Genomic DNA, 92,643 nt, shown 5'->3' with positions numbered 1-92,643 from the left:
ATAGTGGTAGCCATCGAGGGCACCGCCAGATATGGGGTGGTCGGGCCCATGTAAGGCGAGTGCTGTACATGTCGAGCTGGATCATCATCCGTCACAACACAGAATTTAAAGCACGCTACGAAGCACTTCGGGCACGTGGCAAGTGCGCCAAGGTGGCACTCGTAGCTTGCATGCGGGTGCTGATTGTCAGGCTGAATGCAATGCTGCGGGACAATACCCCTTGGCGAGAGCAAACAGCCTGATCAAGACAGTTGCTCCCACAGTTCTTGTGTATGCAGAGCCCCTTGTGGGAGCCGGCCTTGCCGGCGATGGCTGCGCAGCAGCCCGAATACAGTTGTGTCCCCACCACACCCGCAGCGTTTAAACTGCGCCTTTGCGACCCTATTTGTCGCATTGCCGTAAGCCTTGGTAAAACAGGGTTTGGCGCTATAAGAAGTTGTCGCTTGGCGGCAAGGTCAGGCGCCGATCTGTCCTTACAATCCCCCCATCGCTCGCCAGTTCCAGGCAGGCGTTCCTCTTCAGGAGACTCCGATGTCCGTTGAGCAAGCTCCGGTGCAACGCGCCGATTTCGACCAGGTGATGGTCCCCAATTATGCACCGGCGGCTTTCATTCCCGTCCGTGGAGCGGGCTCCCGCGTCTGGGATCAGGCGGGCCGCGAGCTGATCGATTTCGCCGGCGGCATCGCCGTTAACGTCCTTGGCCATGCCCATCCGGCGCTGGTTGGCGCCCTGACCGAGCAGGCCAACAAGCTGTGGCACGTGTCCAACGTGTTCACCAACGAGCCGGCCCTGCGCCTGGCGCACAAGCTGGTCGATGCGACCTTCGCCGACCGTGCGTTCTTCTGCAACTCCGGCGCCGAAGCCAACGAGGCGGCGTTCAAACTGGCCCGGCGTGTCGCCCACGACCGTTTCGGCCCCGAGAAGCACGAGATCATCGCCACCGTTAACAGCTTCCACGGTCGCACCCTGTTCACCGTCAGCGTCGGCGGCCAGCCGAAGTACTCTGACGGTTTCGGGCCGAAAATCACGGGTATCAGCCACGTGCCGTACAACGACCTGGAAGCGCTGAAAGCGCAGATTTCCGACAAGACCTGCGCCGTGGTCATCGAGCCGATCCAGGGCGAGAGCGGTGTGGTCCCGGCTGACGTTGCCTACCTGCAAGGCGCCCGCGAGCTGTGCGACAAGCACAACGCGCTGCTGATCTTCGACGAAGTGCAGACCGGCGTTGGCCGTACCGGCTCGTTGTTTGCCTACCAGCACTACGGCGTGACTCCGGACATCCTCTCCAGTGCCAAGAGCCTGGGCGGCGGTTTCCCGATCGGCGCCATGCTGACCACCGAAGACCTGGCCAAGCACCTGGCCGTCGGCACCCACGGCACCACCTACGGCGGCAACCCGCTGGCCTGTGCCGTCGCCAGCGCGGTGCTGGATGTGGTCAACACCCCTGAAGTGCTGGCCGGCGTCAAGGCCAAGCACCAGAAGTTCAAGGCACGCTTGGAGCAGATCGGCGAGAAATACGGCTTGTTCACCCAGGTACGTGGGGTTGGCCTGCTGATCGGTTGCGTGCTGTCCGAGGCCTGGAAAGGCAAGGCCAAGGATGTCTTCAACGCCGCCGAGAAAGAAGGCCTGATGGTGCTGCAAGCCGGCCCAGACGTCGTGCGTTTCGCCCCGAGCCTGGTGGTCGAGGATGCTGATATCGATGAAGGCCTGGACCGTTTCGAGCGCGCTGCAGCAAAACTGACTCAGGCCTGATTCAAGCCTGAAGTCCTTTCATCGGCCCTGCCGGGCCGGTGAAACCGAATTCCAGAGCAGGTGCCTGCGGGCGCCTGCTGTTTTTCTTTGAGCCGGCGGATGTCGGCCTGTTTTCCCGAAAGGAGTGACACCATGCTGGTGATGCGCCCCGCGCAAATGGCTGATCTGGGTGAAGTACAGCGTCTTGCCGCAGACAGCCCCATTGGTGTCACGTCCTTGCCGGATGATGCCGGTCGCCTGAGCGACAAGATTGCCGCTTCGGAAACGTCCTTCGCTGCCGAAGTCAGCTTCAACGGAGAAGAGAGCTATTTCTTCGTCCTTGAAGACAGCAGCACCGGCAAGCTGGTCGGCTGTTCGGCCATCGTCGCCTCAGCTGGCTATTCCGAGCCGTTCTACAGCTTTCGCAACGAGACCTTCGTGCATGCGTCCCGGGAGCTGAAGATCCACAACAAGATTCACGTCCTGTCGCAATGCCACGACCTGACCGGCAACAGCCTGCTGACCAGCTTCTACGTGCTGCCGGAGCTGGTCGGCAGCGGCTGGGCCGAGCTCAACTCCCGTGGCCGCCTGCTGTTCATGGCCGCCCACCCGGAACGCTTCGCCGAGTCGGTGGTCACCGAAATCGTCGGCTATAGCGACGAGCATGGCGATTCGCCGTTCTGGGATGCCATCGGGCGCAACTTCTTCGACCTCAACTACGCCGAGGCCGAGCGCCTGTGCGGTCTCAAGAGCCGGACCTTCCTGGCCGAGCTGATGCCGCATTACCCGATCTACGTGCCCTTGCTGCCGGATGCCGCGCAGGAGGCCATGGGCCAGGTGCACCCGCGGGCGCAGATCACCTTCGACATCCTGATGCGCGAAGGCTTCGAGACCGATCACTACATCGACATTTTCGACGGCGGTCCGACCCTGCATGCGCGGGTTTCCGCTATCCGTTCGATTGCCCAGAGCCGGGTGATGCCGGTCAAGCTGGACGATGCCGCCAGCAAGGGCGGGCGCCCGTACCTGGTCAGCAACGGCCAGTTGCAGGATTACCGCGCGGTGCTGCTGGAGCTCGACTGGGCACCCGGCAAGCCGGTCAGCCTGAGTCTTGAAGCTGCCGAAGCCCTGGGCGTCGGTGAAGGCGCCAGCGTCCGTCTGGTCGCGGTTTGATCCCTGCGGTTCGATAACCGAGCACCCAGGTCGAGTTTTGCGGCAGGCCCAAGGCCGCCGCCCGAGGAGATAGCATGATCGTTCGTCCCGTACGCAGCAGCGATTTACCTGCGCTGATCGAGCTGGCGCGCAGCACCGGCACCGGCCTGACCACCTTGCCGGCCAACGAAGAGCGCCTGGCACACCGGGTCGGCTGGGCCGAGAAGACTTTCCGTGGCGAAGCCGAACGCGGTGATGCCGATTACCTGTTCGTGCTGGAAAACGACGAAGGCGTAGTGGTGGGTATCTCCGCCATCGCCGGTGCGGTCGGCCTGCGTGAGCCCTGGTACAACTACCGGGTCGGCCTGACCGTCAGCGCTTCCCAGGAACTGAACATCTATCGGGAAATCCCCACCCTGTTCCTGGCCAACGACCTGACCGGCAACTCCGAGCTGTGCTCACTGTTCTTGCGTGGCGACCACCGCAGTGGCCTCAATGGCCGCTTGCTGGCCAAGGCGCGCCTGCTGTTCATCGCCGAGTTCCCGGAGCTGTTCGGCAACAAGATCATCGCTGAAATGCGCGGCATGTCCGACGAACAGGGCCGTTCGCCGTTCTGGGAAAGCCTGGGCCGGCACTTCTTCAAGATGGAATTCAGCCAGGCCGATTACCTGACCGGCGTCGGCAACAAGGCTTTTATTGCCGAGCTGATGCCCAAGTTCCCGCTGTACACCTGCTTCCTCTCGGAAGCGGCGCGCAACGTCATCGGCCGGGTGCACACCGACACTGAGCCGGCGCTGGCAATGCTCAAAAGCGAAGGTTTCAGCTACCAGGGCTATGTCGACATCTTCGACGCGGGCCCTGCGGTGGAGTGCGAAACCGCCAAGATCCGCGCAGTGCACGACAGCGAGGCGCTGGTACTGGCCGTCGGTACCCCGGGCGACGACGCGACCCCGTTCATCATTCACAACCGCAAGCGCGAAGACTGCCGCATCACCGCCGCACCTGCGCGCTTTGCCGCCGGCACCCTGGTGGTCGACCCACAGACCGCCAAACGCCTGCGCCTGAGCGCCGGTGACCAGGTGCGTGCCGTACCACTGTCCGCTGCCCGGGAGGCCAAATAATGACGACTCACTTTATCGCCGGCAGCTGGCAGGCAGGGCAGGGCGAAGCGCTGCAATCGCTCGATCCGGTTAGCCAGCAGGTTGTCTGGCAAGGCCAGGGCGCCAGCGCCGAGCAGGTTGACAGCGCCGTCAAGGCCGCGCGTCAGGCCTTTGCCGGCTGGGCGCTGCAGTCGCTGGAGGCGCGCATCAGTGTGCTCGAAGCCTTTGCCGCCGCGCTCAAGGCCAATGCCGATGAACTGGCGCGCTGCATCGGTGAAGAAACCGGCAAGCCGCTGTGGGAAGCCACGACCGAAGTGACCAGCATGGTCAACAAGGTGGCGATTTCGGTACAGAGCTACCGCGAGCGCACCGGTGAAAAGAGCGGCCCGCTGGCCGATGCCACCGCCGTACTGCGCCACAAGCCCCATGGCGTGGTCGCGGTGTTCGGCCCGTACAACTTCCCCGGTCACCTGCCCAACGGTCATATCGTCCCGGCGCTGCTGGCCGGTAACACCGTGGTGTTCAAGCCCAGCGAGCTGACCCCGAAAGTCGCCGAGCTGACGGTCAAGTGCTGGATCGAGGCCGGCCTGCCGGCAGGCGTGCTCAACCTGGTCCAGGGCGCCCGCGAAACTGGCGTGGCCCTGGCTGCCAACCCGGGCATCGACGGTTTGTTCTTCACCGGCTCCAGCCGCACCGGCAACCTGCTGCACCAGCAGTTCGCCGGCCGTCCGGAGAAGATCCTGGCCCTGGAGATGGGCGGCAACAACCCGCTGGTGGTCGACGAGGTCAAGGACCTGGACGCCGCGGTGTACACCATCATTCAGTCGGCGTTCATTTCCGCCGGCCAGCGCTGCACCTGTGCACGCCGCCTGCTGGTGCCGCAAGGCGCCTGGGGCGATGCGCTGCTCAAGCGCCTGGTCGAGGTGAGCAAGAACATCTCGGTCGGCGCTTTCGATCAGCAGCCGGCGCCGTTCATGGGTTCGGTGATTTCCCTGGGCGCCGCCAAGGCACTGCTCGATGCCCAGGCGCAACTGCTGGGCAACGGTGGTATCGCGCTGCTGCAAATGACCCAGCCGCAGGCCACGGCCGCCTTGCTGACCCCGGGCATCATCGATGTCAGCGCGGTAGCCGATCGCCCTGACGAAGAGTTCTTCGGCCCGCTGCTGCAGGTGATTCGCTACAGCGATTTCGATGCGGCCATCAGTGAGGCCAACAACACCCAGTACGGCCTGGCAGCCGGCCTGTTGTCCGATTCCCACGCGCGCTACCAGTACTTCTGGCTGCAAAGCCGCGCCGGCATCGTCAACTGGAATAAACAACTGACCGGCGCCGCCAGCAGCGCACCATTCGGTGGAGTGGGTGCCAGCGGCAACCACCGCGCCAGCGCCTACTACGCGGCGGATTACTGTGCTTACCCGGTAGCCTCGCTGGAGACCGCCAGCCTGACCCTGCCTGCCACACTGACGCCAGGCGTCTCCCTATAACAAAAGGTCCACGGAGCCTTGCCGATGAAATCGTTTGAAGTGAATTTTGATGGTCTGGTCGGACCGACGCACAACTACGGCGGGCTGTCGTACGGCAACGTTGCTTCGCAAAGCAACAGCCAGCAGGCGTCCAACCCGCGGGAAGCGGCGCGTCAGGGCCTGGCGAAGATGAAAGCGTTGATGGAGATGGGTTTCCAGCAGGGCGTACTGGCCCCGCAGGAGCGTCCGGACGTGGCCGCGCTGCGCCGCCTGGGTTTTGCCGGCACCGATGCGCAAGTGATCGAGCGTGCCGCCAAGGACGCCATGCCGTTGCTGGTCGCCAGTTGCTCGGCATCGAGCATGTGGGTGGCCAATGCCGCTACCGTCAGCCCGAGTGCCGACACGGCGGACGGTCGCGTGCACTTCACGGCTGCCAACCTCAACTGCAAATATCACCGCAGTATCGAGCACCCGACTACCAGCCGTGTGCTGGGCGCGATGTTCGCCAACCAGCAGCACTTTGCCCACCACGCCGCCTTGCCGGCCGTGGCGCAGTTCGGTGATGAAGGTGCAGCCAACCATACCCGTTTCTGCCGCAGCTACGGCGAGGCCGGTGTCGAATTCTTCGTCTACGGGCGCAGCGCCTTCGACACCCGCTATCCGGCGCCGCAGAAATACCCGGCGCGCCAGACCCTCGAAGCTTCGCAAGCCGTCGCCCGCCTGCACGGTCTGAGCGAGGAGGGCGTGGTCTACGCCCAGCAGAACCCGGCGGTGATCGACCAGGGCGTGTTCCACAACGATGTGATCGCGGTGGGTAACGGCGAAGTGCTGTTCTACCACGAAGATGCCTTCCTCGAGACCGAGGCGATACTTGGCCAACTGCAGGCTAAACTGGCTAAACGAGGCGGTAACTTCAAGGCGATCTGCGTGCCGCGCTCGGCTGTCACGGTAGAGGACGCCGTGCGTTCGTACCTGTTCAACAGCCAGTTGCTGTCTCGCGCCGATGGTTCGATGCTGCTGATCGTGCCGGAAGAGTGCCACAACAATGAGCGGGTCTGGGCGTATCTGTCGTCACTGACCGGCTCTGGCGGACCGGTCAGCGAGGTCAAGGTCTTCGACCTCAAGCAGAGCATGCAGAACGGTGGCGGGCCGGCGTGCCTGCGCTTGCGCGTGGCATTGAATGAAACGGAACTGGCGGCGGTCAATCCAGGCGTTATCATGACCGCACCGCTGTACGACACCCTGACCCAATGGGTTGACAAGCACTACCGTGATCGCCTGAGCGAAACCGACCTGGCCGATCCGCAGTTGTTGCTGGAATGTCGTACGGCCCTGGATGAACTGACTCAGATCCTCAAACTGGGTTCGGTCTATCCGTTCCAACTTCAACCTTGAGAGAGAATTCGACTATGTCCGACGCCCTGCAGCTGATCCTTGAAGATGACGATGGCACCCAGCTGGAAACTTCCTGCACCCGCTTTGCGGTGGTCTGGCAAGGCAAGGAGGTATGGATTCAGCAGGATGGCCGTGGTCAGCTGCTGATCGGCGTCGACGTCGAAGAAGACGATGCCGAGTATGCCAACTTGCTGCTGCGTCCGCTGGCCACCAACCTGGTCAGCCTGCAGCTGGAAATGGAACCGGCCGATGCCGGCGACGATGAAGAACACGTCCATGGTCCCGACTGCGGCCACCATCACTAAGGAATAGCCCATGCTCGCCCTCGGCAAACTGCTTGAACTGACCCTGGCCGGTCGCGAACCGGCAGAGAAGACCCAGCTGACTGTCGACGGCGTACGCATGCGCTGGCTCGGCGAGGGCGCCCTCGAAGTGCGCCCGCCCGAGGCTCGTGACAATGGCCAGGACCTGCTGCTGTCGGCGGGCATCCATGGCAACGAAACCGCACCGATCGAGTTGCTCGATCGGCTGCTGCACGACATTGCCCGCGGCGATCTCAAGCCGCGTGCGCGTATTCTGTTCCTGTTCGGCAACCCCGAGGCGATCCGCCGCGGCGAGCGTTACATCGAGCAGGACGTCAACCGCTTGTTCAATGGCCGCCACGATCAGTCCAGTGGTGCCGAGGCCCTGCGTGCCTGTGAGCTGGAGCGCCTGGCGGCGACTTTTTTCAGCGTCCCCGAGCGCACCCGCCTGCATTACGACCTGCACACCGCCATTCGTGGTTCGAAGATCGAGCAGTTCGCCCTCTATCCGTACAAGGAAGGTCGCCAGCATTCGCGTCGCGAACTGGCGCGCCTGAGTGCGGCCGGCATGGAGGCGGTGCTGCTGCAAAGCAAGGTGTCGATCACCTTCACCGCCTACACCTATGAGCAATTGGAGGCTGAAGCCTTCACCCTGGAGCTGGGCAAGGCGCGGCCGTTCGGGGAGAACGGCCAGGTCAATGTCGAGCGCCTGGAGACCCGTCTCAAGCAGATCATCGAAGGCACCGAGCCTGAAGAGCCTCAAGCCCTGGATGGCCTGCAGCTATTCAGCGTGGCTCGCGAGATCATCAAGCACAGCGAGCATTTTCGCCTGAACCTGCCTGCGGATATAGAGAACTTCTCGGAGCTCGAACCCGGCTACCTGCTGGCCGAGGATATCGCCGACACCCGCTGGATCGTCGAGGAGCAGGGCGCGCGCATCATCTTCCCCAACCCGAAGGTCAAGAATGGTTTGCGGGCGGGGATTCTGATCGTTCCCGCCAACCCCGAACAGCTAGGCTGATTGGGTGGGAGCGGGCTTGCCCCGCGATTGCGATCTACCTGCTGCATCGCATCGCGGGACAAGCCCGCTCCTACAGGGTTATTCAGCCGGCCATTTTTTGCGGCACTTCATTGCGACGCAGGGCGCGCAGCTTGTGCAGGGTATCGGCGCAGGTCTTCGCCGCCTCGGCCCCCTTGACCAGGAAATGTTCGAAGTAGAAGTTCTGATGCTCGTCACCGGCATGGAAGTGGTGCGGGGTCAGCACTGCCGAGAACACCGGCACCTCGGTTTCCAGTTGCACCTGCATCAGGCCGCTGATCACCGACTGGGCGACGAACTCATGGCGGTACAGGCCGCCATCGACCACCAGGCCGGCGGCGACGATGCCGGCGTAGCGACCACCACGGGCCAGCAGCTTGGCGTGCAGAGGGATCTCGAAAGCGCCGCCGACTTCAAAGAAATCGATATCGCTCGCCTGATAGCCTTGTTTACCCATCTCTTCGACGAATGCCTTGCGAGCCTGGTCGACAATATCCTTGTGCCAGCAGGCCTGGATGAAGGCGATGCGCTCGTGGGAGGGGTTCTTGCTATCGATTGCGGTAGGTTGCATTGAAACGGACTCCTGTTTGGATGAGAAACAGGGCGCTGGATCGAAGGGGATTTCGCCATGCAGCTGCACAACGACAGGCGCGGATGCACCTCTCCCGTTCTCTCTTTATCCGGACTATGACCGTCGGCCCCGGAATCACACCGGGTCTGCTGACCTTGCAGGCAGGCCTGCAAGCGCTCGCGGGCTATGCGCATTGCGCGCAATTACCGCCGGTGGGGAATCGCACCCCGCCCTGAGAACGTTACCGTCGGTTGTCAACGGCGAGGAATTATTAGCACAGATGTCAGGTAAACGTATAGGCTGCTAACGATTTTTTCCGGATCAACGACATTTCATCCGGGAAACCTTGCCAATTGCTTTGTGTGGCCCCAGTAATATCGTGTCACCAGATCAAATCAGGCCCAGAGAGGTCGGGCGGAGTGGTCGCGAGCGGTTTTTCGCTGACGTTGTCGTTGCAGGCCGTCCAATTGACGGTTTCTATAGCATAAACACACTGCACCCAAGCCTAAGGCCCGATATAATGCGGCCCTTTGCCGTCGTTTCGTCAATTTGACGCAAGCATTTGCCTTAAGGCCGCCGTTTCCGTGGAAGAACCTATGAAAAGCGCAGAAATCCGTGAAGCCTTCCTTCGCTTCTTCGAAGAGCAGGGACACACCCGAGTTGCCTCCAGCTCCTTGATCCCGGGCAACGACCCGACCCTGTTGTTCACCAACGCGGGGATGAACCAGTTCAAGGACTGCTTCCTTGGCCAGGAAAAGCGCGCCTACACCCGCGCGACCAGCAGCCAGAAGTGCGTGCGCGCCGGTGGCAAGAACAGCGACCTGGAAAACGTCGGCTACACCGCCCGTCACCACACCTTCTTCGAAATGCTGGGTAACTTCAGCTTCGGTGACTATTTCAAGAAAGACGCCATCACCTACGCCTGGACCTTCCTGACCAAGGTGCTGAACCTGCCGGAAGAGAAACTCTGGGTCACCGTCTATGCCAGCGACGATGAGGCATACGACATCTGGACCAAGGAAATCGGCGTACCGGCCGAGCGCATGGTGCGCATCGGCGACAACAAGGGCGCGCCATACGCCTCCGACAACTTCTGGACCATGGGCGATACCGGCCCGTGCGGCCCGTGCACCGAGATCTTCTACGATCACGGCGCAGACATCTGGGGCGGCCCACCCGGCTCGCCGGAAGAAGACGGCGATCGCTACATCGAGATCTGGAACAACGTCTTCATGCAGTTCAACCGCACCGCCGATGGCGTGCTGCACCCGTTGCCAGCACCGTCGGTGGATACCGGCATGGGCCTGGAGCGCATCAGTGCGGTCATGCAGCATGTGCACTCGAACTACGAGATCGACCTGTTCCGCAACCTGCTCAGCGCTTCGGCCGCCGCCATTGGCTGCGCCAACGAAGAGCAGTCGTCGCTCAAGGTGGTGTCCGACCACATCCGTTCCTGCAGCTTCCTGATTGCCGACGGCGTGCTGCCGTCCAACGAAGGCCGCGGCTACGTGCTGCGCCGCATCATCCGTCGCGCTTGCCGCCACGGTAACAAGCTGGGCGCCACTGGCAGCTTCTTCTACAAGATCGTCGCCGCCCTGGTGGCCGAGATGGGCGAAGCCTTCCCCGAGCTCCAGCAACAGCATTCCAACATCGAGCGCGTGCTCAAGGCTGAAGAAGAGCAGTTCGCCAAGACCCTGGAGCAGGGCCTGAAAATCCTCGAGCAGGACCTGGCCGATCTCAAGGGCACCGTAGTGCCGGGTGACGTGGTGTTCAAGCTGTACGACACCTACGGTTTCCCGATGGACCTGACCGCCGACATCGCCCGCGAACGCGAGCTGACCATCGACGAAGCAGGCTTCGAGCGCGAGATGGAAGCCCAGCGTGAGCGTGCCCGCTCCGCCAGCGCCTTCGGCCTGGACTACAACACCCTGGTCAAGGTCGACGTGGCGACCGAGTTCACCGGCTACAACGCCACCGAAGGCAGTGCCAGCATCGTTGCTCTTTATAAGGACGGCAAGGTCGTCGAGCAGCTGGGTGAAGGCGAGGAGGGTGTGGTCATCCTCGACCGTACGCCGTTCTACGCCGAGTCCGGCGGCCAGGTTGGTGACACCGGCTACCTGCAGGCGGGCAACGTGCGCTTCGATGTGCGCGACACCACCAAGACCGGCGGCGCCTTCCTGCACCACGGTGTGGTGGCCAGCGGCACCCTGACCGTCGGTGCTCAGGTGCAGACCCGGGTCGATGCCGATATTCAGCACGCCACCTCGCTGAACCACTCCGCCACACACCTGCTGCACGCGGCGCTGCGCCAGGTGCTGGGCGATCACGTACAACAGAAGGGCTCGCTGGTCGATAGCCAGCGCCTGCGCTTCGACTTCAGTCACTTCGAGGCGGTCAAGCCAGAGCAGCTCAAGGCTCTGGAAGACATCGTCAACCGCGAAGTGCGCAAGAACTCCGAGGTGCAAACCGAAGAGACCGATATCGAAACCGCCAAGCAGAAGGGCGCCATGGCGCTGTTCGGCGAGAAGTATGGCGACAGCGTGCGGGTGCTGAGCATGGGCGGCGATTTCTCCGTCGAACTGTGCGGCGGTATCCACGCCAAGCGTACCGGTGATATCGGCCTGCTCAAGATCATCAGCGAAGGTGGCGTGGCCTCCGGCGTACGCCGGATCGAAGCGGTCACCGGCGCTGCCGCACTGGCGTACCTGAACGCTGCCGAAGAGCAGCTCAAGGAAGCCGCGCAACTGGTCAAGGGCAGTCGCGACAACCTGATCGACAAGCTCTCGGCCGTGCTCGAGCGCAACCGCCAGCTGGAAAAACAGCTGGAGCAACTGCAGGCCAAGGCCGCCAGCGCTGCTGGCGACGACCTGTCCAACGCAGCCGTCGAGGTCAAGGGCGTCAAGGTCCTGGCCGCACGTCTCGATGGCCAGGATGGCAAGGCGCTGCTGGCGCTGGTCGATCAACTGAAGAACAAACTCGGCCGCGCAGTGATCCTGCTCGGCAGTGTCCATGAGGAAAAGGTCGTACTGGTTGCCGGTGTGACCAAAGACCTGACTGGCCAACTCAAAGCCGGTGATTTGATGAAGCAAGCCGCTGCCGCGGTGGGTGGCAAGGGCGGTGGTCGTCCGGACATGGCGCAAGGTGGTGGCGTAGACACCGCAGCGCTGGACAGCGCGCTGGCCCTGACCGTGCCATTCGTGGAGCAGGGCGTTTAAGGCGTACATCGGCCCGCCGTCTAGTGGTGGGCCATGGCGTCGTTTGAATGTTTATTGGGTGCCCTTCATGGGCTGAGGCGGCTTTGAAATGGCGTTGATCGTACAGAAATTTGGCGGTACCTCGGTCGGCACAGTCGAGCGAATCGAGCAGGTTGCCGACAAGGTCAAGAAGTTCCGTGAAGCCGGCGATGACCTGGTGGTTGTACTGTCGGCGATGAGTGGCGAAACCAATCGCCTGATCGACCTGGCCAAGAAGATCAGCGATCAGCCGGTTCCGCGTGAACTGGATGTGATCGTCTCCACTGGCGAGCAGGTGACCATCGCCTTGCTGGCCATGGCCCTGATCAAGCGTGGTATTCCGGCGGTGTCCTACACCGGTAACCAGGTGCGGATCCTCACCGACAGCGCGCACAACAAGGCGCGCATCCTGCAGATCGACGACCAGAAGATTCGCGGCGACCTCAAGGCTGGCCGCGTGGTCGTGGTCGCAGGTTTCCAGGGTGTCGACGAGCACGGCAACATCACCACCCTCGGTCGTGGTGGCTCCGACACCACCGGCGTGGCCCTGGCGGCAGCGCTGAAGGCTGACGAGTGCCAGATCTACACCGATGTCGATGGTGTCTACACCACCGACCCGCGCGTGGTGGCCCAGGCCCAGCGCCTGGACAAGATCACCTTCGAAGAGATGCTGGAAATGGCCAGCCTCGGTTCCAAGGTGCTGCAGATCCGCGCCGTCGAGTTTGCCGGCAAGTACAACGTCCCGCTGCGCGTGCTGCACAGCTTCCAGGAGGGTCCGGGTACCCTCATTACCATTGATGAAGAGGAATCCATGGAACAGCCGATCATTTCCGGCATCGCCTTCAACCGCGATGAAGCCAAGCTGACCATCCGCGGCGTACCGGATACCCCGGGCGTTGCTTTCAAGATCCTCGGCCCTATCAGTGCCGCGAACATCGAAGTCGACATGATCGTGCAGAACGTTTCGCACGATAACACCACCGACTTCACCTTCACCGTGCACCGCAACGACTACGACAAGGCCCACAAGGTCCTGGACAAGACCGCCGTCGAGCTCAACGCCCGCGAAGTGGTCGGTGACACCAACATCGCCAAGGTCTCGATCGTCGGCGTCGGCATGCGTTCCCACGCCGGTGTCGCCAGCCGCATGTTCGAAGCGCTGGCCAAGGAGAGCATCAACATCCAGATGATCTCCACCTCCGAGATCAAGGTCTCGGTGGTAATAGAAGAGAAGTACCTGGAACTGGCGGTGCGCGCCCTGCACACCGCTTTCGAGCTGGACGCCCCGGCCCGACAGGGCGAGTAAGGCGGCTGCCTCTGGGGGCGCGGCTTGGCCGCGCCCTTCGTTTTTCTGGCTGGTGTGAGAAATCTGTGCTTTTGCTCGCGCTAGTCAATACTTAGGCGTAGGTCAGCAGCCGTCACGGGTTGTAGGCTGAAGCCCTTTTTTTTGCAGACTGTTATCCCTGAACTGAATTGCGTGAGGAGAAAGCTATGTTGATTCTGACTCGTCGGTGCGCCGAGAGCCTGATCATTGGCGACGGCGAAATCACCGTGACCGTGCTCGGCGTCAAAGGAAACCAAGTGCGGATAGGGGTAAACGCCCCTAAAGAAGTGGCCGTCCACCGTGAGGAAATCTACCTGCGGATCAAGAAAGAGAAGGACGAAGAACCAACCCATTAATTTTTATCGAGTTTTTTTCAAAAAAGAGTTTGCAAACGGGGAAGGGTCTGGTTATTATACGCCCCGTGTTGCGGAGAGGTGGCCGAGTGGCCGAAGGCGCTCCCCTGCTAAGGGAGTATACCTCACAAGGGTATCGGGGGTTCGAATCCCCCCTTCTCCGCCATTATTCATGTAGGACGCTGTAATCTGCCTGAATCGCCTAAGTCGTTGAAATTAAACGAAAAAGTGGTTGGCAAAAAGATTTAGCGGCCTATAATGCGCGGTAACAAATGCACTCATAGCTCAGCTGGATAGAGTACTCGGCTACGAACCGAGCGGTCGGAGGTTCGAATCCTCCTGAGTGCACCATACGACGAAGCAGTTTTCAACTTGAATGCTGCTTCAGCTGCAACCAGAGGTGATCTGGTCCATCAAGCGCCAACCCTGCACTCATAGCTCAGCTGGATAGAGTACTCGGCTACGAACCGAGCGGTCGGAGGTTCGAATCCTCCTGAGTGCACCATACATCAAAGCAGTTTTCAGTTTGAAAGTTGCTTTAGCTGTAACCAGAGGTGATCTGGTCCATCAAGCGCCAACTTGCACTCATAGCTCAGCTGGATAGAGTACTCGGCTACGAACCGAGCGGTCGGAGGTTCGAATCCTCCTGAGTGCACCATACAACAGAAAGCCCGCCTACCAAGGCGGGCTTTTTGCTTTCCGGCATTCATCTTCCGGTAAGGCGTGATGACTCCACTGTCATCGTTGCCGTGCCTGCCCCGCGCTATTTTTTGCCGACCCCGATGTGTTTTTTTTCGCGCTGCCGCCGTCGCACTGTTGCCTGCATACGTTGTCACAAGTATGTCTCGCAAACGATTGTTATAGCCGCGATTTTTTCAGCACCCAGACAGCTCAAGCGGTGTATGATTGCGCCCGTCAGCCCCGCCGGGGCTTGTGGAATACCACCATGGACTTACCCAGTAGTTACTCAATAGCAAGTTTTGCCAATCAAGAATTGACTGATTGATCCTCCCGGCGTGCTCCGCTGCTGGGAGTGGAGTTCGCCTATGACTGAAATCGAAGTAAAAAAGACGCAAGAGAGCCTGCAGGATCGCCTGGCCCAGGTGGTCGAACTGTTGCAGCGTCAACGCGTGGTCGAAGACCTGACCCACCGTCAGGAAGGTCATCACCATGACCTGGTAGAAAACCTCGTTCACCGCCAGAACCTGGTCGAGCTGCAACGCAAGCTCGACGACCTGCACTCCGCTGACGTTGCCTACATCCTCGAAGCCCTGCCGCTGGACGATCGTCTGACCGTCTGGCAACTGGTCAAGGCCGAGCGCGACGGTGACATCCTCCTGGAAGTGTCCGACTCGGTCCGTGAGACCCTGATCGCCGACATGGACGATCACGAGCTGCTCGCCGCCGCCAAGGAAATGGACGCCGACGAACTGGCCGACCTGGCGCCAGAGCTGCCCCGTGACGTTGTCCACGAGCTGATGGAAAGCCTCGATGCCCAGCAGCGCGAACGTGTCCGTTCGGCCCTGAGCTACGACGAGGATCAGGTCGGTGCGCTGATGGACTTCGAGATGGTCACCATCCGCGAAGACGTCAGCCTCGAAGTGGTCTTGCGCTACCTGCGCCGTCTCAAGGAGCTGCCAGGCCACACCGACAAACTCTTCGTGGTCGATTACGACGGCATCCTCAAGGGCGTGCTGCCGATCAAGCGTTTACTGGTCAACGACCCGGAGAAGAAAGTCGCCGAGGTCATGGCCAGCGACCCGGTGAGCTTCCATCCGGACGAAGACGCCTACGATGCCGCTCAGGCGTTCGAGCGTTACGACCTGATTTCCGCCCCGGTGGTGGACAAGAGCGATCGTCTGATCGGCCGTCTGACCATCGACGAGATGGTCGACCTGATCCGTGAAGAGAGCGAAAGCGAAGTGCTGAGCATGGCCGGTCTGCGCGAAGAAGAAGACATCTTCGCCTCGGTCTGGCGCTCGCTGCGTAACCGCTGGGCGTGGCTGGCGATCAACCTGATCACCGCCTTCGTCGCCTCGCGGGTTATCGGCCTGTTCGAAGGCTCGATTGAAAAGCTGGTGGCACTGGCGGCGCTGATGCCGATCGTTGCCGGTATCGGCGGCAACTCCGGTAACCAGACCATCACCATGATCGTGCGCGCCATGGCCCTGGACCAGGTCAGCCCCGGCAACACCTCGCGGTTGATGCGCAAGGAGCTGGCGGTGTCGTTGATCAACGGCCTGATCTGGGGTGGGGTGATCGGTGTGGTTGCCTTCCTGCTGTATGACAGCTGGTCGCTCGGCGTGGTGATGACCGGCGCCATGACCCTCAACCTGTTGCTGGCGGCGCTGATGGGGGTGTTGATCCCCATGACCCTGGTACGCCTGGGCCGCGATCCGGCGATGGGCTCCAGCGTGATGATCACGGCCGTGACCGACAGTGGGGGCTTTTTCATCTTCCTGGGCCTTGCCACTATCTTCCTGCTCTGACTAACGCTAGGAGCGAGCTTGCCCCGCGAAGCGTCGTGGCTGTCACGACGCAATCGCGGGGCAAGCCCGCTCCCACTATTCGGACAGGTGTTCGATGAAAGTGCTGCCGCTATAGCCCTCGCGGAACAACCCGGCCTTCACCAGGCGCGGCATCACCTGCTCAAGAAACAGATGCACCGACTCCACCGAGCCACCGGGCGCTGCGATAAAGCCATCGATTGCCCCGGCCGCAGCCCACTCGACGATACTCTCGAGCGCATCGTCCACCGTACCGATCACTTGCCAGTGCGCAGCGGAGATCACCTCCGGACGCAGCAACAACTCACTGACCCGCAGCGATTCACGTTCGACCAGGCGCCGCAGCAGATTGGTGTGGGTGCGGCTGTTGGGATTGCTTGCGGGTGGCGGCAGGTCATCGCGGGTGATCGGCCGGTCCTCTGGCCATTCACTGAGGTCGATCCCGATCATCTCCTTGATCGAGGCAAACTTGCGCGGCTTGTCGATGCGCGCGTGGGTTTGCATGAACAGCTCGCGGGCCTGCTCGCGGGTGTCGGCCAGGTACAGGCTCAGGCCGGGCAGCAGACGAATGTCGGCGGGGCAGCGGCCGTGTTTTTCCGCGCGACGGGACAGATCGCGGCGCAGCTCGAGCGCGGCTTCGATATCCGGTGTCGGTGCAAACACCAGGTCGGCAACCGCAGCGGCAAAGTCACGACCCGAGTCCGAGGCGCCGGCTTGCACCAACGGGATTCGCGTGTTGGCGTACATCGGCAGGTTGAGCGGACCCTTGACCTTCAGGTGAGTGCCGGCGTGGTCGATGGGGCGAACCTGTGAGGCGTCGGCATAGCGGCCAGTGCTGCGATCCAGTTTCAGCGCATTGCTGGGGAAGCTTTCCCACAGTTGGTGCACTACCCGGGTGAACTCCGCAGCCCGCTCATAACGTTCATCGGCACTGGGCATCGCCGTCAGGCCGAAGTTCTCATGGCCTTGCAGCGCGGTGACGATGTTCCAGCCAACCCGGCCCTTGCTGATCCAGTTCAATGACTGCAACTGACGGGCGACCACATAAGGCGGTAAAAAGGTGGTCGATACAGTCGAGACCAGGCCGATCCTGGATGTGTGCTGGGCAACCGCAGCCAACAGAATGCTTGGGTCCAGGCTGGCGAACCCGGAGCCGCTTTCCAGCATCTCCGGCACCAGGGCATGTACATCGGGGCGAAAGACAAAGTCCAGGTGCGCAGCTTCGGCGCGCTTGGCCAGATCGATCGCAAACTCGGCGGTGAAGATGCCTTCGATGTTGCTGTTGTCACGACGCCAGCCATCGCCGCTCAACCAGGTAGGCGCCAGTGACAGGCCAATGTGCAGGCGCTTGGGGGTACTCATCCTTGCGGTTCTCCTCGTTATCTATAGACCGGCTCAGAACGCGCCCTTGACGCCGACGCCAACCATGCGTGGCAGGGTCATGCTCGCCTCGGTGCCGCCAATGCCACGGTTCTGCTGCATGTAGGTGGGGGAGCGGTCGTCGAATACGTTCTTGACGTAGCCGTACAGCTGCACCTGCTTGTTGAACTGATAACTCATCCGCGCATCGGTGAGGGTGTAGGGCTTGACCGAGTAGGACGAGGTGTTGGCGGTGTCTGAGTAATAGCCATCCAGGTGACGGACCTGGACGTTGAAGTTGAGCTTGTCGGTGATGTCCCAGCTTGGGCCGAAGCTCAAGGTGTAACCGGGCGACCGGGCAAACTCGTTGGCCTGGTAGTCGGCGTTGCTGGAGATCTTGTCGATGCGTGTACGTAAGGTACCGGCACTGGCCTTGAGGGTCAGGTTATCGAGGACGCGGTAGTCGGCGCTCAGCTCCAGGCCATAGGCATGGGCCTTTTCCGCGTTGATGGTGTAGGACTGGGCGACGCCCGGGGAGATCACCACCGGGATGTTGTACTGGGCGTCCTTGAAGTCCATGTAGAACAGGTTGCTACTGAGGATCAGGCGGTCGTCGAGCAGGTTGGCGCGGCTGAACAGCTCATAGTTCCAGATCGACTCTTCCTTGAAGTATGCCCACTGCCGGGTGGTCAGGTTGAGTGACACACCGCCGGGGTTGTAACCGCGGCTGACCAGGGCGCCGACGGTCCAGTCCGGCGTCGCGGCGAAGGCCAGCGAGACCTTGGGCAGCAGGGCGGAGAAGGTTTTCCCGTAGTCCAGTGCCGTGGGCGCAAGCACTGAATTGCCCTGGCGCTCGATGTGATCCTGCTGATAGCGCAGGCCGGTGCTCAGGGTCCAGCGGTCACTCAGGCGGTAGTTCAGCTCGCCGAAGATGCCGAGGTTTTCCTTGGTGTCATCGAAGGCCGACAGTCCGCGCAGGTTCAGGGTTTCGTCGGTCTTGGTGTGGGCATAGTAGATGCCGCCCATGCCGCTGACGGTATCAAGCGCGTCGCCAAAGGTAATACGCGATTCGTTGGAGGCGTTCTTCTGCTTGATATCGGCATCGCCTTCACCGGCAACGCCGGTTACCCGCTGCACGTTGGACAGCGAATACTGCGCCTGGTTGAACAGCTTGATGCCGTTGTCGAAGTCATAGCTGACATCCAGCACGCTGGTGTTGGTGTCTTGCTCCCAGCTGGGCATGGTGGTGGTGTCGTGGTCGAGCTTGTGAAAGGGCGCCGAGGCCGCTTCCTGGGTCGGGCGATTGCTATCGTTGTGCGAGAAGGTGTATTTGGCCTCAAGCCCCGGCAGTGACTCAGGCACCCACAGCAGCTTGGCCCGGGCATTGACGGCACGGAAATTCTGGTCGGTCTTGCCGGGTTGGAATTTCGGATTGTCGTAGTCGATGAAAGTGTCGCGCGCCGAGTAGTCCACCGCCAGGCGTCCGGCCAGTTCATTGCCCATCAGCGGGCCGGAAATGGCAACCGAGCTGCGCTTGGCATCGTAGCTGCCGATCTCGGTCTGGTAGGCCGCCTGCGGAGTGAAGGTCGGATCCTTGGTGTTGACGATGATCGCACCGGCAATGGCGTTGGCCCCTTGCGAGGTGGTCTGTGGACCACGGAACACTTCGATGCTGTCCACGTCCCAGACCGAGGTGGCACCGAAGAACATCTCGTTGTAGTTCAGGTAATGGCCGTCGAGGTTGATCGTCGCCCGCGGCACGGTGCCACCCCAGAACACGTTCTGGCCATTGTTCGGGCCCTGGGTGTCCTGGCCGCGAATGATCGGCGCGCCCACCGAGTCGGTGTAGATCACGTTGGGTACATCATTGAGCACTTCCGACACCGACGCGCTGCCGGTCTTTTCCTTGTCGATCTCCTTGGCGGTCTTGATCGATACGGAAGAGGCCGTGTCTTTCAGGTCGCGTTCGAGCTTTTCGCCGGTGACGATGATCGGCTCGAAAACAACGCTCTGCTTGTGGGTAGTGACGACGGATTGTCCAAAGGCGTAAGGCGATGCCAGCAATGTCGAGAGTGTCAACACACTAAAGCCTTGGCGCAGTGTGCGGTGTGGATGTGCCTTCAAGATGCCCCCAAATGAGAATGATCCTCTTTCCCGTTCGAGGGTAGCATGGTGCCATTGCGTTCCTCAATAAAGAATTCATTCCGCAAAATGGGAATAGGTACAGGTTCATGGAATCGGTATCATGGCCGCCAACAAGCGCGACCGTGCGCGCCGGCGAGGAGAGCGAACAATTGAACAATGAGATGACCGCCCTGGACGAAGAAGCGCAAGCAGCCCCGGAAAAGCGCTCCGGCACTATTCAGTCGGTGTCGATCGCGGTGCGTTTTCTCCAGGTCCTGGCCAATGCCGAGAGTGAGTTGGCGCTGGGGGAGGTCGCTCGGCGCACCGCTACCGGCGGCTCGACCGCCCACCGCTATCTGCAGAGCCTGGTCAAGGAAGGCCTGGCCAAGCAGGACCCGGCCAGCGGCCTGTACGACTTGGGGCCGGCCGCCTTGAACATTGGCATCAGCGCCTTGAAGCGTGTCGACGCGGTAGACATCGCCGCCCAGCACATGAAGTCCCTGGCCCAGCAGCATGCCGCCAGTGGCGGGGTGGCGATCTGGACCGACCGCGGGCCGACACTGGTGCGTTGGTACCGCAGTGCCTATTTCTCGATCAACCCGCTGGCATTGGGCGATATCCTGCCGATTGACAATACCGCCTGCGGCCTGGTGTTCCAGGCCTTCCTGCCCAAGGCGGTGATCGATGCCGCGCGCAAGCAGCAGCCGGCGCATTTTCGCGGCACGCCGCCGAGCAAGGCGCTGCTCGATGAGGTGCGTAGCGGCCGCTGGGCCGAGCTGACCAGCCATTTGCTGTCGAATGTTACCGGCCAGGCGGCGCCGGTGTTCGACGCCCAGCAGGAAATTGTCTGCGTGATGACCACGGTCACTGACCTTGGCCAGCTCAAATCAGCAGACGATCGCGACGCCTTGCACCGTGAAGCCGGCCTGGTCAACCAGGCCACGGGTGGGCGGATTTTCGATCAGCGCGGTTGAATCTGCATCTGGCGTCCCTTGGGTACCACCAGCGGGGTGCCGGTGACCGGGTCGGCAATGATCACCGAGGCCAGGCCGAATACCTCCTCTACCAGCGCTTCGGTGAATATTGCGCCAGGCTCGCCCTGGGCCAGCACCGCGCCGCCGCGCATGGCAATCAGGTGTGAAGCGTAGCGGCAGGCCTGGTTGAGGTCGTGCAGTACCGCAACGATGGTCCGACCCTGGCGGTTGAGATCGCTGAGCAGTTCGAGCAGTTCGATCTGGTGGGCGATGTCGAGGAAGGTGGTGGGCTCATCGAGCAGCAGGATCGGTGTGTCCTGCGCCAGCACCATGGCAATCCATACCCGCTGACGCTGGCCGCCAGAGAGTTCATCCAGCACCCGCTCCGCCAGCTCGCTGACCTGGGTTGCGGCCATGGCAGAGTTGACCGCCTGTTCATCGGCCGCGGACCATTGGCGCAAGAATGATTGGTGAGGGAATCGCCCGCGTGCCACCAGGTCGGCAACCGTGATGCCTTCCGGTGCCGTGGCGCTTTGCGGCAGCAGGCCGAGGCGTCGGGCGACCTCCTTGGCGGGAAGCTCGGTGATGGTTTTACCGTCAAGCACCACTCGGCCTTGGGCGGGAACAAGCAGCCGCGACAAGGCGCGCAGCAGGGTGGATTTACCACAGGCATTGGGCCCGACAATCACGCTGAAGGAGCCATCGGGGATGGCGATGGACAGGTCGCTGGAGATGGTGCGCTGGTCGTAACACAGCGTCACGGTGTCAGCATGCAGGCGATGCGTCATGGGTGGCCTTTCCTGGCTGGCAGCTCGGCGGCGAGTATTGCATGTGCAGAATTAATTCTGCAATATGGAATGAGATTGCATCGCATCCACGTTTAGGCGGGCAAGCACCCGCTGTCGAACCCTTCCTGCCTCACTTGTAGCCGAAGAAAGATCGCCGATGAAAAAGCTCACATTTGCGCCAACGCTGGCTGTTGCGGCGCTGATCCTGCTCGCCTGTACCGCCGTCGGGCTGCGTCCGGCAACCGCTGTCGCGGCCGGGCAGTACAAGCCGCTGCGGATTGCCTCGACCTCGCCGAGTGTCACCGGCATCCTGCTGGCCATGAAGGCACCGCTGGTGGCCACTGCTGCCACCACCCCGAGCCGGATGACCGACAGCAAGGGCTTTTTCAGCCAGTGGGCGAGCGTCGCCGATGCGCGCCAGGTCGAGGTGCTGTACCCCAATCTGGTGTTCGATATCGAGGCGGTGCTCGGCGTCAATCCGGACCTGCTGGTGCTCGCCGCCACCGGTGCCGACAGCGTGGTCCAGCACCAGGCCGAGCTGGAGGCCCAGGGCATACCGACCCTGGTGGTCAATTACTCGAACCAGAGCTGGCAAGAGATTGCCACCACTCTGGGAAAGGCCGCAGGCCTGGAGGCGCAAGCACAGGCAGCGATCAAGGACTTTGACGATTACGCCGCACTCACCGCGGCCTCGATCAATCCGCCCAAAGGCGGTGTAAGCATCGTCGGTTACAACATCGGTGGCAGCTATTCCGTCGGCCGCGCTTCCAGCCCGCAGGCCCGGTTGTTCACTGCGCTGGGGGTCAAGGTCGCGAGCCTGCCACCGGCCCTGAGTGGCGAGGTCACCCGCGCCGTGGACTTCGAGTTCATCTCCCGCGAAAACCTTTCGGCGGCGATCACCGGTGAAAGCGTGTTTCTGCTCGGCGCCACCGACGCTGATGTACAGGCGTTTCTTGCCGACCCGTTACTGGCCAACCTGCCCGCGGTGACGCAGAACAAAGTCTACGCCCTGGGGCCGACCTCGTTCCGTGTCGACTACTACTCTGGCCGGCAGATGATCGATACCGTCGCCCGGCATCTGCGCTGAGCCATGGCGATTGCAGCGTTGCGCACCGTGGCTTTCAACCGGCACCGGCGCATGCGCTCCTCGGGGCTGCTGACTGGCCTGGGCGTGCTTGGGCTGGTCGCCGTCTGCAGCCTGCTGATCGGTTCACGCGCCATCGGTCTTGGCGAAATCGCCGATGCCTTCTGGTCGTATGACCCACAGAACAATCAGCATCTGGTGATTCGAGAACTGCGTGTTCCCCGCACCCTGGTAGCCATTCTGGCGGGCCTGGCCCTGGGCGTGGCCGGGGCGCTGATGCAGGCGGTGACACGTAATCCGCTGGCCGAACCCGGGCTGCTTGGCATCAACGCAGGTGCTGCGCTGGCGGTCATCATCGGCGTGACCCTGTTCAAGCTGGTGAGCATTGTCGAGTATGTCGGCTTCGCCTTTGCGGGTGCCGGGCTGGCCGCGCTTGCCGTGTTCATTCTTGGCCAGGCTCACGAAACCGGTACCAACCCGGTGCGCCTGGTGCTGGCCGGGGCGGGGTTGTCGGTGATGCTGGCGTCGATCACCGGCATCCTCCTGCTCAACGCCCCGCTTGAGGTGTTCGACAGCTTTCGCAGATGGTCGGCCGGCTCGGTTGAAGGCAGCAGCTTCCAGACCCTTGGCGTGCTCGCGTTGGTCGCCGCTGTCGGGCTGGCGCTGGCCATCGCTATCGTCGGCAACCTCAATGCCATGGCCCTGGGCACGGATCTTGGCCAGGCCCTGGGCGTCAATCTTCGCGCTACCTGGTTGCTGGCTTGCCTGGCAGTGATGCTGCTGGCCGGGGCGGCAACCGCGGCTGCCGGGCCGATCGGCTTCGTCGGCCTGGTCGCACCGCATCTAGCCCGGCGGGTGGTGGGGCCGGACTACCGCTGGATAGTGCCCTATGCCGGGCTGATTGCCGCGATCCTGCTGCTGGGCGCCGATGTAATCGGCCGTGTTGTCGCTGCGCCAGCGGAGGTCGCCGCCGGGATCATTGCCTTGTTGATCGGTGGGCCGTTCTTCATTGTCATCGTGCGCAAGTTCCGGATGAGCCGGTCATGACGGGGGCGGTGCTGCGCCTGGGTAACTATTCACTGCGCTGGCGGCCACGGGTTGCCGTGGTCTGTGCAGTGCTGGCGCTGATAGCCGTGGGCCTGGCGATCCTCTTGCTGGGCGTGGGATCGTTGCCGTTGACACCTGGCCAGGTGTTCGAGAGTTTGCTCGGGGGAGGCGACAATCCGACCGCCGACCGGGTGATTCAGCGGGTTCGCTTGCCGCGGGTGCTGACTGCGCTGCTGGTGGGCGGCGCGCTGGGCATGGCCGGTTCGATCTTCCAGTCGATCTCGCGCAACGCCCTCGGTTCTCCGGATGTCATTGGCTTTACCACCGGGGCTGCCAGCGGCGCCATTGTGCAGATCATCCTGTTCGATGCTGGCCCCCTGGGAACCTCGCTGGCGGCGGTGCTCGCAGGAGTGGGCACGGCCTTGCTGGTGTTCGTGCTGTCGATGCGCGGGCGTAGCACCGGTGGCTATCGGCTGGTGCTGGTGGGGATTGGTGTCGGCGCCATGCTCTCGGGCCTGAATACAGTGCTGCTGGTCATGGGCGACCTCGACCGGGCCATGTCGGCGCAAATCTGGCTGGCCGGTTCGCTCAATACCCGCACCTGGTCCCACGTACTGCCGGCAGCGTCAGGTTTCATTGCCATTGTGCCGGTGGTTATTGGCCATGCGCGACACATCGACCTGCTGGAAATGGGCGATGACACGGCCAGTCAGCTCGGTATCGCCCCGGAGCGCACAAGGCTGATCATGGTGTTGGTTGCCGTGGCGTTGACCGCGATTGCCACTGCAGCTGCCGGGCCTATCGCCTTTATCGCCCTGGCTGCTCCACAGCTGGCCAGGCGTTTGACCGGTGCGCCTGAAGTGCCGTTGGTGCCGGCAGCGTTGATGGGCGCGGTGCTGTTGCTGGTGGCCGACCTGCTCAGCCAGCGCCTGGCGTTGAATCTCAATCTGCCCATCGGCCTGAGTACGGGTTTGCTCGGCGGTTTCTATCTGCTCTGGCTACTGTCGCGCAGCAAACGGGTATGATCGAGGTAATAAAAAAGGCCAATGCGTGAGCATTGGCCTTGAGTGATTGTGCCACGAAATCAGGAAGCGTCAGCTGCCATCTCGGCGTCATGGGCAATCAACGACACCAGCGCATTCTGCTGGCGATGGGAAAGCTGGCGGAAACGTTGCAACAGTTCGCGTTCGTGCAGGGACAGTTCCGGGCTGTCCAGACGCATGCTCAGTTCTTCACCCAGTGCACCTTCCTGAATAAGGCTCTGCTCCAGGCGAGCGATGATTTCCGAGTTCATGCTGCGGTGGTGGTTGCGCGCTACCTCGGCAATGCGCTCACGCATTCCGTCGGGGAGGCGGACGACGAATTTGTCAGCGGTGCGGCTTGAGTAAATAGCCTGTTTCATTGGGCGCATATAATTGACCGGTTTTTGGTTCAGGGGGAAGCGGTTCTCGAAATTGGCCGCACGATGTCACTACGACCATCCCGGCGTCAAAATGTTCAACCTGAATTGTGAATGAGGCGTGAATCATGCCTCATTATCGCCGGTTCCTTGGCGTCAATTCTGTGACAAATATTGAACCGGATAAAGGCGTTTTGCCAGTACCAATTATCAGAAATGAGCACTGGTTTGAAAAGTTTTCATTTTCTCTTTTTCCGCTGCTGCAGACCTTCGTCGGCAACGGCATGCAACAGGCAGAAAAGGCCTTGGAAAGCGTCTAGAATGCGCGTGCTTTCTTACCATTGAGCATAGTGGCTATGCAGCATGACGCAAGCGCGACGCGGCGTACAGTGAACCCGGGTCGTCTGGTGTACCTGATGGGACCCTCAGGTGCCGGAAAAGATTCCCTCATCGATGCGGCGCGCCCTGAACTGCAGCGCCTGAACGTGCACATCGCCCGGCGCGTGATCACCCGTTCGGCCGAGGCCAAGGGCGAAGATGCCATCGGTGTATCCCCTGAACAGTTCGAACGCCTGTGCGCCGAGGGCGCCTTTGCCCTGCAGTGGCAGGCCAATGGCCTGGCCTATGGCATACCGGTGCAAATCGATGCCTGGCTGGCTGAAGGGCAGGCGGTGCTGGTCAATGGCTCGCGCGCGCATTTGCAGCAGGCACGTGAACGCTACCCGGATCTGTTACCGGTGCTGCTGCGGGTTGATCATAAGGTATTGCGCCAGCGCTTGCTGGATCGTAACCGGGAAACCGCTCAAGACATCGAGCAGCGTCTGGCGCGGGCACAGCAGGTGAGGGTAGAGGAGGGTGAAGTGCAAGTGCTGGACAACTCCACGTCCTTGACCGATGCGGTCCAGCGCTTGCTTGGGCTGCTGCGCGAGCAAGGCCTGCTTGGCGCGAGCTGAAGCCTAGAACACCAGCCGTTCGTTGCTGACTTGGGGTGCGCTTTGTACTTGCGCAGCCTGGGTGCCAAACACCGCCAGTTGCGCCTTCATCGCCGGCACGGCATGGGCCTGCGCAGGCACGGCAATGCCGTCGGGTTGCACGACCAGGCCAACCAGAACGGCTAGAGCCAGGGCGTTGAGCAGAAGCAGGGTGCTGTTCATGGGCATACTCCGCAAAGGTGAGGGCTGAGCCCTAGCCACTTTTCATGAAATAGATAAAGCACACTGCATGCCAGGCTTTTTATCGGTTTTTACCCTTTAAAATCAGTAGCTTACGTTGGTTTTTTGCGTGATTTTTCGTGCAATCTGCAATGATGGCTGACTGCCTCATTGCAGATTGCACGATCCGCTAAAAAGCCCACAGGCAAAAAGCCCCACGGATGACATGACAAATGCCGGCCTGCTGGTTAACATGCACGCCGTCCCTGCCGCGCGACGCTCGTTGCCGGCTCTGCGTCTCAGTAGCTCAATTGGATAGAGCATCCCCCTCCTAAGGGGAAGGTTGGCAGTTCGAACCTGCCCTGGGACACCATATTATTCAAGGCTTTCAGCCTGTTTCGGTTTTTAGCCATTTGCCCCATGGGTGCACAGTGGGTGCAATTACCCGACAGAGGTTCCCATGGATGATGCGCAAATCCTCTTCCACTACACCAGCCAAGCGGGCCTATTGGGGGTCCTTAGATCGAATGGTGTGTGGGCATCGCATACCGGCTTTTTAAATGATGCGAGCGAGTGTTCTCACGCGTTTGATCTAGCAAAAAGTATGGTTGGTACAATCCTAGACACTGATGATTATCTCGACGTATTTAGTTGGGAGCTGCGAAGGTTCCTCCAATTAATGCGAGCTCCGGAGATTTACGTTACCTCTTTCAGTGAGAAACCGGACTTATTAAGTCAGTGGCGGGGGTACTGCCCAGGTGGTTCCGGCGTGTGCATTGGGGTGGATAAAAATCTACTGAACGGGTTTTGCGAAGAAAATGGCTTCCGTTTTGAGAGGTGTATCTATGAGCGAGAAGAGCTTGAAAAAAAGCTCCATGAACTCATAGACGAATGCTGGAAAAAATTCCCGGCACCTCCGTTGGGGCGCGCTGAATACGAGGCCTTACCCGTAGTCAAAGCTGTGCAGTTTTCGGAAGAATATCGGGAGCTGGTAAATTTTGGGGGTGGGAAGCTGGAAGCAGATGCTGCACTAAAATGGTTCGGCAACGAATTGACACAGCTTGCACCTCTTTACAAAAATGAGGGCTTCCATGAGGAGGCAGAGTGGCGCGTTGTAGTCCACAAGCCTGAGAAAATAGAATTCCGTGTTGGAACCTCCTGCCTAATCCCCTATTCAGAATTGAAGATTTTCGATTCTAAAGATATGTTCCGACAGTTGATTATTGGTCCAAGCCCGAATCAGCAGCGCTCCTCCAAGGCCGCAAAAATGGCTTTAGAATCGTTTGGCTTTGACAAGGTGTTTGTTTGGTCATCCGGCATCCCGTTTAACAACTGGTGATTATTGGGTTGACTCTTTGATTCTAAGGACCGTTGTGGTAGAGCAAGCAGCGTGCCTAGCCGTGGCCCGGATACCAAGGCCAGCTGTCAGTAGCTCCCTAACCCGCTTGTGCAGTTCCTCGTCCACTGGGCGGCCTTGGTACTTGCCGGCCGCCTTTGCTTTCTGGATGCCTTGGGCTTGCCGCTCCCGTCGCTGCTCGTAGTCCTTCCTGGCGATCGCCGCCATCATCTCCACCAGCATCGAATTGATCGCGGCCAGCATCCGGTCGGTAAACTCGTCGCCCTTAGTGTCGCGCATACCCTGGTGGCTGGTGGGTAAGTCTAGGGCAACGATGCGTAGCCCCTTGGCGTCGATGGCGGCTTTGAGCTTGGTCCAGTCATCAGCGGGCAGGCGGGAGAGGCGGTCAATGGATTCAACCAGCAGCACGTCACCTTTACGAGCATCTTTGAGCAGGCGCAGCAGCTCCGGCCGATCCGAGGCGGCGCCGCTTGCGTTCTCTAGGTACTCGCACGCGATGACCTTGTTCTGGTCGCTGGCGAACTTCTCTAGGGATGCGCGGGCGCGGCCGGCGTCTTGCTCGTCGGTGGATGCTCGAAGGTAGGCGCGGATAAACATATGGCAACCCGTATCAGTTAGGGTGTTGTCCTAATACTGTTGCATTTTGGGTGTCACATATCAAGAGGAAAGGCTGATAAAAGCTCAATCAGCCCGTATCAGCTTAGGCATACCGATAAGGTCAGATCGAGCTTGGCCTAATGTCGACACCGTTCTGGCCGGTGATCCGAAAGCGCTGTACCTCGCCGGCGGAAATCTCGGTGGTGATCTCCTTGAGCTGCTGTCCGATCTGCATTGCGCAGAGCCCGCTTCCCTCATCATCGCCATCTATGCCGATGAAATGACGGCCAGGCTTGACCTCGAACATCGCCACCTCTCCGGTGTCCATCCGGGCCGCTTTTTTGCCATCAATGAGCACTTGGGCGATACATCCGCCAGAGGCCCAATAGCCGCTATCTCTAGTGATTACCAGCTTGGCGCCAGGCTCAGCCTTGACCTGGTGGGAGTAGAGCCGTTGATGCGGCACCGCCTTTGCTTCGGTCGGGTCAATGGGCTTACTGGTGCAGCCTGAAATTAGTGCGGTGGCAGCGACTGCTAGCATGATCCTGTGCATTTCTCGTCCTCAAGTTGAGTGCGGACAGTATACGAACCTTGAGCGCTCTGGCGCTCAGCGTTCCTCCGGGCAAAAAAAAGCCCGCTTGATGCGGGCTCTAGGTCAACGACTGGATATGGTGATGCTTACTTGAGATGAATCAACCAGATAATAATCTGCTACCGCGTCCCGAGCTTCGTTAAGGTTAAGCATTACCTTCGGCTGAGACGCCTCCGGGGTATGATGATGCGTATATTCATGATCCAAAAGACGCGCCAGGTTGTTTTCGTCTTGGTGTTCCAGCTGCCTTCCACAGAAGTCGATTAGATTGGTGGCATGACTGCCGAACCCGCGCCGACTGGAAAAGCTCAATCTCCATACATGGCGAGAACCATTCGGAGCAATTTCCTTGAAATCATTCCAAGCTCGCACTTTGCACAGAGTAAACCCGTTGGAGTCGTCAAAGAGAACGTATCTAATCGAGTGAAGGTCGCTATCAGGATCTGGTGTCAGCTCGTAACTCCAGCGAGCGTCAAATTTATCTCCCACCTTGATCAGCTTGACTACAGACATAATCCCCTCCCTAGACAATTAGAGCGGTGATAATGTCACGAACCGCATAGTGGTTACACCTTGTCCTCGGCGTAGATCGAGGCGGAGATGTAGTGGTCTAATGATTCCGGACACCCATTTAGGCGAAAATGCTCGCCATAGAGAGGTGTCTGATGACCAAGCAACGTCGTACCTTTACCCCAGAATTCAAGCGCGAAGCTGCCAGCCTGGTGCTCGACCAGGGCTACAGCCATATCGATGCCGCCCGTTCACTTGGGCTGGTGGAGTCGGCCCTGCGTCGATGGGTTAACCAGCTTCAGGAAGAGCGAAATGGTGTAACTCCGACCAGTAAAGCGCTGACGCCCGAACAGCAGAAAATCCAGGAGCTGGAAGCTCGAATCAATCGGCTGGAACGGGAAAAATCGATCTTAAAAAAGGCCACCGCGCTCTTGATGGCCGAGGAGCACGAGCGTTCGCGTTAATTGATCAACTTCGTTCTGAAGAGCCTGTTGATCTGTTGTGCTCGGTATTTGAAGTCACCCGATCTTGCTATTACGCGCATTGCCGCAAGCGCCGATCTCCGGACGTTGAGCGGTTGGTTTTACGCAGCCGCGTGAATGAGCTGTTCACTCAAAGCCGCAGCGCGGCGGGCAGCCGAAGCATCATGCTCATGATGCGCGCGGACGGCATAGAGATTGGGCGATTCAAGGTGCGCAAGCTGATGAACGAAATGAAATTGATCAGCAAGCAACCTGGCTCACATGCCTATAAAAAGGCGACGGTGGAGCGGCCGGATATCCCGAACGTGTTGGATCGAGAGTTCACCGTGTCGGCGCCGAATGAGGTCTGGTGCGGTGACATCACGTATGTCTGGGCTCAAGGTCGCTGGCACTATTTGGCGGCTGTGATCGATCTGTTCGCCCGTCGCGTGGTGGGCTGGGCGTTTTCATCAAAGCCTGACGCTGACCTGGTTATCAAGGCTTTGGATATGGCCTATGAGCAGCGTGGTCGGCCTCAGAACGTTCTGTTTCACAGCGACCAAGGAAGCCAGTACGGCAGCCGAGGCTTCCGTCAGCGACTGTGGCGCTATCGCTTCAAACAGAGCATGAGTCGACGTGGAAACCGCCACGACAATGCACCGATGGAACGGTTGTTTCGCAGCCTGAAAACGGAATGGATACCGACCGTGGGCTACATGAGCGCTTCGTTAGCACAGCAGGATATCGGCCGGTTTTTGATGCAGCGCTACAACTGGCAACGGCCACATCAATTTAACAGCGGGCTGGCGCCCGCTGTGGCCGAGGAAAAACTTAACGCAGTGTCCGGGGTTAGTTGACCACTACACCGACCTAGAAGCGCCAGGCTTATAGAATTGGTTTTGATGAGCCATTCTTATGAGCTACGCGATTTTACGCACGAAAAAGTTAAAGAGCATAGGCGCGGTCGCTCGTTCGGCGCGTCATACTTTTAGAGAACAGCTCACACCCAATGCCGACCCAGCGCAACTAAGCCGCAATCGCACAGTAGGTGCGCAAGGCACCGACAGCTTGCTCCAAGCAATGAAGGGTAGGCTACCGGACAAGCGGAGACGCGATACGCCGTCACCGGTAAGTCAAAACCCTGCTCTTGCGCTTTTATGATTCGGCGGAGATCGAAATCTGTATGGCGCTTTTCAAGCTCGCCCTGATCGGCTTTACAGCCTGCATCACCGCGAATTCGAAATATTGCTTTATCACGTATTCCAGAGCTTGGGATATGAATCAGAGCTGGGGCCGGGAGTTGGAGATGGAGGGGGGGACGTCAAGATACTTCAGCGGAGTCCGTTAGGGGACACCATGGCTTATGTCCAAGCTAAGCGATATGCCCCAAATCGACCCATAGGTCTTGAGGCCGTGCAGGCTTTGCGCGGGGCGGTAGCAAATGACGGTGCAGACCTTGGCATATTTGTCACCACCTCCCGATATTTACAGGGAGCGCAGAGTTTTGCACATCGATCATCAGGAATATTGGAACTGAAGACTTCTGCGGACGTTGCTCAGTGGTGTCAGCAAGCGCAGGCGGGAATTGTAAAAGACAAATCCACATTAGTTTCGGCTGCGCATTTATTATCAATTCTGCGTCGTATTGAGGATGGCAGTAACGGGCTGGTCGTTCACGCTCACACTGGCTACCAAACAATTGGCAATAGCTTTGCACTTGTACTCAAAGAGACTAAGCACGCTGCTCTACTCATGAGTCTGCCACGGCAGATTATCAGCCAAGACACTCATGGACTCGATGGGCATGAGATCCCAGTTTTAGATAACCGGGTACTTTCTTCTAAAAATGCCGATACGGTCTTCCGCGCAAAACGGTCATTGGATGATCAGGGGCGCGTGAGCTACTGGGATGGGCAAAACCTTTATTCTACCTGGAATCGGCAGCCAAGCCGCTTTAGCCATTTAGACTAACTCCCTTAAGGGGAATTGGTTTGCGACTGTAGCCAGCGACAATAGGAAATATTCCCTCATTTTTGGTAGCCTTAACTCTAGTCATAAAGTTATCGAGATTGTTGACAACCTAGTAGGGGCGTTGCGCACATCCCGTTGCCTTTGTGCGTATTTAAGTCTCACATGGTCTCGTCAAATAGTGAGTCTGTTAGATTTATTTCAGGAGACCATAATCCCTGGTTTATTCTTACATATGTTTTGCATAGTGAAACAATCTTAGATTCGGCTCCAAATTTTAGATGTTTTCTTTGTATTTTAGTTAGTGCTTCAAAGGCGTTGGCCGTAAAGCCGTAGGTTGATAAGAAAATTCCTCCGTCATATTTTTCTTTGATAAGAACGTCCATAAACGACGCTACTGCGAGCTGCCCAACCTTATTTCCCGCCCGCCAATGTTTAATCTCGACGGCATAGGTTTTGAGTTTGCCTCTGATTTCGCCATGTAGGATTAAATCTTTGCCCCCGTCTTTGCTTGGGGGAGTTAACGTAACCGAAAAACCTATGCCTTCAAACGCTTCGGCCATCAACCTTTCCAAATCTCGCCACTCGAGCGCGTCAAGCGCTCTTGGATTTTCAGCTATCGCTCTGATAAAAGCTTTAGAGGCAGACTTTATAATTAGCTGTATTTCGCACTTTGACTCATCATCACTCTTGGTGTTTAGCGCTGACGCCCAGTTTTTTAGGGTGGCAGCATCGACTAGCTCAATCTGCTGTGGTTCATACCTAGAGGCTAGAGTTAAAGCGTCTTTCTCGAAACCTGTCTTTGAAAATATCAATGTTCTCTTTAGGCCTGAAGAGCGAGCTTTACTTAGCGTGTGCTCAACTGTTTCTTTGTCTGTCTTCTTTTTTGTATATGTTTTAACTTCTACGCCAATAGAGTCTTCCATGAATCGGTCATTTTTTGATCGCTCAACGACTAAATCCCATTCGTCGAGTGTACGAGAGGGCGTAGGCTTAACAGTTATGTTTTGTCGAATTGAACTGTAGCCTTCATGCTCCAATAGTGGCAGAAGAATGCCTGAAAGTAGTAATTCGGATTGGCGAGGGTCACTGGCCGATAAAAACACGTCGATTTTGTCGAGTAGCTCGGTGGCTTTTACATTCACTATCCTAAACCTTTGTAATTTGAGCCATCAGGACAAGGCTTAGGCTGAGTCGATTCTTGGTAAAAGTCTTGTAGCGTCCTTCATTTGGCGCGGTCGTAGGAGGCGTGGTTGAAGCCTTCCACATTCCCAGCACAACGACCTCATCGTCATACTCTATCCCTTTGAACCATGCTGTCTGACGAGACCAAATACTGACCTCGAGGCCTACGCCGTTGTCGGGCTTTTCGGAGTCCGCACGGTACTTGTTCATCCTGAGATTCAAAACATTCTTGTTTTTATCGTCGCCCACACAGCGCCGAACACTTTTGACGTACCCATGGATGGCAATGGGATGCTGGGTGGTGTTTTGGGATACTGCATGGAACGCCTCCATGTGCCGTTCCGTTTCGAAATAGAACTGGCGCCAATTGACAACCGTATTGCCTTCAAATACTAGCTCTAAGTGCTCCTCAACGTCGCTATCACTGGCGCACAGTGCTCGTAGTTTGAGGGCTCGCTTGGCAGAGTTGATATATGCAGGCAGTTTGCCAGGAGTAGATACATAGGTTTTGCTGGATCTGGCGTTGGAGCCGTCGCCATTTTGGTTTGTAGGTGCTGCGCAACCCTCTAGGGCTTCTTTGATCATTACCAGGCGCATGCGGTATTGATTACCTTTGATACTCTCGAGAAGGCCTTGCGACTCTTTGGCAATTTCCGAGATTTCCTCCTGCACTCCGTATTTGCAGTTGGCTGCGTGCTCGCCACCAGGCAGAAGCCTGAAGTACGCAGAGACAAACACCGACTTGTCGTGTAGCTCTCGTGTGTAAGACGGATTGTGGGTAACACCGATACTGCAAAACCGACATTTGAGCGGCTCTGCTCCCATACCTTTTTGATACGTATCGGCTTGCCATTCACTGCCTGTGCGATCCAGGGCACTGCCCATCTTGATGCCCATACGAACTCCTGTTCTCCATCGCCTTGGGAGATGTCCACTGCTGCACACTCGTTTCTGAAACTATCGGCACCGTTTCGTCAGCCTCCACGTTGTGCAAAGGCTTAGAAAATTGCGCTACAGATTCAGCGTGTGCATCCCCTTTGCATAATGCGGGCCTACGCAAAGTGCAGTTTTATCTAGAACCGGGTCAACCATGGAGGTCGTCATGATGACCTGAAAAGGCGTGGAATTATGATGCGATAGGGACTCTACCAAGACTCGCTGGAAATTTTGACTGCGGTCGGAGTTCATTCCCTTGTCTTCTGTGTTGTCCAGCAACAAAAGCCTAGGGTAACGCATCGTCTGATCTTCCAGCGACTCCAGTAGAATAGCAAGATGAAAGCTATTCTTAAGGATCGTTTCCGAACTTGCGGAAAATTTTGAACGGCCATCAACAAGCATAAAATCTTTGCCGAAATCGAACATCACCACTTCGGCGTCATTGAAGGCCGGCTCGAAACCACCATCTTGCTTCAGCAATTCGACTGTCTTTTCAGAAATGCGGCTTTCAACAGTTTCTCTGCGCGTGCTTGTTTGACCCCTCTTAATCTTGATGTCTTCTGCCAGATTTAGGATGGATTCATTAAGAACCCGTTTCTTCTCTATGAGACCTTCTATCGCAGCAACCAGCTTGGCTTTGGTGTCGTAATTTTTAATCCGCTCCTCTACGCTTCCGATTTTTGCAGATACCTCGTTAAGTTTCAGAGTCCGGTCGGAGCTTATACGTAAAGTCGTGACATGCTTGGCCCTTAAAGCTTGAAGTGCAAGCTGGTTAGATTCCAGATAGTGAGAATGCTCACTAAACTTCGTCCTCATTTCAAGTAATACTTGAGTGCTTTCCTTTTTTTGAAAAATCAGCTCATTCAAGGCTGCTAAATAAGAAGCTTCTCTAGAGTTTGTATCAATCTCGGTTTTGCACAGGTGGCACTGATCTCTCTCGTGATTGGTAATGGCGGAAAGGCAGCTTGGGCAAAACTTAAATCTTACTTCGCCAAAAAAATCATAGGCAGTCTTCGATTCTTTAAGGGATTTGATTCTTGAATCTATTGCCGAAATGAAAAGTTCGGATTCTACTATTTCATTCACCATCTCCGCCTGCTTAGCAGTTCGAATGTCGATCTCCTTAGAGAGCTCACCAATGGCTTTAGCTGCCTTCTCCGCCTCTACATTAAGCGCCGCGTCAGAGGTCTCTTCAGGCTGGACAATCAGGCGCTCGCGTTCCGCTAGAAGCTCCTGTAGTTCGATATTGGAATTTTTGATGGCAGTATTGAGTGAGGTCTCACGCAACGTGCCTTCGGATGGCGATACGTATCTGTAGATTGAGTCTAATTGCCCATCAATTTTGGCGAATTCTGATTCGGCTTTTGCGAGCTTTTGCTTCAGCGAGTAAATCCCGAGATCATCAAGGCCGAGTAGGAAGTCACCTATTGCCTGGCGCATGCTAGGCTTGTCGAAGGTTGTGTGCTCAGCCCTCAAGATCTTGTTTACTGCGGTGCCTTGGTCAACATAAATCAGTCGCAAGACCTGATGGATAGTCAAGTTGGCAAAGTCGTCAGTTTGGTCGTGAGGCCAATCTAGTAACTCAAAGATTTGTTGAGAAAAGCTCAATTTTTCGTCGGTTCGAATCAAACCATATTTTTGCCACACGGCTGACGTGCCTGCTTCGCGGAGTTCATTGTATGACCCTCCGTAAAAGCTCATGGGTGGCTTCTTTCCAGGCTCTACCGTCCTGTGTATGGTCATCACGTGACCGTTAATCTCAATTTCAGCAAAAACTCCATCACAGGTTTGTGCTTCTTCATTCCATCGATCTTCGGCTATATCCCCACCTAGGCAGCTAAATAGAAAGTCCATGATTGTTGACTTTCCGACACTGTTAGCACCTCGGATTATATTGACGCCCTTGTGGAACACTGCGTCATATACCGCCTTACCCGACCTGGTGATTATGAATCGGTTCACAAATAATGTTGAAGGCTTAGATGTCATAGATAAATTCCATTAGGCCGGAGCGAGATTTGAGTCCGTTCGATCCGTAAAAAGGTGCTTCTGGTAGAGCTTTTGTAATGACTATGAATGCGTCGCTCCTCAAAAACTCATCGGTTTCAAGGAGTGCAATATAACCGGGCGGCAAAGCGTCTGGCTCTAACTGCATGATGCCTTTATCGAATTCGGATTTCGATAAACAACCTTTCGCAATAAGCTCGAGTGTTGCTGCCTTTTGGAAACTTTGGAGGTCAAAGAATGTGCGAGCGGGATTTGTCAAATCTTCAAACTGATCTTGAATGTTAGCGGTTTTTGATTTGTATTTGCCGATTTCCCTAGGCCACGGTTTTATCGCCTTAAGCTGGCTAGGGAACAAATAATAAAAATCAAGCATGCGAAACAGGGGCCAACTAATCGGCGTGCTACCAGTCGCATTGAGAATTGATACTGTTCTGTAAAGGCAGTGGTTTGCATCGAAGGCTGGGTGATACATCAGCATTTTGGCTTCTCCCAGATCAAGTGGCACTTCCCAGTGAGAAAATATAGCATCCCTGAAATCATGTATTGATCTATTGTGAAGTCTTCCGCCATAATCTCCCGGTAAATGGTATCGACAATTCCGTTGAGGATTACCCCATCGATAACATCATTCGGGACACCTTGTTTTATTAGCGGTCGAATGGATTCTTCGAAGCCAAAACTAATTTTTTGGAGAATGTAGAGAAAGATAGCCTGTCGTCTTCGATTGAGCTGGGACTTCATTAACCTCTTCGCAAAGGCATCTTTGCGCTCGATTGCTACCTCTAGCAAATCCTCACGCCCCCCGTTTTTGAGTTTTTGCTCCAGACCGATCATCGGAGACTGAGTTTTCTGGTTGGTAAAGAAATCCAGACGCTCGATGAAGTACATGAAATCTTCATCGTGCTCACTCAACTCTTGGATTCTTGCAAGTGCGCGAGTAATTGCAGTCGGATCTGCAGGGGGTAGGTTGATGACGTAGTTGGTGTCATCACCCACACGCACGCCGCCCTGGATGTTGGAGCCCCAAATGCTTGCTTTATTCATTTGGGCGAGTTGTTTGTGTCGTTGCCCGCCCGAACTGAACCATGAACTGTGGAACCCTTGATGTTCACGGTATTGCTTCCAGTGCGTCCTTTTGTACCGGCATTAATCAATGCCACGCATAATGCGAAGGTCACAACCACCAGAAGGCACATCAGAGCGAACAGCTCGGTATGAGTCAGATTCTTGAGGTAAGGCGAGGAGATGATTTGCGGATAAACCGTGTACCCCAACAGGCCGGCTATCGCCGCACTGCCGCAATACTTGACAGCGCTTTTCCAAAATTCGTCCATGATGAACCCAAGCTGGTAGTCAAAACGCTATCATCATGTATCCGAGGGCCTTCGTAAAGGCACGGAACCGCGAACTCCCGCAATCGGATGCGAACCGACGGCGTTAGCCTTTCTTTTGACGTGGAGCCGCCTGCATACGTAGGCTGGTCTCGGTTTAGATCGACGTATCTGGAGTTTTTCACGCAGTCCCGGTATCCGCCTGGAGGGCCGTGAGGGATCCAGCGAGACGCAAGTTTTTGAGGGGCGACTTCTGCGGTCGGGGGTACCAAGGATGTGCTGAGGCGAGCGTGATCATGTGTAGGGGCTTCACCACCCTCGGTGGCGGCAATGTAGCGTTCAACCATCTTCAGGGGGGCATCCCCTCCAATAACGCTTTGAGCCCGTCAATGATCTGACGATGCCTCGTCAGATCTGGCATTGCGTTGAAGAGCACGAAAGGTTCTGATTTACCTAAGCGCTGTTGAAGGTTTGAAGACCAGATTTCCACCGACGCATTACAGTACAAGGCGAATTTAAACTCCTGAAGGGAGAGCTCCGACTGGATGTCACTTCTGCTATCACGCCGCTCATTTAGTAAGCCACAGCCCGCTAGAGGATCTATTAGGAGACGCTCGTTTCTGAAATCCATCCAGAAAATAAACGCCACTCGACCGTTGGCCGACTCCAGACGAACACCTACCTTCCCGTCATCCATGCCTGCGGATGAAAGGCGCATGTTTCCAAGGGGAGTGCATGATTTTCCTTTGCGTGCGAGTACGTAAAACTCATCGGGAATTTCGTATTGCGGATTAGGGACGAGCTCACCCACCCCGCGTTAACCCGTCCAACTGCTCTTGGTCAAACAGAGCACGAAATCCTTCGAGCTCATACAGGTGCTCCCGTTCATATGCCCACCGTGCTGGCACCCCAAGACGCTCCTCCATAGCGAGCTCAGCAAGATGTCTCATCAGTGGCTTGTCCATGTGAATCCGCTGGCGATCATCCGGGTCATCCGGGTCTACGATATCGTCGCGTTCGGCATGGGCGATAGCATGGCGGCCTTGTGTTGCTAGGTACTCGGAAATGTCAGTCCCAAGAGCCTGCAACTCATCACGACGCGCAATTGAGTCTCCGTCCGTTAATACCGAGAGGGCCTGCTGGATCCATGGCCCTCGTTCTCGGCCAACAGGCACTCGTCAGCATCTCCGATATTGATAAAGTTTTGAATTCAGAGGTCTTTAAGTCTCTGGGTAATGCGGTACTGCTGTCCACTAAAATTTTATCGCTGTTGCTGAGCGAGGCGGCTGATGTGGTGGCACCATACGTGGCCTACCTAATCATGAAAAAAGGCATTGGTTCATTGGATGTCGTTTGGCTGTTGCAAAACTATAGTTCGCTCAAGGCTGCCGTAGAGCCTCACGGAGTTAATCCGCAAGAGATTCTGAATTGGTTTAATGGCTGGGATGCCCACGCAGGGAAACACGCCGATAAACCTCAGATCATTGACGCCAAGTTGTCTGAGGCGATTTTCACCGCTCCAGAGACGCAATTTAAGGTATTTAAAGAAGCGTCATTTAAGTTCCTGGACTCTAGTGATCGGAGCGAGGAGGGGTGGAAGAAAATCATCGTTGATGCCTGGCCTCAGGTCGCGATCATTGCGCGTGCCATGGCGGACAAGTCCGTTCCGCTGGCCAGCGCCGAGCCGATTAGTGACGCCATAGTGGCTACCTTGAGTGACTACGTTCATAGCGATGAGTCGGTCCAACTGAACAACCAGACATTAGCCATGCTGAATGCATTGCTACAGGCGCTCGATGAGCAGCTAAGACATGTAGTCGGAGGCCGCCTCCGTGCTCTGTTCTACTCCGATCCCAAAGACATCGGCAGACTTTTCGAGGTGCTCGACAGCTTCGGAAACCTAATCTTGGACATCCAGCCGGCTAACAGTGAGGAAGCTACTCGGTTAATCAGGCTGTTGGACTACATCGGAAGATACCCAGACGCTACACAGCGGGCAGCGAGTTTCCTGGATGGAAAAGCCGAACAGCTGTCGAGATTCAGGTATTCCGAGAGGCTGCGAGAAGGAATGGCGTCTGTAGTGACGAAGCTTGAAAATCGAACCCCTAGAATATTCAAGAAATTCGCAAGAAAGTCCTGGTTCACCAGCTTGTTCAAATCCAAGACCTCTAAAGAGATCGCTGAGGAGGTAGGAGACGGGATTGAGGAGTAAGGGGTGTCGTCATCTATGAAGTGGCAATGGGGCTGCGGTGCAGCCCCTTCGAGTACTTAGAACTCCATCATCCAAGTCCCTTCTGGCTCGCCTTGTCCGGGGTATTTAGCCGGGTTTGGTTCTCGCCGAGTTGCCGCATCCTTGACGGCAAATTCCCATTGTTATTGGCCTTCGGTAAGCGCTGTGACGGCAGCGCAAGTCCCAGTTCGCAGATAGCCTATGTTCCGTCACTGCTAAATTGGAATGACAAGGGTGTGCCGCTTGGGTCCCTCCCTTGGAGAGAGGGGCTCTAACAGTATCAGAGGGAGCTGGCCAATTTGGTTTCCAACACGCCTTCTTTACCCTCAGCCTCGGGCACCAGGTGCAGCTGGCTACGTGCGTAACCGAATCCCATTTTCACTTCTTGCCACACGTAGATGTTCTTCCCTGGCAGAGTATTAACTTTGAGCATGGTTAAGTTTTCGGCATCAGATCCGATGGTGTGCGGCCCGGCCGGCACATCGGCAACCAAGTAAGTATTGGCTGCAGTTGCCCCGATCACGCGACCATCGATAGTGACGGTCATCTTAATGGCTGCACCCATGGTCTCGTTTCGGTAAATGTAGATCCTCGACATATCCGGGATCGTGCCGAACCGCTTCATCTCGTTATCGGTGGCCTGGTCACCCATAGGCACAGATGCGCAGCCGTGGAGAGCACCGATGAGGGCTAATAGCCCGACAGTCCTTTTCATGTATCGTCCCTATCTAGAGGTGGCGAAATGCCACTAGCAGGCCGTTATACAATGGGGCCAGTGACTTGCCAATCCAGATGGAATGGCAAGTCTGCAAAAAAAATACCGAGATTGGAAGTTGCCAGGCCGCAGCGCCAGCTGCGGCCTGTGGCCTACCAATCCTGGCGCAATGGCAACGGCCCTTCATGGGACGCAAACAGCGGTAGCACTTCTTCTGCCAGCTCCTGAATCACTTCGTCTGCCGGCCGCTGGCAAAACTGTATGCCCAGCGCCGCATGATTGACCCCGGCATCCTGCCATTCCCCGAGCAGATCAATCAGCCCCTTGCGCCCGGTCCTCAGCACGTAGCCGCCTTGCATGGCCGTGCGTGGAAAGTCGGGGTTGGCGTCCAGGTCGATCCACTCGTTGGTCACGTGCGGACGAAAGCCGCCACCGGGAATGTGGTCGCGCCAGGCGCGGATTTTTTCGGCCAGGCGCCGAGGGCCGAGAATGTTCTCGGTTGCCTCAGGAAAGGTCAGCCAGCCATCGGCCTGCTCGCCCAGCCACTGCAGGGACTGGCGCGAGCTGCCGGTCACCAGCAGGGGGATGGCTCCGCTGACGGGCTTGGGCAGCAGTTGCGCGCCACTAAGGTGGCCCAGTGCTGATTGAATCGGATGGTCGCCAACCTGCAGCAGTTGGCGAAAATAACGCACTGCCTCGGCAAAGCGCTCGCCACGCTCGCTGTGTTCCAGGCCATAGGCGGGAAACTCAATCGGGCGGTCCCCGGAGGCGATACCCATGACCAGGCGCCCGCCTGACAACTGGTCGATGGTAGTGGCGGCCTTGGCCAGGTCGATCGGATGACGCAAGGCGAAGATCGCGCTGCCCGTCGCCAGGGCGATGCGCCGGGTGTGCGCGGCCAGGTAGCTGAGGTAGGCGAAAGGATCGAACAGCTGGCCGGCATCGCCAAAGTGCGGATCGTACAACGGCACATCACGCACCCAGACGGCGGCAAAGCCGAGGCGGTCGATCTCGCCGACCAGCGCGGCCTGACCATTGAGCACCGCCATGTCGCCGCGGTAGAAGCGCAGCGGCAGGAAGATACCCAGAGTCAGGTGGTCGGCGGCGAACATGCGTCGATAGCCGGGGTGATGGGCGAAGGCATGGGCGCTGGCGCCCGTTAATGTCGGGTTCATCGGCAAATTCCTTGTTGCGCTTCAGGGGCCAGTGGCAGGTGCTGGCAGGCGGATGCCGCGCTGGACGGCAGGGCGCTGACTGACGCGCTCATGCCAGGCGCTCAGATGCCGGTACTGGCTGAAATCGAAGTCGATAACCTGGGCGATATGGGTCCAGCCGAAGGTGGCGATGTCAGCGATCGAATAGCTGCTGCCCGCCAGCCAGGGCCGGTCGGCCAGGCGTTGGTCGAGGGTGCTGAACAGTTCTTCGCTCAGGCGCCGGTAGCGGGCGATGGCCTCGGGGCAGGGCTGCTGGGCGAACAGTTCGAAATGCACGCGCTGACCCAGAATCGGCCCCATGCTCGCTGCGTGAAACTGCAACCAGGTAATGGTCGCCCAGCGTTCGCTGGGGGTATCCGGCAGCAGGCGTGCGCTCTTTTCGGCCAGGTACAGCAGGATCGCCGCAGACTCGAAGAGGGTGATATCGGACTCGGGATCGACCAGTACCGGGATGCGTCCATGGGGGTTGAGCTTGAGAAAGTCAGCCTGGCGATGCTCGCCACGGTCGATCTGCACGTGCTTGAGGGTGTAGGGCAGCCCTAGTTCTTCCAGGGCGATGGTGATCTTGAAGCCATTAGGTGAGCTATCGCTATAAAGAATCAACGGCATGGGCCTTCTCTTCAGGAGTGTTCAGAGAAGGGCTATGCTAGGCAGGCCTTGGCTGATTGAAAAACGATCAATTCTGCGTTTAGGCGATAGATTTTCTAAACCATGGAGAGGGTAGAAATGGGCGCGGTTCTACCGTTGTTGGCATTGCGGGCCTTCACTGAAGCGGCACGTCTGGGCAGCCTCAAGGCGGCCGCCGAGCGCATGGGGGTAACGCCGGGGGCGGTCAGCCAGCAGGTGCGCCTGCTCGAGGCGCGCATGGGCGTGGTGTTGTTCGTGCGTGGCCGCCATGGCGTGCACCTGAGCGAAGCCGGCGCGCGGGTGTATCCGGGGCTGCTCAAGGGCTTCGATCAGATCGAGGCATCGCTGGCATTGCTGGAGCAACTGGCGCCGGGCAAGACCCTGACCATCAGCACCGTGCCGTCTTTCGCAGCCTCCTGGCTGGTACCGCGCCTGGGCCGTTTCAATGCCTTGCACCCGCAGATCGAAGTGCGCGTCGAGGCCTCGGCCAAGCTGGTGGATTTTCAACGTGAGCGTATCGACGTCGCCCTGCGCCATGGGCTCGGCCAGTACCCGGGGCTGGCGTCGATTCGTTTACTGGCACCGGTCCTGTTGCCGGTGGCCAGCCCGCAGTTGCTGGCGCAAGGGCCGGCCTTGAAGCGCCCCGCCGATTGTCTTAAGTATCCGCTGCTGCACGATGCCGATCGCGCCGACTGGATGCTTTGGCTACAGGCTCATGGCGTGGCCGATGAGCCGCGGGCAGCACGCGGTGCGAGTTTCGAGGATGACCTGCTGCTGTTGCGTGCAGCGGCTGCAGGCCAGGGTATAGCGCTGGTACAGGACACCCACGCTGCGGAAGACCTGGCCAGCGGCAAGCTGCAACTGGCCCTCGACAAACCCTGGCCTGCGCGTTTCGCCTACTACCTGGTGTGCCGACAAGAAGCCTTGCAGCGCCCCGAGGTTCAGGCATTCGCCGATTGGGTCAGAGCAGAGGCGGATGCCAGGTCTTGATCCTTATTGTCATCGCTGCCACCTTGGGTCGCAGTCAGATTAGCCACCAGCTTGGCTGACATTGCCGGCCCTTGCAGCTGGGAGTTGAGGCTGGCCAGTGACTCCAGCTCGGTCTGCTTTTTCATCTGCTCGGCGATCTTGCGTTCGATCTTGTCCTTCTCGGCAGGTGGCAAGGCCTCGAACTCTTCCTGGCTGATGCCCAGTTCGTTGAGCAGCTTGAGCTTGATCTTCTCCGCCGGGCTCAGGGCCATGTACTCGCGAAACGCCTGAGTGGCGCTCTTGCCGGATTCGCTGGTGCCGATGCTGGCCTGCTCACGCATGTCCACATCCGGGTTCTGCAGCTGTACCTTGAGCTTGGCGAAAGCTTCCTCGCGGGCGTCTTCGGCACTTTGCTGCGAGCTATTGCCATGGCTGTGCTGCTGCCGATTGGCACTGCTGGTGGGCACCGGCGGGCGGAACTGGGCCTGTTCGGCGGCGGCCGCCTCGGCCACGCCACGGGTCGGGTTGATGGTCAGCGGCTGGGCGCCGACGGCATTGATGCTACTCACCTGATCACTCTCCTTGATGGATGCAAGTTGACCATCGATCAATGGCAAGTCTTGTGCCAGCTCTGCTGACAGGTCCACGAGCTAGTATATTCAGGGGGTGGCGCTGTACGGCGGGTAGGAAATCGGAGCATGCTTTGCCCCGAAGAGGAAAACCCTTGCCGTCAGCGGCAAATCAATTCAAACCGGCAGCACCAACATCCGGCTGGGGCGTAGTTGCCTGGACAAGGGAGATCGTCCATGACTCAAACGTCAGATACACCACCATTGAAGGCCCCGCTGGCCGATTTCAGGGAAGAGCAGTTACAAACCCTGCTGGAGTTGATCAGCGACGGGATCTGGGACTGGAATGCCAACACCGGTTACGTCTACCGCAATCCCGGGTGGTACAGGATGCTCGGCTACCCGAGCCATTCCCTGGACAATACGGTGCTGACCTGGGAAGGGGTGATCCACCCCGAGGACTATCCGCGGGTGATGGCGCATTTCGAGGATTACCTCACTGATCGCGCCGGGCGGTACCGCATCCAGTACCGCTGTCGTTGCCGGGATGGCAGCTACCTGTGGATCGAGGACAGCGGCCACATAATTGCGCGCAACGAGGATGGTTCGGTGGCGCGGATGCTCGGTGCCCACCGCAATATCGATGACGCCAGGCGCCTGGTTGATCGGCTGGAGGAGAAGAACCTGAGCCTGGAAGCGCAGATCGCCGAGCGCACCCGCGAGCTGTCCTGGGTCAACCAGCAACTGCAGCGCCAGCTCGATGAGAACCGCGACCTGGCCGAGCGCGATGCCCTGACCCTGGTGGCCAACCGTTACCGCCTGGAAAAGGTCCTGCAGCAGGAGTGTGAGCGGGCGCGGCGCTTTCGCCAGCCGCTGGCGCTGATCATCATGGATATCGACGACTTCAAGCCGATCAACGACCAGTACGGCCATGCCCAGGGTGATCAGGCGCTGATCGCCTCGGTGGAGCGGATCAAGGTCTGCCTGCGCAGCGATGACCTGCTGGCGCGGTGGGGCGGTGATGAGTTCGTTGCGGTGCTGCCGGGCACGCAGCGGCAAGAGGCGCTGCAGCTGGCGCGGCAGATTCGCCAGGCGCTGGAGCAGGCGCCGCCGGTGGGCGAGCGGTTGCTGACCATGAGCTATGGCGTGGTCGAGTGGCTGGAAGGTGAAGGGCAGGCGCAACTGCTGTGCCGGGCGGACCAGGCGCTGTACCGGGCCAAGGCGGCCGGCAAGGATGAAATCGGTGAATGAAAAAGGACCCGCTGCACGGAGCAGCGGGTCAAATCGGCCTCAGCCGCTTCAGTGTCTACAGATGCAGGGCGTGCCCCAGGGCGCGCAGTGCCGCTTCCTGTACCGCCTCACCCAGGGTTGGGTGAGCGTGGATGGTTCCCGCCACATCTTCCAGGCACGCGCCCATTTCCAGTGACTGGGCAAAGGCGGTGGACAGCTCCGAGACGCCAACGCCGACCGCCTGCCAGCCGAGAATCAGGTGATTGTCGCGACGGGCGACCACGCGCACGAAACCGCTTTTCGATTCCAGGGTCATGGCTCGGCCGTTGGCGGCGAACGGGAACTGCGCAACGATGCAGTCCAGGCCATCCTGCTCGACCTGTTCCGGGGTCTTACCGACCACCACCAGTTCCGGGTCGGTGAAACACACCGCGGCAATGGCGGCCGGTTCGAAGCGCCGCGACTTGCCGGCAATGATTTCGGCAACCATTTCACCCTGGGCCATGGCCCGGTGGGCGAGCATCGGTTCACCGCTGATATCGCCGATGGCCCAGACGTTGAGCATGCTGGTCTTGCATTGGTCGTCGATGGCAACCGCCGAACCGTTCATCTTCAGCGCCAGGCTTTCCAGGTTGAAGCCCTGGGTGCGCGGCTTGCGCCCGACCGCGACCAGTACCTGGTCAGTGCTCAGTTGCAGCAGTTCTCCCTCAGGGTCACGTACCTGCAACGCCTGCTTGTCGGCATCGAAACCTTCGACGCTGTGCTTGAGGTAGAGCTTGATCCCCAGCTTCTTGATCGACTCGGCCACCGGTGCAGTCAGTTCACTGTCGTAGGTTGGCAGGATGCGCTCGCGGGCTTCGACCACGCTGACCTCGACGCCAAGCTTGCGGTAGGCGATGCCCAGCTCCAGGCCGATGTAGCCGCCGCCAACCACGGTCAGGTGCTTGGGCAGGGTTTTCGGCGCCAGGGCCTCGGTGGAGGAAATGATCGGGCCACCCAGCGGCAGCATCGGCAGTTCGACGCTGCTTGAGCCGGTGGCCAGCAGCAGGTGCTCGCACTGGATGCGCTGGCCGTCGACTTCGACGTGCTTGCCATCGAGAATCTTCGCCCAGCCGTGGATCACCTTGACCCCGTGTTTTTTCAGCAGGGCCGCGACGCCGCTGGTCAGGCGATCGACGATGCCGTCTTTCCAGGCCACGCTCTGGGTGATGTCCAGGCTCGGTGGCGAGACCTTGATGCCCAGGCTCGACTGCTGGCTGTGCAGCTGGGTCTGGTGGAACTGCTCGGCGACGTGGATCAGCGCCTTGGACGGAATGCAGCCGATGTTCAGGCAAGTGCCACCCAGGGCCTGGCCTTCGACCAGCACCGTGGGAATGCCCAGTTGGCCGGCGCGAATGGCCGCGACATAACCGCCGGGGCCGCCGCCGATGATCAGCAGGGTAGTGTTGAGCGTCTGTTGCATGGTCACTCCACAAACAGGCTGGCAGGTTGTTCGAGCAGGCCGCGGATGGCCTGGATGAAGAGTGCCGCGTCCATGCCATCGACCACGCGGTGATCGAACGAGCTGGAGAGGTTCATCATCTTGCGAATGACGATCTGGCCATTGATGACCATCGGCCGTTCAACCATGCGGTTGACCCCGACAATCGCCACTTCCGGGGTGTTGACTACCGGGGTGGAGACGATGCCGCCGAGGGCGCCGAGGCTGGTCAGGGTGATGGTCGAGCCTGACAGTTCTTCACGGCTGGCCTTGTTGCCGCGGGCGGCGTTGGCCAGGCGCACGATCTCGCCGGCGTTGCTCCACAGGCTGCCGGCTTCGGCGTGGCGCAGTACCGGTACCATCAGGCCATTGTCGCCCTGGGTGGCGATGCCGACATGCACCGCGCCGTGGCGGGTGATGACCTGGGCTTCGTCGTCGTAGGTGGCGTTGATCTGCGGGAACTCGCGCAGGGCGACGACCATGGCGCGCACCAGGAATGGCAACAGGGTCAGCTTGCCACGGCTGTCGCCCCACTTCTTGTTCAGGTGCTGGCGCAGCTCTTCCACGGCGGTGACGTCGATTTCCTCGACGTAGCTGAAGTGGGCGACGCGGCGCTTGGCATCCTGCATGCGCTGGGCAATCTTGCGGCGCAGGCCGATCACCGGGATCTGCTCGCTGTCGTTGCGCTTGGCGTAACCGCCAGGGGCACTTTGGCTGCTGGTGGTTGGCTGGGCCAGGAAGGCGTCGAGGTCGTCGTGCAGGATGCGTCCGGCCGGGCCGCTGCCATGTACGTAACGCAGCTCGATGCCGGCATCCAGGGCACGCTTGCGCACGGCAGGCGAGGCCAGTGGGCGTTCGTGGGCTTCGCGCGGAACGATGGCGGCGGGCTGGTGGGTGGAGGCTGCGGGTGCAGCAACGGGTGCTGGTGCAGCAGGTTTTGCTGCTGGTTCAGGGGCAGGTGCAGCGACTGCACTGGCCTCTTCGCGGGGCAAGCCCGCTCCTACGTTGCCGGCGCCTTCGACTTCGATGCGGATCAGTTCGCTGCCCACCGCCATGACTTCACCGGGCTGGCCGCCCAGGGCCAGGACCTTGCCGCTGACCGGCGAAGGGATTTCGACGGTGGCCTTGTCGGTCATGACATCGGCCACGACCTGGTCTTCAGTGACGGTATCGCCGACCTTGACGAACCATTCCACCAGTTCAACTTGTGCGATGCCTTCACCGATATCCGGCATCTTGATGACGTGCGTGCCCATTCAGACCTCCATGACCCGTTTCAATGCCGCGCCCACTCGCGAAGGGCCGGGGAAATACGCCCACTCCTGTGCGTGCGGGTAGGGGGTGTCCCAACCGGTGACGCGTTCGATCGGAGCTTCGAGGTGATGGAAGCAGTGTTCCTGGACCAGCGCGATCAGCTCGGCACCGAAGCCGCAGGTGCGCGTGGCTTCATGGACCACCACGCAACGGCCGGTCTTTTTCACCGACTCGACGATGGTTTCCAGGTCCAGCGGCCAGAGGCTGCGCAGGTCGATGACCTCGGCGTCGACGCCGGTTTCTTCAGCGGCCACCTGCGAGACATAGACGGTGGTGCCATAGGTCAGCACGGTGACGTCCTTACCCGGGCGGGTAATCGCCGCCTTGTCCAGCGGCACGGTGTAGTAGCCGTCCGGTACGGCGCTGGCCGGGTGTTTCGACCACGGGGTTACCGGGCGGTCGTGGTGGCCGTCGAACGGGCCGTTGTACAGGCGCTTGGGCTCAAGGAAGATCACCGGGTCGTCGTTTTCGATCGAGGCGATCAGCAGGCCTTTGGCGTCGTAAGGGTTGGAAGGCATCACGGTACGCAGGCCACAGACCTGGGTGAACATCGCTTCAGGGCTCTGGCTGTGGGTCTGGCCGCCGTAGATACCGCCACCGCAGGGCATGCGCAGGGTCAGCGGGGCGACGAACTCGCCGGCCGAGCGATAACGCAGGCGGGCCATTTCCGAGACGATCTGGTCGGAGGCCGGGTAGAAGTAGTCGGCGAACTGGATTTCCACCACCGGGCGCAGGCCATAGGCACCCATGCCCACGGCGGTTCCGACGATGCCACTTTCGGAGATTGGCGCATCGAATACCCGCGACTTGCCGTACTTGGTCTGCAGGCCTTCGGTGCAACGGAACACGCCACCGAAGTAGCCGACGTCCTGGCCATACACCACGACGTTGTCATCGCGCTCTAGCATGATGTCCATGGCCGAGCGCAGGGCCTGGATCATGGTCATGGTGGTGGTCGCCATAGCGGTTTCCAACTGGATTGAAGTGTTGTGATCGTTCATGTCAGATCCCCAGTTCCTGGCGCTGCCGGCGCAGGTGCTCCGGCATCTCCTTGTAGACATCCTCGAACATCGAGGCCGGGCTCGGCATCTGGCCGCCAGCCAGGGTGCCGTACTGCTCGGCTTCTTTCTGCGCCTTGATGATCTCGGCCTCGAGCTCGGCGCTGACCGCCTGGTGCTCTTCTTCGGACCAGTGACCGATGGCGATCAGGTGCTGTTTGAGGCGGGCGATCGGGTCGCCCAGGGGGAAGTGACTCCAGTCGTCGGCCGGACGGTACTTGGACGGATCGTCCGACGTCGAGTGCGGGCCGGCACGGTAGGTGACCCATTCGATCAGGGTCGGGCCGAGGCCCAGGCGGGCGCGTTCGGCGGCCCAGCGGGAGGCCGCGTACACGGCGATGAAGTCGTTGCCGTCGACGCGCAGGGAGGCGATGCCGCAACCCACGCCACGACCGGCGAAGGTGGTCGACTCACCACCGGCGATGGCCTGGAAGGTGGAGATCGCCCACTGGTTGTTGACCACGTTGAGGATTACCGGCGCACGGTAGACGTGGGCGAAGGTCAACGCGGTGTGGAAGTCCGATTCGGCAGTGGCACCGTCACCGATCCAGGCCGAGGCGATCTTGGTATCGCCCTTGATGGCCGAGGCCATGGCCCAGCCGACCGCCTGGACGAACTGGGTCGCCAGGTTGCCGCTGATGGTGAAGAAGCCGGCTTCGCGCACCGAATACATGATTGGCAGCTGGCGGCCCTTGAGCGGATCGCGCTCGTTGGACAGCAGTTGGCAGATCATCTCCACCAGCGAAACGTCGCGGGCCATGAGGATGCTTTGCTGGCGATAGGTGGGGAAGCACATGTCGCTGCGGTTCAGGGCCATGGCCTGGCCGCTGCCGATGGCTTCTTCACCCAGGCTCTGCATGTAGAACGACATCTTCTTCTGCCGCTGGGCAACCACCATGCGGCTGTCAAACAACCGGGTCTTGAGCATGGTGCGCATGCCCTGGCGCAGGATCTCGGGGCTGACGTCCTCGGCCCAGGGGCCCAGGGCATTACCCTTGTCATCCAGCACCCGGATCAGGCTATAGGAGATGTCCGCGGTATCGGCGGCTTCTACATCGACGGGAGGTTTACGGACCTGACCGGCATCGTTCAGACGCAGGTAGGAAAAATCGGTCTGGCAGCCTGGCCGGCCTGTAGGCTCGGGCACATGCAAACGCAGGGGGGCGTACTCGTTCATGCTTTTTTACGCTCGCTCTGTCTTGTGTTTTTGTTGAGCTTTGAAGCGGTCGCTACTGACACCCGGCTTGTGACCATGGAGTCAGTCTTGTCCTACATGATATTCCGGCGCCTGAAGAATATTTTTCTCAAGTTCGTTGCCTTTGCTTCGGCTTGCGGATAAACATTCCTTATAAAGACAAAAAACAGGTGATTTTCTCTCATGCGTAAACTGGATCGTACGGATATCGGCATTCTCAACAGCCTCCAGGAAAATGCCCGGATCACCAACGCCGAGCTGGCGCGCTCGGTGAACCTCTCGCCGACACCTTGCTTCAACCGGGTCAAGGCCATGGAAGAACTCGGGGTGATTCGCCAGCAGGTGACCTTGCTGGCGCCGGAGGTGCTGGGCCTGGATGTGAATGTGTTCATCCATGTCAGCCTGGAGAAGCAGGTCGAGCAATCCCTGCATCGTTTCGAGGAGGAAATTGCCGAGCGCCCGGAGGTCATGGAGTGCTACCTGATGACCGGCGACCCTGATTACCTGTTGCGCGTATTGCTGCCGAGCATCCAGGCCCTGGAGCGCTTTCTCGACTACCTGACGCGCTTGCCGGGGGTGGCCAATATCCGTTCGAGTTTTGCCCTGAAACAGGTGCGCTATAAAACCGCGCTGCCGCTGCCGGCCAATGGCCTGACCCTGCCAGGCTAGGCTGTGTAGAAAATTACGTTCACATCGTCCGTTTGGCGCTTGAAATTTCGAACGCCCGGTGCCTATGTTGTAACCGTCGCCGTTCCCGGCATGCGAAAACAACAAGGATAGAGTCATGACGACCAATGGCCAAAACTCACTCGCCGAGCGATTGACGGGCATTGATGAGATCGAGTGCATTACCCCGGACCTCAATGGAGTGCCGCGGGGCAAGGTGATGACCGCTGAAGGCTTTCTCGAAGGCCGCCGCCTGCAGATGGCCCGCGGCGTCCTGCTGCAATGCATCATGGGCGGTTACCCGGCGGCGCGCTTCTATGGCAGCGACGATGGCGACCTGGCGCTGGTGGCCGACCCGCAGCACATCTATCGCCTGCCCTGGAGTGATGAGCCGCGGGCCCTGGCGATTTGCGATGCGGTCGAGCTCAACGGCGAAAGCTCTGGACTGTCCAGTCGCGGCCTGCTCAAGGCGGTAATCGCTCGTTACGCCGCCCGTGGCCTGGCGCCGGTGGTGGCGACCGAGCTTGAGTTCTTTGTCTTCGCCCCCAACAGCGATCCCAACCAGCCGTTCCTGCCGCCGCTGGGCAAGGACGGTCGTCGTGAAGAGGGCCATTCGGCGTTCAGCGTCAGCTCCAACAATGGCCTGCGTCCGTTCTTCGCTGAGGTCTATCGCTGCATGGCCGCCCTGGGTCTGCCGCGCGATACTTTCATGCACGAGATGGGCGTCAGCCAGTTCGAGATCAACCTGCTGCACGGCGACCCGCTGCTGCTGGCCGACCAGACCCTGCTGTTCAAGCACCTGCTCAAGGAAGTTGCGCTCAAGCATGGCCTGACCGTGGTGTGCATGGCCAAGCCGTTGGCGCACACGCCGGGTAGCTCCATGCACATTCATCAGAGCGTGGTGGAGGTGGATGGCGGGCGTAATGTCTTCAGCGATGCCGAGGGCAAGCCGACGCCGACCTTCTATCACTTCATCGGCGGCCAGCAGGCCTGCATGGCGGATTTCACTGCCCTGTTCGCGCCGAACGTGAACTCCTACCAGCGCCTCTGCCACCCCTACGCCTCGCCCAACAATGCCTGCTGGTCCGAAGACAACCGCGCGGCCGGCTTGCGTATTCCGGCCAGTTCACCCGTGGCGCGACGGGTCGAGAACCGTCTGCCAGGCGCTGATACCAACCCGTACCTGGCGATTGCCGCAAGCCTGGCGGCCGGCCTGTACGGTATCGAACAGCAGCTTGAACCGGCGCCAGCAATCCAGGGCGAATTCGCGGTGCCGGATCATTTGAGCCTACCATGTACCTTGCATGCGGCATTGGAGCGTCTGAAGCGTAGCGAGCTGGCGCGGGAACTGTTCGGCAAGGAGTTCATCGAAGGTTACATCGCCACCAAGACCCTGGAGTTGACCAGTTTCTTCGATGAGATCACCCCGTGGGAGCGTCGCGTACTGGCAGCTCAGGCGTAACCCGCGAGGCGTTTTTGACGCAGTGCTCGGACAATTCAAAAGCAGGTGGCAGACATTCTTCGATAAGCGTCTGCCACCTGTTTTTTTATGCCAGCCGCCTGCAACACGGTTTTTTTCACTTATGCTTTCAAGCAGTTTTTCCACCAGCTCAAGGAGCCGTTCGGGACGCTGATGCGACAGATCTGGAAGTCTTTTCGCGCGCTGTATTTCGCTGCGCTGATGATGTTGATCGGCTCCGGCTTGTTGAGTACCTACCTGGCCTTGCGCCTGGCTGCCGACCACGTCGACAGCCTCTGGGTCGGTGCGCTGATGGCCGCCAACTATTTCGGCCTGGCCTTGGGCGGCAAGATCGGCCACCGGCTGATTGCCCGGGTCGGGCATATCCGTGCCTATGCCACCTGCGCCGGGATCGTCGGCGCGGCGGTGCTCGGCCATGGCCTGGTCAGCTGGCTGCCGGCCTGGGTGGTGCTGCGGATCATCGTTGGTCTCGGCATGATGTGCCAATACATGGTCATTGAAAGCTGGCTCAACGAGCAGGCCGATGCCAAGCAGCGGGGCGCGGTGTTCAGCGGCTACATGATCGCTTCGTACCTGGGCCTGGTGCTCGGTCAGTTGATCCTGGTGGTGCATCCGCAACTGGGTCTTGAATTGCTGATGCTGGTGGCCATGTGCTTTGCCCTGTGCCTGGTGCCGGTGGCGCTCACTCGCCGGATTCACCCGGCGCCGCTCAGACCTGCGCCGATGGAGCCGCGCTTCTTTATCAAGCGTGTGCCGCAGTCGCTGAGTACGGTGCTCGGTGCTGGGCTCATTGTCGGTTCCTTCTATGGCCTGGCGCCTTTGTATGCGGCCAAGCAGGGGCTGAGTACCGAGCAGGTGGGTCTGTTCATGGGGTGCTGCATTTTCGCCGGGCTGCTGGTGCAGTGGCCGCTGGGTTGGTTGTCGGACCGCTACGACCGCGCGGTGCTGATTCGCAGCGTTGCGGTGGGCCTGGCAATTGTCGCCTTGCCGCTGGCGATCATGCCGGCCGTGCCGTTGGAGGTGCTGTTTGTCGCGGGCTTTGCGGTGTCGCTGCTGCAGTTCTGTTTGTACCCGCTGGCGGTGGCGTTTTCCAACGACCACGTCGAGGGCGAGCGACGGGTTTCGCTGACGGCAATGCTGCTGGTGACCTATGGCGTGGGGGCGAGCATCGGGCCATTGGTGGCCGGGGTGATGATGAAGCTGCTGGGCAACCAGATGCTCTATGCCTTCTTCGTATTTTTTGCTCTGGTGCTGGTCTGGCGGATCCGGCCGAAAGCGGTTACCGGTTTGCACCAGGTCGACGATGCGCCGCTGCATCACGTGGCAATGCCGGCGGCAGGTTCACCCTTGTCGGCAGCGCTGGACCCACGGGTTGACGAGCAGGTGGTGCAGGATCAGATGCAGACGCCGGTGGCAGCCGAGGATACCGAGGCGGAGGAGGGGGCTGAAGCTGAAGTTGTGGCTGAAGAGGTCAAACCGACGCAGGTGTGATGGAGTGGTCGGGGCCGCGTTGCGGCCCATCGCCGGCAAGGCCGGCTCCCACGTATGCAGCGCACCTGTGGGAGCTGGCGTTGCCAGCGATGGGTTGCGACTCAGTAATCGTCTTTATCGAACCGCCGCGCTTCACGCTGCAGCTGATACACAAAGGTTTCCACCTTGCGCTGCATCTGCCCGTTGAGGTTGTGAAAGCGTACGCCGGCAAAAGTGGCATTGATACGCTCTTCGAAATGCAGATGGCGCAGCTCGACCTCGACCTGGGACAACCCCAGTGGTGCGCCGGTGGCGAACTTTTCGTAGACCTGGCCCAGTTGCAGGCGCTCTTCGACATTGCCTTCAAAGCGCAACTTGCAGCCAGTGGCGGAAATATCCAGCAGCTTGCCGCGCAAGGTGCCATTGCCCTTGAGCTTGTCGCCGTCGAGTGCCACATCCACCAGTTGGGTAAGCTTCAGCGCCGCGCGAAACGCATTGCGGCGCTGATGGTAGGCGACCTCGGTCGGCAGGGTGCCGCGGTAGCAGCGATGGCCGTCGGCTTCGACGATGCTCAGCGGGCTGTTGCACTCCCAGGCAATGCGCACGCCATCATGAAAGCCTTCAACGCGAAACGGTTCGCCATTTTGCAGGTAGCGTTCGCCGTCGCGAGGGATCATTTCATCAAGGGCCAGGCGGTTGCCTTCGCGGTCGACTTCAACGACATAGCTTTGAAAGCGCTGGCTGCGTTCGTGGAAGGTGATGATCAGCGGGTCATGGCTCTCTTGCAGCGACCGCAAGTTGGCGGCAATTTCCAAAGGGGTGGTGAGCACCTTCGGAGGCTGCGGAGCTTCTGCTTCATTGAACACGGTTAATCATTCTCCAGGCAAAATCGTCACACGCAAGTTACGGCATTTTGCCAGTATGTTCCGTGCCTTGATACAGGGGAATCAAGCCTGGCTCAGCGCCCGTGGCTTGGCGAGGGGAGAGGTGGCCCCACGGCTGTCGTAGAGCGACGGCGCTTCGCCGCCCATGAGGATTCTGATCTGGTTGGCGGTGGTGCTTTGCTGGAGCTGGATCGAGCGGCCATTGCGCTCGTTGACTGCCTGGCAGTCAGCCAGCAGTTGGCCCAGTACATCCAGTTGCTGCAACAGCAACTCGCCGAAGGATGACTCGCTGGCCAGTTGGGCGACGCCCTCGCGGTCCTGGGACAGGCCCAGGCCTGCAAGCAGCTCACTACGCTGGCGGCCATGCTGATCGAGGAGGATCACCAGCGACTGCTTGCGCGCCAGAATGTTTTCCAGCAGCGGCATGTCGCGGCCGTGCAGGGCTACATTCTCGGTCTGCAGTAATTCGAGCAGTTCTTGCGCTGGAGCAATATCGTTTTCGATCAGTTGCAGCAGAGTAGTGTCGTGCATGGCTGGCTCTTTGGTTCAAGCGTCCTGAAGTCAGCGCGCCGGGGGCTAGCGCTGGGCTTCGAAATTAAGCAGTTTGCTGGCGACGCGGTTGCTGTCGACCTGGTAGCTGCCGTCGGCGATAGCCTGTTTCAACTCGGCCACCCGGGCGCTGTTGACAATCGGCTGGTCGCGCAGCTTGTCGCTGACCTTTTGCAACTGCTGGGCCTCGTGGCTGAGGTGTACGGTTTCCCCGCTGGCGCTGTTCTCAACGACGCTGCCAGCCTTGGCCGAAGCGGTGCTGGCGGTGCTTTCCTGGCTGCTGCCGGTACGCACGCCGCCCGCAACGGACGGGGAGTTATTCAAACGACTGAAGTCGATGACCATGATCAGAAAACCTCTGGGTATTTGGACGCTTGCCTTGTTTTCGGCCAACCCGAAAGAAACTTTAGGCGCAAATGCTCAATGGCGTGCGCGGCCGGTTCGGGGCATCCAATGGGACACAGTTTAGGAAAAGCAGTTCCTGATCGCCAGCATTGTTGTTGATTCAAGTACCTACATGGCCACTTCCACCTGGCCCGGCCCGGTGACCCTGGCCTTGACCACCCGCTTGGAGTTGAGGTTGCGTACCCGGATCTGTTCGCTCAGGCCGCCCTTGCTCAACGCTTCGCCGGGCATGCGCACGGCCAGGCTGCCGCTGCGGGCGGTTATCACCACCTGGTCACCCTTGCGCACCACCTCGGCCTGTTCCAGATGCTGGGGGGTAAGGACCTGATCCATGACCGTTGGTCGGATAACCTTGAGCCCTACCGCCTGGTCGAGGCTGCCGAGAAAACCCTGGTTGAGCATGCCCACGTCGCGTTCACGCAGGGCCACGTCCTGTTCGCCGACGATGCTGTCGCGCTTGAGCGGGCGAACCACGGTCACCACATTGCGAAACAGACGTACCTGGGCGGGCACGAACACCGTCCACGGTGAACTGCCGTCGCAACGAACCCGCACGGTGACGCGGCCCATCGGCTGCGCCGGGCTCTCCAGCGCGGCGCCCAACTGCTGGTCGCACAGCGGCATGCGCAGGCGCGGATCGAGGTTGTTGACCTGGATCTCGTAGCGGCCTTCGGTCTGGCTGGTGGCCAGGTAATCTTCTACGGTGAATTCAAGAAACCCCTGGGTGACACCGATAAGCTGTTCAGGCAAGGTGAAAGCGTCAGCCAGAGTTCGAGCGCCAGGGGCCAGCAGGCACAGCGCAGCAAGGAAGCCGGGCAGGTGGCGGGTCAGGCGTCGGAAAAATGTCGTTTTCATGTTCATACGATTAAAAAAAGCAAAGCGCGTGCCGACTGGGTACGAAGCTCGAAGCGTTTGGTGAAGGAGTCTGGCATGGCTGGTGTAATGGATTCGGTGAACCAGCGCACGCAACTGGTAGGGCAGAACCGCCTGGAGCTGCTGTTGTTCCGTCTCAATGGCGAGCAGCTCTATGGCATCAACGTGTTCAAGGTGCGGGAAGTGCTGCAATGCCCGAACCTGACCGTAATGCCCAAGTCCAGCCCCGTCGTGCGCGGTGTCGCGAATATTCGTGGGGCAACCATCCCGATCCTCGATCTGGCGATGGCGACCGGAATGCCCGGTCTGAGTGAAGAAACCAGCAAGAGTTTCGTCATCATCACCGAGTACAACACCAAGACCCAGGGGTTTTTGGTGCATTCGGTGGAGCGCATCGTCAACATGAACTGGGAGGAGATCCATCCGCCACCCAAGGGCACCGGGCGCGATCACTACCTGACGGCGGTGACCCGGGTCGACAACAAGATGGTCGAGATCATCGACGTGGAGAAAATCCTCGCCGAAGTGGCACCGACCTCCGAGGCGATTTCCGCCGGTGTGGTGGATGCCGAGGTGCAGGACAAGGCGGTGATGCTGCGGGTGCTGACAGTCGATGACTCGTCGGTGGCGCGCAAGCAGGTCAGCCGTTGCCTGCAGACCGTCGGCGTCGAGGTGGTGGCGCTCAACGACGGCCGTCAGGCGCTCGACTACCTGCGCAAGCTGGTCGACGAGGGCAAACGGCCGGAAGAAGAGTTCCTGATGATGATCTCCGACATCGAGATGCCGGAGATGGACGGCTACACCCTGACGGCCGAGATCCGCAGCGACCCGCGCATGCAAAAGTTGCACATCATCCTGCATACTTCGCTTTCCGGGGTGTTCAACCAGGCGATGGTCAAGAAGGTCGGTGCCGATGACTTCCTGGCCAAGTTCCGCCCGGACGACCTCGCCCAGCGCGTTGTTGATCGGATCAAGGCCACGCACTAACGGCCAGGAGCGTTCGCTCCTGGCGGTACATACGATTTAAGAGGCGGCATCATTGTCTACGGGTAATTTGGATTTCGAACAGTTCCGGGTCTTCCTGGAAAAAGCCTGTGGCATCCTGCTGGGCGAAAATAAGCAATACCTGGTCTCCAGCCGTCTCAACAAGCTGATGGAGCAGCAGGGCATCAAGTCCCTGGGCGAACTGGTGCAGCGTATCCAGAGCCAGCCGCGCAGTGGTTTGCGCGAGCAGGTGGTCGATGCCATGACCACCAACGAGACCCTCTGGTTTCGCGACACCTATCCATTCGAGGTGCTGAAGAACAAGGTGTTGCCCGAGCAGATCAAGGCCAACCCCGGGCAGCGCCTGCGCATCTGGTCGGCGGCCTGCTCGTCGGGGCAGGAGCCGTACTCGATCTCCATGGCTATCGACGAGTTCGAGCGCAGCAACATTGGCCAGTTGAAGATGGGTGCGCAGATCGTTGCCACCGACCTGTCCGGCTCGATGCTGAACAACTGCAAGACCGGCGAATACGACAGCCTGGCGATTGCCCGCGGCCTGTCCCAGGAGCGCCTGCAACGTTACTTCGACGTCAAGGCGCCGGGGCGCTGGGCGGTCAAGGCGCCGATTCGCAGCCGTGTCGAGTTCCGCTCGTTCAACCTGCTCGACAGCTATGCGAGCCTGGGCAAGTTCGACATCGTGTTCTGCCGCAACGTGCTGATCTACTTCTCGGCCCAGGTCAAGAAGGACATCCTGCTGCGCATTCACGGCACGCTCAAGCCGGGCGGATACCTGTTCCTGGGCGCGTCCGAAGCGCTCAACGGTTTGCCGGATCATTACCAGATGGTCCAGTGCAGCCCGGGGATCATCTATCAGGCCAAATAGGCCTTAGCGGCAAGCCACAAGCTGCAAGCGGCAAGAAAGAGAGCAGATCGCGCGCAGCCTGGCTTTTTCTTGCCGCTTGAAGCTTGCCGCTTGCCGCTCTTTTGCCACTTTTCTGGCATTGCCACTGGCGGCAAACTCCTCAGAGCCCCGTATTTACGGGGTTTTGTTTTTTGGCATGGCTCTTGCTCTAGCTCAGTCAACGAAAAACCTTCGAAGGTTTCCCCGACATGAGCATCAGCTTCGACAAAGCGCTCGGCATCCACGAAAAGGCATTGGGCTTTCGCGCCCAGCGTGCCGAGGTGCTGGCCAACAACATCGCCAACGCCGATACGCCCAACTACAAGGCGCGCGACATGGACTTCGCTTCGGTTCTGGCGGCCCAGGCCGAGCAGACCAGCAAGGGTCATTTCGCGCTGGATCGTACCAACGCCCGGCACATCGAGGCCGAAGGCCTGAGCATGGGCGACGAGTCCTTGCAGTACCGCACGCCGATGCAGCCGTCGATCGATCAGAACACCGTCGATGCCCAGCTCGAACAGTCGAGCTACGCGGAAAACGCCGTGGGCTTCCAGGCCAGCTTCACGCTGCTCAACAGTAAATTCAAAGGGCTGATATCAGCCCTGCGCGGAGAGTAAGTCATGTCCCTCGCCAGTGTCTTCAACATTGCCGGTAGCGGCATGAGCGCCCAGACCACGCGTCTGAACACCGTCGCTTCGAACATCGCCAACGCCGAGACCGTCTCGTCGAGCATCGACCAGACCTACCGTGCCCGTCACCCGGTATTTGCCACCACCTTCCAGCAGGCCCAGGCCGGTGTCAGCCAGTCGCTGTTCCAGGACCAGGATGCTGCCGGCCAAGGTGTGCAGGTGCTCGGCGTGGTCGAGGACCAGAGCAATCTCGAGGCGCGCTACGAGCCGAACCATCCGGCAGCGAACAAGGACGGCTACGTCTACTACCCGAACGTCAACGTGGTGGAAGAGATGGCTGACATGATCTCCGCCAGCCGCTCGTTCCAGACCAATGCCGAGCTGATGAACACGGCCAAAACCATGATGCAGAAGGTCCTGACCCTGGGTCAGTGATAAGGGACGAAGCCAATGGCAAGCGTTAACGATCCAACAGCCGGCGTAAGCCTGAACGACGTCATCAAGGCGTCGGGCAAGAAGAACAGCGAAACCAGTGCCAACAGTGCCGCCGGTATCGCCTCGGCCACCAACAGCAAGACCGGCGCCAACAAGCAGGCACTGGGCAAGGACGCGTTCCTGCAGTTGCTGGTGACCCAGATGCAGCACCAGAACCCGCTCGATCCGCAGGACAACAGCGAGTTCGTGGCCCAGTTGGCGCAGTTCAGCAGCCTGGAAGGCATCACCTCGCTGAACGAGTCGGTGACCGCGATTTCCGGCAACTACAAGTCTTCGCAGGCACTGCAGGCCTCGTCGCTGGTCGGTCGCTCGGTGGTTGCCCAGACCGACAAGGCCGTGGTCGATACCACCAAGAGCCTCAACGGTTCGGTGGTGGTTCCGCAGGCGGTCAGCAATGCCACCGTCACCATTACCGACAAGGATGGCAAGTTGGTCAAGACCATCGACATGGGGGCGCAGAAGGCCGGCAATGCCTCTTTCGTCTGGGACGGTACCAACGACAAGGGCGAGAAGGTCGATCCGGGTACCTACACCTTTGCCGCCAAGACCACCGTCGATGGCAAGCAGCTGGACATGTACACCATGCTGCCGGCCACCGTCAGCAGCGTCACCATCAGTCAGACTGGCGGCGAGATGATGCTCAATCTTGCCGGCCTGGGCAGCATCGCCCTGTCCAAAATCCAAACCATCGGTATATAGAGCCGGCTAACGCGGCACAAGGAGTGAAAGATGTCATTCAATATCGGCCTTAGCGGTCTCTATGCAGCCAACAAGCAACTGGACGTGACCGGCAACAACATCGCCAACGTCGCCACCACCGGTTTCAAATCGTCGCGCGCGGAATTCGCCGACGTCTACTCGGCCAACAAGCTGGGCGTTGGCACCAGCAACATCGGTAACGGTGTGCGCCTGGCAGCGGTATCGCAGCAGTTCAAGAACGGTGAAATCAACAACACCGGCAACGTGCTGGACATGGGCATCCAGGGTCAGGGCTTCTTCGTGCTGAGCGACAACGGCTCGCTCAGCTACACCCGCGCCGGTGCCTTCCAGACCAACAAGGACAACTACGTCGTCACCGCTGACGGCCTGCGCCTGCGCGGCTACGGTGTCGATGAAAACGGCAAGATCATCAACGGCGTGCTGACCGACCTGAAGATCGATACCTCGGCGCTGGCGCCCAAGAGCACCACTTCGATCGACCAGGGGTTGAACCTGAACTCGTCGGACAAGATCATCCCGGCGGCCACCACTTTCAGCCCGACTGACGAAAACAGCTGGAACAAGACCTTCGCCACCAAGATCTACGACAGCCAGGGTAATGAGCACGTCATGGATCAGTACTACGTCAAGACCGGGACCAACACCTGGAAGTCGTACACCCTGATCGATGGCCGCAACCCGCTGAACCCGGCCGAAGAGCCGCCAAAGGCGCTGGAAGGCACCATCGAGTTCAACTCCGACGGTAGCGTCAAGACCATGACTGCCGGTGCCGCGGGCTCGGGTTACGAGGTGGTCAACAAGGTCTTCAAGTTGACCGGCTGGATCCCTGCCGAAGTGACCAATCCGAATGCCAAGCCTCCGGTCTGGGGTACCAACGGTTCGGCCGCCAACGCTGGCGGCATCGCCATCGACATGACCGACACCACCTCGTACAACACCCCGACCACGCGCCTGTCGCAAAGCCAGGACGGTTACGCTACCGGGATTCTGTCGAGCCTGAGCATCGACTCCAGCGGCGTGATGTTCGCAAGCTTCAGCAACCAGCAGTCGCGCGCCATCGGCCAGGTCGCCATCGCCAGCTTCGCCAACGAGCAGGGCCTGCAACCTATGGGTGGCACCCGCTGGACCGAAACCTACGCGTCGGGTATTCCGGGAATCGATGCGCCGAAGACCGGCACCCTGGGCGCTATCGCTTCCAACTCGCTGGAAGACTCCAACGTCAACCTGACCAACGAGCTGGTCGAGCTGATCAAGGCGCAGAGCAACTACCAGGCCAACGCCAAGACCATCTCGACCCAGAGCACCATCATGCAGACCATCATTCAGATGACCTGATGCGGGTGTGAGGTAATCGGTGTGAGCGGACCCCTTTCTCGGAAGGGGTCTTGCATTTCAGAGGTATCGATCATGTTGCAACGATTGCTGATGGCGCTGTTCGCCGTGCTGTTGATGAGCCAGGCCTGGGCTGATGCCGCGCCCTGGTATCGCTGGGAAAGCCAGGTCACCGGGCGCCTGGTGTGCGCACAGTTTGCGCCGGGCGAGGGCTGGAAGCGTTTTGCCGGTCCGTTCAATAACGCGGCTTGCCGCGACCACTGAGCTTGCCGCTAGCGGCAAACTGGCGCCGTATTTTCGACGGCGCATCTTCTGCGTGAGATCTCGCGCGCGCTTGAACCCCTTGTCTTTCGGGCGTTTTCCGCCTTTTTCAAAAGTTGGTTTGAAACTTGCTTCAGGCTCTGCAAAGCAGCGGCGGACGGCAAGTGTTCGCCAGCGCAGCGGAGGATGACTGTGGACAAGATGCTATACGTGGCCATGACCGGCGCCAGCCAGAACGCGCTGGCGCAGAAGGCCCATGCCAACAACCTGGCGAACATTTCCACCAGCGGTTTTCAGCGTGACCTGGAGCAGGCGCGCTCGATGCCGGTATTCGGTGACAGCTTTCCGGCGCGGGCCTATGCCATGACCGAGCGCCCGGCCACTGATTTCAGCCCGGGCTCGATGCAGGAAACCGGCCGTGACCTGGACATCGCCATCGGCGGCGACGGCTTCATCGCCGTGCAGGCCCCGGATGGCAGTGAAGCCTATGTGCGCACCGCCAGCCTGAACATTGACGGTCTGGGTGTGCTGCGGGCCGGCAACGGTATGCCGGTGATGGGCAATGGCGGGCCGATTGCCGTGCCGCCAGAGCAGAAGGTCGAGGTTGGCCAGGACGGCACCATCAGCATCCGCGCCATGGGCGAGGGCCCGCGGGTCATGGCCGAGGTCGACCGGATCAAACTGGTCAACCCGGACCTGAAGAACATGACCAAGGGCCTGGACGGCTTGATCCACACCAAGAACGGCCAGCCTGCCGTCGCCGATGCCAACGTCCAGGTGGTCTCCGGTTTCCTGGAGTCGAGCAACGTCAATGCGGTCGAGGAAATGACCTCGGTGCTGGCGCTGTCCCGTCAATTCGAATTGCACATCAAGATGATGACCACGGCCAAGGAAGGCGACGAAGCCATGGCTCGTGTTTTGCAAATCGGCTAATAACACAGACGTAGCGCCGTAAAACAGGCGCGCGAGGAGAACAGCATGCTTCCGGCTCTTTGGGTCAGTAAAACCGGTTTGTCCGCCCAGGACACCAACTTGACCACCATTTCCAACAACCTGGCCAACGTTTCGACCACCGGCTTCAAACGTGATCGCGCCGAGTTCCAGGACTTGCTCTATCAGATCAAGCGTCAGCCAGGTGCCCAGTCGACCCAGGACAGCGAACTGCCGTCGGGCCTGCAAGTGGGTACCGGTGTGCGCATCGTCGGCACCCAGAAGAACTTCAGTACCGGTAGCCTGCAGACCACCGAGAACCCGTTGGACATGGCGGTCAACGGTCGTGGTTTCTTCCAGATCCTGCAGCCTGATGGCACTGTTTCGTACAGCCGTGACGGTACCTTCCACCTGAACTCCGATGGCCAGATCGTCACCGCCAACGGTTTTGCCCTGGAGCCCGCGATCGTCGTGCCGCCAGACGCGCAGACGTTCACCGTCGGCCAGGACGGCACCGTGTCGATCACCACTGCCGGCAACCCGGCGGCGCAGATCATCGGCAACATCCAGACCGCCGACTTCATCAACCCGGCCGGCCTGCAGGCCATGGGCAGCAACCTGTTCCTGGAAACCGCCGCCAGCGGCGCGCCGCAAATCGGTACCCCGGGCCTCAACGGTTTTGGCGTGGTACAGCAGCAGACCCTGGAGAACTCCAACGTCAGCACCGTGGAAGAGCTGGTCAACATGATCACCACCCAGCGTGCCTACGAAATGAACTCCAAGGTCATTTCCACCGCTGACCAGATGCTCTCGTACGTTACCCAGAACCTGTAAGTGAAGTCTTCGAGGTCGCTTGAACGGCGCCTGTTACACCGTGAGGTCAGAGTCATGAGTCGTTTGTTTTGCATGCTAGCCCTGAGTGGGATCGCCTTGCTGGCCGGTTGCGTCGCGCCGACGCCCAAGCCCAACGATCCCTACTACGCGCCGGTATTGCCGCGCACGCCATTGCCGGCGGCGGCCAACAACGGCTCGATCTACCAGGCCGGTTTCGACCAGAACCTGTACAGCGATCGCAAGGCTTTCAGGGTCGGTGACATCATCACCATCACCCTCAACGAGCGCACCCAGGCGAGCAAGAACGCCAACTCGCAGATCGCCAAGAACAGCAAGGCCGAACTCGGCCTGACCTCGTTGTTCGGCAGCAGCGTGACCACCAACAACCCGTTCGGTGATGGCGACCTCAGCCTCAGCGCCGGCTACAGCGGCGACCGCTCAACCAAGGGTGACAGCAAGGCGGCCCAGGGCAACACCCTGACCGGCTCGATCACCGTCACCGTTGCCGACGTGCTGCCCAACGGCATCATTGCCGTGCGCGGCGAGAAGTGGCTGACCCTCAACACCGGCGATGAGCTGGTGCGTATCGCCGGGATGATCCGTGCCGATGACATCGCCACCGACAACACCGTGCCTTCAACCCGTGTCGCCGATGCACGCATCACCTACTCGGGTACCGGCTCGTTCGCCGATGCCAGCCAGCCGGGTTGGCTCGACCGGTTCTTCATCAGCCCGCTTTGGCCTTTCTAGGTTCGGATGACCATGTTCAACTTCAAGCAGCTGATTGCCGCTACGATTCTGCTGTCCACTGCGTTCGCCGTGCAGGCCGAGCGTCTGAAGGACATCGCCAGCATTTCCGGCGTGCGCACCAACCAGCTGATCGGCTACGGCCTGGTGGTGGGGCTCAACGGTACGGGTGACCAGACCACCCAGACGCCGTTCACCCTGCAGACCTTCAACAACATGCTCTCGCAGTTCGGCATCAAGGTGCCGCCGGGGTCGGGCAACGTGCAGCTGAAAAACGTTGCCGCGGTGTCGGTGCATGCCGACCTGCCGGCGTTCGCCAAGCCGGGTCAGGTGGTGGACATCACCGTCTCGTCGATCGGTAACTCCAAGAGCCTGCGCGGCGGCAGCCTGCTGATGACACCGCTCAAGGGTATCGATGGCAACGTTTATGCCATCGCCCAGGGCAACCTGGTGGTGGGCGGTTTCGATGCCGAGGGCCGCGACGGTTCGAAGATCACCGTCAACGTGCCATCGGCCGGTCGTATCCCGGGCGGCGCCTCGGTCGAGCGCGCCGTACCCAGCGGATTCAACCAGGGCAACAGCCTGACCCTGAACCTCAATCGCCCGGACTTCACCACTGCCAAGCGCATCGTCGACAAGGTCAACGAACTGCTCGGCCCGGGTGTAGCCCAGGCCCTGGATGGGGGGTCGGTGCGGGTCACTGCGCCGCTCGATCCAAGCCAGCGGGTCGACTACCTGTCGATCCTCGAGAACCTCGAGATCGATCCGGGCCAGGCCGTGGCCAAGGTCATCATCAACTCGCGTACCGGCACTATCGTCATCGGCCAGAACGTCAAGGTGTCGCCAGCGGCGGTCACTCACGGCAGCCTGACCGTGACCATCACCGAAGACCCGATCGTCAGCCAGCCGGGGCCGTTCTCCAATGGTGAAACCGCCGTGGTGCCGCGCTCGCGGGTCAATGCCGAGCAGGAAGCCAAGCCGATGTTCAAGTTCGGCCCGGGTACCACCCTGGATGAAATCGTCCGTGCGGTAAATCAGGTGGGTGCTGCACCCGGTGACCTGATGGCGATCCTTGAAGCCCTGAAACAGGCCGGCGCCTTGCAAGCCGACCTGATCGTGATCTGAGGGGGCTGGCCATGGATATGCCGAAAAGCGCATTCAATGCCGCCGATACCGGGGCTTACACCGACCTCAATCGTCTGAACTCGCTGAAGGTCGGCGATCGCGACAGCGACGCCAACCTGCGCAAGGTGGCCCAGGAATTCGAGTCGTTGTTCCTCAACGAGATGCTCAAGTCGATGCGCTCGGCCAGCGACGTGCTGGCCAAGGACAACCCGCTCAATACCGAGACCACCAAGCAGTACCAGCAGATGTACGACCAGCAGCTGGCGGTGAGCATGTCCCGCGAGGGCGGCGGTATCGGTCTGCAGGAAGTGCTGATGCGCCAGTTGTCCAAGCAGAAGGCCAGCGCCGCGACCAACAACAGCCCGTTCCCGCGGGTGGACACCCAGCAGCGTCCATTGTGGGCGGCCAAGGTGGCCGAGCCTGTGCGCAGCGAAGAAACCGCCGTCACCCGCAACGATATGGCAGCGCTCAACTCGCGTCGCCTGGCCCTGCCGGGCAAGCTGACCGATCGCCTGCTGGCCGGCATCGTACCGTCGGCCGGCGCCGCTGCGGCCACCACCAACACCGCAGCCTTGCCGCAGCGCACCACGGCCATGACCGATGCCGTGGTCAAAGGCGACTGGCAGTCGGCGCAGAGCTTTGCCGCGCCGGGCTCGATGCGCATCTATGGTCGCGCCGTGGCCCAGCCGCCGCTGGCACCGGCCAAGCGTGCGTTCGGTTCTTCCGATGAATTCGTCGCCACCATGTTGCCGATGGCCGAGCAGGCCGCCAAGCGCATCGGTATCGATCCGCGCTACCTGGTGGCCCAGGCGGCGCTGGAAACCGGCTGGGGCAAGTCGGTCATGCGTCAGGCCGATGGCAGCAGCAGCCACAACCTGTTCGGCATCAAGGCCACCGGCAACTGGCAGGGCGGCCAGGCGCGGGCGATCACCAGCGAGTTCCGTGACGGTCAGTTCGTCAAGGAGACCGCGGCGTTCCGTTCCTATGATTCCTACCAGGACAGCTTCCATGATCTGGTCAGCCTGCTGCAGAACAACGCGCGCTATAAAGATGCGGTCAAGGCTGCCGATAAACCGGAACAGTTTGTACGCGAGCTGCAGAAAGCCGGTTACGCAACCGACCCGGATTACGCGAGCAAGATTTCGCAGATCGCCAAACAGATGAAATCGTACGAAAGCTACGCAGCGATTGGCACTACAACGAAACTATAAGGTTTGAACCATGGCGAGTTTGATCAACATCGGGATGTCGGGGCTCAACGCCAACCAGGCGGGCCTGCACACCACGGGTAACAACATTGCCAATGCCGATGTTGCCGGTTATTCGCGCCAGCAGAACGTGCAGCGGGCCAGCGGCGCGCAGCAGGTTGGCAATGTCTTCATCGGCACCGGCACGACCCTCTCCGATGTGCGCCGGGTGTACAATGCCTACCTTGAAAGCCAGCTGCGTACCACCACCTCGCTGAGCAGTGATGCCGCCTCGTACCTGAAGCAGGTCGGGCCGATCGACCAGATACTGTCGGGCGCCGATACCGGCATCACCGGCGCCTTGAAGAGCTTCTTCAGTGCCTTGCAGAGTTCTGCTGCCAAGCCTAATGAAGATGCGTCGCGCCAGTTGCTGCTGACCAGCGCGCAATCGCTGAGCAAGCGCTTCAACACCATCGCCAACCAGCTCAACGAACAGAACAGCAACATCAATGGCAACCTGGCTTCGATGGCCGACCAGGTCAACAAGCTGTCAGCGACCATTGCCCAGTACAACGATCAGATCTCCAGGGTAGCGGTGGTGCAGGGCACCCCGAACGACCTGCTCGACCAGCGTAATGAAGCGGTGCGCCAGCTCTCCGAGCTGGTCGGTACCCAGGTGGTCGAGCGCGAAGGCAACCTCGACATCTACCTGGAAAACGGCCAGCCGTTGGTAATGGGTAAAACCACCAATACCCTGCAGACCGTGCCGAGCAAGAACGACCCTACCCGGGTCAGCGTGCAGATCAACCGTGGCACTACCACCATGGATGTCACCTCCAGCCTCAAGGGCGGTGAGATGGGCGGCCTGCTGCGCTATCGCAGTGAAGTGCTGGACCCGTCGCTGAATGAACTGGGGCGCGTGGCCCTGGTCATGGCCGACCGCATCAACAGCCAGCTGGCACAGGGCATCGACAAGAACGGCGAGTTCGGCGCGGCCCTGTTCAACAACATCAACAGCCCCGAGCTGATCAGCCAGCGCAGCATCGCCCAGGCGGGCAATAGCGCAGGCTCCGGCAACCTCGATGTGACCATCAAGGACACCGGCAAGCTGAGCACCAGCGACTACCAGGTGACCTTCACCAGTGCCACCGGCTACAGCGTCAAGAAGCTGCCGGAAGGCAGCGTCATCGGTTCCTACGATCTTACCGACGATCCGGCGCCGGTCATCGACGGTTTCAGCCTCAACCTCAATGGCGGTGCGGTGAAGGCCGGTGACACCTTCAAGATCACCCCGACACGCAATGCCGCGACCAACCTGGACACCGTCCTTACCGATCCCAAGCGCCTGGCGCTGGCATCGCCGCTGACTTCCACCAGCGGTGCCGGCAACAAGGGCACCGGGATCATCGGCCAGCCAAACCTGACGTCGACCCTGGACATCTACGATCCGGCCCAGCGCCTGGACCTGCAGAACGGCCTGAAGTATTCGACCCCGGTAAAGCTGGTGTTCGGTGACGAAAAGGTCAACCCGCAAACCTACAAGCTGCTCGATGCCAAGGGTGGCACGCTGGGTACCGGCACCATTATTCCGGGCCAGGAAAACAAACTGCAGTTCTCGGTGCCGATGGTCGACTCCACCGGCGCAGCGATCAAGGATGCCAATGGTAACCAGAAGTCCTTCACCTTCGACATGAGCGTGTCGGGCGCGCCCAAGGAAGGTGACAACTACACCGTCGGCATGACCGGCTCGGGTTCGGACAATAATCGCAACGGCCAGGCGGTGATCGACCTGCAGACCAAGGGTACCGTCGAAGTCGGCGCCAATGGCAAAGGCATCAGCTTGACCGACGCTTACGGCAAGCTGGTGGAAAACGTCGGCGGCAAGACCGCCCAGGCGCAGATGGATGTCGACTCTACCGGCGCTCTGCATGAGTCGGCCAGGGCCTCGCGCGATTCGCTGTCGGGCGTGCAGCTCGATGAAGAGGCCGGCAACCTGATCAAGTTCCAGCAGTACTACACGGCCTCGTCGCAAATCATCAAAGCGGCGCAGGAAATCTTCTCCACGCTGATCAACGCCCTTTAAGGAGTGGTAGACCGTGCGTATTTCTACTTCCCAGTTCTACGAAACCAGCTCCGCGAACTATCAGCGCAACTTCTCCAATGCGGTCAAGACCGGCCAGCAAGCCAGCGACAACATTCGCGTGCGCACCGCTGCCGATGATCCGGTTGGGGCTGCTCGCCTGCTGCAACTGCAACAGCAGAGCAACCTGATCGACCAGTACGATGGCAACATCACCAACGTGCGCAACAGCCTGGGCACCTCCGAGGCGACCCTCAACGGCATTACCAACGTCCTGGCGCGGGTCAAGGAACTGGCCATCGGTGCCGGCAGCGGCGGCTACACCGACACCGACCGAAAGGCCAATGCCCAGGAGCTGGCCCAGCTCGAAGAGCAGCTCTACAACCTGATGAACAGCCGTGATGAAAACGGCAAGTACCTGTTCTCCGGTTCCCGTGGCGATACCCCGCCGTACGTGCGTAATGCCGATGGCACCTATACCTACCAGGGCGACCAGAGCACCCTGAACCTGCAGGTCGGTGACATGCTCAGCATGGCCACCAACGAGAGTGGCTACAGCGTGTTCGAACAGGCGCTGAACACCAGCCGCAGCCAGACCAAGCTGACCTCGCCGGCAGTGGATGACGGCCGGGTCGGCCTGTCCAATGGCCAGGTCTCCGGCAGCACCCAGTACAACGATCGCTTCCGCGGTGGCGAGCCGTACACCATCACCTTCACCAGCAGCACGCAGTTCAAGGTCACCGACGCGGCGAACAACGACGTGACCCTGGAGGCAACCGGCGAAGGTAAGTTCGATCCGAGCAAACCGGGTAGTGTTACCTTCCGTGGTGTCGAGATGATCCTCGATATCAACTTGACGGAAGCGGACAAGCCCAACGCTGATGCGCTGATCGCCGGCCATACCTTTTCGCTCGGCTCCAAGCCAGATGAAGTCAGCGGTTCGCGCAGCCCCGGCAATACTTCGTCGTCGCAGATCACCGGCGCCAAGATCACCGACTCGACTGCCTACCACAATGCCTTCCCCGGCGGTGGCGCAGTCATCAAGTTCACCAGCGCTTCAGGCTACGAAGTCTATGCTCAGCCCTTGGGGCCAGACGCGCGCCCGGTTGCCACTGGCACGCTGACCGGTACCCCGGCAACCAAGGCCACGATTGCCGGTGTCGATTTCGATTTCTCGGCACCGCCAGCTGCTGGCGACCAGTTTTCGGTCAAGGTCGATAACCACCAGACCCAGAACATCCTCGATACCATCTCGGCGTTTCGCAAGGCGCTGGAGCTGCCGGTGGACAAAGATCTGGCGTCACGGCAGAAGTATCAGGGGGCCTTGCAATCGGCAATCGGTAACCTGGACAGCGGCGCCAACAAGGTCGCCGAAGCCATCAGTTCCATCGGTGCCCGCGGCGCTGCACTCGATGTTCAGGCCGAAACCAACGAAAGCCTGAAAATGGCCAACACCAAGACGCAGAGCTCGATCCGTGACGCCGACCCGGCCGAGGTGCTGATTCGCCTCAACCTGCAGCAGACCATGTTGCAGGCCTCGCAACTGGCGTTCACCAAGATCTCCTCGCTGAGCCTGTTCAATCGCCTCTGACAGGTTCTCACCGCAGTACTGACCGTTGCGCCGCCTCCCGCTGGGGGGCGGGCAACGGATCCTCTCCAGGTTTCCCATCGTGAACGAACAGCCACTAGTCAGCGTCGCCATTCCCGCCTTCAACCCCGAATCTCTGGCTCGGGCACTGCAAAGTGTCATTGCGCAGCAATACGACAATCTCGAAGTAGTCGTGTGCGATGACAGTCCCGGGGACGAAGTCAAGGCGATCGTCGATCAGTTGGCGGTTCAATCACCGTACCCGCTGCGTTATGTGCGCAACCCGGGCACCCTGGGGTTTGCGCGTAATCTGCTGGTGTGCCTGGAGCACGCCCGCGGCAGCTTGATCAAGTTCCTGTGCGATGACGATTGGCTGCTCGATGGCTGTATCGCACTGCAGGCTGCGACGCTGGAGCAGTGCCCTGATGTGAGCATGGTGATAAACCAGCGCCTGCTGTGCGCCTTCGACGACGCCTTGTTGCCATCGCGAATGGTCAATTTCGTGATTTCCGCGGAAAGTGCGGTGATCAATGGCGGTGACCTGCTTGAGATCATCTCGGCCAACGGGGTTAACCTGATTGGCGGCATCAGTCACGCTTTGTTCCGAAGGCTCCAGGTCGAAGAGTTTCTCGCCCAGTTGGTACAGGATGGTCATGGCTTCTCTGCACGCCTGGATATCGCCTTGTACATCTGCTTGCTGCGTCGCGGGCACCTGGCCAGTCTGAAAGACGTGCTTAGCGTCGAGCGCATGCATGCCGGGCGGCTAAGCCATCATGCCGGCACGCAGCTGGCATTTACCCACGAAACGGAATGGCTGCTGCAGATGCTGGCCTCACGGGCCAGTGAAGCGGCACCCGCTACCGGCTGGGTGCGTTACGTGCCTATTGCGCTGTACAGCGAGGGGCCGGACAAGGCTTGGGAAGAGTACGAACTGAACCGCCTGTATTCTGCCCAGTTTGCTCGTTGTCAGGAGCAGGTTGGCAGTCAAAGCCTGAGTTTTGCTGACGTCTACGCCGAGTGGCTGGAGTGCCGGAAACTGTCGCCAGCGCAGGAGCGCTCATTGCCCAAGCGCATCGAGCGATGGCCGCATCGGCCGCGCATTGTGGTCGCGGTTTTTGATCCGCAAGGTGATGCGCTGGCGTTGAAGCTGACACTGCAAAGCCTTCAGGCCCAGTCCTATGCCGCCAGTCAGGTCTGGGTGCTGAGCACGCAGGAAGGTCAGGTGGGCAGTGGGGCCGGGGTACAGCATATAGCCCTGCGTGATGAGGGTTTCGGCCAGCTAAACGAGCGCCTGGCAGGTGCTGATCAGGCTGACTGGATCTACCTGCTGCAGGCCGGTGACCGTCTGCATCCACATGCCTTGGTGATCATGGCCGAGCGTATGGCCTTGCGGACCGGCGCAACCTGTCTGTACACCGACGAGGGCAGCAACGACAACCTGCAAGCCGGCCAGCCGATCTTCAAGCCGGATTTCAACCTCGACCTGATGCGCAGTTTGCCCTACGTGGGACGCATGTTGGCATTCGATTGCGCCAAGACCCTGGCGCTGGGCGGGTTCTCCCAGGACTTTGGCGTGCTGGCACCTCAGGATTTGCTCTGGCGAATGGTTGAAGCCGAAGGCCTGCACGTGGTCGAGCATGTTGCCGAGCTGCTCGTGGAGTGCCAGGCCGATTATGGCCAATGGTTGATTGACCCGGCCTGCCTGGCCCAGGCCCCGCGGATTCTGAAGGCGCACCTGCAGCGCCTGGGTGTGGCCGCAAAGGTGGCCAGTGCCGAGGGTACCTTGATGTCGAGGGTGCTGTATCAGCATGGGCAGTTGCCGGCGGTGTCGATCATCATCGACGCGGGAGACGATCTGCCTGTATTGCGGCGCTGCGTGGAGTCGATTTTCGAACACACGGCCTATGCCAACTACGAGGTGCTGGTGCTTGCCACTGGCAATGAGCCGGCGCCGATGCTGGACTGGTTCAGCGCCATGCGTAGCCTGGGCAGCGAACAGTTGCGCATCCTCGATGTTGCGGTGCCGGGTGTGCACCAGCGGATCAACCAGGCCAGCACTCAGGCACGTGGCGCTTATCTGCTGCTGCTCGATGCCGCTTGCATGATCTTTGACGGGCAGTGGCTGGGCGAGCTGATGAGTCAGGCGCAGCGTCCGGAAGTTGGCGTGGTGGGGCCCAAGCTGTGTGCCAGCAACGGTTCGGTGGTGGGCGCGGGCCTGGTGCTGGGCCTGCACGGCCCGGCCGACAGCCCGTTTGTGGGGCTTGCGGCGGATGCCAGCGGCTACATGAACCGCCTCACTACCGTGCAGAACTGGAGTGCTGTCAGCGGCGATTGCCTGCTGGTGCGCGGCGACATCTTTGCCGAGCTTGAAGGCCTGGCCGCAGACCAGTACCTGAACGATTGGCTCGACGCCGACTTCTGCCTGCGGGTTCGCGACCTTGGCTATCTGGTGGTGTGGACCCCCTATGCGCTGGTCGCCCGGCTGGCAGCGGCAGGGCGCACGCCAGCTGTCTCAGGCAGGGCACAGGATCGCGATGCCTTCTACCAGCGCTGGCTATCACGGGTTGCCTATGATCCGGCATACAACCGCAACCTGCACCTGACGATGTCCAGCTTCAGCCTCGACCCGGGCTTGCGCAGCGGCTGGGACCCGTTCATCAGTCGCACCTTGCCCTATGTCCTGGGCTTGCCGATCAATACTACGGCGATCGGTCACTACCGGGTGTCCCAGCCATTGTCGGAACTGGAGCGTGCCGGCTGGATTCAGGGCCGGGTCAATTACTCGACCCCGGGCGTCATCGAGCTTGAGCGAGACAAGCCGGACGTGATTATTCTCCAGTGCCGCTACATGAGCAGTTCGCTCGACGATTTTGCGCGTATCAAGCGATTCTCCAATGCCCGGCGAATCTACGAGATCGATGACTACATCCTCGACCTGCCGGAGAAAAACGACCACGGCCGCAACATGCCGGGCAACATGCGCGAAATGGTTTCCCGTGGCGTTGCGATGTGCGACCGCCTGGTCGTATCGACCCAGCCACTGGCGGATGCCTTGTCGAGCATGCATCAGGACATCCGCGTGGTGCCGAACATGCTGGCGTCGCAGTTGTGGCTGGGCTTGAACAGCCGCCGCCAGACCTCGTCCAGGCCGCGTGTCGGCTGGGCCGGTGGCACCAGCCATCGGGGCGATCTGGAGCTGATCGCCGATGTGGTCAAGGCGTTGGCCAACGAGGTCGACTGGGTGTTCTTTGGCATGTGCCCGGACATCCTGCGCCCGTATATCAAGGAATTTCACAGCGGTGTCGGCCTGCACTTGTATCCGCAAAAGCTGGCCAGCCTGGACCTGGACCTGGCGCTGGCGCCGCTCGAGGTCAATTTGTTCAACGATTGCAAGAGCAACCTGCGCCTGCTTGAGTATGGTGCCTGCGGGTTCCCGGTGATCTGTACCGACACCAAGGCTTATCAGGGCTACTTGCCCTGTACGCGCGTGCTGAGCAACACCGCACAGGAATGGCTGGAGGCGATCCGCATGCACCTGGCTGACCCGCAGGCCAGCTACCGGCAGGGCGATGCGCTGCGCGAGGCGGTGCTGCGAGACTACGTACTGACCGAGCACAATTTGCAGCAATGGGCCAACGGCTGGTTGGCCGATTGATCGAACGGGCCGGCTTGCCGGCCTTGTCAGCAACAGAACAACGAGAGCATCAGGTGCGCTATGGGTGAAAAAGCATTGGAGTCGGCGGTATTTCTGGACGATGTAACCGTCGTTTTGCTGGGGCAGAATGATCCTGGTTACAGCGGTCGTGCCGCCCACTACTACCGGGCACGCTTCCGTCACCAGGTGACGGTGGCGGTGCCTTGCCAGCAAGCATCGAGCGCGGTCTGGAAGGCGCAGTTGCTTGCAGCGCTGGAGCAGGTCGAAACGCCCTTTGTGGTGCTTGCGCTGGACAGTGACTTCCTTTTGGCCGATGCCTTGAGTGCCCAGGCCCAGGCCCTGCGGGTGGAGCCTGAATACCTGATGGCCCAGGGGTACTCGCTGGGTTATTGCCCTGGCAACAGCGAGGTGGCCTATTACAAGTTCGGTGCAGCCTTGGGCGCCAACGCAATCGCTGAAACCGCTCGTGAGCGTATTGCGCGGCATGGTGAGCACGCATTGCAGGCCTGGCGGGCATTGGTGCGGGTCGAGAGCTTGAAGGCGGTGCTGGCTGATGCACCGCTGGGCCTGGAGTTCGAGGGCTGGTGCGTGGCGCTGTCCTATGGGCTGCTGGCACAAGGTGCGGTCAAGGTGTTGGCGCAAGCCAGTCTCATCAGCGAGTACCGCCCATCATCGTCCCCGCAGGGTGCGGCACAAGAGCAGCTCAACCAAACCGTGCGCCTGATTCGCCAATGGGATGAGCAACATGGCCAGGTATGCGCCGATGCCCAGGGTTTCGAGGTGCTCAACGCGTTCGTGCGCAATAGCCATGAAGGGCGTCAGGCGCCGTTGCTCTTCACCTCGCGCTGGAGCAGCGTAGTGACTGAGCCCGAGCGCAGTTTCGAGCCGCGCCAGTTTGTCGAAATGCCGTACTACAACGCGGTGTTGTTCGGGCAATTGCGGGCGCTGGAGTTTCTGCTGCATGCCTGGCCAGCCGGGCAGGCGCACAAGAACTCACTGGAAGGTACCTGGGTACGCCAGCAGGCGTTGCTGGTGGTCCAGCCCAACGACACTCAGGAAAGCCTCAAGGCGCGCTACTTGCAGGCTTTCGGCCTGGGGCTGTTCAATCCGCAGGTCTGCCAGCGCCTGCTCGCTACCCTGGACAGCAAGGACGATCAGACACTGATCCAGGTGCTCAGCCGGTGGCTCGAACAGCTCGAAGAGTTGCCGGGTTCGAATGTACAGCCGTTGCTGGCCGCTACGCCGTCGGGCAAGGTGCTGGCGGCCATTGCCGCCGCGACGCCAGACAGCGCCGCGCGCAAGCGCATCCTGGGTCACCTGGGGAAAAAACGGTCGCCGCAGATGGCCTTCCTGGTGGTCGACCTGGATGACAGCGACATTGCATTGCAGGATACCTTCGACAGCCTGCTGGCCAGCGGCCTGCGCAACTTCAAGATCGTGGTGTTCAAGGTCGGCCAGTTGCCAGCGATCACCACGGCCAAAGACACCCTGCATTTCATCAAGGTGAGCCCCGGCAACCTGGTCGCGCATATCAACCAGGTAGTGCGGCAGTTGTCCAGCGACTGGTTGATGCTGCTGCAGGCTGGCGACGTGCTGGCCGAAGGTGGGTTGTTGCGCCTGCAGGTCGAGTTGGCCGGCGCCGATGCTTGTCATGCTATCTGCGCCAACGTCGTGCAGCGTGACCAGGACGGGCGCCTGCTCAGTATTGTCCGCCCCGGTTGCAACCTGGACTTGCTGCGTAGCCGTCCGGACCTGATGTCGCGGCATTGGCTGGTGCGCCGCGACAGAGTGGTCGCATTGGGTGGCTACAGCGAACATTGTGCGCAGGCGCTGGAGTTCGATCTGCTGCTCAGGCTGGTGGAAGAGCAGGGTGTTGGCGGCCTGGCCCATCTGGATGAGTACCTGGTGATCGGTCAGTGCGCCCGTGAGAGCATGGCGGATGCAGCGCTGGCGACCCTCAAGCGCCATCTGGGCGTGCTCGGCTACAACAGTCAGGTGAGTGAAAGCGCTGACGGCGGCTTCCAGATCGACTACCGTCATTCGCAGTCGCCGCTGGTCAGCATCCTGTTGCCGGCCGGTGATGACATCGCCCAGCTCAAGACTTGCCTGGCGAGCATTGTTCAGCGCACCCGCTATCCGCGCTATGAAGTGATAGTGGTCAGCTCTGGCGCTGCGGCCGAATCGACTGCCGCCGGTCTGGGCGATCTGCAGTTGAGTGGCCGGGTAAAACTCCTGACCAGTGCGCAACCGCTTGAGCATGTGCAGATGATCAACGAGGCGGCGGCCCAGGCCCAGGGTGAATACCTGATACTGCTCTCCAGTCGCAGCCAGGTGCTTTCTCCGTCCTGGATCGAAGCCTTGCTCAATCAGGCCCTTCGGCCGGAAGTCGGTGTGGTGGGTGGCCAGATGCACGACGAGGCGGGGTTCATTACCCATGCCGGTTACGAGCTGCTGGATACCCAGCAGGTGCGCGGTGCGTGGCTGGGGGCCTCGCGCGACACCGTCGAATCGATGCTGGGGCTGGCGCAGGTGCGTAGCGTTGCCGCGGTCAGCGAAGACTGCCTGATGGTGCGCAAGGAGTTGCTCGAGCACTGTGCCGGCTTGCAAGTGATTGACGGTGCCGATATCGACCTTTGCCTGAAGGCGGCCGAAGCGGGCCTGATGGTGATCTGCACGCCTCTGGCGCAATTGCTCAACGCGGGCGTGCCGCTGCTTGATCAGGCGCAGCAGCAGGTCCTGGCTGCGCGCTGGCCATCGGCATTCAACGTAAGGGCGCGGGTGGATGAGCGCCATGGCGTGGATGTTTCCCGAATGGTCGCGCCAGGCGAGGCGGTCCAGTTGCACTGGTTGGCCGACTTGCAGTAATACCTCAAGCAAATGAAAAAGCCGGGTTCCCACCCGGCTTTTTCATGGCTGCTGCATCGGTTCAACCAGGCATCCAGGCCGCTCGCCAGGTTTGCAGGTACGCGTCATCGAGCAGGCCTTGCTCGATCACCTGCTGACGCAGTCTGGCGCCTTTCTGGCGGGTTGCCTGCGGCTGCTCAAGGTGCTCGGTGAGTGCCTGCGACCAGGCTTGCAGGTCGTTGGCGACCCGCGTGACCTGATAAGGGCCATGCAAGGCCTGGACATCACTGCAGATGACCGCGTAGCCGCACGCTCCCATCTGCAGCAGCGGCAAGGCGCTGGCGCAGCGATCGAAGGTGCTGTCCCCCAGCACCACCAGGGCGATGTCCAGGTTCAGGCTCGCCATGATTGCCGGCTTGTCTTGCAGTTGGCCGTCGTGGACCTCCTTGGCAAGAGGGCGCAAATGCATGGGCACCTCCCCCCACAGCACCCATTCGACCTGGTCGGCCAGTTGCCGGACCAGACCGTCGAGGAGTAATCCGCTGCTGTGCTGGCGGCTGTCGAAGGCGCAGCCAACCCGCGGCTTGCCTGGCAGGCGTTGCGCCAGGGGCAGGTTCAGCCATTGCTTGCCAAGGCGGCTCTCGACCACGCGAATGTCTGCGTGCACGCCTTCCAGGGCTTCGGCCAGCGCTTGGGTCGGGACGATGATCCGGTCGACATGTCGGGCAGCCTGGTGCAGCGCATCCCAACCGCGTTGCTGATCGCAAGCCAGTGGTCCTTCGAGGGCTGGCAGGAAGCAATCCACCTCAAGGATCTTGAAGGCCTTGCTCAACTGCTCAACGCGGTGCATTTGCGCCAGGCGCTGCAGGTCAGTGTGGCGCTGGAACACAATGACGTCCGGCTGCAGGCGCTCAAGGGCGACCGGGCTCAGCACGCTGCTGCTCAGGCAGCCATCGACGAAGCCGCTGTTGCGCAGTTGTTCGAAAGGTTGTGCCAGGCGTTCCGGCGCCGGGTTTGCCCCCTGCGCCGGGTGGCCCAGCACCACTGGCAGCGGGCGCCAGGACAGGGGTTTCCAGGTCAGGCCATGATTGCCTTCAAGTTCGAATCCATTGCCTCGCAGCGACAGGTTCTTGTTATAGGCCGGGTCGTTGGCCAGCACCGCCAGCCATTTGTCATAAGCGTTCTGCTGATCGAGGTAGTAGCGCTGTTTGTTGTGTGGTTGCTTCCTGGCTTCAGTCCAGCTCGCTCCGCCTTCATGCAGCAGCACTGCGTGTGCAGTCCAGACATTCAGGTAGCCCAGGTCGGCCACCTTCAGGCACAGGTCCAGGTCGTTGCAGGTGATCTGGAAAGCGGTCTCGTCCATGCCGCCGGCTTCGATGTACAGCGCCGTGCGGATCATCAGGCAGGCCGAGCTGACCGCGCTGAGGTTCTGGTCGACCAGCAAGCGCTGCAGGTAGCCACTGGCACTGGCGGGCTGATCGAGGAAGGGGCTGCTGGCTGGCCCGCGCAGGCCACTGATCAGGCCGGCGTGCTGGAGTTTGCCATTGGCACCGAGCAATTTGCCGCCCACCACGCCGACTTCGGGACGCAAGGCATGGTTGAGCAACGCGTCCAGCCAGTCTTCGCGAATGGCCACGGTATCAGGGTTGAGCAGCACCAGATACTCGCCGTGCGCCTGGCTGGCCGCCAGGTTGTTGATGGCACTGGGGTTGTAGGCGTAGGGGTAGCGCAGCACGCGCAACTTGTCGCCGCCCACCGAGGCCATCTCGTCGAGCCAGGTCAGGGTCTCGGGTTGCTGGCTGTCGTTGTCGACCAGAATCACTTCGAAGTGCGGATAGCGCGTGCACGAAAGCAGGCTTTCAACGCAGCGCTGCAGCAGCGGCAGTTGGTCGTGGGTGGCAATCAGGATCGACACCAGCGGTTGCTGCTGGTGGCCATACTTGAGGTGGTAATGGCGAGCGGGTTCCTCAACAACCCGGGCATCGGCATAGCCACGATTGGCCAGGTGGCGCAGCAGGGCCTGGCGCTCGTCAGGGTTGTGGTCCAGGGTCGGGCTGTTGCTGATCACCAGGGGTTCGTCGAGGTGGGCAATGCCGCTCATGCCGCCGCTTTCGATCAGGCGCAGGATCAGGTCCAGCTCAAGGGCCTGGGGCAGTTTTAGGTCGTAACCGCCGACCTGCAGGGCCACTTCGCGGCGCACCAGCCAGTGGCTGGCCATGGCCAACGGCAGGCTCAACAGGTAATCGAGGTTGGCGCAGGGGCGCAGCACCGCACCGGGTCCATCCGCCGAGCGGAACATGCCGTCGCAGTACAGCATCCGGCAGCCCTCGGCGCCGGGCAGTTCGAGGTCGAGCATCAAGGTGCCGGCCGGCAGCATTTCATCACCGGCGCTGAGCAGCATGAACCAGTCGCTGTCAGTGGCCTTGATTACCTCGTTCAACGCCATGGCGCCTGGTTCGGCACAGTACAGCCATTGCCGGTTGTCTGGCAGTTGGTCCGGGCCCGGGCGTGTGCTGAGGACCACGGTTTCTATGGCGATCGAAGAGGTCGACTGCCAGAGTTCCAGGCTTTCCAGGGTGTCGGCAAGCGCCCGAGCATCACCCAGGGGGTCGCGTACCAGCACGGTCAGGCTGGTATGACCGCGCAACTGCTGGCGGCGCTGATCCACCAGGTGCTGCTGAATCGGGGTCAGCATGCGGTTGAGCAGCCATTCCCTGATGCTGGGTACATGGCTGTCGGTAAGGTGCTCGCGTGTCGCTTGCTGGGTCAGCTCGACAAAGTGCTGCAGTTGTGGCCAGAAGTGCGTCTCGACATCCAGCAGGCGCTGGCGCGCCAGCATCACCGAGGCGCGTGCGCGTTCCAGTCCGCCAGGCTCTTCGTACATCGCGGCACCGGCATTGCCGATGTGCTCGGTAAACGGCAATTCATGTACCCGCCCACCACGCAGGTAGATCACCGGGCAGCCGCACAGCAGGGCCTCGCTGCAGGTTGCCGAGATTTCATAGCTGTACAGGGTCTCGGCAGTCTGGAAGATCTCTGCCAGTTGCGCCAGGGTCTTCGGATTGCGCAGGCTCAGGATTTCGATGTCGTCGGGCAGCAGCGAGTAATCCACCTGGCTGGCATCGAAGCGGTGCAAGTACAGGTAGTTGCCCTTGCGCTGTACCGGGGTTGGCAGGGGCGCGAACAGGTTGGTATCGATGACCGGTAGGGTCAGCATGTTGGCCAGTGACTTGCCGTCGCGGAAATCATGGGCGAAGTAAAAGAACAGGTCGCTCGGTTCGCTGTCCAGGTACTTGCCGGAAATGTACGCATCGCTGTTGAGCATGTAGCGTGCAACCACCGGGCAGTCCAGCGGGTTGCCACCGAGGATCTCGGGGTAGACGGCGATAGGGGCGACGCCGATTGCCAGGTGATGGCGGCGGATTTCTTCAGTCAGTTCCGGGGTGCGCAACCGCGGATTTCGCACCTTGCAGCCAAACACGTAGGCTTCCTGGCCGGTCAGGTTCAGGGCGTGGCACAGGTAGTGCAGCGTACAGATGCCGGAAGAGGTTTCGCGGTAGTCGGGTGCATAGATGTAATACGGGTTGCTGGGTTTTCCATGCAGGGATGGAGCGCTCATACGGTTCCCTTGGGCAGCGAGGTTTTGGCCGGTGGTGAGTGCGCGATACGAGCTCGCGCATCCTTTATTGATTGGGTGTCGCCCGGGCTGACAGCAGCACATCGATGATGCGCGTCTGGGTCTGGTCATCCAGCTCCGGGTGGATCGGCAGGCACAGCACCTGGCGGGAAATCTTCAGGGCTTCTCCCAGCTTGCCGGTGTCGGCGCTGGGCAGGTTCCGGTACATGGGAAATTCGCAGATCAACGGGTAGAAGTACCGGCGTACGAGGATGTCTTCGGCACGGTAACGCTCGTAGAGGGCGTCGCGACTGCTACCGAACCGTTCGCCATCGACCAGGATAGGGCAGTAGGCGTAGTTCCATTGCAGGTCATCGGGTGCCTGCAACAGGCTGATGCCATCCACGCCCTCGAGTGCGCTGCGATAGCGTTGGTAAACCTGGCGGCGACGGTCAATGGCATCTTCGATATGGCGCAATTGCAACACCCCGAAGGCCGCTTGCAGCTCGTTCATCTTGCCATTGATGCCGGGTGCCATGACGGTGACTTCATCGGCAAAGCCGAAGTTCTTCAGGTAGTCGATGCGGCGTTTGAGCTTTTCGTCCTGACAGATGATGGCCCCGCCTTCAATGGTGTTGAACACTTTGGTGGCGTGGAAACTGAGGATCGAAAGGTCGCCATGGTTGAGGATGCTGGTGCCGTTCTGGCGTACGCCGAAGGCATGGGCGGCATCGTAGATGACCTTAAGGCCATAAGTGTCGGCAACCTGCTGGATGCCTTCGACATCGCAGGGTATTCCATAGCAGTGCACCGGCAGGATCGCCGTGGTCGCTGGCGTGATGGCCTCGATGATGCGCTGCGGGTCGAGGTTGTTGGTGCGCGGGTCGATGTCGACGAACACCGGCTTGAGGTTGTTCCACAGCAACGAGTGGGCGGTGGCTACGAATGAGTAGGGCGTGGTGATGACTTCGCCGGTAATGCGCAGGGCCTGCAGCGCAGTCACCAGGGCCAGGGTGCCGTTGCTGAACAGCGAAATGTGCTTGACCCCCAGGTATTCGGCCAGTTCTTTTTCCAGCTGCTGGTGGTATGGGCCGCAGTTGGTCAGGAATTTACTGTCCCAGATTTTCTCCAGGTAAGGGATGAATTCTTCCAGGGGCGGTAGCAGCGGGCTGGTTACAGTAATGGGTTTGGCCATGGGAGCGTTGCTCGGGAATGACTGAAAAATGGCAACCCGCCGTGCTGGCGGCCTGCTGTATTAATGAGGCCGGTGGATAAAGGGCGCAGGGCGCCATGAAACCGACAGTTGGCCTTTGACTGAGAATGGCTTCAGCAAAAAACTGGCCAATTGTGCGGTGGTGGCTCTGTAGTGGCCACTTTGCCGCGATACGGACTGGCAATCCGTCGCCGGTTTTGTGTAATGAGTGTGCAACAGTGACTTGGCAGTCGAAACGTGCATCTTTAATCTATTGAGTCGCCGGGCGGTACTGGAGGGCGGGGTGCGCGCAGGCTCGCAAGCCCTTGGTTACCAGGTTCCAGTGCCCGTGAAAATCCGCATTAATATCGGGAAGCCACAATGATTGGCATCAAAAGCATTGCGAGTTACGTACCCGTCGAGGGCGTGGACAACTACGCCCAGGGTGCGAAGTTCGCCAAGGACCAAGAATTCATTCTCGGCAAGATCGGCTCGACCTTCTTGCCGCGTAAAGACGCAGGTCAGGAAACCTCCGACCTGTGTGTGGAGGCAGTCAAGGCTCTGTTCGCGGCCAACCCGAGCCTGTCGCCAGCGTCCGTCGATGCCCTGATTGTCGTTACCCAGAATGGTGATGAAGAAGGGTTGCCGCATACTGCGGCCATCGTTCAGGACAAACTGGGCCTGCCGACCCATGTGGCGGCCTTCGATATTTCCCTGGGCTGCTCGGGCTATGTCTATGGCCTGTATGCCATGAAAGGCTTCATGGAAGCGGCGGGGCTGAAAAACGGCCTGCTGATCACCGCTGACCCCTACTCGAAGATCGTCGACCCGGAAGATCGCAACACCACCATGCTGTTCGGTGATGCCGCTACCGTCACCTGGATGGGCGAGGGCGCCCACTGGCAATTGGGCAAGGCCAAGTTCGGTACCGACGGTGGCGGCGCTGCGCACCTGAAGGTCAGTGACGGGGTGTTCTTCATGAACGGTCGTCAGGTCTTCAACTTTGCCTTGCTCAAGGTGCCGGCGCACCTGCACGAGCTGTTGGGCGAAAGCCAGTTGGCACCGGCGGATATCGATCTGTTCTGCATCCATCAGGGCAGTGCGGCGATTGTCGATGCAGTCGCCCGGCGCTTCGAGGATGACCCGGACAAGTTCGTCAAGGACATGGTCGAGACCGGTAATACCGTGTCGTCGAGCATTCCGCTGCTGCTGGAAAAACACGTGCTCGGTTCTCAGCACAAGCGCGTCGCCCTCAGTGGTTTTGGTGTTGGCCTGTCCTGGGGGTCGGCGATCATCGAACGCAAGGATTGAGATAGAGCCTTGCCGTTTAAAAAGCGCTGCCGGTTGCACCGGTGGCGCTTTTTTTATGCCTGCCGTTGGTGTGAAAGTGGTTTTTCTGGCGTCAAACCCTTGATTTCATTGGGGTGGCAGGGTGCCATTAAAAAAATTCTAAAAAGCCCTAAAGCAACCGCGCCAGACGACGATAACTATTACGAAGGTTCTCTAGGCCACACCCGGCGGATGCCAGGGCCGGAAGCCGCAGTATCCCAAACACGAGGAATTCGTCATGGCATTAACCGTTAACACCAACACTACCTCCCTGGGCGTTCAGAAGAACCTGAACCGCGCTTCCGACGCTCTGAGCACCTCGATGAGCCGTCTGTCCTCCGGCCTGAAAATCAACAGCGCCAAAGACGACGCCGCCGGCCTGCAGATCGCTACCCGTATGACCTCGCAAATCCGCGGTCAGACCATGGCAATCAAAAACGCCAACGACGGTATCTCGATCGCCCAGACCGCTGAAGGCGCGATGCAAGAGCAGACCAACATTCTGCAGCGTATGCGCGAACTGGCTCTGCAATCGCGAAACGACTCCAACGACTCGACTAACCGTGACTCGCTGAACAAAGAGTTCGGGCAGATGGCTGCCGAACTGACCCGTATCGCTCAGTCCACCCAGCTGAACGGCAAGAACCTGCTGGACGGTTCGGCTAGCGTCATGACCTTCCAGGTCGGTTCCAACACTGGTACTGAAAACCAGATCAAGCTGGACCTGAGTGGCAAGTTCCTGGCCAGCGACCTGGGTATCACCGCTGCAATCACCATCGCCGGTAGCGACAGCGCCACTGCTGAAGCCAACTTCTCCTCGGCAATGGCTGCAATCGCTTCTGCACTGGACACCATCGGTACCAAGCGTGCCGACCTGGGTGCTGTGCAAAACCGTATGACCAGCACCATCAACAACCTGCAAAACATCAACGAAAACGCCGAAGCTGCTCGTGGTCGCGTACAAGATACCGACTTCGCTGCTGAAACCGCTCAGATGACCAAGCAACAGACTCTGCAGCAAGCTTCGACTTCGGTACTGGCCCAGGCTAACCAACTGCCTTCCGCCGTACTGAAACTGCTGGGCTAATCGCTCGACAGCTGTCGGCGGGGGAGTGCACCTGTTGCACTCCTCCGCCTTTTTCATTGAGAGGTGGTAGACATGGATATGAGCGTAAAGCTGAACCTGTCCTATCCGACGGTGAAGCCGGTCGAACAGACCGCTGAGCGTCCTGCGGTCAAGCCCGTAGAAGACGTCAAGCCGGCGAAGGAAGCCACCGAAAGTGGTGTGTCCGAAGCTGAGAAGGTGAAGAGCGCAGTCAAGGATATCGAGAAGTTTCTCGCTTCCTCGCGCCGTAATCTTGAATTTTCCACGGATGAAGAATCCGGCAGAATTGTCGTTAAAGTCATCGCCAGCGAGACCGGTGAGTTGATCCGCCAGCTTCCTTCGGAAGAGGCGTTGAAGATCGCTCACAGTCTGAGCGATGTAAACAGCCTGCTGTTCAATGCCAAGGCCTGAAGCTGGCAGCTGAGCCGCAAGTTCGCTAGTCTGGCAAGGCTGGGGCGGCGCGTAACCATGAGGGAGTAGCAATGGCGAGTTCAATTTTACCGAGTATCGGTCTGGGTTCCGGGGTAGACATCAACAAGATCGTTGATGTGCTCGTCAAGGCCGATACCGACCCCAAGGCGAACCAGATCAAGCGCCAGACCGCCAACAACACGGCCATGCTTTCCGGGGTTGCCTCGCTCAAGAGCGCGCTGGCTGAATACCAGGCGGCGATGAAAAAGCTCAATGATCCCAAAGCGCCGGCTTTCAATGCTTTCAGCGCCACATCGAGCAGCGATACCTCGATCAAGGCCACCTCGAACAATACTGCCGTTCCGGGTAGCTACCAGATCAAGGTCACCAATCTTGCCAGCTCGTCCAAGGTTGCCAGCCAGGCGTTCGTAACCGGTGCTGATACCCCGATCCCTGAAGGCGACCTGACAATTACCCAGGATGGCAAGGCGTATACCGTCAAGGTCGGCCCGGGTGCCACGCTGCAGACGGTACGCGATTCGATCAACAGCTCGCTGTCTGATAAAGGCATCACTGCCAACATCGTCAACGGCAAGGATGGCTCGCGCCTGGTGTTTGGTTCGACCACGACTGGCAAGGGTACCGATATTTCAGTGGACGGCATCGCCGAGCTGAAGATCAACGGTACCGACAAGATGGTCGGCGCGGGTGCGGGTTACATCGATAACCTGGCCCAGGATGCACTGATGACGGTCGATGGCCTGGAGGTCACCAGCAAGACCAACACTGTCGACAAGGCTATCAGTGGTTTGAGCCTGGACCTGCTCAAGGCCTCGGGTGATACCATTACCGTCACCGTGGGTGAGAACAAGGAAGGTCTGAAGACCTCCGTTCAGTCCTTCGTCGATGCCTATAACACCTTGGTCAAGACCGCGGCCAAGCTCACTGCCGTCAGCAAGGACGAGGATGGCAAGCCCGTGCTGGGCCCGCTGACCGGTGATGCGACCACTCGCGCACTGCTCAGCGACCTGCGCACGCAGCTGGCCACCGTGGGTTCGGGGAATCGTCTGACCACTCTGGGGCAGTTGGGTATCAACACTGCCAAAGACGGTACCCTCGAGTTCAGTTCGACCAAGTTCGACAGCGCCTTGAAGGATAAGAAGCTCGGCCCTGAGGTGCAGGAGTTGTTCACCGGCACCAATGGTGTGTTCGAGCGCATGAACAAGGCCATCGATCCTTACCTGGTAACCGGTGGTATTCTTGATTCGCGCAAGCAGGGCCTGGACAAGCTGCAAAGTGACCTGGGCAACCAGCAACTGGCCCTGGATCGGCGTATCAAGTCACTGACCGAGTCGCTGACCAAGCGCTACGTGGCCATGGATACCCTGGTCGGCAAGCTCGAAGCCCAGCGTAAGAACATCGCCTCGATGTTCGCCTCGATCGAGGCGCAGCAGAAGAACTCCTGATCGACCGATGTGCCAGAAGCCCGGCAGTACCCTTAGGGGGACTCCGGGCTTTTTGGTGGGCGCACTAAAGTTTTTTGACGCGCAGGCGATACAGGCGGTATATGAAACCTTTTTTGCGGTGACGAGGTAGAGCATGAATCCGATGTTGGCCCTTCGGCAGTATCAGAAAGTCAACGGCGTGGCCCAGACCTCTGTGGCCAGCCCGCATCGTCTGGTGCAGATGTTGATGCAGGGTGGTCTTGATCGCATTGCCCAGGCCAAAGGGGCAATGGCGCGTAACGATATCGCTCAGAAAGGCGTCCTGATCGGCAAGGCGATCGGTATTGTGGGTGGCTTGCGGGAAGGTCTTGACCTGGAAAACCATGCCGACTCGCTGGCCGAGCTGGATAACCTCTACGCCTACATGAGCAAGCGCCTGGTCGAGGCGAATGTGCAGAATGACCCGGAGATCCTCAACGAGGTGGCCCGGCTGTTGATTACCGTCAAGGAAGGCTGGGACGCGATCGGCGATCAACCCGCCGAACTCTAGGAGGCTGTGATGAGTGTCGTGCTCGAACGTATCGAACAAACCCGCGAGGCATTGCTGGGTGCCCTGGCCAGTCGTGACTGGGAGGCGATCAGCGAGCTCGACGTCAGTTGCCGCCTGTGCGTGGACGATGTGCTGGCCGAAGCGTCGGTCGACGAGGCGACACTGCGCAGCAAGCTCGAGGAGCTTCTGGGCGTCTACAGGGAATTAATTGAGGTTGCAAGTGGCGAGCGTCAAACAATAGTCGATGAGATGTCGCAGATCCGGCAAGCGAAAAACGCGGCAAAGGTATACCATTTGTTCAGCTGAAACTGGGCAAAACCAAAAAGCAGTGCGCCATAAATTTGACTATGTACGGTTTTTTGACTTAACTAGTGGCTGTTTTCTAATTTCAGACGTCCGAACACTGACCGTTCAGTCGGAATGATGTCGAGCTTGCCCTTACAAGGGCGCCGAGATGACTAGGGAAGTTGTTATTGCATGTGGCGTGAAACCAAAATTCTCCTGATCGATGACGATAGCGCTCGCCGCCGTGATCTGGCGGTGGTGTTGAATTTTCTTGGCGAAGAAAATCTGCCCTGCTCGAGCCATGACTGGCAGCAGGTTGTCGAGTCGTTGTCATCCAGTCGTGAAGTACTCTGTGTCCTGATCGGGACCGTGAATGCTCCGGCAAGTCTGATGGGCTTGCTTAAGACAGTGGCTGGGTGGGATGAGTTCCTTCCGGTTCTGCTTTTGGGCGAAATTTCTTCTGCCGAGCTGCCGGACGACCTGCGCCGTCGCGTGCTCTCCAACCTCGAGATGCCGCCGAGCTACAGCAAGTTGCTCGATTCGCTGCACCGTGCCCAGGTCTATCGCGAGATGTACGACCAGGCCCGCGAGCGTGGACGCCAGCGCGAACCCAACCTGTTCCGCAGCCTGGTCGGCACCAGCCGCGCCATCCAGCACGTGCGGCAGATGATGCAGCAGGTGGCCGACACCGACGCCAGCGTGCTGATCCTCGGCGAATCGGGCACTGGCAAGGAAGTGGTGGCGCGTAACCTGCACTACCACTCCAAGCGCCGTGAAGCGCCGTTTGTGCCGGTCAATTGCGGGGCCATTCCGGCCGAGCTGCTTGAAAGCGAACTGTTCGGTCATGAGAAGGGCGCCTTTACCGGGGCCATTACCAGCCGCGCCGGGCGTTTCGAGCTGGCCAATGGCGGTACCCTGTTCCTCGACGAAATCGGCGACATGCCGTTGCCGATGCAGGTCAAGCTGCTGCGCGTGCTGCAGGAGCGCACCTTCGAGCGGGTCGGCAGCAACAAGACCCAGAGCATCGATGTGCGCATCATCGCCGCGACCCACAAGAACCTCGAAAGCATGATCGAGGTGGGTACTTTCCGCGAAGACCTGTACTACCGCCTCAATGTATTCCCCATCGAGATGGCCCCGCTGCGCGAGCGCGTCGAGGACATCCCGCTGCTGATGAACGAGCTGATCTCGCGCATGGAGCACGAGAAGCGCGGTTCGATCCGCTTCAACTCGGCCGCGATCATGTCGCTGTGCCGTCACGGCTGGCCGGGTAACGTCCGCGAGCTGGCCAACCTGGTCGAGCGCATGGCGATCATGCATCCCTATGGGGTGATCGGCGTTTCCGAGCTGCCGAAGAAATTCCGCTACGTCGATGACGAAGACGAGCAACTGGTCGACAGCCTGCGCTCGGACCTCGAAGAGCGCGTGGCGATCAATGGCCATACGCCGAACTTCGCCAACCACGCCATGCTGCCGCCCGAAGGCCTCGACCTCAAGGACTACCTCGGTGGTCTGGAGCAAGGGTTGATCCAGCAGGCGCTGGATGACGCCAACGGTATCGTCGCTCGCGCCGCCGAGCGCCTGCGCATCCGCCGCACCACCCTGGTGGAGAAGATGCGCAAGTACGGCATGAGCCGGCGCGAAGGGGATGAACAGGCGGAGGATTGACGCCTGTGTCGCCATGATGGGCAGCGCAATGGGCCCATCATGGCGAATAACCCTATCTTTCAAAGGGCTGTAACGCCCGTCCTGGCGGCCTTTGCCAGTTCTCTGCAGCTCCAGTAAGCGTCCTTCCGAAACTATCCGGCACGGCTATTGCTATATCGCAGGCTCCACACCGTTTTATGACGGTCAGTCACGCGAGAGAGCACGATGCCCCAGGTCGCTACCATCTCCTGTGTCCCTGAGCCGAAGGGGCCAAACGCCGCCGAGCAGGAAAGCCGCCTTGGTCTTGAACAGGCTTTTGCCATGTTCGATCAGGTGTCCACCCAGCTCAGTGAGTCCTACAGCCTGCTCGAAGCCCGGGTCACCGAGCTCAAGGGCGAGCTGGCGGTGGTCAGTGCCCAGCGCATGGCCGAGCTGGCCGAGAAGGAGCGCCTGGCCAACCGTCTGCAGAACCTGCTTGACCTGTTGCCCGGCGGGGTCATTGTCATCGATGGCCAGGGCCGCGTGCGTGAGGCCAATCCCGCTGCCTGCGACCTGCTTGGCGAGCCGTTGGAGGGTGAGCTGTGGCGTGAGGTGATCGCTCGCAGCTTCGCTCCGCGCGAGGATGACGGCCACGAGGTGTCGCTGCGTGATGGCCGGCGCCTGTCGATTGCCACGCGCTCGCTGGATGCCGAGCCCGGGCAGTTGGTACTGCTTAATGACCTGACCGAAACCCGTCACCTGCAGGACCAGCTGGCCCGCCACGAGCGCTTGTCCTCGCTGGGGCGCATGGTTGCCTCCCTGGCCCACCAGATTCGCACGCCCTTGTCGGCGGCCATGCTCTATGCCAGTCACCTGGCCGAGCAGAGCCTGCCGGTAGAAACCCAGCAACGCTTTGCCAGCAACCTCAAGGAGCGCCTGCACGAGCTGGAGCATCAGGTGCGCGACATGCTGGTGTTTGCTCGCGGCGAGTTGCCGCTGACTGACCGGCTGACGCCCAAGGCCCTGTTCCAGGCACTGCAGCAGGCCGCGCAGACTCATGTCCAGGGGCATGCGGTGCGCTGGCAGTGCGACAGTCACCTGGGCGAGTTGCTGTGCAACCGCGACACCCTGGTCGGCGCCATGCTCAACCTGATCGAAAACGCCCTGCAGGCCAGTGGCGAGCCGGCGCGGCTCAAGGTTCACCTGTACCGGCGCGAGCAGGTCCTGCACCTGTGCATCAGCGATGCCGGCACCGGTATCGACAGTGCCTTGCTGGCGCGCCTGGGCGAGCCGTTCCTGACCACCAAGGCCACCGGTACCGGCTTGGGCCTGGCGGTGGTCAAGGCGGTGGCCAGGGCCCACCAGGGCAGTTTGCAATTACGTTCGCGACCCGGTCGTGGCACCTGTGCACGGATCAGCCTGCCGCTGATCGGTGCGCAGCAGGCGGAGACAGAGTAATGAAAGCAATCAAGGTGCTGCTGGTCGAAGATGACCGCGCCCTGAGGCAGGCACTGGCCGATACCCTGGAGCTGGGCGGCTTTGCCTATCAGGCCGTGGGTTCGGCCGAAGAAGCACTGGAAGTGGTCGCTGGCGAGGCGTTCAGCCTGGTGGTCAGCGATGTGAACATGCCGGGTATGGACGGCCATCAGTTGCTGACCCTGCTGCGCGCGCGCCAGCCGCAGCTGCCGGTGTTGCTGATGACCGCGCATGCCGCCGTCGAGCGTGCGGTCGAGGCCATGCGCCAGGGCGCGGCCGATTACCTGGTCAAGCCATTTGAGCCCAAGGCCCTGCTCGAACTGGTGGCGCGTCACGCCCTGGGTGTGGCCGGCGCTGGCGAAGGCGAGGGGCCGGTGGCGCGCGAGCCTGCCAGTGCGCAGTTGCTGGAGTTGGCTGCGCGGGTGGCGCGAAGCGATTCGACCGTGCTGATCTCGGGCGAGTCCGGCACCGGCAAAGAGGTGCTGGCGCGCTACATTCACCAGCAGTCGCTGCGCGCCGAGCAGCCGTTCGTGGCGATCAACTGTGCGGCGATCCCGGACAACATGCTCGAGGCCACGCTGTTCGGTCACGAGAAGGGCTCGTTTACGGGGGCCATTGCTGCCCAGGCCGGCAAGTTCGAGCAGGCCGATGGCGGCACCTTGCTGCTCGACGAGATTTCCGAAATGCCCCTGGGTCTGCAGGCCAAGCTGCTGCGGGTGCTGCAGGAACGTGAAGTGGAGCGGGTCGGTGGGCGCAAGCCGATTGCCCTGGACATTCGCGTGGTTGCCACCACCAACCGTGACCTGGCCGGTGAAGTGGCGGCGGGGCGGTTCCGTGAAGACCTGTTCTATCGCCTGTCGGTGTTCCCGCTGGCATGGGCGCCGCTGCGCGAACGCAGCGCCGATATTCTGCCGCTGGCCGAACGCTTGCTGGCGCGCCACGTCAATAAAATGAAGCACGCCCCCGTTCGCCTGTCGCCTGAGGCTCAGGCCTGTCTGCAGGGTTACGCCTGGCCGGGCAACGTGCGCGAGCTGGACAACGCCATCCAGCGCGCCTTGATCCTGCAGCAGGGCGGGGTGATCGAAGCGGCGGATTTCTGTCTTGCCGGTGCCTTGCCGGTATTCGCCGCAGCGCCGGTCGCCGCGGTTGCGCCGATCGAGGCCGAGGCCGCAGGCGGGCTGGGTGATGACATGCGCCGCCATGAATTCCAGATGATCATCGACACTCTGCGTGCCGAACGCGGCCGCCGCAAGGAAGCCGCCGAGCGCCTGGGTATCAGCCCACGCACCCTGCGTTACAAGCTGGCGCAGATGCGCGATGCCGGTATGGACGTCGAGGCTAGCCTGTACGCGAGCTGACAGGGTGTTGAATTAGAGTTTTTGTTCGGGTCGCGGGCAGAGCTGGCACTCTTGTTGCTATGTCCTGCCTATCCGCTGCGTGAGTGTCAAAAAAATGCGGGCCGTCGGAGAGAGAAGTCCATGAGCCAAGGTGTTGAATTTAATCGATTGATGTTGGACATGCGGGCCATGCAAATGGACGCCATGTCGATGCCGAAGGCTGCCGCTGCGCCTGAGCTCGGTTCGAGCAATTTTGCCGACATGCTGGGGCAGGCCATCAACAAGGTCAGCGACACCCAGCAGGCTTCCTCGCAGCTGGCCAACGCTTTCGAGATTGGTAAAAGCGGCGTTGACCTCACCGACGTGATGATCGCTTCGCAGAAAGCCACTGTGTCGTTCCAGGCCTTGTCCCAGGTGCGCAACAAGCTGGTGCAGGCCTATCAAGACATCATGCAGATGCCGGTATAAGGGCGAGATTGAGTCATGGCCGAAGCAGTCGTCGATAACGTGCCCGCGAAAAGCAGCGGGGCAGCGCCCAAGCCGCCGTTGTTCGGCATGTCGTTCCTGGAAAACATCTCGCAGATGCCCATGCTGCGTCAGGTCGGCCTGCTGGTCGGTCTGGCCGCGAGCGTAGCCATCGGCTTTGCCGTGGTGCTGTGGTCGCAGCAACCGGACTACCGGCCGCTGTATGGCAGCCTGGCCGGCATGGACACCAAGCAGGTCATGGAGACCCTGGCCGCTGCCGACATCCCCTACAACGTCGAACCCAATTCCGGCGCCTTGCTGGTCAAGGCCGACGATATTTCCCGTGCCCGCCTGAAGCTGGCAGCCGCCGGCGTGGCACCGAGCGATGGCAATGTCGGTTTCGAGATCCTCGACAAGGAGCAGGGCCTGGGCACCAGCCAGTTCATGGAAGCCACTCGTTACCGTCGTGGCCTGGAAGGTGAGCTGGCGCGGACCATCTCCAGCCTCAACAACGTCAAGGGTGCCCGGGTGCACCTGGCGATCCCGAAGAGCTCGGTGTTCGTCCGTGACGAGCGCAAGCCAAGTGCTTCGGTGCTGGTCGAGCTGTACCCGGGCCGCGCCCTGGAAGCCGGTCAGGTGATGGCCATCGTCAACCTGGTGGCGACCAGCGTGCCGGAACTGAACAAGTCCCAGGTCACCGTGGTCGACCAGAAGGGCAACCTGCTCTCCGACCAGGTCGAGAACTCCGAGCTGACCATGGCCGGCAAGCAGTTCGACTACAGCCGCCGTATGGAAGGCCTGCTCACCCAGCGTGTGCACAACATCCTCCAACCGGTACTGGGCAACGACCGCTACAAGGCTGAAGTCTCCGCAGACCTGGACTTCAGTGCCGTTGAGTCGACCTCCGAGCAGTTCAATCCGGACCAGCCAGCGCTGCGCAGCGAGCAGTCGGTCAACGAACAACGCTCCAGCAGCATGGGCCCGCAAGGCGTGCCAGGTGCCCTGAGCAACCAGCCGCCCAGCCCGGCCTCGGCGCCGCAGACCACCGGTGGCACGCAAACCGCTGCCAGCGCCATTCAGCCCGGCCAGCCGCTGCTCGACGCCAACGGTCAGCAGATCATGGATCCGGCCACCGGCCAGCCGATGCTTGCCCCGTACCCGGCCGACAAGCGTCAGCAATCGACCAAGAACTTCGAACTGGACCGCTCCATCAGCCATACCCGTCAGCAGCAAGGTCGTCTGACCCGCCTGTCGGTGGCGGTCGTGGTCGATGACCAGCTCAAGGTCGACCCGGCCACCGGCGATGCCGCCCGCACGCCATGGGCCGCCGAAGACCTGGCGCGCTTTACCCGTCTGGTGCAGGACGCGGTGGGCTTCGATGCCAGCCGTGGCGACAGCGTCAGTGTGATCAACGTGCCGTTCGCCGCCGACCGTGGTGAAGTGATCACCGAAATACCGTTCTACTCGCAGCCGTGGTTCTGGGACATCATCAAGCAGGTCATGGGCGTGCTGTTCATCCTGGTCCT

At 60.1% G+C, this 92,643-nt stretch carries 85 protein-coding genes, 5 tRNA genes and 1 riboswitch (1 of these 91 running past the window's edge); of the genes, 59 read left to right on the top strand and 31 right to left on the bottom strand.

Annotated features, from left to right (window positions below):
• The 8 genes from JV241A_RS17285 to astE form a co-directional block, all read left to right on the top strand.
• Positions 1 to 242, top strand: a 242-nt coding sequence (locus JV241A_RS17285; protein WP_166675708.1) for a transposase, incomplete at its 5' end; no start/stop codon positions are given.
• Positions 243 to 531: 289 nt separating this feature from the next.
• The gene (locus tag JV241A_RS17280) at positions 532 to 1,752 is read left to right on the top strand and encodes an aspartate aminotransferase family protein (protein ID WP_134063683.1); all 1,221 of its coding nucleotides are present in this window, start codon (positions 532 to 534) and stop codon (positions 1,750 to 1,752) included.
• 132 nt (positions 1,753 to 1,884) lie between these two features.
• Positions 1,885 to 2,904, top strand: a complete 1,020-nt coding sequence (gene aruF, locus JV241A_RS17275; RefSeq protein WP_134063681.1) for an arginine/ornithine succinyltransferase subunit alpha — start codon at positions 1,885 to 1,887, stop codon at positions 2,902 to 2,904.
• 74 nt (positions 2,905 to 2,978) lie between these two features.
• Positions 2,979 to 4,004: an arginine N-succinyltransferase gene (gene astA / locus JV241A_RS17270; RefSeq protein WP_115088135.1), complete on the top strand. Its 1,026-nt coding sequence runs from the start codon at positions 2,979 to 2,981 to the stop codon at positions 4,002 to 4,004.
• Complete coding sequence (astD, locus tag JV241A_RS17265) at positions 4,001 to 5,467, top strand: succinylglutamate-semialdehyde dehydrogenase (RefSeq protein WP_166675710.1); 1,467 nt, start codon at positions 4,001 to 4,003, stop codon at positions 5,465 to 5,467. Before astA ends, astD begins: the two co-directional genes overlap by 4 nt.
• Positions 5,468 to 5,491: 24 nt before the next feature.
• On the top strand, positions 5,492 to 6,841 hold the full coding sequence (gene astB, locus JV241A_RS17260) for an N-succinylarginine dihydrolase (protein WP_115088133.1): 1,350 nt from the start codon (positions 5,492 to 5,494) through the stop codon (positions 6,839 to 6,841).
• A gap of 14 nt (positions 6,842 to 6,855) precedes the next feature.
• Positions 6,856 to 7,146 (top strand): topoisomerase II, encoded by a 291-nt coding sequence (locus JV241A_RS17255; RefSeq protein WP_115088132.1) that lies wholly within the window; start codon positions 6,856 to 6,858, stop codon positions 7,144 to 7,146.
• Between the two features lie 10 nt (positions 7,147 to 7,156).
• Positions 7,157 to 8,164, top strand: a complete 1,008-nt coding sequence (gene astE / locus JV241A_RS17250; RefSeq protein ID WP_115088131.1) for a succinylglutamate desuccinylase — start codon at positions 7,157 to 7,159, stop codon at positions 8,162 to 8,164.
• An 82-nt stretch (positions 8,165 to 8,246) separates the two neighbouring features.
• On the opposite strand, the gene JV241A_RS17245 is transcribed toward astE, so the two are convergent.
• The gene (locus JV241A_RS17245) at positions 8,247 to 8,753 is read right to left on the bottom strand and encodes a 6,7-dimethyl-8-ribityllumazine synthase (protein WP_115088130.1); all 507 of its coding nucleotides are present in this window, start codon (positions 8,751 to 8,753) and stop codon (positions 8,247 to 8,249) included.
• Between the two features lie 92 nt (positions 8,754 to 8,845).
• Positions 8,846 to 8,997: riboswitch (FMN riboswitch) on the bottom strand.
• A 352-nt stretch (positions 8,998 to 9,349) separates the two neighbouring features.
• Here JV241A_RS17245 and alaS point away from each other — a divergent pair.
• The 8 genes from alaS to mgtE all read left to right on the top strand — a co-directional run bounded on the left by alaS (position 9,350) and on the right by mgtE (position 16,152).
• Positions 9,350 to 11,968: an alanine--tRNA ligase gene (gene alaS / locus JV241A_RS17240; RefSeq protein WP_134063679.1), complete on the top strand. Its 2,619-nt coding sequence runs from the start codon at positions 9,350 to 9,352 to the stop codon at positions 11,966 to 11,968.
• A gap of 88 nt (positions 11,969 to 12,056) precedes the next feature.
• The gene (locus JV241A_RS17235; protein WP_115088128.1) at positions 12,057 to 13,292 is read left to right on the top strand and encodes an aspartate kinase; all 1,236 of its coding nucleotides are present in this window, start codon (positions 12,057 to 12,059) and stop codon (positions 13,290 to 13,292) included.
• Between the two features lie 185 nt (positions 13,293 to 13,477).
• Positions 13,478 to 13,666 carry a carbon storage regulator CsrA gene (gene csrA, locus JV241A_RS17230; protein ID WP_010226667.1) on the top strand — a complete coding sequence of 63 codons (189 nt, stop codon included), beginning with the start codon at positions 13,478 to 13,480 and terminating at the stop codon, positions 13,664 to 13,666.
• Between the two features lie 72 nt (positions 13,667 to 13,738).
• Positions 13,739 to 13,829 (top strand) — tRNA-Ser (locus tag JV241A_RS17225).
• Positions 13,830 to 13,937: 108 nt separating this feature from the next.
• Positions 13,938 to 14,014, top strand: a tRNA-Arg gene (locus tag JV241A_RS17220).
• Positions 14,015 to 14,091: 77 nt separating this feature from the next.
• Positions 14,092 to 14,168: transfer RNA gene (locus tag JV241A_RS17215), tRNA-Arg, on the top strand.
• A 76-nt stretch (positions 14,169 to 14,244) separates the two neighbouring features.
• Positions 14,245 to 14,321 (top strand) — tRNA-Arg (locus tag JV241A_RS17210).
• A 388-nt stretch (positions 14,322 to 14,709) separates the two neighbouring features.
• The gene (gene mgtE / locus JV241A_RS17205; RefSeq protein ID WP_115088127.1) at positions 14,710 to 16,152 is read left to right on the top strand and encodes a magnesium transporter; all 1,443 of its coding nucleotides are present in this window, start codon (positions 14,710 to 14,712) and stop codon (positions 16,150 to 16,152) included.
• A 75-nt stretch (positions 16,153 to 16,227) separates the two neighbouring features.
• Here the strand turns inward: mgtE and JV241A_RS17200 are convergent, their stop codons facing one another.
• Together JV241A_RS17200 and JV241A_RS17195 are read right to left on the bottom strand one after the other, a co-directional pair.
• Positions 16,228 to 17,532 (bottom strand): NtaA/DmoA family FMN-dependent monooxygenase, encoded by a 1,305-nt coding sequence (locus JV241A_RS17200; RefSeq protein ID WP_134063677.1) that lies wholly within the window; start codon positions 17,530 to 17,532, stop codon positions 16,228 to 16,230.
• A 33-nt stretch (positions 17,533 to 17,565) separates the two neighbouring features.
• A complete protein-coding gene (locus JV241A_RS17195) occupies positions 17,566 to 19,653 on the bottom strand; it encodes a TonB-dependent receptor (RefSeq protein WP_134063675.1) in 2,088 nt (695 codons plus the stop codon).
• Positions 19,654 to 19,835: 182 nt separating this feature from the next.
• On the opposite strand from JV241A_RS17195, the gene JV241A_RS17190 reads away from it, so the two are divergent.
• Positions 19,836 to 20,627 (top strand): IclR family transcriptional regulator, encoded by a 792-nt coding sequence (locus JV241A_RS17190; RefSeq protein WP_134063687.1) that lies wholly within the window; start codon positions 19,836 to 19,838, stop codon positions 20,625 to 20,627.
• Here the strand turns inward: JV241A_RS17190 and JV241A_RS17185 are convergent.
• The gene (locus JV241A_RS17185; protein WP_115088124.1) at positions 20,615 to 21,415 is read right to left on the bottom strand and encodes an ABC transporter ATP-binding protein; all 801 of its coding nucleotides are present in this window, start codon (positions 21,413 to 21,415) and stop codon (positions 20,615 to 20,617) included. The two genes, JV241A_RS17190 and JV241A_RS17185, sit on opposite strands and share 13 nt — an antisense overlap.
• 157 nt (positions 21,416 to 21,572) lie before the next feature.
• Between JV241A_RS17185 and fepB the strand changes: the two genes are divergently transcribed.
• From fepB to JV241A_RS17170, 3 genes are read left to right on the top strand one after another with little or no spacing between them, the layout of a single operon-like run.
• On the top strand, positions 21,573 to 22,502 hold the full coding sequence (gene fepB, locus JV241A_RS17180) for a Fe2+-enterobactin ABC transporter substrate-binding protein (protein WP_134063672.1): 930 nt from the start codon (positions 21,573 to 21,575) through the stop codon (positions 22,500 to 22,502).
• A 3-nt stretch (positions 22,503 to 22,505) separates the two neighbouring features.
• The gene (locus tag JV241A_RS17175; protein WP_233673962.1) at positions 22,506 to 23,546 is read left to right on the top strand and encodes an iron ABC transporter permease; all 1,041 of its coding nucleotides are present in this window, start codon (positions 22,506 to 22,508) and stop codon (positions 23,544 to 23,546) included.
• Positions 23,543 to 24,571, top strand: a complete 1,029-nt coding sequence (locus tag JV241A_RS17170; protein WP_134063671.1) for an iron chelate uptake ABC transporter family permease subunit — start codon at positions 23,543 to 23,545, stop codon at positions 24,569 to 24,571. Before JV241A_RS17175 ends, JV241A_RS17170 begins: the two co-directional genes overlap by 4 nt.
• A 59-nt stretch (positions 24,572 to 24,630) precedes the next feature.
• Here JV241A_RS17170 and JV241A_RS17165 read toward each other — a convergent pair whose 3' ends face one another.
• A complete protein-coding gene (locus JV241A_RS17165) occupies positions 24,631 to 24,957 on the bottom strand; it encodes an Arc family DNA-binding protein (protein WP_010226671.1) in 327 nt (108 codons plus the stop codon).
• 116 nt (positions 24,958 to 25,073) lie between these two features.
• Between JV241A_RS17165 and JV241A_RS17160 the strand changes: the two genes are divergently transcribed.
• Both JV241A_RS17160 and phnN read left to right on the top strand, forming a co-directional pair.
• Complete coding sequence (locus JV241A_RS17160) at positions 25,074 to 25,265, top strand: hypothetical protein (protein WP_115088121.1); 192 nt, start codon at positions 25,074 to 25,076, stop codon at positions 25,263 to 25,265.
• A gap of 36 nt (positions 25,266 to 25,301) precedes the next feature.
• Entirely contained in the window at positions 25,302 to 25,898 is a 597-nt protein-coding gene (phnN, locus tag JV241A_RS17155; RefSeq protein WP_134063669.1) for a phosphonate metabolism protein/1,5-bisphosphokinase (PRPP-forming) PhnN, read from the top strand.
• Between the two features lie 3 nt (positions 25,899 to 25,901).
• Here phnN and JV241A_RS17150 read toward each other — a convergent pair whose 3' ends face one another.
• On the bottom strand, positions 25,902 to 26,099 hold the full coding sequence (locus tag JV241A_RS17150; protein WP_115088119.1) for a hypothetical protein: 198 nt from the start codon (positions 26,097 to 26,099) through the stop codon (positions 25,902 to 25,904).
• Between the two features lie 293 nt (positions 26,100 to 26,392).
• On the opposite strand from JV241A_RS17150, the gene JV241A_RS17145 reads away from it, so the two are divergent.
• Both JV241A_RS17145 and JV241A_RS17140 read left to right on the top strand, forming a co-directional pair.
• Positions 26,393 to 26,469: transfer RNA gene (locus tag JV241A_RS17145), tRNA-Arg, on the top strand.
• A gap of 87 nt (positions 26,470 to 26,556) precedes the next feature.
• On the top strand, positions 26,557 to 27,435 hold the full coding sequence (locus JV241A_RS17140) for a DUF2971 domain-containing protein (RefSeq protein WP_134063667.1): 879 nt from the start codon (positions 26,557 to 26,559) through the stop codon (positions 27,433 to 27,435).
• Here JV241A_RS17140 and JV241A_RS17135 read toward each other — a convergent pair whose 3' ends face one another.
• From JV241A_RS17135 to JV241A_RS17125, 3 genes are all read right to left on the bottom strand, one after another.
• On the bottom strand, positions 27,436 to 28,050 hold the full coding sequence (locus tag JV241A_RS17135) for a recombinase family protein (RefSeq protein ID WP_134063665.1): 615 nt from the start codon (positions 28,048 to 28,050) through the stop codon (positions 27,436 to 27,438).
• A gap of 121 nt (positions 28,051 to 28,171) precedes the next feature.
• A complete protein-coding gene (locus JV241A_RS17130) occupies positions 28,172 to 28,603 on the bottom strand; it encodes a hypothetical protein (RefSeq protein ID WP_134063663.1) in 432 nt (143 codons plus the stop codon).
• A 102-nt stretch (positions 28,604 to 28,705) separates the two neighbouring features.
• The gene (locus tag JV241A_RS17125) at positions 28,706 to 29,155 is read right to left on the bottom strand and encodes a hypothetical protein (protein WP_134063661.1); all 450 of its coding nucleotides are present in this window, start codon (positions 29,153 to 29,155) and stop codon (positions 28,706 to 28,708) included.
• A gap of 152 nt (positions 29,156 to 29,307) precedes the next feature.
• Here JV241A_RS17125 and JV241A_RS17120 point away from each other — a divergent pair.
• A protein-coding gene (locus tag JV241A_RS17120) for an IS3 family transposase (protein WP_134063659.1) occupies positions 29,308 to 30,470 on the top strand; the annotation gives its coding sequence in 2 pieces (ribosomal slippage) (positions 29,308 to 29,560 and positions 29,560 to 30,470; 1,164 coding nt in all).
• A gap of 322 nt (positions 30,471 to 30,792) precedes the next feature.
• Positions 30,793 to 31,584, top strand: a complete 792-nt coding sequence (locus JV241A_RS17115; protein ID WP_134063657.1) for a restriction endonuclease — start codon at positions 30,793 to 30,795, stop codon at positions 31,582 to 31,584.
• A gap of 158 nt (positions 31,585 to 31,742) precedes the next feature.
• Here the strand turns inward: JV241A_RS17115 and JV241A_RS17110 are convergent, their stop codons facing one another.
• The 8 genes from JV241A_RS17110 to mauJ form a co-directional block, all read right to left on the bottom strand.
• On the bottom strand, positions 31,743 to 32,726 hold the full coding sequence (locus JV241A_RS17110) for a restriction endonuclease (protein ID WP_134063654.1): 984 nt from the start codon (positions 32,724 to 32,726) through the stop codon (positions 31,743 to 31,745).
• A 4-nt stretch (positions 32,727 to 32,730) separates the two neighbouring features.
• A complete protein-coding gene (locus tag JV241A_RS17105; protein WP_134063652.1) occupies positions 32,731 to 33,663 on the bottom strand; it encodes a hypothetical protein in 933 nt (310 codons plus the stop codon).
• Between the two features lie 114 nt (positions 33,664 to 33,777).
• The gene (locus JV241A_RS17100) at positions 33,778 to 35,556 is read right to left on the bottom strand and encodes a hypothetical protein (RefSeq protein WP_240047880.1); all 1,779 of its coding nucleotides are present in this window, start codon (positions 35,554 to 35,556) and stop codon (positions 33,778 to 33,780) included.
• A gap of 124 nt (positions 35,557 to 35,680) precedes the next feature.
• Entirely contained in the window at positions 35,681 to 36,187 is a 507-nt protein-coding gene (locus JV241A_RS17095; RefSeq protein WP_134063648.1) for an ABC-three component system middle component 5, read from the bottom strand.
• Positions 36,181 to 36,753 (bottom strand): ABC-three component system protein, encoded by a 573-nt coding sequence (locus tag JV241A_RS17090; RefSeq protein ID WP_134063646.1) that lies wholly within the window; start codon positions 36,751 to 36,753, stop codon positions 36,181 to 36,183. The genes JV241A_RS17095 and JV241A_RS17090 overlap by 7 nt, the downstream gene beginning before the upstream one ends.
• The gene (locus JV241A_RS17085; protein WP_057421214.1) at positions 36,750 to 37,043 is read right to left on the bottom strand and encodes a hypothetical protein; all 294 of its coding nucleotides are present in this window, start codon (positions 37,041 to 37,043) and stop codon (positions 36,750 to 36,752) included. Before JV241A_RS17085 ends, JV241A_RS17090 begins: the two co-directional genes overlap by 4 nt.
• 346 nt (positions 37,044 to 37,389) lie before the next feature.
• Entirely contained in the window at positions 37,390 to 37,851 is a 462-nt protein-coding gene (locus JV241A_RS27705) for a hypothetical protein (RefSeq protein ID WP_240047879.1), read from the bottom strand.
• Positions 37,844 to 38,215 carry a methylamine utilization protein MauJ gene (gene mauJ, locus JV241A_RS27860; protein ID WP_345789729.1) on the bottom strand — a complete coding sequence of 124 codons (372 nt, stop codon included), beginning with the start codon at positions 38,213 to 38,215 and terminating at the stop codon, positions 37,844 to 37,846. Before mauJ ends, JV241A_RS27705 begins: the two co-directional genes overlap by 8 nt.
• Here mauJ and JV241A_RS17075 point away from each other — a divergent pair.
• Positions 38,188 to 39,252, top strand: coding sequence for a hypothetical protein (locus JV241A_RS17075; RefSeq protein WP_134063644.1), 1,065 nt, complete (start codon positions 38,188 to 38,190; stop codon positions 39,250 to 39,252). The genes mauJ and JV241A_RS17075 overlap by 28 nt on opposite strands.
• A 298-nt stretch (positions 39,253 to 39,550) precedes the next feature.
• Here the strand turns inward: JV241A_RS17075 and JV241A_RS17070 are convergent, their stop codons facing one another.
• From JV241A_RS17070 to JV241A_RS17060, 3 genes are all read right to left on the bottom strand, one after another.
• Complete coding sequence (locus JV241A_RS17070) at positions 39,551 to 39,985, bottom strand: DUF2846 domain-containing protein (protein ID WP_134063642.1); 435 nt, start codon at positions 39,983 to 39,985, stop codon at positions 39,551 to 39,553.
• A gap of 152 nt (positions 39,986 to 40,137) precedes the next feature.
• Positions 40,138 to 41,160 carry an LLM class oxidoreductase gene (locus tag JV241A_RS17065; protein WP_134063640.1) on the bottom strand — a complete coding sequence of 341 codons (1,023 nt, stop codon included), beginning with the start codon at positions 41,158 to 41,160 and terminating at the stop codon, positions 40,138 to 40,140.
• A 21-nt stretch (positions 41,161 to 41,181) separates the two neighbouring features.
• Positions 41,182 to 41,808 carry a glutathione S-transferase family protein gene (locus JV241A_RS17060; RefSeq protein ID WP_134063638.1) on the bottom strand — a complete coding sequence of 209 codons (627 nt, stop codon included), beginning with the start codon at positions 41,806 to 41,808 and terminating at the stop codon, positions 41,182 to 41,184.
• A 117-nt stretch (positions 41,809 to 41,925) separates the two neighbouring features.
• Between JV241A_RS17060 and JV241A_RS17055 the strand changes: the two genes are divergently transcribed.
• Positions 41,926 to 42,816, top strand: a complete 891-nt coding sequence (locus JV241A_RS17055) for a LysR substrate-binding domain-containing protein (RefSeq protein WP_134063636.1) — start codon at positions 41,926 to 41,928, stop codon at positions 42,814 to 42,816.
• Here the strand turns inward: JV241A_RS17055 and JV241A_RS17050 are convergent.
• Positions 42,768 to 43,364: a hypothetical protein gene (locus JV241A_RS17050; RefSeq protein ID WP_134063634.1), complete on the bottom strand. Its 597-nt coding sequence runs from the start codon at positions 43,362 to 43,364 to the stop codon at positions 42,768 to 42,770. The genes JV241A_RS17055 and JV241A_RS17050 overlap by 49 nt on opposite strands.
• A gap of 237 nt (positions 43,365 to 43,601) precedes the next feature.
• Here JV241A_RS17050 and JV241A_RS17045 point away from each other — a divergent pair, with 237 nt between their 5' ends.
• Entirely contained in the window at positions 43,602 to 44,615 is a 1,014-nt protein-coding gene (locus JV241A_RS17045; RefSeq protein ID WP_115088113.1) for a diguanylate cyclase, read from the top strand.
• 55 nt (positions 44,616 to 44,670) lie between these two features.
• On the opposite strand, the gene lpdA is transcribed toward JV241A_RS17045, so the two are convergent.
• The 4 genes from lpdA to JV241A_RS17025 are packed head-to-tail and all read right to left on the bottom strand — an operon-like array spanning position 44,671 to position 49,623.
• Positions 44,671 to 46,056: a dihydrolipoyl dehydrogenase gene (gene lpdA, locus JV241A_RS17040; RefSeq protein ID WP_134063632.1), complete on the bottom strand. Its 1,386-nt coding sequence runs from the start codon at positions 46,054 to 46,056 to the stop codon at positions 44,671 to 44,673.
• A gap of 2 nt (positions 46,057 to 46,058) precedes the next feature.
• Entirely contained in the window at positions 46,059 to 47,330 is a 1,272-nt protein-coding gene (locus tag JV241A_RS17035; protein ID WP_115088111.1) for a dihydrolipoamide acetyltransferase family protein, read from the bottom strand.
• Positions 47,331 to 48,389 (bottom strand): alpha-ketoacid dehydrogenase subunit beta, encoded by a 1,059-nt coding sequence (locus JV241A_RS17030; protein WP_038996423.1) that lies wholly within the window; start codon positions 48,387 to 48,389, stop codon positions 47,331 to 47,333.
• Between the two features lies 1 nt (position 48,390).
• The gene (locus JV241A_RS17025) at positions 48,391 to 49,623 is read right to left on the bottom strand and encodes a 3-methyl-2-oxobutanoate dehydrogenase (2-methylpropanoyl-transferring) subunit alpha (RefSeq protein WP_115088110.1); all 1,233 of its coding nucleotides are present in this window, start codon (positions 49,621 to 49,623) and stop codon (positions 48,391 to 48,393) included.
• Between the two features lie 201 nt (positions 49,624 to 49,824).
• On the opposite strand from JV241A_RS17025, the gene bkdR reads away from it, so the two are divergent.
• The 3 genes from bkdR to JV241A_RS17010 all read left to right on the top strand — a co-directional run bounded on the left by bkdR (position 49,825) and on the right by JV241A_RS17010 (position 53,278).
• The gene (bkdR, locus tag JV241A_RS17020) at positions 49,825 to 50,310 is read left to right on the top strand and encodes a Bkd operon transcriptional regulator BkdR (RefSeq protein WP_045189126.1); all 486 of its coding nucleotides are present in this window, start codon (positions 49,825 to 49,827) and stop codon (positions 50,308 to 50,310) included.
• Positions 50,311 to 50,527: 217 nt separating this feature from the next.
• The gene (locus JV241A_RS17015; protein ID WP_177414891.1) at positions 50,528 to 51,769 is read left to right on the top strand and encodes a glutamine synthetase family protein; all 1,242 of its coding nucleotides are present in this window, start codon (positions 50,528 to 50,530) and stop codon (positions 51,767 to 51,769) included.
• 171 nt (positions 51,770 to 51,940) lie between these two features.
• Positions 51,941 to 53,278, top strand: a complete 1,338-nt coding sequence (locus JV241A_RS17010; protein WP_115088504.1) for an MFS transporter — start codon at positions 51,941 to 51,943, stop codon at positions 53,276 to 53,278.
• 101 nt (positions 53,279 to 53,379) lie between these two features.
• On the opposite strand, the gene JV241A_RS17005 is transcribed toward JV241A_RS17010, so the two are convergent.
• The 4 genes from JV241A_RS17005 to flgA all read right to left on the bottom strand — a co-directional run bounded on the left by JV241A_RS17005 (position 53,380) and on the right by flgA (position 55,956).
• Positions 53,380 to 54,123 carry a flagellar brake protein gene (locus JV241A_RS17005; RefSeq protein WP_134063628.1) on the bottom strand — a complete coding sequence of 248 codons (744 nt, stop codon included), beginning with the start codon at positions 54,121 to 54,123 and terminating at the stop codon, positions 53,380 to 53,382.
• Positions 54,124 to 54,204: 81 nt separating this feature from the next.
• Entirely contained in the window at positions 54,205 to 54,672 is a 468-nt protein-coding gene (locus JV241A_RS17000; protein ID WP_134063626.1) for a flagellar protein FlgN, read from the bottom strand.
• A gap of 45 nt (positions 54,673 to 54,717) precedes the next feature.
• A complete protein-coding gene (flgM, locus tag JV241A_RS16995; RefSeq protein ID WP_115088106.1) occupies positions 54,718 to 55,035 on the bottom strand; it encodes a flagellar biosynthesis anti-sigma factor FlgM in 318 nt (105 codons plus the stop codon).
• A gap of 168 nt (positions 55,036 to 55,203) precedes the next feature.
• Positions 55,204 to 55,956: a flagellar basal body P-ring formation chaperone FlgA gene (gene flgA / locus JV241A_RS16990; RefSeq protein ID WP_115088105.1), complete on the bottom strand. Its 753-nt coding sequence runs from the start codon at positions 55,954 to 55,956 to the stop codon at positions 55,204 to 55,206.
• Positions 55,957 to 56,025: 69 nt separating this feature from the next.
• Here flgA and JV241A_RS16985 point away from each other — a divergent pair, with 69 nt between their 5' ends.
• The 16 genes from JV241A_RS16985 to JV241A_RS16910 all read left to right on the top strand — a co-directional run bounded on the left by JV241A_RS16985 (position 56,026) and on the right by JV241A_RS16910 (position 76,301).
• Positions 56,026 to 56,955: a chemotaxis protein CheV gene (locus tag JV241A_RS16985; protein ID WP_010224956.1), complete on the top strand. Its 930-nt coding sequence runs from the start codon at positions 56,026 to 56,028 to the stop codon at positions 56,953 to 56,955.
• Positions 56,956 to 57,007: 52 nt separating this feature from the next.
• Positions 57,008 to 57,835, top strand: a complete 828-nt coding sequence (gene cheR / locus JV241A_RS16980; RefSeq protein WP_115088103.1) for a protein-glutamate O-methyltransferase CheR — start codon at positions 57,008 to 57,010, stop codon at positions 57,833 to 57,835.
• Positions 57,836 to 58,062: 227 nt separating this feature from the next.
• Entirely contained in the window at positions 58,063 to 58,470 is a 408-nt protein-coding gene (gene flgB, locus JV241A_RS16975; protein ID WP_115088101.1) for a flagellar basal body rod protein FlgB, read from the top strand.
• A 3-nt stretch (positions 58,471 to 58,473) separates the two neighbouring features.
• Positions 58,474 to 58,917, top strand: a complete 444-nt coding sequence (gene flgC / locus JV241A_RS16970) for a flagellar basal body rod protein FlgC (protein WP_010224960.1) — start codon at positions 58,474 to 58,476, stop codon at positions 58,915 to 58,917.
• 15 nt (positions 58,918 to 58,932) lie between these two features.
• Positions 58,933 to 59,676 (top strand): flagellar hook assembly protein FlgD, encoded by a 744-nt coding sequence (gene flgD, locus JV241A_RS16965; RefSeq protein WP_134063624.1) that lies wholly within the window; start codon positions 58,933 to 58,935, stop codon positions 59,674 to 59,676.
• A 30-nt stretch (positions 59,677 to 59,706) separates the two neighbouring features.
• Positions 59,707 to 61,032, top strand: a complete 1,326-nt coding sequence (gene flgE, locus JV241A_RS16960) for a flagellar hook protein FlgE (protein ID WP_134063622.1) — start codon at positions 59,707 to 59,709, stop codon at positions 61,030 to 61,032.
• A gap of 75 nt (positions 61,033 to 61,107) precedes the next feature.
• Positions 61,108 to 61,293: a hypothetical protein gene (locus JV241A_RS16955; protein ID WP_115088503.1), complete on the top strand. Its 186-nt coding sequence runs from the start codon at positions 61,108 to 61,110 to the stop codon at positions 61,291 to 61,293.
• A 189-nt stretch (positions 61,294 to 61,482) separates the two neighbouring features.
• Positions 61,483 to 62,223, top strand: coding sequence for a flagellar basal body rod protein FlgF (locus tag JV241A_RS16950; protein WP_115088098.1), 741 nt, complete (start codon positions 61,483 to 61,485; stop codon positions 62,221 to 62,223).
• A gap of 45 nt (positions 62,224 to 62,268) precedes the next feature.
• Positions 62,269 to 63,054 (top strand): flagellar basal-body rod protein FlgG, encoded by a 786-nt coding sequence (flgG, locus tag JV241A_RS16945; RefSeq protein ID WP_115088097.1) that lies wholly within the window; start codon positions 62,269 to 62,271, stop codon positions 63,052 to 63,054.
• Between the two features lie 54 nt (positions 63,055 to 63,108).
• Positions 63,109 to 63,804 (top strand): flagellar basal body L-ring protein FlgH, encoded by a 696-nt coding sequence (gene flgH, locus JV241A_RS16940; RefSeq protein WP_134063620.1) that lies wholly within the window; start codon positions 63,109 to 63,111, stop codon positions 63,802 to 63,804.
• A 12-nt stretch (positions 63,805 to 63,816) separates the two neighbouring features.
• On the top strand, positions 63,817 to 64,926 hold the full coding sequence (locus tag JV241A_RS16935; RefSeq protein ID WP_010224970.1) for a flagellar basal body P-ring protein FlgI: 1,110 nt from the start codon (positions 63,817 to 63,819) through the stop codon (positions 64,924 to 64,926).
• Between the two features lie 11 nt (positions 64,927 to 64,937).
• A complete protein-coding gene (flgJ, locus tag JV241A_RS16930; protein WP_134063618.1) occupies positions 64,938 to 66,137 on the top strand; it encodes a flagellar assembly peptidoglycan hydrolase FlgJ in 1,200 nt (399 codons plus the stop codon).
• Between the two features lie 10 nt (positions 66,138 to 66,147).
• A complete protein-coding gene (gene flgK, locus JV241A_RS16925) occupies positions 66,148 to 68,196 on the top strand; it encodes a flagellar hook-associated protein FlgK (protein WP_134063616.1) in 2,049 nt (682 codons plus the stop codon).
• Positions 68,197 to 68,209: 13 nt separating this feature from the next.
• Positions 68,210 to 69,784 (top strand): flagellar hook-associated protein 3, encoded by a 1,575-nt coding sequence (locus JV241A_RS16920; protein WP_134063614.1) that lies wholly within the window; start codon positions 68,210 to 68,212, stop codon positions 69,782 to 69,784.
• Between the two features lie 79 nt (positions 69,785 to 69,863).
• On the top strand, positions 69,864 to 73,436 hold the full coding sequence (locus JV241A_RS16915) for a glycosyltransferase (protein WP_134063612.1): 3,573 nt from the start codon (positions 69,864 to 69,866) through the stop codon (positions 73,434 to 73,436).
• A 60-nt stretch (positions 73,437 to 73,496) separates the two neighbouring features.
• On the top strand, positions 73,497 to 76,301 hold the full coding sequence (locus tag JV241A_RS16910; RefSeq protein ID WP_134063610.1) for a glycosyltransferase: 2,805 nt from the start codon (positions 73,497 to 73,499) through the stop codon (positions 76,299 to 76,301).
• A gap of 61 nt (positions 76,302 to 76,362) precedes the next feature.
• On the opposite strand, the gene JV241A_RS16905 is transcribed toward JV241A_RS16910, so the two are convergent.
• Positions 76,363 to 79,899 carry a glycosyltransferase gene (locus JV241A_RS16905; RefSeq protein ID WP_134063608.1) on the bottom strand — a complete coding sequence of 1,179 codons (3,537 nt, stop codon included), beginning with the start codon at positions 79,897 to 79,899 and terminating at the stop codon, positions 76,363 to 76,365.
• A gap of 64 nt (positions 79,900 to 79,963) precedes the next feature.
• The gene (locus JV241A_RS16900) at positions 79,964 to 81,091 is read right to left on the bottom strand and encodes a DegT/DnrJ/EryC1/StrS family aminotransferase (protein ID WP_134063606.1); all 1,128 of its coding nucleotides are present in this window, start codon (positions 81,089 to 81,091) and stop codon (positions 79,964 to 79,966) included.
• A 378-nt stretch (positions 81,092 to 81,469) separates the two neighbouring features.
• On the opposite strand from JV241A_RS16900, the gene JV241A_RS16895 reads away from it, so the two are divergent.
• The 11 genes from JV241A_RS16895 to fliF all read left to right on the top strand — a co-directional run.
• Positions 81,470 to 82,399 carry a ketoacyl-ACP synthase III gene (locus tag JV241A_RS16895; protein WP_134063604.1) on the top strand — a complete coding sequence of 310 codons (930 nt, stop codon included), beginning with the start codon at positions 81,470 to 81,472 and terminating at the stop codon, positions 82,397 to 82,399.
• 256 nt (positions 82,400 to 82,655) lie between these two features.
• Positions 82,656 to 83,504, top strand: a complete 849-nt coding sequence (locus JV241A_RS16890) for a flagellin domain-containing protein (protein WP_134063602.1) — start codon at positions 82,656 to 82,658, stop codon at positions 83,502 to 83,504.
• Between the two features lie 72 nt (positions 83,505 to 83,576).
• Entirely contained in the window at positions 83,577 to 83,933 is a 357-nt protein-coding gene (locus JV241A_RS16885; RefSeq protein WP_134063600.1) for a flagellar protein FlaG, read from the top strand.
• A 71-nt stretch (positions 83,934 to 84,004) separates the two neighbouring features.
• Positions 84,005 to 85,399 (top strand): flagellar filament capping protein FliD, encoded by a 1,395-nt coding sequence (fliD, locus tag JV241A_RS16880; protein ID WP_134063598.1) that lies wholly within the window; start codon positions 84,005 to 84,007, stop codon positions 85,397 to 85,399.
• 133 nt (positions 85,400 to 85,532) lie between these two features.
• Positions 85,533 to 85,928 carry a flagellar export chaperone FliS gene (fliS, locus tag JV241A_RS16875; RefSeq protein ID WP_134063596.1) on the top strand — a complete coding sequence of 132 codons (396 nt, stop codon included), beginning with the start codon at positions 85,533 to 85,535 and terminating at the stop codon, positions 85,926 to 85,928.
• A gap of 9 nt (positions 85,929 to 85,937) precedes the next feature.
• Entirely contained in the window at positions 85,938 to 86,234 is a 297-nt protein-coding gene (locus JV241A_RS16870) for a flagellar protein FliT (RefSeq protein WP_134063594.1), read from the top strand.
• A gap of 171 nt (positions 86,235 to 86,405) precedes the next feature.
• On the top strand, positions 86,406 to 87,881 hold the full coding sequence (gene fleQ / locus JV241A_RS16865) for a transcriptional regulator FleQ (protein ID WP_115088083.1): 1,476 nt from the start codon (positions 86,406 to 86,408) through the stop codon (positions 87,879 to 87,881).
• A 204-nt stretch (positions 87,882 to 88,085) separates the two neighbouring features.
• Positions 88,086 to 89,297, top strand: coding sequence for an ATP-binding protein (locus tag JV241A_RS16860; RefSeq protein ID WP_115088082.1), 1,212 nt, complete (start codon positions 88,086 to 88,088; stop codon positions 89,295 to 89,297).
• Positions 89,297 to 90,673, top strand: a complete 1,377-nt coding sequence (locus tag JV241A_RS16855) for a sigma-54 dependent transcriptional regulator (protein ID WP_115088081.1) — start codon at positions 89,297 to 89,299, stop codon at positions 90,671 to 90,673. The genes JV241A_RS16860 and JV241A_RS16855 overlap by 1 nt, the downstream gene beginning before the upstream one ends.
• Before the next feature lie 120 nt (positions 90,674 to 90,793).
• The gene (gene fliE / locus JV241A_RS16850) at positions 90,794 to 91,120 is read left to right on the top strand and encodes a flagellar hook-basal body complex protein FliE (RefSeq protein ID WP_115088080.1); all 327 of its coding nucleotides are present in this window, start codon (positions 90,794 to 90,796) and stop codon (positions 91,118 to 91,120) included.
• Between the two features lie 15 nt (positions 91,121 to 91,135).
• Positions 91,136 to 92,643: the 5' portion of a flagellar basal-body MS-ring/collar protein FliF gene (fliF, locus tag JV241A_RS16845; RefSeq protein ID WP_134063592.1), read on the top strand. The gene runs 274 nt beyond the window's last position; the window shows 1,508 of its 1,782 coding nt (coding positions 1-1,508); it begins with the start codon at positions 91,136 to 91,138; its stop codon lies beyond the right edge, outside the window.

This window comes from Pseudomonas sp. JV241A (assembly GCF_900275665.1).
In the GTDB taxonomy this organism is placed as follows: Bacteria; Pseudomonadota; Gammaproteobacteria; order Pseudomonadales; family Pseudomonadaceae; genus Aquipseudomonas; species Aquipseudomonas wadenswilerensis.
Note: the sequence above shows the minus strand (reverse complement) of the source record. Positions and strands in the feature narration are given on the sequence as shown.

Excerpts from the sequence above, each read along its gene's own strand:
- JV241A_RS17280 (WP_134063683.1), top strand. The coding sequence starts at position 532 with ATGTCCGTTGAGCAAGCTCCGGTGCAACGCGCCGATTTCGACCAGGTG.
- aruF (WP_134063681.1), top strand. The coding sequence starts at position 1,885 with ATGCTGGTGATGCGCCCCGCGCAAATGGCTGATCTGGGTGAAGTACAG.
- astA (WP_115088135.1), top strand. The coding sequence starts at position 2,979 with ATGATCGTTCGTCCCGTACGCAGCAGCGATTTACCTGCGCTGATCGAG.
- astB (WP_115088133.1), top strand. The coding sequence starts at position 5,492 with ATGAAATCGTTTGAAGTGAATTTTGATGGTCTGGTCGGACCGACGCAC.
- JV241A_RS17255 (WP_115088132.1), top strand. The coding sequence starts at position 6,856 with ATGTCCGACGCCCTGCAGCTGATCCTTGAAGATGACGATGGCACCCAG.
- astE (WP_115088131.1), top strand. The coding sequence starts at position 7,157 with ATGCTCGCCCTCGGCAAACTGCTTGAACTGACCCTGGCCGGTCGCGAA.
- JV241A_RS17245 (WP_115088130.1), bottom strand. The coding sequence starts at position 8,753 with ATGCAACCTACCGCAATCGATAGCAAGAACCCCTCCCACGAGCGCATC.
- alaS (WP_134063679.1), top strand. The coding sequence starts at position 9,350 with ATGAAAAGCGCAGAAATCCGTGAAGCCTTCCTTCGCTTCTTCGAAGAG.
- JV241A_RS17235 (WP_115088128.1), top strand. The coding sequence starts at position 12,057 with ATGGCGTTGATCGTACAGAAATTTGGCGGTACCTCGGTCGGCACAGTC.
- csrA (WP_010226667.1), top strand. The coding sequence starts at position 13,478 with ATGTTGATTCTGACTCGTCGGTGCGCCGAGAGCCTGATCATTGGCGAC.
- mgtE (WP_115088127.1), top strand. The coding sequence starts at position 14,710 with ATGACTGAAATCGAAGTAAAAAAGACGCAAGAGAGCCTGCAGGATCGC.
- JV241A_RS17200 (WP_134063677.1), bottom strand. The coding sequence starts at position 17,532 with ATGAGTACCCCCAAGCGCCTGCACATTGGCCTGTCACTGGCGCCTACC.
- JV241A_RS17190 (WP_134063687.1), top strand. The coding sequence starts at position 19,836 with ATGACCGCCCTGGACGAAGAAGCGCAAGCAGCCCCGGAAAAGCGCTCC.
- JV241A_RS17185 (WP_115088124.1), bottom strand. The coding sequence starts at position 21,415 with ATGACGCATCGCCTGCATGCTGACACCGTGACGCTGTGTTACGACCAG.
- fepB (WP_134063672.1), top strand. The coding sequence starts at position 21,573 with ATGAAAAAGCTCACATTTGCGCCAACGCTGGCTGTTGCGGCGCTGATC.
- JV241A_RS17175 (WP_233673962.1), top strand. The coding sequence starts at position 22,506 with ATGGCGATTGCAGCGTTGCGCACCGTGGCTTTCAACCGGCACCGGCGC.
- JV241A_RS17170 (WP_134063671.1), top strand. The coding sequence starts at position 23,543 with ATGACGGGGGCGGTGCTGCGCCTGGGTAACTATTCACTGCGCTGGCGG.
- JV241A_RS17165 (WP_010226671.1), bottom strand. The coding sequence starts at position 24,957 with ATGCGCCCAATGAAACAGGCTATTTACTCAAGCCGCACCGCTGACAAA.
- JV241A_RS17160 (WP_115088121.1), top strand. The coding sequence starts at position 25,074 with ATGCCTCATTATCGCCGGTTCCTTGGCGTCAATTCTGTGACAAATATT.
- phnN (WP_134063669.1), top strand. The coding sequence starts at position 25,302 with ATGCAGCATGACGCAAGCGCGACGCGGCGTACAGTGAACCCGGGTCGT.
- JV241A_RS17150 (WP_115088119.1), bottom strand. The coding sequence starts at position 26,099 with ATGAACAGCACCCTGCTTCTGCTCAACGCCCTGGCTCTAGCCGTTCTG.
- JV241A_RS17140 (WP_134063667.1), top strand. The coding sequence starts at position 26,557 with ATGGATGATGCGCAAATCCTCTTCCACTACACCAGCCAAGCGGGCCTA.
- JV241A_RS17135 (WP_134063665.1), bottom strand. The coding sequence starts at position 28,050 with ATGTTTATCCGCGCCTACCTTCGAGCATCCACCGACGAGCAAGACGCC.
- JV241A_RS17130 (WP_134063663.1), bottom strand. The coding sequence starts at position 28,603 with ATGCACAGGATCATGCTAGCAGTCGCTGCCACCGCACTAATTTCAGGC.
- JV241A_RS17125 (WP_134063661.1), bottom strand. The coding sequence starts at position 29,155 with ATGTCTGTAGTCAAGCTGATCAAGGTGGGAGATAAATTTGACGCTCGC.
- JV241A_RS17105 (WP_134063652.1), bottom strand. The coding sequence starts at position 33,663 with ATGGGCATCAAGATGGGCAGTGCCCTGGATCGCACAGGCAGTGAATGG.
- JV241A_RS17100 (WP_240047880.1), bottom strand. The coding sequence starts at position 35,556 with ATGGACTTTCTATTTAGCTGCCTAGGTGGGGATATAGCCGAAGATCGA.
- JV241A_RS17095 (WP_134063648.1), bottom strand. The coding sequence starts at position 36,187 with ATGCTGATGTATCACCCAGCCTTCGATGCAAACCACTGCCTTTACAGA.
- JV241A_RS17090 (WP_134063646.1), bottom strand. The coding sequence starts at position 36,753 with ATGAATAAAGCAAGCATTTGGGGCTCCAACATCCAGGGCGGCGTGCGT.
- JV241A_RS17085 (WP_057421214.1), bottom strand. The coding sequence starts at position 37,043 with ATGGACGAATTTTGGAAAAGCGCTGTCAAGTATTGCGGCAGTGCGGCG.
- JV241A_RS17075 (WP_134063644.1), top strand. The coding sequence starts at position 38,188 with ATGGCCCTCGTTCTCGGCCAACAGGCACTCGTCAGCATCTCCGATATT.
- JV241A_RS17070 (WP_134063642.1), bottom strand. The coding sequence starts at position 39,985 with ATGAAAAGGACTGTCGGGCTATTAGCCCTCATCGGTGCTCTCCACGGC.
- JV241A_RS17065 (WP_134063640.1), bottom strand. The coding sequence starts at position 41,160 with ATGAACCCGACATTAACGGGCGCCAGCGCCCATGCCTTCGCCCATCAC.
- JV241A_RS17060 (WP_134063638.1), bottom strand. The coding sequence starts at position 41,808 with ATGCCGTTGATTCTTTATAGCGATAGCTCACCTAATGGCTTCAAGATC.
- JV241A_RS17055 (WP_134063636.1), top strand. The coding sequence starts at position 41,926 with ATGGGCGCGGTTCTACCGTTGTTGGCATTGCGGGCCTTCACTGAAGCG.
- JV241A_RS17045 (WP_115088113.1), top strand. The coding sequence starts at position 43,602 with ATGACTCAAACGTCAGATACACCACCATTGAAGGCCCCGCTGGCCGAT.
- lpdA (WP_134063632.1), bottom strand. The coding sequence starts at position 46,056 with ATGCAACAGACGCTCAACACTACCCTGCTGATCATCGGCGGCGGCCCC.
- JV241A_RS17035 (WP_115088111.1), bottom strand. The coding sequence starts at position 47,330 with ATGGGCACGCACGTCATCAAGATGCCGGATATCGGTGAAGGCATCGCA.
- JV241A_RS17030 (WP_038996423.1), bottom strand. The coding sequence starts at position 48,389 with ATGAACGATCACAACACTTCAATCCAGTTGGAAACCGCTATGGCGACC.
- JV241A_RS17025 (WP_115088110.1), bottom strand. The coding sequence starts at position 49,623 with ATGAACGAGTACGCCCCCCTGCGTTTGCATGTGCCCGAGCCTACAGGC.
- bkdR (WP_045189126.1), top strand. The coding sequence starts at position 49,825 with ATGCGTAAACTGGATCGTACGGATATCGGCATTCTCAACAGCCTCCAG.
- JV241A_RS17015 (WP_177414891.1), top strand. The coding sequence starts at position 50,528 with ATGACCGCTGAAGGCTTTCTCGAAGGCCGCCGCCTGCAGATGGCCCGC.
- JV241A_RS17010 (WP_115088504.1), top strand. The coding sequence starts at position 51,941 with ATGCGACAGATCTGGAAGTCTTTTCGCGCGCTGTATTTCGCTGCGCTG.
- JV241A_RS17000 (WP_134063626.1), bottom strand. The coding sequence starts at position 54,672 with ATGCACGACACTACTCTGCTGCAACTGATCGAAAACGATATTGCTCCA.
- flgM (WP_115088106.1), bottom strand. The coding sequence starts at position 55,035 with ATGGTCATCGACTTCAGTCGTTTGAATAACTCCCCGTCCGTTGCGGGC.
- flgA (WP_115088105.1), bottom strand. The coding sequence starts at position 55,956 with ATGAACATGAAAACGACATTTTTCCGACGCCTGACCCGCCACCTGCCC.
- JV241A_RS16985 (WP_010224956.1), top strand. The coding sequence starts at position 56,026 with ATGGCTGGTGTAATGGATTCGGTGAACCAGCGCACGCAACTGGTAGGG.
- flgB (WP_115088101.1), top strand. The coding sequence starts at position 58,063 with ATGAGCATCAGCTTCGACAAAGCGCTCGGCATCCACGAAAAGGCATTG.
- flgC (WP_010224960.1), top strand. The coding sequence starts at position 58,474 with ATGTCCCTCGCCAGTGTCTTCAACATTGCCGGTAGCGGCATGAGCGCC.
- flgD (WP_134063624.1), top strand. The coding sequence starts at position 58,933 with ATGGCAAGCGTTAACGATCCAACAGCCGGCGTAAGCCTGAACGACGTC.
- flgE (WP_134063622.1), top strand. The coding sequence starts at position 59,707 with ATGTCATTCAATATCGGCCTTAGCGGTCTCTATGCAGCCAACAAGCAA.
- flgG (WP_115088097.1), top strand. The coding sequence starts at position 62,269 with ATGCTTCCGGCTCTTTGGGTCAGTAAAACCGGTTTGTCCGCCCAGGAC.
- flgH (WP_134063620.1), top strand. The coding sequence starts at position 63,109 with ATGAGTCGTTTGTTTTGCATGCTAGCCCTGAGTGGGATCGCCTTGCTG.
- JV241A_RS16935 (WP_010224970.1), top strand. The coding sequence starts at position 63,817 with ATGTTCAACTTCAAGCAGCTGATTGCCGCTACGATTCTGCTGTCCACT.
- flgJ (WP_134063618.1), top strand. The coding sequence starts at position 64,938 with ATGGATATGCCGAAAAGCGCATTCAATGCCGCCGATACCGGGGCTTAC.
- flgK (WP_134063616.1), top strand. The coding sequence starts at position 66,148 with ATGGCGAGTTTGATCAACATCGGGATGTCGGGGCTCAACGCCAACCAG.
- JV241A_RS16910 (WP_134063610.1), top strand. The coding sequence starts at position 73,497 with ATGGGTGAAAAAGCATTGGAGTCGGCGGTATTTCTGGACGATGTAACC.
- JV241A_RS16905 (WP_134063608.1), bottom strand. The coding sequence starts at position 79,899 with ATGAGCGCTCCATCCCTGCATGGAAAACCCAGCAACCCGTATTACATC.
- JV241A_RS16900 (WP_134063606.1), bottom strand. The coding sequence starts at position 81,091 with ATGGCCAAACCCATTACTGTAACCAGCCCGCTGCTACCGCCCCTGGAA.
- JV241A_RS16895 (WP_134063604.1), top strand. The coding sequence starts at position 81,470 with ATGATTGGCATCAAAAGCATTGCGAGTTACGTACCCGTCGAGGGCGTG.
- JV241A_RS16890 (WP_134063602.1), top strand. The coding sequence starts at position 82,656 with ATGGCATTAACCGTTAACACCAACACTACCTCCCTGGGCGTTCAGAAG.
- JV241A_RS16885 (WP_134063600.1), top strand. The coding sequence starts at position 83,577 with ATGGATATGAGCGTAAAGCTGAACCTGTCCTATCCGACGGTGAAGCCG.
- fliD (WP_134063598.1), top strand. The coding sequence starts at position 84,005 with ATGGCGAGTTCAATTTTACCGAGTATCGGTCTGGGTTCCGGGGTAGAC.
- fliS (WP_134063596.1), top strand. The coding sequence starts at position 85,533 with ATGAATCCGATGTTGGCCCTTCGGCAGTATCAGAAAGTCAACGGCGTG.
- JV241A_RS16870 (WP_134063594.1), top strand. The coding sequence starts at position 85,938 with ATGAGTGTCGTGCTCGAACGTATCGAACAAACCCGCGAGGCATTGCTG.
- fleQ (WP_115088083.1), top strand. The coding sequence starts at position 86,406 with ATGTGGCGTGAAACCAAAATTCTCCTGATCGATGACGATAGCGCTCGC.
- JV241A_RS16860 (WP_115088082.1), top strand. The coding sequence starts at position 88,086 with ATGCCCCAGGTCGCTACCATCTCCTGTGTCCCTGAGCCGAAGGGGCCA.
- JV241A_RS16855 (WP_115088081.1), top strand. The coding sequence starts at position 89,297 with ATGAAAGCAATCAAGGTGCTGCTGGTCGAAGATGACCGCGCCCTGAGG.
- fliE (WP_115088080.1), top strand. The coding sequence starts at position 90,794 with ATGAGCCAAGGTGTTGAATTTAATCGATTGATGTTGGACATGCGGGCC.